This window comes from Roseomonas sp. BN140053 (genome assembly GCF_047690175.1).
In the GTDB taxonomy this organism is placed as follows: domain Bacteria; phylum Pseudomonadota; class Alphaproteobacteria; order Acetobacterales; family Acetobacteraceae; genus Roseomonas.
Genome location: NZ_JBLLEB010000006.1, coordinates 55,419 through 166,433 on the forward strand (window position 1 = coordinate 55,419; position 111,015 = coordinate 166,433).

At 72.6% G+C, this 111,015-nt stretch carries 103 protein-coding genes, 3 tRNA genes, 1 pseudogene and 2 riboswitches (1 of these 109 cut by a window edge); of the genes and pseudogenes, 56 read left to right on the forward strand and 51 right to left on the reverse strand.

What is annotated here, in order from left to right; translation table 11 throughout:
• From ACLIBK_RS08245 to ACLIBK_RS08260, 4 genes and pseudogenes are all read left to right on the forward strand, one after another.
• A pseudogene (locus ACLIBK_RS08245) lies at positions 1-360 on the forward strand (YcgN family cysteine cluster protein) (its annotated part extends 119 nt beyond the left edge of the window); the annotation flags it as partial.
• Positions 361-624: 264 nt separating this feature from the next.
• Positions 625-1,575, forward strand: a complete 951-nt coding sequence (locus ACLIBK_RS08250; RefSeq protein WP_415386765.1) for a dihydrodipicolinate synthase family protein — start codon at positions 625-627, stop codon at positions 1,573-1,575.
• A gap of 10 nt (positions 1,576-1,585) precedes the next feature.
• Complete coding sequence (locus ACLIBK_RS08255; RefSeq protein ID WP_415386766.1) at positions 1,586-1,900, forward strand: cupin domain-containing protein; 315 nt, start codon at positions 1,586-1,588, stop codon at positions 1,898-1,900.
• A gap of 337 nt (positions 1,901-2,237) precedes the next feature.
• Complete coding sequence (locus tag ACLIBK_RS08260; protein ID WP_415386767.1) at positions 2,238-2,945, forward strand: M48 family metallopeptidase; 708 nt, start codon at positions 2,238-2,240, stop codon at positions 2,943-2,945.
• A gap of 193 nt (positions 2,946-3,138) precedes the next feature.
• Here ACLIBK_RS08260 and ACLIBK_RS08265 read toward each other — a convergent pair whose 3' ends face one another.
• Positions 3,139-3,897, reverse strand: a complete 759-nt coding sequence (locus tag ACLIBK_RS08265) for an ion transporter (protein ID WP_415386768.1) — start codon at positions 3,895-3,897, stop codon at positions 3,139-3,141.
• A 322-nt stretch (positions 3,898-4,219) separates the two neighbouring features.
• Here ACLIBK_RS08265 and ACLIBK_RS08270 point away from each other — a divergent pair, with 322 nt between their 5' ends.
• Positions 4,220-5,230 (forward strand): zinc-binding alcohol dehydrogenase family protein, encoded by a 1,011-nt coding sequence (locus ACLIBK_RS08270; protein WP_415386769.1) that lies wholly within the window; start codon positions 4,220-4,222, stop codon positions 5,228-5,230.
• A 140-nt stretch (positions 5,231-5,370) separates the two neighbouring features.
• On the opposite strand, the gene ACLIBK_RS08275 is transcribed toward ACLIBK_RS08270, so the two are convergent.
• Positions 5,371-6,291 carry a lysophospholipid acyltransferase family protein gene (locus ACLIBK_RS08275; RefSeq protein ID WP_415386770.1) on the reverse strand — a complete coding sequence of 307 codons (921 nt, stop codon included), beginning with the start codon at positions 6,289-6,291 and terminating at the stop codon, positions 5,371-5,373.
• Positions 6,292-6,430: 139 nt separating this feature from the next.
• Positions 6,431-6,988, reverse strand: coding sequence for a histidine phosphatase family protein (locus ACLIBK_RS08280; protein ID WP_415386771.1), 558 nt, complete (start codon positions 6,986-6,988; stop codon positions 6,431-6,433).
• A 142-nt stretch (positions 6,989-7,130) separates the two neighbouring features.
• Between ACLIBK_RS08280 and ACLIBK_RS08285 the strand changes: the two genes are divergently transcribed.
• The 5 genes from ACLIBK_RS08285 (at position 7,131) to ACLIBK_RS08305 (ending at position 10,961) form a co-directional block, all read left to right on the forward strand.
• Positions 7,131-7,790, forward strand: coding sequence for a Tim44/TimA family putative adaptor protein (locus ACLIBK_RS08285; protein ID WP_415386772.1), 660 nt, complete (start codon positions 7,131-7,133; stop codon positions 7,788-7,790).
• A 34-nt stretch (positions 7,791-7,824) separates the two neighbouring features.
• Positions 7,825-9,261: a murein transglycosylase A gene (locus tag ACLIBK_RS08290; RefSeq protein ID WP_415386773.1), complete on the forward strand. Its 1,437-nt coding sequence runs from the start codon at positions 7,825-7,827 to the stop codon at positions 9,259-9,261.
• Positions 9,262-9,510: 249 nt separating this feature from the next.
• A complete protein-coding gene (locus ACLIBK_RS08295) occupies positions 9,511-10,083 on the forward strand; it encodes a Smr/MutS family protein (RefSeq protein WP_415386774.1) in 573 nt (190 codons plus the stop codon).
• A gap of 19 nt (positions 10,084-10,102) precedes the next feature.
• Positions 10,103-10,468: a helix-turn-helix domain-containing protein gene (locus ACLIBK_RS08300; protein ID WP_415386775.1), complete on the forward strand. Its 366-nt coding sequence runs from the start codon at positions 10,103-10,105 to the stop codon at positions 10,466-10,468.
• 115 nt (positions 10,469-10,583) lie between these two features.
• A complete protein-coding gene (locus ACLIBK_RS08305) occupies positions 10,584-10,961 on the forward strand; it encodes a hypothetical protein (RefSeq protein ID WP_415386776.1) in 378 nt (125 codons plus the stop codon).
• Between the two features lie 37 nt (positions 10,962-10,998).
• On the opposite strand, the gene ACLIBK_RS08310 is transcribed toward ACLIBK_RS08305, so the two are convergent.
• The 3 genes from ACLIBK_RS08310 to ACLIBK_RS08320 all read right to left on the reverse strand — a co-directional run bounded on the left by ACLIBK_RS08310 (position 10,999) and on the right by ACLIBK_RS08320 (position 15,452).
• Positions 10,999-12,264, reverse strand: coding sequence for an ABC transporter substrate-binding protein (locus tag ACLIBK_RS08310; protein WP_415386777.1), 1,266 nt, complete (start codon positions 12,262-12,264; stop codon positions 10,999-11,001).
• A gap of 159 nt (positions 12,265-12,423) precedes the next feature.
• Positions 12,424-14,097 carry a Na/Pi cotransporter family protein gene (locus tag ACLIBK_RS08315; protein ID WP_415386778.1) on the reverse strand — a complete coding sequence of 558 codons (1,674 nt, stop codon included), beginning with the start codon at positions 14,095-14,097 and terminating at the stop codon, positions 12,424-12,426.
• Between the two features lie 179 nt (positions 14,098-14,276).
• A complete protein-coding gene (locus ACLIBK_RS08320) occupies positions 14,277-15,452 on the reverse strand; it encodes an acetyl-CoA C-acetyltransferase (protein ID WP_415386779.1) in 1,176 nt (391 codons plus the stop codon).
• A gap of 426 nt (positions 15,453-15,878) precedes the next feature.
• Between ACLIBK_RS08320 and ACLIBK_RS08325 the strand changes: the two genes are divergently transcribed.
• A complete protein-coding gene (locus ACLIBK_RS08325; protein ID WP_415386780.1) occupies positions 15,879-16,784 on the forward strand; it encodes a DMT family transporter in 906 nt (301 codons plus the stop codon).
• Between the two features lie 247 nt (positions 16,785-17,031).
• On the forward strand, positions 17,032-17,811 hold the full coding sequence (locus ACLIBK_RS08330) for a TerC family protein (protein ID WP_415386781.1): 780 nt from the start codon (positions 17,032-17,034) through the stop codon (positions 17,809-17,811).
• Here the strand turns inward: ACLIBK_RS08330 and ACLIBK_RS08335 are convergent.
• Positions 17,753-18,550: an SDR family NAD(P)-dependent oxidoreductase gene (locus ACLIBK_RS08335; protein ID WP_415386782.1), complete on the reverse strand. Its 798-nt coding sequence runs from the start codon at positions 18,548-18,550 to the stop codon at positions 17,753-17,755. The genes ACLIBK_RS08330 and ACLIBK_RS08335 overlap by 59 nt on opposite strands.
• Before the next feature lie 16 nt (positions 18,551-18,566).
• Positions 18,567-19,262, reverse strand: a complete 696-nt coding sequence (locus tag ACLIBK_RS08340) for a YggS family pyridoxal phosphate-dependent enzyme (protein WP_415386783.1) — start codon at positions 19,260-19,262, stop codon at positions 18,567-18,569.
• Between the two features lie 87 nt (positions 19,263-19,349).
• On the opposite strand from ACLIBK_RS08340, the gene ACLIBK_RS08345 reads away from it, so the two are divergent.
• The 5 genes from ACLIBK_RS08345 to ACLIBK_RS08365 all read left to right on the forward strand — a co-directional run bounded on the left by ACLIBK_RS08345 (position 19,350) and on the right by ACLIBK_RS08365 (position 23,671).
• Positions 19,350-19,958, forward strand: coding sequence for a thiamine phosphate synthase (locus ACLIBK_RS08345; protein ID WP_415386784.1), 609 nt, complete (start codon positions 19,350-19,352; stop codon positions 19,956-19,958).
• A gap of 133 nt (positions 19,959-20,091) precedes the next feature.
• Positions 20,092-21,456, forward strand: coding sequence for a porin (locus ACLIBK_RS08350; protein ID WP_415386785.1), 1,365 nt, complete (start codon positions 20,092-20,094; stop codon positions 21,454-21,456).
• Between the two features lie 123 nt (positions 21,457-21,579).
• Positions 21,580-22,107 carry a DUF3576 domain-containing protein gene (locus ACLIBK_RS08355; RefSeq protein WP_415386786.1) on the forward strand — a complete coding sequence of 176 codons (528 nt, stop codon included), beginning with the start codon at positions 21,580-21,582 and terminating at the stop codon, positions 22,105-22,107.
• A 125-nt stretch (positions 22,108-22,232) separates the two neighbouring features.
• Positions 22,233-22,733, forward strand: coding sequence for a protein-export chaperone SecB (secB, locus tag ACLIBK_RS08360; RefSeq protein ID WP_415386787.1), 501 nt, complete (start codon positions 22,233-22,235; stop codon positions 22,731-22,733).
• Between the two features lie 527 nt (positions 22,734-23,260).
• Positions 23,261-23,671, forward strand: coding sequence for a MarR family winged helix-turn-helix transcriptional regulator (locus ACLIBK_RS08365; RefSeq protein ID WP_415386788.1), 411 nt, complete (start codon positions 23,261-23,263; stop codon positions 23,669-23,671).
• A 112-nt stretch (positions 23,672-23,783) separates the two neighbouring features.
• Here the strand turns inward: ACLIBK_RS08365 and ACLIBK_RS08370 are convergent, their stop codons facing one another.
• Genes ACLIBK_RS08370 through ACLIBK_RS08395 form a run of 6 tightly spaced genes read right to left on the reverse strand, consistent with a single transcriptional unit; the run spans position 23,784 to position 30,817 of the window.
• Entirely contained in the window at positions 23,784-25,454 is a 1,671-nt protein-coding gene (locus tag ACLIBK_RS08370; RefSeq protein WP_415386789.1) for an ABC transporter ATP-binding protein, read from the reverse strand.
• Entirely contained in the window at positions 25,454-26,491 is a 1,038-nt protein-coding gene (locus tag ACLIBK_RS08375; protein WP_415386790.1) for an ABC transporter permease, read from the reverse strand. The genes ACLIBK_RS08370 and ACLIBK_RS08375 overlap by 1 nt, the downstream gene beginning before the upstream one ends.
• Entirely contained in the window at positions 26,488-27,588 is a 1,101-nt protein-coding gene (locus ACLIBK_RS08380) for a microcin C ABC transporter permease YejB (protein ID WP_415386791.1), read from the reverse strand. The genes ACLIBK_RS08375 and ACLIBK_RS08380 overlap by 4 nt, the downstream gene beginning before the upstream one ends.
• Positions 27,589-27,592: 4 nt before the next feature.
• Positions 27,593-29,467, reverse strand: a complete 1,875-nt coding sequence (locus ACLIBK_RS08385; RefSeq protein WP_415386792.1) for an extracellular solute-binding protein — start codon at positions 29,465-29,467, stop codon at positions 27,593-27,595.
• Between the two features lie 31 nt (positions 29,468-29,498).
• A complete protein-coding gene (locus ACLIBK_RS08390; protein WP_415386793.1) occupies positions 29,499-30,281 on the reverse strand; it encodes an inositol monophosphatase family protein in 783 nt (260 codons plus the stop codon).
• Entirely contained in the window at positions 30,281-30,817 is a 537-nt protein-coding gene (locus tag ACLIBK_RS08395) for a c-type cytochrome (protein WP_415386794.1), read from the reverse strand. The genes ACLIBK_RS08390 and ACLIBK_RS08395 overlap by 1 nt, the downstream gene beginning before the upstream one ends.
• A 124-nt stretch (positions 30,818-30,941) precedes the next feature.
• Between ACLIBK_RS08395 and ACLIBK_RS08400 the strand changes: the two genes are divergently transcribed.
• The 5 genes from ACLIBK_RS08400 to ACLIBK_RS08420 all read left to right on the forward strand — a co-directional run bounded on the left by ACLIBK_RS08400 (position 30,942) and on the right by ACLIBK_RS08420 (position 35,471).
• Complete coding sequence (locus tag ACLIBK_RS08400) at positions 30,942-31,709, forward strand: 3-deoxy-manno-octulosonate cytidylyltransferase (protein WP_415386795.1); 768 nt, start codon at positions 30,942-30,944, stop codon at positions 31,707-31,709.
• The gene (locus tag ACLIBK_RS08405) at positions 31,706-32,566 is read left to right on the forward strand and encodes a prephenate dehydratase (RefSeq protein ID WP_415386796.1); all 861 of its coding nucleotides are present in this window, start codon (positions 31,706-31,708) and stop codon (positions 32,564-32,566) included. The genes ACLIBK_RS08400 and ACLIBK_RS08405 overlap by 4 nt, the downstream gene beginning before the upstream one ends.
• A gap of 150 nt (positions 32,567-32,716) precedes the next feature.
• The gene (locus tag ACLIBK_RS08410) at positions 32,717-33,814 is read left to right on the forward strand and encodes a TRAP transporter substrate-binding protein (protein WP_415386797.1); all 1,098 of its coding nucleotides are present in this window, start codon (positions 32,717-32,719) and stop codon (positions 33,812-33,814) included.
• 215 nt (positions 33,815-34,029) lie between these two features.
• Positions 34,030-34,839 (forward strand): undecaprenyl-diphosphate phosphatase, encoded by an 810-nt coding sequence (locus ACLIBK_RS08415; protein WP_415386798.1) that lies wholly within the window; start codon positions 34,030-34,032, stop codon positions 34,837-34,839.
• 62 nt (positions 34,840-34,901) lie between these two features.
• Complete coding sequence (locus ACLIBK_RS08420) at positions 34,902-35,471, forward strand: hypothetical protein (RefSeq protein ID WP_415386799.1); 570 nt, start codon at positions 34,902-34,904, stop codon at positions 35,469-35,471.
• 110 nt (positions 35,472-35,581) lie between these two features.
• Here ACLIBK_RS08420 and ACLIBK_RS08425 read toward each other — a convergent pair whose 3' ends face one another.
• Both ACLIBK_RS08425 and ACLIBK_RS08430 read right to left on the reverse strand, forming a co-directional pair.
• Complete coding sequence (locus ACLIBK_RS08425; protein ID WP_415386800.1) at positions 35,582-36,238, reverse strand: CoA transferase subunit B; 657 nt, start codon at positions 36,236-36,238, stop codon at positions 35,582-35,584.
• Positions 36,239-36,253: 15 nt separating this feature from the next.
• On the reverse strand, positions 36,254-37,009 hold the full coding sequence (locus ACLIBK_RS08430) for a CoA transferase subunit A (protein ID WP_415386801.1): 756 nt from the start codon (positions 37,007-37,009) through the stop codon (positions 36,254-36,256).
• A gap of 138 nt (positions 37,010-37,147) precedes the next feature.
• On the opposite strand from ACLIBK_RS08430, the gene ACLIBK_RS08435 reads away from it, so the two are divergent.
• Positions 37,148-37,223, forward strand: a tRNA-Ala gene (locus ACLIBK_RS08435).
• Between the two features lie 266 nt (positions 37,224-37,489).
• On the opposite strand, the gene ACLIBK_RS08440 is transcribed toward ACLIBK_RS08435, so the two are convergent.
• From ACLIBK_RS08440 to ACLIBK_RS08490, 11 genes are all read right to left on the reverse strand, one after another.
• The gene (locus ACLIBK_RS08440) at positions 37,490-37,855 is read right to left on the reverse strand and encodes a hypothetical protein (protein WP_415386802.1); all 366 of its coding nucleotides are present in this window, start codon (positions 37,853-37,855) and stop codon (positions 37,490-37,492) included.
• Positions 37,856-37,871: 16 nt separating this feature from the next.
• Positions 37,872-39,788, reverse strand: coding sequence for a potassium transporter Kup (locus ACLIBK_RS08445; protein WP_415386803.1), 1,917 nt, complete (start codon positions 39,786-39,788; stop codon positions 37,872-37,874).
• A 417-nt stretch (positions 39,789-40,205) separates the two neighbouring features.
• Positions 40,206-41,000 (reverse strand): amino acid ABC transporter ATP-binding protein, encoded by a 795-nt coding sequence (locus ACLIBK_RS08450; protein WP_415386804.1) that lies wholly within the window; start codon positions 40,998-41,000, stop codon positions 40,206-40,208.
• Between the two features lie 14 nt (positions 41,001-41,014).
• A complete protein-coding gene (locus tag ACLIBK_RS08455; protein WP_415386805.1) occupies positions 41,015-42,148 on the reverse strand; it encodes an amino acid ABC transporter permease in 1,134 nt (377 codons plus the stop codon).
• A gap of 11 nt (positions 42,149-42,159) precedes the next feature.
• Positions 42,160-43,362, reverse strand: coding sequence for an amino acid ABC transporter permease (locus ACLIBK_RS08460; RefSeq protein WP_415386806.1), 1,203 nt, complete (start codon positions 43,360-43,362; stop codon positions 42,160-42,162).
• Between the two features lie 123 nt (positions 43,363-43,485).
• Positions 43,486-44,535, reverse strand: a complete 1,050-nt coding sequence (locus ACLIBK_RS08465) for an amino acid ABC transporter substrate-binding protein (RefSeq protein ID WP_415386807.1) — start codon at positions 44,533-44,535, stop codon at positions 43,486-43,488.
• A 374-nt stretch (positions 44,536-44,909) separates the two neighbouring features.
• Positions 44,910-45,449: a hypothetical protein gene (locus tag ACLIBK_RS08470; protein ID WP_415386808.1), complete on the reverse strand. Its 540-nt coding sequence runs from the start codon at positions 45,447-45,449 to the stop codon at positions 44,910-44,912.
• Positions 45,446-47,260: a transglycosylase domain-containing protein gene (locus ACLIBK_RS08475; protein ID WP_415386809.1), complete on the reverse strand. Its 1,815-nt coding sequence runs from the start codon at positions 47,258-47,260 to the stop codon at positions 45,446-45,448. Before ACLIBK_RS08475 ends, ACLIBK_RS08470 begins: the two co-directional genes overlap by 4 nt.
• Before the next feature lie 136 nt (positions 47,261-47,396).
• Positions 47,397-48,932, reverse strand: a complete 1,536-nt coding sequence (locus ACLIBK_RS08480) for a hypothetical protein (RefSeq protein ID WP_415386810.1) — start codon at positions 48,930-48,932, stop codon at positions 47,397-47,399.
• Between the two features lie 10 nt (positions 48,933-48,942).
• Positions 48,943-49,401, reverse strand: a complete 459-nt coding sequence (locus ACLIBK_RS08485; RefSeq protein WP_415386811.1) for a trypco2 family protein — start codon at positions 49,399-49,401, stop codon at positions 48,943-48,945.
• 241 nt (positions 49,402-49,642) lie between these two features.
• Positions 49,643-50,887: a class I SAM-dependent methyltransferase gene (locus tag ACLIBK_RS08490; protein ID WP_415386812.1), complete on the reverse strand. Its 1,245-nt coding sequence runs from the start codon at positions 50,885-50,887 to the stop codon at positions 49,643-49,645.
• A 116-nt stretch (positions 50,888-51,003) separates the two neighbouring features.
• Here ACLIBK_RS08490 and ACLIBK_RS08495 point away from each other — a divergent pair, with 116 nt between their 5' ends.
• Positions 51,004-51,423 (forward strand): hypothetical protein, encoded by a 420-nt coding sequence (locus ACLIBK_RS08495; RefSeq protein WP_415386813.1) that lies wholly within the window; start codon positions 51,004-51,006, stop codon positions 51,421-51,423.
• An 18-nt stretch (positions 51,424-51,441) separates the two neighbouring features.
• Here the strand turns inward: ACLIBK_RS08495 and ACLIBK_RS08500 are convergent, their stop codons facing one another.
• Positions 51,442-52,446 carry a Bug family tripartite tricarboxylate transporter substrate binding protein gene (locus tag ACLIBK_RS08500; protein ID WP_415386814.1) on the reverse strand — a complete coding sequence of 335 codons (1,005 nt, stop codon included), beginning with the start codon at positions 52,444-52,446 and terminating at the stop codon, positions 51,442-51,444.
• Positions 52,447-52,633: 187 nt separating this feature from the next.
• Here ACLIBK_RS08500 and ACLIBK_RS08505 point away from each other — a divergent pair, with 187 nt between their 5' ends.
• Both ACLIBK_RS08505 and rlmN read left to right on the forward strand, forming a co-directional pair.
• Positions 52,634-53,164, forward strand: a complete 531-nt coding sequence (locus ACLIBK_RS08505) for an invasion associated locus B family protein (RefSeq protein WP_415386815.1) — start codon at positions 52,634-52,636, stop codon at positions 53,162-53,164.
• Between the two features lie 86 nt (positions 53,165-53,250).
• A complete protein-coding gene (gene rlmN / locus ACLIBK_RS08510) occupies positions 53,251-54,468 on the forward strand; it encodes a 23S rRNA (adenine(2503)-C(2))-methyltransferase RlmN (protein WP_415386898.1) in 1,218 nt (405 codons plus the stop codon).
• A gap of 141 nt (positions 54,469-54,609) precedes the next feature.
• On the opposite strand, the gene ACLIBK_RS08515 is transcribed toward rlmN, so the two are convergent.
• The 4 genes from ACLIBK_RS08515 to ACLIBK_RS08530 form a co-directional block, all read right to left on the reverse strand.
• The gene (locus tag ACLIBK_RS08515; protein ID WP_415386816.1) at positions 54,610-55,089 is read right to left on the reverse strand and encodes a glutathione peroxidase; all 480 of its coding nucleotides are present in this window, start codon (positions 55,087-55,089) and stop codon (positions 54,610-54,612) included.
• A 45-nt stretch (positions 55,090-55,134) separates the two neighbouring features.
• Complete coding sequence (locus ACLIBK_RS08520; protein ID WP_415386817.1) at positions 55,135-56,433, reverse strand: esterase-like activity of phytase family protein; 1,299 nt, start codon at positions 56,431-56,433, stop codon at positions 55,135-55,137.
• A gap of 1,025 nt (positions 56,434-57,458) precedes the next feature.
• Positions 57,459-58,322 (reverse strand): hypothetical protein, encoded by an 864-nt coding sequence (locus tag ACLIBK_RS08525; protein ID WP_415386818.1) that lies wholly within the window; start codon positions 58,320-58,322, stop codon positions 57,459-57,461.
• A 9-nt stretch (positions 58,323-58,331) separates the two neighbouring features.
• Positions 58,332-59,051 (reverse strand): class I SAM-dependent methyltransferase, encoded by a 720-nt coding sequence (locus tag ACLIBK_RS08530; RefSeq protein ID WP_415386819.1) that lies wholly within the window; start codon positions 59,049-59,051, stop codon positions 58,332-58,334.
• 576 nt (positions 59,052-59,627) lie between these two features.
• Here ACLIBK_RS08530 and ACLIBK_RS08535 point away from each other — a divergent pair.
• Positions 59,628-59,786, forward strand: a complete 159-nt coding sequence (locus ACLIBK_RS08535) for a hypothetical protein (protein ID WP_415386820.1) — start codon at positions 59,628-59,630, stop codon at positions 59,784-59,786.
• A gap of 93 nt (positions 59,787-59,879) precedes the next feature.
• Positions 59,880-61,115: an argininosuccinate synthase gene (locus ACLIBK_RS08540; protein WP_415386821.1), complete on the forward strand. Its 1,236-nt coding sequence runs from the start codon at positions 59,880-59,882 to the stop codon at positions 61,113-61,115.
• 206 nt (positions 61,116-61,321) lie between these two features.
• Here the strand turns inward: ACLIBK_RS08540 and ACLIBK_RS08545 are convergent, their stop codons facing one another.
• The 4 genes from ACLIBK_RS08545 to ACLIBK_RS08560 all read right to left on the reverse strand — a co-directional run bounded on the left by ACLIBK_RS08545 (position 61,322) and on the right by ACLIBK_RS08560 (position 63,788).
• On the reverse strand, positions 61,322-62,203 hold the full coding sequence (locus ACLIBK_RS08545) for a DMT family transporter (protein ID WP_415386822.1): 882 nt from the start codon (positions 62,201-62,203) through the stop codon (positions 61,322-61,324).
• A gap of 153 nt (positions 62,204-62,356) precedes the next feature.
• Positions 62,357-63,202: a bifunctional methylenetetrahydrofolate dehydrogenase/methenyltetrahydrofolate cyclohydrolase FolD gene (folD, locus tag ACLIBK_RS08550; RefSeq protein WP_415386823.1), complete on the reverse strand. Its 846-nt coding sequence runs from the start codon at positions 63,200-63,202 to the stop codon at positions 62,357-62,359.
• Positions 63,199-63,501 (reverse strand): DUF167 domain-containing protein, encoded by a 303-nt coding sequence (locus ACLIBK_RS08555; RefSeq protein ID WP_415386824.1) that lies wholly within the window; start codon positions 63,499-63,501, stop codon positions 63,199-63,201. The genes folD and ACLIBK_RS08555 overlap by 4 nt, the downstream gene beginning before the upstream one ends.
• Positions 63,498-63,788 (reverse strand): YggT family protein, encoded by a 291-nt coding sequence (locus ACLIBK_RS08560; RefSeq protein WP_415386825.1) that lies wholly within the window; start codon positions 63,786-63,788, stop codon positions 63,498-63,500. The genes ACLIBK_RS08555 and ACLIBK_RS08560 overlap by 4 nt, the downstream gene beginning before the upstream one ends.
• A gap of 137 nt (positions 63,789-63,925) precedes the next feature.
• On the opposite strand from ACLIBK_RS08560, the gene ACLIBK_RS08565 reads away from it, so the two are divergent.
• Positions 63,926-64,001, forward strand: a tRNA-Ala gene (locus ACLIBK_RS08565).
• A gap of 128 nt (positions 64,002-64,129) precedes the next feature.
• Here ACLIBK_RS08565 and ACLIBK_RS08570 read toward each other — a convergent pair.
• Both ACLIBK_RS08570 and ACLIBK_RS08575 read right to left on the reverse strand, forming a co-directional pair.
• On the reverse strand, positions 64,130-65,119 hold the full coding sequence (locus ACLIBK_RS08570) for a P1 family peptidase (RefSeq protein WP_415386826.1): 990 nt from the start codon (positions 65,117-65,119) through the stop codon (positions 64,130-64,132).
• Between the two features lie 3 nt (positions 65,120-65,122).
• Complete coding sequence (locus tag ACLIBK_RS08575) at positions 65,123-66,718, reverse strand: ABC transporter substrate-binding protein (RefSeq protein WP_415386827.1); 1,596 nt, start codon at positions 66,716-66,718, stop codon at positions 65,123-65,125.
• 256 nt (positions 66,719-66,974) lie between these two features.
• Between ACLIBK_RS08575 and ACLIBK_RS08580 the strand changes: the two genes are divergently transcribed.
• Positions 66,975-68,483 carry a CHAD domain-containing protein gene (locus ACLIBK_RS08580; protein ID WP_415386828.1) on the forward strand — a complete coding sequence of 503 codons (1,509 nt, stop codon included), beginning with the start codon at positions 66,975-66,977 and terminating at the stop codon, positions 68,481-68,483.
• A gap of 19 nt (positions 68,484-68,502) precedes the next feature.
• Here the strand turns inward: ACLIBK_RS08580 and ACLIBK_RS08585 are convergent, their stop codons facing one another.
• Positions 68,503-70,200, reverse strand: a complete 1,698-nt coding sequence (locus ACLIBK_RS08585) for a 4Fe-4S dicluster domain-containing protein (protein ID WP_415386899.1) — start codon at positions 70,198-70,200, stop codon at positions 68,503-68,505.
• 111 nt (positions 70,201-70,311) lie between these two features.
• Here ACLIBK_RS08585 and ACLIBK_RS08590 point away from each other — a divergent pair, with 111 nt between their 5' ends.
• From ACLIBK_RS08590 to ACLIBK_RS08610, 5 genes are all read left to right on the forward strand, one after another.
• Positions 70,312-71,154 (forward strand): uracil-DNA glycosylase, encoded by an 843-nt coding sequence (locus ACLIBK_RS08590; RefSeq protein ID WP_415386829.1) that lies wholly within the window; start codon positions 70,312-70,314, stop codon positions 71,152-71,154.
• A gap of 223 nt (positions 71,155-71,377) precedes the next feature.
• Positions 71,378-73,276 carry a transglycosylase SLT domain-containing protein gene (locus tag ACLIBK_RS08595; protein WP_415386830.1) on the forward strand — a complete coding sequence of 633 codons (1,899 nt, stop codon included), beginning with the start codon at positions 71,378-71,380 and terminating at the stop codon, positions 73,274-73,276.
• Between the two features lie 11 nt (positions 73,277-73,287).
• Positions 73,288-74,295: an asparaginase gene (locus ACLIBK_RS08600; RefSeq protein WP_415386831.1), complete on the forward strand. Its 1,008-nt coding sequence runs from the start codon at positions 73,288-73,290 to the stop codon at positions 74,293-74,295.
• A gap of 132 nt (positions 74,296-74,427) precedes the next feature.
• Entirely contained in the window at positions 74,428-74,967 is a 540-nt protein-coding gene (gene moaB, locus ACLIBK_RS08605) for a molybdenum cofactor biosynthesis protein B (protein WP_415386832.1), read from the forward strand.
• A 160-nt stretch (positions 74,968-75,127) separates the two neighbouring features.
• The gene (locus tag ACLIBK_RS08610) at positions 75,128-75,685 is read left to right on the forward strand and encodes a cupin domain-containing protein (RefSeq protein ID WP_415386833.1); all 558 of its coding nucleotides are present in this window, start codon (positions 75,128-75,130) and stop codon (positions 75,683-75,685) included.
• 74 nt (positions 75,686-75,759) lie between these two features.
• On the opposite strand, the gene rnhA is transcribed toward ACLIBK_RS08610, so the two are convergent.
• From rnhA to ispH, 3 genes are read right to left on the reverse strand one after another with little or no spacing between them, the layout of a single operon-like run.
• On the reverse strand, positions 75,760-76,233 hold the full coding sequence (rnhA, locus tag ACLIBK_RS08615) for a ribonuclease HI (protein WP_415386834.1): 474 nt from the start codon (positions 76,231-76,233) through the stop codon (positions 75,760-75,762).
• The gene (locus tag ACLIBK_RS08620) at positions 76,223-77,200 is read right to left on the reverse strand and encodes a homoserine kinase (protein WP_415386835.1); all 978 of its coding nucleotides are present in this window, start codon (positions 77,198-77,200) and stop codon (positions 76,223-76,225) included. Before ACLIBK_RS08620 ends, rnhA begins: the two co-directional genes overlap by 11 nt.
• The gene (gene ispH / locus ACLIBK_RS08625) at positions 77,200-78,204 is read right to left on the reverse strand and encodes a 4-hydroxy-3-methylbut-2-enyl diphosphate reductase (protein ID WP_415386836.1); all 1,005 of its coding nucleotides are present in this window, start codon (positions 78,202-78,204) and stop codon (positions 77,200-77,202) included. Before ispH ends, ACLIBK_RS08620 begins: the two co-directional genes overlap by 1 nt.
• A gap of 117 nt (positions 78,205-78,321) precedes the next feature.
• Here ispH and ACLIBK_RS08630 point away from each other — a divergent pair, with 117 nt between their 5' ends.
• The 11 genes from ACLIBK_RS08630 (at position 78,322) to ACLIBK_RS08680 (ending at position 90,643) form a co-directional block, all read left to right on the forward strand.
• Positions 78,322-78,888 carry a hypothetical protein gene (locus tag ACLIBK_RS08630; protein ID WP_415386837.1) on the forward strand — a complete coding sequence of 189 codons (567 nt, stop codon included), beginning with the start codon at positions 78,322-78,324 and terminating at the stop codon, positions 78,886-78,888.
• Positions 78,885-79,853: a retropepsin-like aspartic protease gene (locus ACLIBK_RS08635; protein ID WP_415386838.1), complete on the forward strand. Its 969-nt coding sequence runs from the start codon at positions 78,885-78,887 to the stop codon at positions 79,851-79,853. Before ACLIBK_RS08630 ends, ACLIBK_RS08635 begins: the two co-directional genes overlap by 4 nt.
• A 260-nt stretch (positions 79,854-80,113) precedes the next feature.
• Positions 80,114-81,169: a hypothetical protein gene (locus ACLIBK_RS08640; protein WP_415386839.1), complete on the forward strand. Its 1,056-nt coding sequence runs from the start codon at positions 80,114-80,116 to the stop codon at positions 81,167-81,169.
• Positions 81,166-82,206 (forward strand): UV DNA damage repair endonuclease UvsE, encoded by a 1,041-nt coding sequence (gene uvsE / locus ACLIBK_RS08645; RefSeq protein WP_415386840.1) that lies wholly within the window; start codon positions 81,166-81,168, stop codon positions 82,204-82,206. The genes ACLIBK_RS08640 and uvsE overlap by 4 nt, the downstream gene beginning before the upstream one ends.
• A 403-nt stretch (positions 82,207-82,609) precedes the next feature.
• Positions 82,610-82,702, forward strand: a riboswitch (glycine riboswitch).
• Positions 82,703-82,706: 4 nt separating this feature from the next.
• A riboswitch (glycine riboswitch) is annotated at positions 82,707-82,803 on the forward strand.
• 139 nt (positions 82,804-82,942) lie between these two features.
• Positions 82,943-84,013: a glycine cleavage system aminomethyltransferase GcvT gene (gcvT, locus tag ACLIBK_RS08650; RefSeq protein ID WP_415386900.1), complete on the forward strand. Its 1,071-nt coding sequence runs from the start codon at positions 82,943-82,945 to the stop codon at positions 84,011-84,013.
• Positions 84,010-84,384 carry a glycine cleavage system protein GcvH gene (gene gcvH, locus ACLIBK_RS08655; RefSeq protein ID WP_415386841.1) on the forward strand — a complete coding sequence of 125 codons (375 nt, stop codon included), beginning with the start codon at positions 84,010-84,012 and terminating at the stop codon, positions 84,382-84,384. The genes gcvT and gcvH overlap by 4 nt, the downstream gene beginning before the upstream one ends.
• Entirely contained in the window at positions 84,381-87,311 is a 2,931-nt protein-coding gene (gene gcvP / locus ACLIBK_RS08660) for an aminomethyl-transferring glycine dehydrogenase (RefSeq protein WP_415386842.1), read from the forward strand. The genes gcvH and gcvP overlap by 4 nt, the downstream gene beginning before the upstream one ends.
• A 69-nt stretch (positions 87,312-87,380) precedes the next feature.
• The gene (locus ACLIBK_RS08665; RefSeq protein WP_415386843.1) at positions 87,381-87,833 is read left to right on the forward strand and encodes a GNAT family N-acetyltransferase; all 453 of its coding nucleotides are present in this window, start codon (positions 87,381-87,383) and stop codon (positions 87,831-87,833) included.
• On the forward strand, positions 87,806-88,765 hold the full coding sequence (locus ACLIBK_RS08670; protein ID WP_415386844.1) for an alpha/beta hydrolase family protein: 960 nt from the start codon (positions 87,806-87,808) through the stop codon (positions 88,763-88,765). Before ACLIBK_RS08665 ends, ACLIBK_RS08670 begins: the two co-directional genes overlap by 28 nt.
• 5 nt (positions 88,766-88,770) lie before the next feature.
• Positions 88,771-89,475 carry a ribonuclease HII gene (locus ACLIBK_RS08675; RefSeq protein ID WP_415386845.1) on the forward strand — a complete coding sequence of 235 codons (705 nt, stop codon included), beginning with the start codon at positions 88,771-88,773 and terminating at the stop codon, positions 89,473-89,475.
• 82 nt (positions 89,476-89,557) lie between these two features.
• Entirely contained in the window at positions 89,558-90,643 is a 1,086-nt protein-coding gene (locus tag ACLIBK_RS08680; RefSeq protein ID WP_415386846.1) for a site-specific DNA-methyltransferase, read from the forward strand.
• A 147-nt stretch (positions 90,644-90,790) separates the two neighbouring features.
• On the opposite strand, the gene ACLIBK_RS08685 is transcribed toward ACLIBK_RS08680, so the two are convergent.
• Complete coding sequence (locus ACLIBK_RS08685; RefSeq protein ID WP_415386847.1) at positions 90,791-91,318, reverse strand: biotin transporter BioY; 528 nt, start codon at positions 91,316-91,318, stop codon at positions 90,791-90,793.
• A complete protein-coding gene (locus tag ACLIBK_RS08690) occupies positions 91,315-92,436 on the reverse strand; it encodes an A/G-specific adenine glycosylase (RefSeq protein ID WP_415386848.1) in 1,122 nt (373 codons plus the stop codon). The genes ACLIBK_RS08685 and ACLIBK_RS08690 overlap by 4 nt, the downstream gene beginning before the upstream one ends.
• Before the next feature lie 279 nt (positions 92,437-92,715).
• Here ACLIBK_RS08690 and ACLIBK_RS08695 point away from each other — a divergent pair, with 279 nt between their 5' ends.
• The 4 genes from ACLIBK_RS08695 to ACLIBK_RS08710 all read left to right on the forward strand — a co-directional run bounded on the left by ACLIBK_RS08695 (position 92,716) and on the right by ACLIBK_RS08710 (position 99,948).
• A complete protein-coding gene (locus ACLIBK_RS08695) occupies positions 92,716-93,132 on the forward strand; it encodes a DUF721 domain-containing protein (RefSeq protein WP_415386849.1) in 417 nt (138 codons plus the stop codon).
• Positions 93,133-93,174: 42 nt separating this feature from the next.
• Entirely contained in the window at positions 93,175-93,801 is a 627-nt protein-coding gene (locus ACLIBK_RS08700) for a thioredoxin domain-containing protein (protein ID WP_415386850.1), read from the forward strand.
• Positions 93,802-93,890: 89 nt separating this feature from the next.
• Positions 93,891-97,901: a chromosome segregation SMC family protein gene (locus tag ACLIBK_RS08705; RefSeq protein ID WP_415386901.1), complete on the forward strand. Its 4,011-nt coding sequence runs from the start codon at positions 93,891-93,893 to the stop codon at positions 97,899-97,901.
• 136 nt (positions 97,902-98,037) lie between these two features.
• Positions 98,038-99,948, forward strand: coding sequence for an ABC transporter ATP-binding protein (locus tag ACLIBK_RS08710; protein ID WP_415386851.1), 1,911 nt, complete (start codon positions 98,038-98,040; stop codon positions 99,946-99,948).
• Positions 99,949-100,001: 53 nt separating this feature from the next.
• On the opposite strand, the gene ACLIBK_RS08715 is transcribed toward ACLIBK_RS08710, so the two are convergent.
• Positions 100,002-101,477 carry a hypothetical protein gene (locus ACLIBK_RS08715; RefSeq protein WP_415386852.1) on the reverse strand — a complete coding sequence of 492 codons (1,476 nt, stop codon included), beginning with the start codon at positions 101,475-101,477 and terminating at the stop codon, positions 100,002-100,004.
• A gap of 348 nt (positions 101,478-101,825) precedes the next feature.
• Here ACLIBK_RS08715 and ACLIBK_RS08720 point away from each other — a divergent pair, with 348 nt between their 5' ends.
• The 5 genes from ACLIBK_RS08720 (at position 101,826) to ACLIBK_RS08740 (ending at position 104,423) form a co-directional block, all read left to right on the forward strand.
• A complete protein-coding gene (locus ACLIBK_RS08720) occupies positions 101,826-102,026 on the forward strand; it encodes an AtpZ/AtpI family protein (RefSeq protein ID WP_415386853.1) in 201 nt (66 codons plus the stop codon).
• Between the two features lie 22 nt (positions 102,027-102,048).
• Positions 102,049-102,804 carry a F0F1 ATP synthase subunit A gene (locus tag ACLIBK_RS08725; RefSeq protein ID WP_415386854.1) on the forward strand — a complete coding sequence of 252 codons (756 nt, stop codon included), beginning with the start codon at positions 102,049-102,051 and terminating at the stop codon, positions 102,802-102,804.
• A gap of 73 nt (positions 102,805-102,877) precedes the next feature.
• Positions 102,878-103,117, forward strand: coding sequence for an ATP synthase subunit C family protein (locus ACLIBK_RS08730; RefSeq protein ID WP_415386855.1), 240 nt, complete (start codon positions 102,878-102,880; stop codon positions 103,115-103,117).
• A gap of 53 nt (positions 103,118-103,170) precedes the next feature.
• A complete protein-coding gene (locus ACLIBK_RS08735) occupies positions 103,171-103,914 on the forward strand; it encodes a F0F1 ATP synthase subunit B' (RefSeq protein WP_415386856.1) in 744 nt (247 codons plus the stop codon).
• Positions 103,914-104,423, forward strand: a complete 510-nt coding sequence (locus ACLIBK_RS08740) for a F0F1 ATP synthase subunit B (RefSeq protein ID WP_415386857.1) — start codon at positions 103,914-103,916, stop codon at positions 104,421-104,423. Before ACLIBK_RS08735 ends, ACLIBK_RS08740 begins: the two co-directional genes overlap by 1 nt.
• 136 nt (positions 104,424-104,559) lie before the next feature.
• On the opposite strand, the gene ACLIBK_RS08745 is transcribed toward ACLIBK_RS08740, so the two are convergent.
• The 3 genes from ACLIBK_RS08745 to ACLIBK_RS08755 form a co-directional block, all read right to left on the reverse strand.
• Positions 104,560-104,634: transfer RNA gene (locus ACLIBK_RS08745), tRNA-Gln, on the reverse strand.
• A gap of 56 nt (positions 104,635-104,690) precedes the next feature.
• Positions 104,691-105,557 carry a 4-(cytidine 5'-diphospho)-2-C-methyl-D-erythritol kinase gene (locus tag ACLIBK_RS08750; RefSeq protein WP_415386902.1) on the reverse strand — a complete coding sequence of 289 codons (867 nt, stop codon included), beginning with the start codon at positions 105,555-105,557 and terminating at the stop codon, positions 104,691-104,693.
• Positions 105,554-107,257 (reverse strand): tetratricopeptide repeat protein, encoded by a 1,704-nt coding sequence (locus tag ACLIBK_RS08755; protein WP_415386858.1) that lies wholly within the window; start codon positions 107,255-107,257, stop codon positions 105,554-105,556. The genes ACLIBK_RS08750 and ACLIBK_RS08755 overlap by 4 nt, the downstream gene beginning before the upstream one ends.
• A gap of 262 nt (positions 107,258-107,519) precedes the next feature.
• Here ACLIBK_RS08755 and ACLIBK_RS08760 point away from each other — a divergent pair, with 262 nt between their 5' ends.
• On the forward strand, positions 107,520-108,146 hold the full coding sequence (locus ACLIBK_RS08760; RefSeq protein WP_415386859.1) for a Tat pathway signal protein: 627 nt from the start codon (positions 107,520-107,522) through the stop codon (positions 108,144-108,146).
• A gap of 110 nt (positions 108,147-108,256) precedes the next feature.
• Here the strand turns inward: ACLIBK_RS08760 and ACLIBK_RS08765 are convergent, their stop codons facing one another.
• Genes ACLIBK_RS08765 through ACLIBK_RS08775 form a run of 3 tightly spaced genes read right to left on the reverse strand, consistent with a single transcriptional unit; the run spans position 108,257 to position 110,960 of the window.
• A complete protein-coding gene (locus ACLIBK_RS08765; protein WP_415386860.1) occupies positions 108,257-109,000 on the reverse strand; it encodes a capsular biosynthesis protein in 744 nt (247 codons plus the stop codon).
• Complete coding sequence (locus ACLIBK_RS08770) at positions 108,997-110,580, reverse strand: capsular biosynthesis protein (protein ID WP_415386861.1); 1,584 nt, start codon at positions 110,578-110,580, stop codon at positions 108,997-108,999. The genes ACLIBK_RS08765 and ACLIBK_RS08770 overlap by 4 nt, the downstream gene beginning before the upstream one ends.
• Positions 110,577-110,960, reverse strand: coding sequence for an HAD hydrolase family protein (locus ACLIBK_RS08775; RefSeq protein WP_415386862.1), 384 nt, complete (start codon positions 110,958-110,960; stop codon positions 110,577-110,579). The genes ACLIBK_RS08770 and ACLIBK_RS08775 overlap by 4 nt, the downstream gene beginning before the upstream one ends.
• Between the last annotated feature and the right edge of the window lie 55 nt (positions 110,961-111,015).

Sequence of the window (111,015 nt, forward strand, 5' to 3'; positions counted from 1 at the left end):
CACCGGCCGCCTGCACTGGACCGAAGTGTCCTGCCGCCTGCTGGACGGCCAGTCCTGCCGCTGCAGCGACTACGAGAACCGCAAGGCGCGCGTGCCCGACTGTGTTAAGCTGACCCCGGCGCGGCTGGCCCGCATCGACTGGCTGCCGCCCACCTGCGGCTACCGGCTGGTGGCGGAAGGCCGCGACCTGCCCTCCTGGCACCCGCTGGTGTCCGGCGACCCCGAGAGCGTCCACGCCGCCGGGGTGTCCGTGCGCAACCGGGTGGTCAACGAACGCCAGGCTGGCGCCCTGGAGGACCACGTGAAGCGCTGGCCCGGCCGCTGGCCCGCCCGCGCCGCTCTGCCCGAGGAAGTCCTGCCTCTGGACGTGTTGCCCCAGGACGCGTTGCCCCAGGGCGCCCTGACCCCGGAGGCCCTGCCACAGGGACCTCAGCCCTTGGCGGCCGCGCCGCGGCAGGCCCCGGCCGGGCGCGCCCCGCGCCCCGCCAACCCGCCCGAAGCCGCCTCCGCCGCGGCCCGGCCACCGGAAGGCGCCCCGCCGCGGGCGGCCCGGCCGGATGCAACGTTGCCAGCACGCGGTCGGGATGCGAGACCGGCGGGCCAACGAAACGGTGAGGAGGCAGCATGACCCAGGCAACCCAGGGCGCCACCTATGGCGGCGTCAACGCCGCGGTGCTGACGGCGGTGGACGCGGACCTCGCGCCCGACCTCGAGCTCACCGCCGCCCATGCCAGCTGGCTGCTGAACAATGGCTGCAACGGCCTCGGCCTGCTCGGCACCACCGGCGAGGCGAACTCCTTCGGCGTCAGCGAGCGCAAGACCATCCTGGAAGGGCTGGTGTCGCGCGGTGTCCCCGCCGCCAAGCTGATGCCCGGCACCGGCACCACCAACATCGCCGATACGGTGGAGCTGACCCGCCACGCCGCTACCCAGGGCTGCCCGGGCGTGCTCGTGCTGCCGCCCTTCTACTACAAGAACCCGACCGAGGACGGGCTCTTCGCCTTCTTCTCCGAGGTGGTGAACCGCGTCGGCGGTGGGGTGAAGCTCTACCTCTACCACTTCCCGCAGCAATCGGCCGTGCCCTTCACCCTGAAGCTGATCGAGCGGCTGCTGAAGGCCTTCCCCGGCGTGATCGCCGGCGCCAAGGATTCCGGGGGTGACTACAGCAACATGAAGGCCATGGTGGACAACTTCGCCGCCGAGGGCTTCGAGGTGTATTCCGGCTCCGACGAGTTCCTGCAGCAGATCCTGCGCGACGGTGGTGCCGGCTGCATCACCGCCGCCTCCAACGGCAATGCCCGCTTCGGCGCCGCGGTCTATGCCCACCGCACCGGCCCCGAGGCCGACGCGGCGCAGGCCAAGCTGACCGCCACCCGCCGCGCCGCGACCTCCGTGCCGCTGATCCCCGGCCTGCACGAGATCATCGCCCGCGCCACCGGCCAGGAGGGCTGGCGCAACATCCGCCCGCCGCACACGCGCCTGAGCGCGGCCGAGGCGGAAGCCGCCTGGGCCGCCTGGGACGCCGCCGGCGCCCTGCCGCTGCCCGGGCTGGAGCTGCCCCGGGCCGCCGAATGAGGCCCAGGGCGTGAGCGAACCGCTCCGCTGCCGGATCCCGGCGGTGCCCACGCTGCAGGTGGACAATGACCGCCTGCGCGTGACCCGCTGGGATTTCGCGCCCGGGGCGGAAACCGGCTGGCACCGGCACGGCTGGGCCTATGCGGTGGTGCCGGTCACGGACGGCACGCTGCTGCTGGAGCTGCCCGGCGGCGGCACCGCCGCGGCGACCCTGACGGCCGGCGTGTCCTACGACCGGCTGGCCGGGGCGGAGCACAACGTGGTGAATGCCGGCACCGCCCCGCTCTCCTTCGTGGAGATCGAGATCAAGGGCCTGCCGGGCTGACCCGCCCGCGCCCGCGCGAACAGGGCGGGGCAGGGGCGCCCGTCCCGCGCCGCCCCACGACGCTGGCGGCAAAGCCGCCCCTGATGCTGCCGGCAAAGCCCTCCCCGTCGCTACCAGTAACGGCGCCCCTGATGCTGCTGGCAAAGGCTCTCCCGGCGTGACGGCGAAGCGCTTCCTCGCCCGGCTCCTCCGACGCTGGCCGGGCTGGCACCCGGAGAGGGGCAGTGGCGGCCGGGACACGGCGCCAACGCCGCCCCTCGCCACGGCCGGAACGATCCGTGTCAAGCCGTTGAACCGCACCCCGCCGGCGGGCCATCCTAGGCGCATGGAACAGAACGTGACCGAGAGCGTTCCGCTGCGGGCCAGCCCGGGGGCCGGGCCGGTGTCCTGCCAGGTGCGCTGGCAGCGTTCCACCCGCGCCCGCCGCGTGTCCCTGCGCATCGACCCCCGGGCGGGGGAGGTGGTGATCACCCTGCCGCCCCGGGCCGGCCGCAAGCAGGGCATGGCGCTGCTGACCACCCATGCCGCCTGGGTCACGGAACGCCTCGGCGCCCTGGCCCCGGCCGTGCCCTTCGTCGAGGGCTCCAGCGTGCCCCTGGGCGGCGTACCCCACCCGATCCGCCACGACCCCGCTGCCCGGGCCGGGGTGTTCCTACAGGACGGCCAGATCGTGGTGTCGGGGGAGGCCGCCTTCCTGCCGCGCCGCGTGGCCGACTTCCTGCGCGCCGAGGCCCGGCGCCGCATCGCCATCCTGGCCGCCCACCATGCCGCCGCGCTGGAAGTGAAGCCCGCGGCGATCCGCCTGAAAGACACCCGCTCGCGCTGGGGCTCCTGCGCCCCGGACGGCACGCTGGCCTTTTCCTGGCGGCTGGTGATGGCCCCCGACTGGGTGCTGGACTACGTAGTGGCGCACGAGGTCGCCCACCTGCGCGAACTCAACCATTCCGCCCGCTTCTGGGCCCATGTCACCGCCCGCACGCCGCACCGCCAGGCCGCGCAGGACTGGCTGCGTCGCTTCGGCCCGACCCTGCTGCGCGTCGGCTGAACCCGACCGCCGCAGGCTGAAGCCGGTCGCCACCGCGCGGGCTGAACCGGAACATCGCTGCGTGGGCTGAACCCGGGCGCCGGCGCGACGCTGCCGGCGGCGCGGGGGCGGAAACGCCGCCGCGGGCTGCGGCAGTGTCGCGCCGATCCGCAACGCCGCCCACGGCACGATGCCCCTGCCGCCCGACGCCCCTTCAGTTGCCCTCGTCCGGGATAGCCAGCACCTGGCCGCAAGCCTTGCAGTGCACGGCATCGGGCTCGTGTCGCTGCAACCCGCAGCGCGGGCAGGAGAAGCGCACCTTGTGCGGCCGGAACATCGCCTGCGCCAGGCGCAGAAACAGCGTCACCCCGCAAAACATGATGAACACGGTGGTCAACCGCCCCGGCGTCCCCGACAGGGTGATGTCGCCGAAGCCCGTGGTGGTCAGCGCGGTGACGGTGAAATACAGCGCGTCCGCGTAGTTGTTGATCTGCGCGTTGTTGCGGTGCTGCGTCTCGTAGACCAGCCCGGTCATGATGAAGATGAACACCACCAGGTCGGCGGTGGCGACGATGGGTTCCTCGTTGCGCCGGAAAAAGCGGAAATCCCGCCGCAGCCGTTCCAGCAGCCGGTAGGAGCGCAGCAGCCGCACCATCCGCAGCGCCCGCAGGAAGCCCGCCCCTTCGCCGATCAGCGGGATCAGGAAGCACAGCACCGCGATGCCGTCGGCGATCGTGGCGGGGTGCCGCAGTTCCCGCCAGGGCCGCGGCCCGGCCCGCAGGCGCGCCACGAACTCGGCCAGCAGCACCACGCCGAACAGCGTGTCCAGCACCTCCACCCAGGGGCCGCGCGTGGCAAAGGAGGTGGTCACCACGAAGACCAGCGTGGCGAGGTCCAGCACCAGCAGCCCGTAGCGGTAGCGATGGGCGCGGGCGGTGTCGCCCTCGTACAGCTCGCGCAGCAGCCCATCCATCCCGCGCCTCCTCCCGTCCGGGCCGGCTTCCGCGCCGGTTTTCCGGACACCGCGCCGGTTCCAGAGCCGCGCCATGCCCAGACACCGCGCCAGTCCCGGACACCGCGCCAGTCCCGGACACCGCGCCAGTCCCGGACACCGCCACGGCCGGCGAATCCGCGGTGGAACGGTTGCGGTCCATTCCGCCTATGCGAGGGCGGGAAGGCGGCGGCAAGGTGCCCCGCGCAGAACTGCCGTGCCGGAAATGCGGGGTTTTCCGCCCTTCCGGTCCGGCCGGCCATCCCATGTGCCATTCCGACCACGAAGCCGAGGAGCTTTCCCGATGAAGGCCGTCGCGTTCACCCACTGCCACCCCGTCGACCATCCCGACGCGCTGCTGGACTTGACCCTGCCGGACCCGCCCGCCCCGCGCGGCCACGACCTGCTGGTGGAAGTGCGCGCCGTGGCGGTGAACCCGGTGGACACCAAGGTCCGCCGCAACGCCGACCCGGCCGGCGAGCCGCGCATCCTCGGCTTCGACGCGGCCGGCGTGGTGCGCGCCGTGGGCCCCGACGTGACCCTGTTCCACAAGGGCCAGGAGGTCTTCTACGCCGGCGCCATCAACCGCCCCGGCTCCAACGCCGAGCTGCAACTCGTCGATGAGCGCATCGTCGGCCCCAAGCCGCAGAGCCTGAACTTCGCCGAGGCCGCGGCCCTGCCGCTGACCGCCATCACCGCCTGGGAAGCCCTGTTCGACCGCATGGGCGCGAAGCGCGGCGGCAAGCCCGACGGCTCCGCCCTGCTGATCACCGGCGGTGCCGGCGGCGTCGGCTCCATCGCGATCCAGCTCGCTCGTCAGCTCACCGGGCTGACGGTGGTGACCACCGCCTCCCGCCCCGAAAGCCGCGAATGGGCCGAGAAGCTCGGCGCCCACCACGTGCTGGACCATTCCCAGCCCCTTGCGCCGCAGGCCCGCGCCCTGGGGCTGCGCATCCCGCTGATCTTCTCGGTCACCGAAACGGCGCGGAACTGGGACGCGATCTGCGAGATCCTGGAGCCGCAGGGCACGGTGGGGGTGATCGACGACTTCCCGTCGCTCGACATTCTGAAGCTGAAGCCCAAGGCCGCCCGCCTGGCCTGGGAGTTCATGTTCGCCCGCCCCGTCCACAACACCCCCGACATGATCGAGCAGCACCGCCTGCTGACGGAAGTGTCGCGCATGGTGGATGCCGGCACGCTGCGCACCACCCTGGGTCAGCGCTTCGGCCGCATCGAGGCCAGCAACCTGCGCGAGGCCCATGCCGCGGTGGAAAGCGGCCGCATGCGTGGCAAGGCCGTGCTGGAAGGCTTCTGACCCGCCGCCCTGCGCGCCACGGCCCGGCGCGCGGCTCGCGGCGCGGGTTCGCCGCGTCAGCCCGGCAGCGCGGCGGGCACCGCGTCAGTCCGGCGGCGCAGGGTTCGTCGCGTCAGCCCCGCGGCGCGGGGCGTGCCGCCTCAACTCCGGGCGGGCCGGCGCGGCAGCGTCGCGGGCGCGTGCAGGGTCAGGGGCTGGGCGGGCCGGTTCTGTCGCAGGGTCGCGGCCCCTTCCGCCACGGCGGCCTCGGCCGCGGCGGTCAGCACCTTGCGGTTGGGAAAGTCGCCGGGCGCCACCGGCTCATGCAGCAGCACGGTCACCCGCGCCCCCGGCCGGCGTGCCAATCGCCAGGCATGGCGGCCCACATCCATGTCGCCGTACCAGGCGAAGACCGAGCGGTCCCGCCGCCCCGCCGGCAGGTTGCCCAGCCGGTCATAGCCGACGGACACGGGCTGGATGTGCTCCGCCGCTTCCGCCACCGCCAGGAAGGAGGAGCGGAAGGGCAGCACCCGCGTGCCGTCGCTGCTGGTGCCCTCGGGAAACAGGATCAGGCTGTCGCCGGCGGCCAAACGGTCGCTCATCTCGTGCGCCTCGGTGCCGGTGCGGCCGCGCGCGCGGCTGACGAACACCGTGCGGCCCAGCCGCGCCACCGTGCCCACCACCGGCCACTTCCCGACCTCCGCCTTGCTGACAAAGCAGGCTTCCAGCGTGCCGCCCAGCACCAGGATGTCCAGCCAGGAGGAATGGTTGCTCAGGAACAGCGTGCGCGGCCCGGCCGGCGCGGCGCCCGTCACTTCCACCCGCAGGCCGAACAGCCAGCGCACCCCGCGCCAGTAGAAGCGGGCGAAGCGCACCTTGCCGCGCCCGGGCAGCTGCACCAGCACCGCCTGGATCGGCAGCGCCACCAGCGTCCACAGCATCGCCGAGAGCAGCCGCCGCACCGCGCGGAAGCGCCCGCCCAGCGGCCGGTCGCCCATCACGTCGCCGAACAGCGCCACCGGCAGGGCGGCGCGGAAGCGCAGGGCACCGCTGCGGCCTTTCGGGCGCAGCGCTTCGGTCAAGGTGCGTTGGGCCGCCATCGCCGGTCGCGTAACACCGCGCGGCCCCAGGGGGCAATGCGTGGGGACGTTGCGCCGCCGCGGGCCTGCCGGGCAGCGGCCCCTGCGTCCCCGCCCGGCGGGGCTGCCCGGCGCCGCGGCCTCAGCCGTGGCGCCAGACCACCTTCGTCGGCTCCGGCCCGGCCGGGTCGCAGCGCAACCACTGGCCGTTCATCACGGATTGCCCGGTCATCGCCAGGATGAAGCCCCAGTGGCTGACCACCACCGTGTGCGCCCAGTCCTCGCGCAGCGCCATCTCGCCCCGGAAGGCGCGGGCGCGGGCGGCGACCTCCTCCACCGGCTCTTCCTCCTGCGGCCACCACACTTCCTCCACCGCGGTGAAGTCGTGGTGCGGCCAGTCCGTCGCCAGCCGGCTGATGGGGGAGCCGACGTCGCAGGACAGGGCGTAGCGTTCCCGCACCAGCGGCGTGATCAGCACCGGCAGCCCGCGCGCCTCTGCCAGGGGCGCCGCGGTTTGCAGCGCCCGCGTATACGGGCTGGCGAGGATGCGGCGGATATCCTCCCCCGCCAGGGCCTCGGCCGCCGCTCGCGCCTGTTCCTCGCCCAGCGGGGTCAGCTTCGGGTCGACGATGCCCGGGTCCACCTTGGTGGCGGAGAAGTGCAGGTTGAACTCGCTCTGGCCGTGTCGCAGCAGGATCATGCCCCCGAGGGTGGCGATGCCGGCCCAACACGGCAATGGGCGGCGATGCGCCCCGCCGGCCTTGGAACCGCCGGGCCGGTTGCGCCGTTGCCTTTCCAATCGGTAATGCCCATCTGGTCAGGTCGCGAGGAGAGTTTGAACTATGCAGGGTGGCTTCCCCATCGACCTGATCCTGTTCGCGATGGTCGCGGCCTTCCTGGTCCTGCGGCTACGCTCCGTGCTGGGCCGGCGCACCGGCTTCGAGCGCCCGACGGAAGGCCGCCCCGCCGCCGGCTACCCGCCGCGGGTGGTCGAGGGTGAGCCCGTGACCGCAGCCCCCGAGGCGCCCCGCTACGCGCTGCCCGACCCGCGCGGCCCGGTGGGGCAGGCGCTGGAGCGCCTGCGCGGCGTGGACCCGGGCTTCGACCCGCAGGCCTTCCTGGGCGGTGCCGAGGGCGCCTTCCGCATGATCGTGGAAGGCTTCGCCCGTGGCGACCGCACCGTGCTGCGCGACCTGCTGTCCGAGGAGACCTGGGCCGGGTTCGAGCAGGCGCTGAACGCCCGCGAAGCCGCCGGCCAGACCCAGCGCACGGAGATCCGTGCCATCTCCCAGGTGGCGATCGAATCGGCCGAGCTACGCGGCACGGTGGCCGACGTCACCGTCCGCTTCGTGTCCGACCAGGTGAACATGACGCTGAACGCCGACGGTTCGCCCGCTTCCGGCACCGACGCGGTGACCGAGCTGACGGATCTCTGGACCTTCCAGCGCGACCTCCGCAGCGGCGACCCGACCTGGAAGCTGGCCGGCACGCGGTCGGCCTGAAGGTCCATCGGGTAGCGCGCGGCGCGGCGCGAACATGGCACGCCCGGCGCGCGCTGCCTGTATCATGCTGCTGGTGGGGCTGGCGCTGCCGCCCCTGCTGCTGCCACCCGCCGCCCCTGCCGAGGCGCGGGAAGTCTCGGCCCGGCGTGCTTCCCCGCCACGCAACCAAGTCCAGCAGCGCCAGGCCGTGCAGCGGCGCCTGGCGCGCCAGGATGCCGCCCGCCGCGGCGTGGTGATCGGCGGCACCGCCGCAGCCGCCATGGCCGCCGCGGCACCGGCCGACCCCCCCGCGCCACTGCAACCCGCCGCCTGGGAAGACCTTCCGGGCTGGGCGGACGACTCCCCCATCGAGGCGCTGCCGCCCGTGCTGGCCTCCTGTCGCGCCTTCGCCGCTATGACGCCGGGCCGGGCGTTGGGCGGGGCCGGCGAGATCGCCGCCGCCGCCGGCACGCCGGAACTCTGGCGCCCCGCCTGCGCCGCCCTGATCCGCGCCTGGAACACCCTGCCGCCGCTGCCGCCCCCGAACCGCCGGCGCGGCCGGGCCGGGCAGGCGCGGTTGCGCGAAGCCCAGGTGGCGCGCAACGAGCACCTGCGCCGGGCCCTGGAAGAGAATTTCTCGCCCGCGCCCGTCGGTGAGGGGCTGCTCACCGCCTATTACGAGCCGGTGCTGCGGGGTTCCCTGGCCCCCGACGAGGCCTTCGCCACCCCGCTCTACAGCAAGCCGCCCGAGCACGTGGCGATCGACGTGCCCAACAGCCTGCGCCCCGCGCATGGCCGCCTGCAGGACGGCCGGCTGGAACCGCTGCCCGACCGTGCCGCCATCCAGAATGGCGCCCTGGCCGGGCGGGGCCTGGAACTGGCCTGGGTGACCGACCCGGCCGAGGCCTTCTTCCTGCACATCCAGGGTTCCGGCCGGGTGGTGCTGCCCAATGGCGCCGTGCTGCGCCTGGGCTATGCCGGGCAGAACGGTCAGCCCTACCGCGCCGTGGGCCGCTCGCTGATCGAGCGCGGCGAATTGATGCGCGATCGCATGTCGATGCGCGCCATCCGTGCCTGGATGGCCGCCGCCGGGCCGGAACGCGCCAACGCGCTGATGGCGGAAAACCCCTCCTACATCTTCTTTCAGCGCAACGAGGGGCTGCGCGACGACCAGGGCCCGCCCGGCGCCATGGGCATCCCGCTGACGCCCGAGCGCTCCGTGGCGGTGGACCCGGCGGTGGTGCCCCTGGGCGCCCCGGTCTTCGTGGCCGACGCCGACCCGCAGCCCGGCCGCCCCGCCGGGGAGCGCTTCCGCCGGCTGCTGGCGGCGCAGGACACCGGCGGCGCCATCCGCGGTCCAGGCCGCGGCGACCTGTTCCGCGGCTGGGGCCACGAGGCCGGCGAGCGGGCCGGCAACGTGCGCGAACCCGTGCGGATGTGGGTGCTGCTGCCGCGCAGCGCCGCCGCCATGCTGGCCGGGCGCGACCCTTAGCCCCGCCCGCGAACCCGGCGGGCCGCTGCGGCTGGCTCCGGCAATCTGAACCCGCCGGCAGGCGAACCGGCCCCGGCGGCCAGCACCGGGCAGGGCGGCGCTGCGCGCCCGGGCTGCACGGCTTCATCCCCCGCCCGGTCGCCCCTATCTAGGGCACATGGTCCTCCCGCCGCGCGCCGCCGCCGCCCGTTCGACGCTGCCCGCCGGCCGCCCCGGCGCCGCCGCGTGCTGCCCGGGCTGAGGCCGCGCATGCCCCGCCGTCCGCGCGTTCTCAGCGCCGGGGAACGTTCCCTGTGGCATACCTGGGCGCAGCGCGCCGGCGTCACGCCGCGCGCCGGCCAAGTCCTGCCGGACCCGCCACCGCCCCCGACCCCCACGCCGGTGCCGCCCGCTCCCCTGGCCGCCGCCCCGCCGCCGCGCCGGCCGGCGCAGCCCTTGCCCGCGCTGCTGGTGGGCGCGCCGCCGCCCGGCATGGATGCCCGCCGCTGGAAGGACCTGCGCCGCGGCACCACCCGGCCGGAACGCACGCTGGACCTCCACGGCCGCCGCGCCCAGGAAGCGCACGAGGCGGTGCTGGGCTTCCTGCGCGACGCACATGCCGACGGGGTGCGCTGCGTCGCCATCGTCACCGGCAAAGGCTCGCGCGAGGCGCAGGCCAACGGTGGGGAAGGGGGCGTCCTGCGGCGCGAGCTGCCGCACTGGCTCAACGGGCCCGCGCTGCGCTCCCTGGTGCTGGGCGCGGCGCACCCGCATGTGCGCAATTCCGGCGCGGTGCACCTGCTGCTCCGCCGTCGTGCCGCCGCGTTGCGACCGCGGGCGTGACCCCTTTCAGGGCAAGGCCGTGACGCCCTTCGGCGCGCGTTTGCGCGACCTGCGGGCGCGCCGCGGCGTGTCGCTGAAGGAGATGGCCGCCGCGCTGCAAGTCTCCGCCGCCTATCTGTCGGCGCTGGAGCATGGCCATCGCGGCGTGCCGACCGCGGGGCTGGTGCACCAAATCAACGAGTATTTCGGCCTGATCTGGGACGAGGGCGACGAGATGGTCCGCCTCGCCCGGCTGTCGCACCCGCGCGCGGTGCTGGACACCGCAGGTCTGGCACCGGAAGTCACCGCCCTGGCCAACCGCCTCGCCGCCACCCTGCCGCGCCTGCCGCCCGAGGCGGTGGCCGAACTGACCGCGGTGCTGGACCGCCATCTCCCGCCGGGCTGAGCGCCCCGGCGAACTTCCTCCCGGCCCCGACGTTCCCCGAGGGAGACGGCGGAACCGCGCCCGGCCCTCCGGCCGCGCCGTTCCGCGCCGCCCGAACCCTCGGTGGAGACCCGGCGTGAGCAGTTCCAACCCTTCCCGCCGGCGCGGCTCCCGCGTAGCCGTTCAACAGGCCGGGCCCGGCGCCGCGCTGCTGCCCTGGCTGACGGCCGCGCTGCTGCTGGGCGGCAGTCTGGCCAGCGGCGCCTTCGGCCAGACTGCCGCCCCGGCGCAGCCCTCGCCGCTGCCGCCCGCACCGCCCGAGCGCATCGCCCCTGCCACGCCCGACGCCGTCCCCGGCACCACCGGGACGGGCACGGTGCCCGGCGGGGTGCTGCGCCCGCCGGCCGCGGTGGACCCCGGCATCCACGCGCCCACCCCGGCGCAGCCCAGCACCACGCCGGTGATCCCGCCCCCCGGCACCCCCGGCGGCGACCCCGGCGTGCAGCCGCGCTGACCCACGGGGCGCCGCGCCAGGGCGGCGCCCCGGCCGGTCAGCCGTTGGCCACCAGCGGGCAGCCGCCCTCCGCCATCGGCCGGAAAGCCTTGTCGGCGGGAATCGTGTCGAGCCGCTTGTAGTAGTCGTAGGCGCCCTTGCTCTCCTCCGGCGTCTTGACCTGGAAGATGTGCATGCTGTGCACGGCGCGGCCGTCCTTGCGGATGGTGATCTCGCCGAACAGCGGGTCGTCGATCGGCTGCTCGCGCATCTTGTCCACGACCCGCTCGCCCTCGACCGTCCGCACCCCCGCCACGGCACGCAGGTAGGCCATGGTGGAGGAATACACTCCCGCATGGTTGGTGGTGGGCATGCGCCCGTTCATGCGGGCGCCGAAGCGGCGGCTCCAGGCGCGGGTCTTGTCGTCCAGGTCCCAGTAGAAGGCCTCGCACAGGGTGATGCCCTGCGCCGTGGGCAGGCCCAGCGCGTGGATGTCGCTCAGCAGGATCAGCAGCGCCGCCAGCTGCCGCCCGCGCCGCGTCACGCCGAATTCCGCCGCCTGCTTGATGGCGTTGATCACGTCCGCGCCGGTGTTGGCCAGGGCGATCACCTTGGCGCCCGAGGACTGCGCCTGCAGCAGGAAGGACGACATGTCCGCGGTGTTCAGCGGGTGCCGCACGCCGCCGGCCACGCGGCCGCCGCCGGCCTTCACCGCTTCCGTGGCGTCGCGCTCCAGCGTCTGCCCCAGCGCGTAGTCCACGGTGATGAAGAACCAGCTGTCGCCGCCGCGCGGCAGCAGCCCGTTCACGATGCCATGGGTCTGCGCCCAGGTGTCGTTGACCCACTGCACCGTGGTGGGCGCGCAGGCCCGCCCCGTCAGGTCCGAGGTCGCAGTGGCGGACGCCAGGGTGGTGCGGTGCTTCTCGCGCATCACCTCCGACACCGCGAGGCCGACGCCGGAATTGGGCAGGTCCACTACCGCCGCCACGCCCTCCTGGTCCACCCAGCGGCGGGCCAGGGAAGCCCCGATATCGGGCTTGTTCTGGTGGTCGCCGCCGATGATCTCCACGGTCAGCTCGTTGTTCTCGGCGCGGAAATCCTCCGCCGCCATCTGCGCCGCGACCACCGAGCCCGGCCCGGCCTGGTCGGCGAAGGGGCCGGACATGTCGCTCAGCACGCCGATCTTCACCCGCCGGTCGGGGATCTGGGCGCGCCCGATCGCCGGCATCGCCAACCCCGCCGTGCCGGCGGCCAGCAGCCCCAGCGCCGCGCGTCGGCCGGGCCGGAAGCCGGGCGGCAGGAGGAGGGAGGACTGGTTCGGCATGGCGTTTCCTTCCTGATGCGGCCGGCGGGCGGGCACGTCGCGACCCCGGCCGGGATTGCCGCGCAATGCTGGGAAGGCGAGGGGGCTCTGGCAAGCCTGCCGGCCCGGAAACCCCGGCCCGCCCCAGGCGGCCGGCCCGCCTCGGGCGGCCGGCCTGCCTCACGCGGCCGGCGCGTCTCGCGGCACGGCGCGCAGCCGGCTGGACCGCAGCTCGCCCTGCCGTTCCAGCAGCGGATAGGCCACGGCGGCGAGGTGGGCGGCGATGCGCTTCAGGTCGCGCGTCACGTCCAGCGCCAGGGCCGCCGCGGCAGAAGGCTCCGCGCCCGCTTCGGCCAGCCGGTCCGCGGCTTCGCGCTCCGCCGCGCGCCAGGCTTCCTTTTCGCGCACCAGGTGGCGGGCGGCCTCGCCGTCCTCCAGCATGAACACCGCCACCGCCAGCCGCAGCTGCGCTACCAGCCGCTCGTGCAGCGCCGCCAGCCGCGCGGCTTCCTCCGACGGCAGGGCGATGCCGCGCCGGGCGCGACGCAGGGCGTGGCGGATCAGCCCGCGATCCACCGCGTCGCCGGCATGTTCCAGGGCGATGGCGAAATGCCGGGTTTCCTGCAACCGGGTCGCCTCCGTCGCGGGCAGCCCCTCGCGCGGCAGCTGCGCGAGATAGGCGTGCACCGCGCCGTGCAGCCGGTCCACCGTGTCGTCCAGCTCCCCCACCGCCTTGGCCGCGTCGCGGTCGGCGCGGTCCAGTGCCGCCGCAGCGGCGCGCAGCATGGCCTCCACCGTATCGGCCAGCCGCAGCACCTCGCGCGCCGCATTGGCCAGGGCCACGGAGGGGGTGGCGAGCGCCGCGGCATCCAGGTAGCGCGGCGCGCCGGGATCGGCCTCGGGCGGCAGGCCGGGCAACAGGCGGCGCAGCAGCGCGGCCAGCGGGTCGAGCAGCGGCAGGAACAGCACCGCCAGCGCGAGGTTGAAGCCCAGATGCGCATGCGCCACCAGCCGCGCGGGCGCCGGGTCCAGCCCGTGCAGCCAGCCGCTCAGCGTCGGCAGCAGCGCCAGCACCAGCGCCACGCCCACCGCGCGGTTGAGCAGGTTGCCCACCGGCAGGCGCAGCCGTGCCGGGTCGGGCGGGCCGCGCCGGGCATGCCGGGCGGCCAGGAAGGGCGGCACCGCGCCGCCGAGATTCGCCCCCGCCACCGCCGCCAGCACGGAAGGCGGCGACAACAGCCCCGCCGTTCCCAGCGACCCCACCAGCAGCACCGCCGCCAGGGAGGAATGCGTGGCCCAGGCCAGAACCGCCGCCAGCAGCACCGCCAGGGGTGGCGCGCCGTCCAGCAGCGGCAGCAGCTCGCGCAGCGTGGGGGAATCCTCCACCGGCCCCACCGTGGCCAGCATCAGGTGCAGCGCCATCAGCATCAGCCCCAGCCCGACCCCGGCACGGCCGAGGTCGCGCGTGCGCGCCCGCTTGCCGCGCTTCATGGCGGTCCAGCCCAGCAGGATCAGCGCGGGAAACACGGTGCGCAGGTCGAAGCTCAGCGCCTGCACGATCAGCGCCGTGCCGACATTGGCCCCCAGCATCGCCGCCAGCGCCGCCACCAGCCCCAGCGCGCCGTTGCTGTGCAGCCCGGCCACCATCAGCCCCGTGGCGGTGGAGGATTGCAGCGCCGTGGTGGCCAGCAGCCCGGCGGCAAAGGCGCGCCAGCGGTCGCCCAGCGCCCGGCCCAGCCCCTGGCGCAGCGCGGCGCCATAGGCGCGGTTCACCCCGCGCTGCACCAGGCTGAGGCCGAAGAGCAGCAGCGCCGCCTCGCCGGCCAGCTCGATGATCAGGCGCAGCCCGGTCAAGCCCGCCGCACCCCTGGGCCGGCTCGGCCGAGCAACGGAACTGCCGCCTCAGCCTGAAGCGCGGCCGCCAGCCCCGGCCGGCGCCCCCGGGCAGCACCCGGGCCGGTCACCCGCGAACCGGCGCCCCGCGCGGGGACGCCGGCCGCTCGTCGTGGAAGCGTGGACGTTTCGGCCGCTTCTCAGGCCGCTTCCACGCACATCGCCACGCCCATGCCGCCGCCGATGCACAGCGTGGCCAGGCCCTTCCTGGCGCCGCGCCGCTTCATCTCGTGCAGCAGCGTGGTCAGCACCCGCGCGCCCGAGGCGCCGATCGGATGGCCCAGCGCGATGGCGCCGCCGTTGACGTTCACCTTGGCCGGGTCCCAGCCCATGTCCTTGTTCACCGCGCAGGCCTGCGCCGCGAAAGCCTCGTTGGCCTCGATCAGGTCGAGGTCGGCGATGGTCCAACCCGCCTTCTGCAGCGCCTTGCGGGAAGCCGGGATCGGCCCGGTGCCCATGATCGAGGGATCCACCCCCGCCGTGGCCCAGGACACGATCCGCGCCATCGGCGTCAGCCCGCGCCGCGACGCTTTCGCCCCGCGCATCACCACGATGGCCGCGGCGCCGTCGTTGATGCCCGACGCGTTGCCGGCGGTCACCGTGCCGTCCTTGGAAAAGGCCGGGCGGAGCTTGGCCAGGATCTCGCGGCTGGTCTCGGGCTTGGGGTACTCGTCCTGCGACACCACCGTGTCGCCCTTGCGGCCCTTGATGGTGACCGCCGCGATCTCGTCGGCGAAGCGGCCGGCCGCCATGGCCGCGCCCGCCTTGCCCTGCGAGTTGAAGGCGAACTCGTCCTGCTGGTCGCGGGTGATCTGGAACTTCTCCGCCACGTTCTCGGCGGTGTTGCCCATGTGGTAGCCGTTGAAGGCGTCCCACAGGCCGTCGCGGATCATGGTGTCCACAAAGGCGAGGTCGCCCATCTTCTGCCCGGCCCGCAGGTTGGCGCAGTGCGGTGCCTGGGTCATGGATTCCTGCCCGCCCGCCACCACGATGCTGGCATCGCCGGTCGCGATCTGCTGCGCCGCCAGCGCCACCGTGCGCAGGCCCGAGCCGCAGAGCTGGTTGATCCCGAAGGCGGTGCGCTCCACCGGGATGCCCGCCAGCACGCTGGCCTGCCGGGCCGGGTTCTGCCCGGCGCCGGCCGCCAGCACCTGGCCGAGGATCACCTCGTCCACCTCGTCCGGCTGCACGCCCGCCCGTTCCAGCGCCGCCTTGATCGCCACGGTGCCCAGCACATGCGCGGGGGTCGCGGCGAAGACGCCGTTGAAGGACCCGACCGGCGTGCGCGCGGCCGAGGCGATGACGATGTCGTCCATGGTTCCGGGTTCTCCCTAGCTCTTGGGGGAAAGATGGGGCGTGCCCCCTGCCCAGGGCAAGCGGCCTCTCCGCCCGCCACCGGGCCGCGCGAGCGGCAAGGCCCAGACCCGGACCACGGCGTCTCCACCCGCCACTTGGCCGCGCCCCCTGCGTCATCAGCCACGATCCACCGCCCCAGCCCGGCCCGCGCCGCCGTTTCGCGCCGCTGCCGGGCACGCGCCACCCGCCGGGTTGCCCCTGGTCGTGAAACCGGACACCAGGGCCGCGATGGAACCCCGCCCGCCACCACGCCCCGCCGTTTCGCACCTGCGCGGCCGGCCGGTTCCGCCCTTCCCACATCCGCACCGCCGGCCCGGCCCGCCGCGCCCCGCAGCCCCGCATCGGCAGAGCCCGCCCCGCGCCGCCCCACACCGGCACCGCCCGCCGTGCCGGCCGCCGACCCCTGGCGCCGCGCCGTGACGCTGTCGGGCTGGCCGCTGTGGTGGCGGCTGCTGCTGATCTCCGCCCTTTGGGGCGCGGGCTTTCCGCTGGTGCGGATTGCGGCCGCTGCCATGCCGCCCTTTGCCCTGGCCTTCGGCCGGGCGCTGCTGGCGGTGCTGGCGGTGCTGCTCTGGGCCTGGTTCGCCGGTGCCCTGCGCGGCGGCTATCCCCGCGCCATGCTGCGGCATGCGCTGGTGCTGGGCACCACCAATGGCTGGCTGCCCAACGTGCTGACGGCGATCGCGCTGGTTACCCTCGGCTCGGCGCAAGCGGCGCTGATCCAGTCGGCCTCGCCGCTGATGGTGGCCGCCGCCGCCGCAGTGCTGCTGCCGCACGAAAGGCTCGGCCCGGCCGGGCTGGCGGGGCTGCTGCTGGGGGTGGCGGGGCTGGCGATCATCCTGGGCCCGGCCAGCTTCGGTGCCGGGGCCGACCCGCTGGGCGGGTTGCTGATGCTGGCGGCCGCCGCCTCCTATGCCGCGGGCAACCTGTACACGCGGGTGGTGCTGCCGGGAAACGCGGCGCAGCTGGCGCTGGGCCAGCAGGCCGTGTCCGCCCTGGGCGCCGGCGCGCTGATGCTGGGGGTCGAGGGCACGGCCGGCCTGGAACAGCCCGCCTTCATCTGGGCCACCCTGGCAGCCCTGGCGGTGCTGGCCTCCGCCCTGCCGGTGACGCTGTTCGTGGCCCTGGCGCAGCGGGCGCGGGCCACGGATTCCGCCATGACCGGCTTCCTGCAGCCGGTCTTCGCCGCCGTGCTCGGGGCCGTGCTGCTGGCGGAATGGCCGCAGGCGCATGTGCTGGCCGGCGGCGCGGTGATCCTGGCCGGCGTTTGGCTCGCCACCCGCCGCCGGTGAACCGCCCCGCGCCGTTGCCGCTCCGCGCTGCCGCGCTGCCGTGACCCTCGCGGCCCGGTCACCTGCCCGCGCGTCAATGGCCCTCCTTCCGCGGCACAAGATGTTACGCGCGCGTCGCCACCGGCCGTCGCTCCGCCCCTACCTTCCTGGCTGCCCCGGCCCCATATCATGAACTTCATGTAATCTTCGGCATCCCTTCACCCGGCACGAACCCTGCCGGGCCGAACCCGCGAAAGGCCCACGCCGCATGGACACCGAGATCGTCATAGCCCTCCTCGCCCTGATCGGCATGGAGGTCGTGCTCGGCATCGACAACCTCGTGTTCATCGCGATCCTGACCAACCGGCTGCCACCGGAACGGCGGCGCTCGGCCCGGCTGATCGGGCTGGGGCTGGCGGTGGGGCTGCGCCTGGTGATGCTGGCGGGCGTGGGCTGGCTGATCACCCTGACGCAGCCGCTGTTCAACGTTCTCGGCCAGGACGTGTCGGGCAAGGACCTGATCCTGCTGGCCGGCGGCCTGTTCCTGATCGGCAAGGCGGTGATCGAGATCCATCACCGCGTCGACCCCAACGCCAAGGAGGAAACCAGCGCGGCCAACGCCGTCACCGCCGCCTTCGGCCCCACCGTGTTGCAGATCGTGCTGATCGACATGGTGTTCAGCGTGGACAGCATCCTGGCCGCGGTGGGCCTGACGGACGTGATCTGGGTGATCGTGGTGGCCATCCTGGTGTCGGTCACGGTGATGCTGCTGTCGATGGATGCCCTTTCCAACTTCATGGAAAAGAACCCGACCGTGGTGATGCTGGCCCTGGCCTTCCTGGTGATGATCGGGATGGTGCTGGTGGCCGAGGGCCTGCACGTCCACGTGCCCAAGGGCTTCATCTACGTCGCCATGGCCTTTGCCGCGGCGGTGGAAGGGCTCAACGTGGTGGCGCGCCGCTCGGGGGAGCGGCGCCGGGCGGCGGCGCCTACGCTTCCCGCCGCGGCCGCGGCCCCGAACCCTGGGCCTTCGACGGCAGCACGCTGAGCCAGCGCGGCGGCAGCGCCCCCGCGAGCCGCGCCGCGAGATAGAGCGGCAGCGGAAAGGCCACCCGGGGCTTGCCCCGGGCGAGCCCCGCCAGGGCGCGGCGCGCCGCGTCCTCCGGCGTCATCAGCCCCGGCATGGGGAAGTCGTTTCCCGCCGTCATCGGCGTGGAGATGTAGCCCGGGCACAGCGCGTGCAGCCGCACCCCGCCGCGCCGGGCCGTGGCGTCCGTGGCCTCGGCCCAGCGCTGCAGCGCCGCCTTGGAGGCGCAATAGGCCGGCGCCCCCGGCGCCGCCACGAAGGCGGCCACCGAGGCCACCACCGCGATCCGTCCGCGCACCCCGTCCGGCCCCGGCGGCTGGAGTCGCATGGCGGCCAGGGCGGGCAGGGCAGTGTTCAGCGCCCCGGTCAGGTTGACGGCGAAGATGTCGCGGGCCTGGTCCGCGGGCTCCACCGCGCCGCCCGAGCCGGCCGACACCCCGGCATTGGCGATCAGCAGCGCCAGCGGCCCGGCCGCTGCCACCCAGGCTTCGCAGGCCGCGGCGTCGCGCACGTCGAAGCAGGCTTCCCGCACCTCCGCGCCGGCCGCGCGGCAGGCTTCCGCCGCCCCCGCCAGCCGCGTGGCATCGCGCCCCGACAGGTGCAGCACCCGCCCGGGCGCGGCCAGTTCCCGCGCCAGCGCCGCCCCGAAGCCGGACGAGGCGCCGGTGATCGCCACGCTGCGCCAGGGGCCGGTTGCCACGGGATGCGCGCTCCGCTCAGGCCGGGGAAGGGCGGTGGCCGAAGATGGCGGTGCCGACGCGGACATGCGTGGCCCCCTGGGCGATGGCCGCCTCGAAATCGCCGCTCATGCCCATGGACAGGGTGGGCAGCCCGTGCCGTGCCGCCAGCTCCGCCAGAAAGGCGAAATGCGGCGTGGGGTCGGCCTCGGCGGGCGGGATGCACATCAGCCCCGACACCTGCAGGCCGTGCTCGTCGCGGCAGCGGCGCAGGAAGTCCTCCGCCTCCGCCCGCGCCACCCCGGCCTTCTGCGGCTCGTCGCCCGTGTTGACCTGCACCAGCAGCTCCGGCTGCCGGCCCTCGCGCGCCACCGCCGCGGCGATCGCCGCCGCCAGGCTGGGCCGGTCCAGGCTCTCAATCACGTCGAACAGCCGCACCGCGTCGCGCGCCTTGTTGCTCTGCAACGCCCCGATCAGGTGCAGCCGCAGCGCCGGATGGGCGGCGCGCAGCGCGGGGAACTTGTTCTGCGCTTCCTGCACGCGGTTCTCGCCGAAGCGCCATTGGCCGGCGGCGAGCGCTTCCGCCACACTCTCCGCGGGATGCGTCTTGCTCACCGCCACCAGCGCCACCGAATCGGCGGGGCGTCCGGCGCGGGCGCAGGCCGCGGCGACCCGGTCCAGCACGCGGGCGAGGGCGGAAGAAACGTTGGATTCGGCGGTGCTGGCGGTGTTCATGGGCGGCAGGGAGATAATGCGCTGCGTTCCCCGGCGATAGAAGCCGCCGCGAATCGCCTGCGCCCGCTGCCCCGCACGCGGCGCCCGGTGCCGCGCCTGTGGCTGCTGTCCGACCCGCATCGCCTGCCCGACCCGCGCGGCGCCGCCCGAACGCTGCCCCGCGGCAGCGCCGTGCTGGCGCGCGACGTGCCCCCCGCGGTGCTGCGCAGCCTCGCGCGGCTGTGCCGGCAGCGCGGGCTGCGGCTGCTGGTCAGCGGCGACGGCCGCGCGGCGCTGGCCGCCGGGGCGGGGCTGCACCTGCCCGACCGCCGCCGCACCGCCGGGCTGCTGCCCTTCCTGTTGCACCGCCGCCACGCCGGGGCCGCGCCCCCCCTGCTCAGCGTCGCGGCGCATGGCCGGGCCGGCCTGGCGCGGGCCCGCCGCCTCGGCGCCGATTCGGTGCTGCTGTCCCCGGCCTTTCCCACCGCCAGCCATCCCGGCGCGCCCGCGCTGGGGCCGCTGCGCTGGGCGGCGCTGGCGCGGCGCGCCGGCTGCCCCGCCGTCGCCCTGGGCGGCATCACCGGCCGCAGCGCCCGCCGCCTGCCGATCCGGGCCGCCGGGCTGGCCGCCATCACGGCCCTGTGTCGTGACCGCCACAGTGTCTCGCGGATGTCGCGTGTATCGGTCCGCAACCATTGCCCGTCGCGAACGGGCTGAACCATAGTCGCCTCGGGCCTGGACCGGGCGACTGCATCCCAGCGGTGCATTCTTCCTGGGTCCCCTGAGGAGGGGGCGGGTGGGCCAAGGGAAATGGCCGGGCGTTCCGCCCGGTGCGTAGGAGGAATTAGGGATGCGTAAGCTTCTACTGGGCACCACCGCCGTTGCGGCCTCGGCGCTCTTCGCGCCGCACGACGCCCTCGCGCAGGCGGCCGACCCGTTCCTGCCGGCGGGTCCGCCGATGATGTCGCAGCGCGCGCTGGAAGTTCGCGTCGGCGGCTACTTCCGCTTCAACTACTCCTTCACCGACCAGGACCGCGCCAACGCCAACGGCCGCCCCGGCCCGGTGGCCGCCGGCGCCCCGGCCGGCCCGCTGCAGACCGCCAACATCGGCAAGTCTGACTTCTCCTCCGACGCCGAGATCCACATCACCGCCAACGGCAAGGCCGCCAACGGCCTGCGTTACGGCGTGGCGATCGAGCTGCAGGTGGACATCAACGACGGCTCCTTCTCCCCCGTGCAGGGCAGCGGCCGCAACAGCTCCAACAAGACCAACATCAACACCGACGAGATGTGGATGTTCGTGGCCGGTGACTTCGGCCAGATCCGCTTCGGCGACAAGGACGGCATCCTCAACCTGATCCAGTCCGGTCACGTCGCGAACTTCGGCACCGGCGGCGCCGACGGCGACTACTACGACCAGCAGATCGGCTTCGGCCGCGTCGGCACCAGCTACACCGTGGACCTGGGTGACAGCACCAAGGTCACCTACCTGTCGCCGCAGTTCTTCGGCTTCGACTTCGGCGCCTCCTTCGCCTTCAACACGGGCGAGGGCGAGGACACCGGCTGTATCCTCGACTACGCGTCGGCCGCCTGCGACCGCGCCAACGGCTACAGCGGCGCGCCCCGTCGCCGCAACGAGACCCAGCTGGGCGTTCGCTGGCGCGGCTCCTTCGGCGGCGTCGGCCTGAGCGCCACCGGCGGCATCGTGCTGGCCGACCCGACCAAGGTCACCGCCGCCAGCTCGACCGGCGCCGTGACGGCCCAGTCCGCCATGCCGATCCGCACCGGCTATGCCGGCGTCTCGGCCACCGCCTTCGGCTTCCTGATCGGCGGCGAGTACTACTGGGGCCAGTCCAACACCACCTACACGCCCCTGCAGCGCGGCGGCCTGAACAACGGCACCGCGATCCCCGACACCCACCGCATGAGCCAGTTCTTCGCCGGCGTGTCCTACACGCTGGACGCGCTGACGGTGGGCGCCAACTGGTCCGACAGCACCACCGCCGGCGTGCAGACCATCAACGCCGCCCGGCACCAGTACGCCTGGTCCGTGGGCGCCACCTACCGTGTCGCCCCCGGCCTGGAGCTGGTGGCCGAGTACGTGAAGGCCGGCGTGCGCGAGCGCGGCTACGACCTGGTGAACGCCACCCGCGGTGGCGGCAACAACAGCATCACCACCGACCAGGTGCTGGTGGGCACGCGCATCGCCTTCTGATCGCGCGGCGCAGTCCGAAGGGAAGGGGCGGCGGGGCAACCTGCCGCCCCTTTTCGCATGGAAGGGGCGGCCGCATCCCCGCCCCCTTGCGCGACGGGCCGCCGCTTCTATGGTGCCGGCGCCATGCGACACATCCGCCTTGCCGTTCTGCTGCTTCCTCTCGCCATCGCCGCCTGCGGCCAGGGGCGCACGGTGGACAACAGCGAATACGGCGACAGCAGCCGCCGTTCCCGCGTCAGCGGCCGCCTGGGCGGCTCCGACGGCATCCTGCTGCTGGGCACCGACCGCTCCGGCCGCTCCGGCGACGGCAGCGAGGCCGGCGGCGCCGGGCTGGGCGTCAACGCCTACCTGTGGCGCGCCACGCTGGACACGCTCTCCTTCATGCCGCTCTCCTCGGCCGATCCCTTCGGCGGCGTGGTGATCACCGACTGGTATTCGCCCCCTGCCGCCCAGGGCGAGCGCTTCCGCGCCACCGCCTATATCCTGGGCCGCCAGCTCCGCTCCGACGGGGTGCGGGTGTCCGTGTTCCGCCAGGAACTGCGCAACGGCAGCTGGCAGGACGCCCCCGTGGCCGCTTCCACCAACACCGAGCTGGAAGACAAGGTGCTGTCCCGCGCCCGCGAGCTGCGGAGCCAGACCGCTTCCCGCTGAGCCGCGCCGGCGCGTCCGCCGGGCCGGCGCGTTTCGCCCATCGCGGTGCCGGCACGACCCTTCCGGACCCGCCGGCCGCCGTGCTACCGCCCCCGCCCCATCCCTGAACCGAACACAGGTCCCCCATGTCCGATCCGACCATGGCCGCCAACGGCAACGGCGCGGCGAATGCCGCTCCCCAGGGACCCCTGGTGGTCAACCTGCAATACGTGAAGGACCTGTCCTTCGAGGTCCCCGGCGCGCCGGACGTCTTCACCAGCCTGCGCGAACAGCCCCGCATCGACATCGCGCTCGACGTCCAGGCGCGGCCGCTGCAGGAAGGTGGCAACGTGTTCGAGGTGGCGCTGCAGATTCGCTGCGACGCCAAGGCCGGCGAAACCACCGCTTTTATCGCCGAGCTCGTGTATTGCGGCATCTTCACCGTGAACGTGCCGCCCGAGAGCCTGGAGCCGGTGCTGTTGGTGGAATGCCCGCGGCTGCTGTTTCCCTTCGCCCGCAACATCCTGGCCGATGCCACGCGCGAAGGCGGCTTCATGCCCGTGCTGCTGACGCCGATCGACTTCGTCGCCCTGTGGCAGTCCCGCCGCGGCAATGCCGGGCTGGACGCGCCGGTCGCCCAGGCCTGAGCCACCGGGCGCGGGCCGGCACACGGCCCGCGCCGGATGCGTCCCGCCCCGGACGCATCCCGTTGCAGACGCCCGCGGAGGGGGCGCATCCACCTCCGGCCGCACCGCAAGCCTGACCGGCGCAGCACGTGCCCTCCTCGCAGGCCACCCAGGCCCTTCGCAACCGCTGCGAGCGGCATCAAGGTCATCCCATTGCGGTGAAGTTACGGTTCGTCGTTGGACGCAGCGCATGCTTGCATGGGATAGAGACGCTTCCCCCGCATGCAGTCGATTCGGCCGCATCCGCGGTAATGCCCTGCAAGGGGCCAAATAATCCCGCGCGTCGATGCGCGTCCGGCATGGTTCCTGCTTCTGCAGGCCTGCCAGGCCGGGTCGACCTCCGGGCAGGGTAGAAACGAAACAGAAAGGTCGGTTGCGTCGTTGGGCTCGTGCGGCCGGATCAATGCCGGGCGGCACTGCCTGCGACGGGGAGCGATGCGCGACTCCCTCGGGGAGCGCCCGTGGCATGAACAAGGATTGTGAATGAGATGGCAGTGAAGATGAGTGCGGACGAACTGGTGGAAACGCTGCGGGACACGATCGTCGCGATGGTGCGGCGAGACGGCCCGGACCTTTCGGCCCGGCAACTCGGTGTCTTCCTGACCACCTACCTCGCCGAAGGCCCCCACACCGTGCGCGGCCTGGCGGCCGGGCTGAACGTGTCCAAGCCTGCCATCACCCGCGCTCTCGACCGCCTGGGCGAGCTCGACCTGACGCGCCGCAAGACCGACCCGCAGGACCGCCGCTCCGTGCTGGTGCAGCGCACGCCCAAGGGCAGCGCGCTGCTGCGCGAACTGTCCTCCATCATGGGCGAGGCGGCGCGCGACGCGCAGGGCCCTGTGGCCACCGGCGAGGTCGCCAACACCGATTCGCGCCCGCGCCAGGCCGTGGCGGGCTGATCGAGGCCGGCGCGGCCACGAGGGCCGCGCCCAGTCGTCCAGGACCGGTGCGGGGAACGGCTTCGCCGCCCCGCCCCGGACCGGGCGGTTTCCCGTCTTGCCCGCCCGCGCCTCAGGCCGGCGGCGGTGGGGCGTCCAGCGCAGCGGCCATCAGCAGCCGCGTGTAATCCTGCTGCGGCGCCGCCATCACCTCCGCGGTGTTGCCGGCCTCCACGATCTTGCCCTCCTTCATCACCACGATGCGATGCGCCAGGGCGCGCACGACGCGCAGGTCGTGGCTGATGAAAAGATAGGCCAGGCCGTGCCGCGCCTGCAGCGCGCGCAGCAGCTCCACGATCTGCGCCTGCACCGACACGTCCAGCGCCGAGGTCGGCTCGTCCAGCACCAGCAGCCGGGGATGCAGGATCAGCGCCCGCGAGATCGAGATGCGCTGCCGCTGCCCGCCGGAAAACTCGTGCGGGTAGCGTTCCCCCATCGAGGCATCCAGCCCGACCTCGGCCAACGTTGCAGCCACCCGTTCCCGCCGTTCCCGCGCCGAGAGCGACGGCTCATGCACCGTCAGCCCTTCGCCCACGATCTCCGCCACCGTCATGCGCGGCGACAGGCTGCCGAAAGGGTCCTGGAACACCACCTGCATGCTCCGCCGCAGCGGGCGCAGTTGCCGCCGCGACAGCCCGTCGATGCGCTGGCCCTCCAGCCGCACCTCGCCCCGGCCCTGTTCCAGCTGCAGCAGCGCGAGTCCCAAGGTGGTCTTGCCGCTGCCGCTCTCGCCCACCACGCCCAGGGTTTCGCCGCGCCGGACGTTCAGCGACACGCCGTCCACCGCCCGCACCTCCGACACCACCCGGCGCAGCACGCCGCGACGCACGGGAAAGGACACGCGCAGGTCGCGCACATCCAGCACGGTGTCGGCGGCCTCGGGCGGCGGCGGCGCGGTGCCGCGCGGCTGCGCGCCCAGCAGCATGCGCGTGTAGGGATGCGACGGGCGGCTCAGCACCTCCGCCACCGTGCCGCTCTCCACCGCCTCGCCGCCGCGCATCACCACCACGCGGTCGGCATGCTTGCGCACCACCGACAGGTCGTGGGTGATCAGCAGCATCGCCATGTTGCCGTCGCGCTTCAACCCGTCCAGCAGCTCCAGGATCTGCGCCTGGATGGTGACGTCCAGCGCGGTGGTGGGCTCGTCCGCGATCAGCAGCCGGGGGTCGTTGGCCAGGGCGATGGCGATCATCACCCGCTGCCGCTGCCCGCCCGAGAGCTGGTGCGGAAAGGCGTCCAGCCGGTCGCCCAGCACCGCCAGCCCGGCGCGCAGCAGCAGCCGCTTCACCTCCGCGCGCAGGGCGCCGCCGCGCAGCGGCCGGTGCAGGGTGATGGCCTCCGCCACCTGCCGCCCGATCGTGTGCAGCGGGTTCAGCGAGGTCATGGGTTCCTGGAACACCATCCCCGCCGCCCCGCCGCGCAACTGCCGCAGCGCCGCGTCGCCAGCCGCCAGTACGTCCACGCCACCCAGCCGGATTCGCCCGGTGGGATTGCTGCCGCCCACGGTCAGCAGCCGCAGGCAGGAGAGGGCGGTGACGCTCTTGCCGCTGCCGCTCTCGCCCACCAGCGCCAGGGTTTCGCCGGCGGCCACGGAGAAGGAGATGTTGCGCACGACCTCGCGGCCGCGAAAGGCGACGCTGAGGTCCTCGACCTCCAGCACCGGCACCGACGACGGGGCGGCGGGCGGCCCGGACGGCGTCGGGGGCGCCCCAGTGGTCGCCGGGAATGGCGGCACGGGCGGCATCAGCGGCCTCCTCCGGGAAGCTTGCGGGGATCGAAGGCGTCGCGCACGGCTTCGCCGATAAAGATCAGCAGGGTGAGCGTGCCGCCCAGCACCGCGAAGGCCGTGGCGGCCAGCCAGGGCGCCTGCAGGTTGTTCTTGCTCTGCGCCACCAGCTCCCCGAGGGAGGGCGAGCCGGGCGGCAATCCGAAGCCCAGGAAGTCCAGGCTGGCCAGCACGGTGACGCTGCCCGACAGGATAAAGGGCAGCAGCGTCAGCGTCGCCACCATGGCGTTGGGCAGGATATGGCGGACCATCAGCCCGAGGTCGGACACGCCCAGCGCCTTGGCGGCGCGCACGTAGTCCAGGTTGCGGCCGCGCAGGAACTCCGCCCGCACCACGCCGGTCAGGCTCATCCAGGAAAACAGCAGCAGGAAGATCAGCAGGGTGGAAAAGCCCGGCTCGATCACGCTGGCCAGGATGATCAGCAGGAAGAGCTGCGGCATGCCCGACCAGACCTCGATGAAGCGCTGCATCGAAAGGTCCACCCAGCCGCCGTAATAGCCCTGCACCGCCCCCGCCGCGATGCCGATGGCGGAGGAGAGCAGCGTCAGCACCAGCCCGAACAGCACGGAGATGCGAAAGCCGTAGATCACCCGCGCCAAAACGTCGCGCGCCTGGTCATCCGTGCCCAGCAGGTTGCGCGCGGAAGGCGGGGAAGGGGCGGGCGTGCCGAGGTCGCGCACCACCGTGTTGAAGGAATAGGGCACGGCCGGCCAGATCGCCCAGCCGCGCTCTTCCACCGCGCGCAGCAGCTCGGGGTCGCGCCAGTCCGCGGCGGTGGGGAAGCCGTCGGACAGGATGTCGCTCTCGGCATATTCGGTGATCACCGGGAAGAACCACTTGCCCTCGACCCGCGCCAGGATCGGCCGGTCATTGGCCAGCACCTCGGCGAAGAGCGTGACCGCGAACAGCGTCCCGAAGATCCACAGCGACCAATACCCACGCCGGTTGGCCCGGAAGTTCGCCAGCCGGCGGCGGTTGAGCGGGCTCAGCGTCAACGGCGGGACTCGAAGTCGATCCGCGGGTCCACCAGCGTGTAGGCGAAGTCGCCCACGATCTGCATCACCAGCCCCAGCAGCGTGAACATGTAGAGCGTGCCGAACATCACCGGGTAGTCGCGGCGGATCGCGCTGTCGAAGCCCAGCAGCCCCAGCCCGTCCAGCGAGAACACGATCTCCACCAGCAGCGCGCCGGTGAACAGGATGCCGATGAACGCGGCCGGAAAGCCCGCGATGATCAGCAGCATCGCGTTGCGCCAGACATGGCCGTAGAGCACGCGCCCCTCGCCGGCGCCCTTGGCTCGCGCGGTCAGCACGTACTGCTTGCCGATCTCCTCCAGAAAGGAGTTCTTGGTCAGCATCACCAACCCGGCGAAGCCGCCGATCACCAGCGCGATCGTCGGCAGCACCATGTGCCAGGCATAGTCCAGCGCGCGCTGCGGAAAGCTCCACAGCTCCGCCCCGGGGGAGAAGAGCCCGCGTGAGGGGAACCACTGCACGAAGGAGCCGCCGGCAAACAGCACCACCAGCAGGATGGCGAAGAGGAAGCCCGGCACGGCGTAGCCGATCAGCACGGCGCCGGAGGTCCAGGCATCGAAGGGCGTGCCGTCGCGCACCGCCTTGCGGATGCCTAGTGGTATCGAGACGAGATAGATGATCAGCGTGCTCCACAGCCCCAGGCTGATCGAGACCGGCAATCGCTCCAGGATCAGGTCCAGCACGGGGCGGCCGCGGAACAGGCTCTGCCCGAGGTCGAAGCGGAGATAGCCGCTCAGCATCTCGCCGAAGCGCTGATAGGCCGGCTTGTCGAAGCCGAAGCTGCGCTCGATGTCGCGCACCAGCGCCGGGTCCAGCCCGCGCGCGCCGCGGTAGGAGGAGGTGCCGGATTCACCGCGCGGCTGCGGCGCCCGGCTCTCGCCGCCGCCCTCGCCGGTGAGCCGTCCCAGGCTGCCCCCCGATCCGCCCGTGCGCAGCTCGGCCAGCAGCTGCTCCACCGGCCCGCCGGGGGCGAACTGGATCACCACGAAGTTGATCAGGATGATGCCGAACAGCGTCGGCACCACCAGCAGCAACCGGCGCAGGAGATAGGCGGCCACGCCGTCAGGCCGGCGAGCGCCGCGCCTCGGCCAGCGCGGCCTCGCGCGCCGGGTCGATCCACCAGGTCTCGAAGCCGATGTTGTAGCGCGGGTTGCGCTCGGGCCGGCCGAACTTGTCCCACCAGGCGATGCGGAAGGCCCGGGAATGCCAGTGCGGCACCACAAAGAAGCCCCAGCTCAGCACGCGGTCCAGCGCCCGGGTGCGTGCCGTCAGCTCCTCGCGGTTCGGCGCGGCCACCACCAGCTCCACGAGGGCGTCCACCACCGGGTCGGTGATGCCGATCGTGTTGCGGCTGCCGGGCTGCGCTGCCTTGGCGGAGGTCCAGAAGTCGCGCTGCTCGTTGCCGGGCGACAGGCTCTGGCCGAACAGCTCCACCGTCATATCGTAGTCGAAGTGGTCCATCCGCACCTGGTACTGCGCCAGATCCACCGTGCGGACGCGCGCCTCCACCCCCAGCCGCGCCAACGACTGCACGTAGGGCAGGGCGATGCGCTCGAAGGTCGCGTCGCTGAGCAGGATTTCGAAGCTCAGCGGCTGCCCCTGCGCGTTCACCAGCCGGCGGTCGCGCACCACCCAGCCCGCTTCGCGCAGCAGGTCCAGCGCGCGGCGCGTCTCGTTGCGGTTGTTGCCGGACCCGTCGGTGACCGGCAGGCGGAAGGGCTCGGTGAACAGCCGCGCCGGCAGCTTGTCGCGGAACCCTTCCAGGATCTCCTTCTCGCGCCCTTCCGGCAGGCCGGTGGCGGCGAAATCCGAGTTCGCGAAATAAGAGGTCGTGCGCGCATAGGAATCGAAGAACAGGTTGCGGTTCATCCACTCGAAGTCGAAGACCAGCCCCAGCGCTTCCCGGGTGCGCGCGTCGGCGAAAACCGGGCGGCGCAGGTTCATCGCGAAGCCCTGCATCCCCGCCGGCAACTCGTGCCGCAACTCGTCGCGCTTCACCCAGCCGCGGCGCACCGCGGGAAAGTCGTAGGCCGTGGCCCAGTTCCGCGCGACGTTCTCCTGGCGGAAGTCGGTCTGCCCAGCCTTGAAGGCCTCGAAGGCCACGGTGGCGTCGCGGAAATACTCGTAGCGGATCACGTCCACGTTGCGGGTGCCGCGCATGGTCGGCAGGTCGCGCGCCCAGTAATCCGGCACCCGGCGGAACACGGCGGAGCGCCCGGCCTCGAAGCGCTCCAGCCTGTAGGGACCGGAGCCCAGCGGCACTTCCAGGTTGGGCTGCGCGAAGTCGCGCCCTTCCCACCAGTGCTTCGGCAGCACCGGCAACTGCCCGAGGATCTGCGCCAGTTCCCGATTCTCGTCCGTGCGGAAGCGGAACACCACGCGGCGCGGCGTTTCCGCCACCGCCTCGGCCACGTCGCCGTAGTAGTTGCGGTAGCGCGGGTGCCCGTGTTCCAGCAGCGTCCGGAAGGTCCAGGCGACGTCTTCGGTGGTGATCGGCCGGCCATCGTGCCAGCGCACGCCCTCCCGCAGCTCGAAGGCGCACCAGCGGTTGTCGGCCGGCAGCTCGATCACCCCCGCCAAGTGGCCATAGGCCGCCGAAGCCTCGTCGGGGGAATCGCTCAGCAGCGTGTCGAACAGCAGCCCGATGCCCACCGCCGGCGTGCCGCGCAGGATAAAGGGGTTGAAGCTGTCAAAGGAACCCAGCGCGGTCTGCGCCACCTCGCCGCCCTTGGGCGCGTCCGGGTTCACCCAGGGATAGTGCGTGAAATCCGCCGGCAGGGCTGGTTCGCCCAGCAGCGACAGGGCGTGCACCCGCCGGGTGGCCGCTGCGGCGGCAGGGGTAGCTGCGGGCGCCGCCCCCTGGGCCAGCGCGGGCCGCGGCAGGGCGGGGATCGCCGCGGCGGCGAGGGAAGCGGTGAACAGGTCTCGGCGGAGCATGACCCCAGGATGGAGGTTGCGGCGCGAAGCCTCAACCACCTCGCAGCACGCGCCCGACCGGGGCCAGCAGCGCCGGGTCGCCCACGGCCAGCACGGTGCCGTCGCCGTCCAGCGCCAGGGGGGCGCCGTTCCAGTCCCGCACCGCGCCGCCGGCGCCTTCCACCACGGGAACCAGCGCCGCCCAGTCCCAGGGCTTCATGGTGCTGTCCACCACCACGTCCACCAGCCCCAGCGCCAACAGGCCGTAGCTGTAGCAGTCGCCGCCCCAGGTGGTGCGGCGCACGCCGGCCACCAGCGCGTCGCGCGCGGCGACTTCCTCGGCGCGGAAGATGGCGGGGCTGGTGCAGCTCAGCTCCGCCGCGTCCAGGGTGGGGCAGGGGCGGCAGCCGACCCGGCCGGGAAAGGGCCCGACGAAGCGCGTCGCCTCGCCCGACACGCCGATCCAGCGCTCCCCCGTGACGGGCTGGTCGATCACCCCCAGCACCGGGCGGCCGCGATGCAGCAGCCCGATCAGCGTCCCGAAGAGCGGCCGTCCCGTGACGAAGGCGCGCGTGCCGTCGATCGGGTCCAGCACCCAGACCCATTCGGCTTCGGGACGGACGGCGCCGTGCTCCTCGCCGATTACGCCGTGGTCAGGGAATTCTTCCAGCAGTGCATCGCGCAGCGCCAGCTCGGCGGCGCGGTCGGCCTCGGTGACGGGGCTCGAATCGCCCTTGGCCTCGACGAGGAGGGCGGAGCGGAACAGGGGGCGGATGATCGCCCCCGCGCGGTCCGCGGCAGCCTCGGCGGCCGCCACGAAACCGTCGGGCAGCATCAGGGCAGCGGCGCCGGGGTGGGCGCCAGCGTGCGCAGATAAGCGATCACGTCCGCCCGCTGCGCCGCGCTGCTCAGCCCGGCAAAGGCCATGCGCGTGCCCGGCATCGCCTTGGCGGGGGCGGTGATGAAGGTGTTGATCGCCTCGTAGTCCCAGGCGTGCTCGTGCCGCGCCTTGTTGGCGGCGGAATAGTTGAAGCCCTCGATGTTGGCGTGCAGGCGGTTGACGATCCCGTACAGGTTGGGTCCGACGCCGTTGCGGCCGTTGTTCTCGAAGACGTGGCAGGCGCCGCACTGGCGCTGCGCCAGGGTGCGGCCATTGTCGGCATTGGCCGCGGCCAGCAGCGGCGCGATCGGCTCCACCGTGAAGGGCGCCGCGGCGGCAGCCTCCGTCGGCGGCGGCGCGTCGCCCACCTGGATGGCGCTCTGTTCCAGCCGTTCCGGGCGCACCACCACGCTGCTGATGAAGCCCGATACCATGAACACGATCCCGGCCGTCAGTACGGCCGCGAATGCCTTGTTAGCCTCCAGGCTCATCGGCCCTGTTCCATCCTCGATCGACGTGACCTGGAAACGCACGCGGCAGCCGCGGTTTGCGCGCCTCCGCGGCCTCCACTAGAAGCGGCCGGACCATAGTCACACGACGGCGGTCCCACAACCCGTGCGCCCCCTGATCCTGATCCCCTGCCGGCTGGCCTCCACCCGGCTGCCGGGCAAGCCGCTCGCCCCCATTGCCGGGCGGCCGATGATCCTGCACGTGCTGGACCGCGCGCGGGAGGCCGCCATCGGTCCCGCCGCGGTGGCCAGTGGCGACGACGCCATCACGCAAGCCGTGCGCGCCGACGGCGGCACCGCGATCCCCGTGCCCGAGGACCTGCCCAGCGGCACCGACCGCATCCACCGCGCTCTGCTGGCGCTCGACCCGGGCGGCGAACACGACGTGATCGTGAACCTGCAGGGCGACCTGCCCACCATCCCGCCGGCCCTGTTGCGCGCCGTGCTGGCCCCCCTGGCCGACCCTTCGGTGGAGATCGCCACCCTGGTCGCCCCGATCACCTCCGCGGAGGAGGCCGCCGCGCCCAGCGTGGTGAAATGCGCCTGCGCCTTTCCCGAAGGCGTCGAGGTGGCGCCGGCCCTCTACTTCTCCCGCGCCGCCATCCCCTCGGGGGAAGGGCCGCTCTGGCACCACATCGGCGTCTACGCCTATCGCCGCGCCGCCCTGGAACGCTTCGTCGCCCTGCCAGCCAGCCCGCTGGAAGAGCGCGAGAAACTGGAACAACTGCGAGCCCTGGAGGCCGGAATGCGCATCGCCGTGGCACGGGTGGACCACGCCCCCTTCGGGGTGGACACCCCCGCCGACCTCGAACGCGCCCGCGCTGCCCTCGAAGGCGCCAGCGCCGCGATGGCGGGGCAGGGGACGGCGGCGTGAGCAACACCATCGCCTTCCAGGGCATGCCCGGCGCCTATTCTGACCTGGCCTGCCGCGCCGCCTATCCCGGCTGGACCACGCTGCCCTCGCCCTCCTTCGAGGCCGCCATCGTGGCGGTGCGCGAGGGCCGCGCCGACCTCGCCATGCTGCCCTGCGAGAACAGCCTCGCCGGCCGCGTCCCTGACATTCACCGCCTGCTGCCCGGTTCCGGCCTGCACGTCGTGGGCGAGCATTTCGAGCGGGTGGAGCACTGCCTGCTCGCGCCCCCGGGCGCCAGCATGCGGACGCTGCGGCGCCTGCACAGCCACCCCGTGGCGCTGGGCCAGGTGCTGAACCTGATCCGCGACACCGGCCTGACCCCGGTGATCGAGGCCGACACCGCCGGCTCCGCCGAACTCATCGCCGCCCGCGGCGGGGTGGAGGACGCCGCCGTGGCCTCCTCCCTCGCCGCCGAGATCTACGGGCTGGAAATCCTGCGCCGCAACGTCGAGGACGAGGCGCACAACACCACCCGCTTCTACGTCATGTCGCGCGAACCGGCCGACCCGCCGGCATCGGTGGCGGACTGCGTCACCACCTTCGTGTTCCGCACCCGCTCCGTGCCGGCAGCGCTGTACAAGGCGCTGGGCGGCTTCGCCACCAACGGCGTGAACATGACCAAGCTCGAATCCTACATGATGGACGGGCATTTCGAGGCCGTGCAGTTCCTCTGCGACGTGGACGGCCGCGCCAACAGCCCCGCCCTGGCCCGCGCCTTCGAGGAACTGCGCTTCTTCTCGCGCGAGATGCGCGTGCTCGGCACCTATCCCGCCCATGCCTACCGCCTGGAACAGGGCGGCACCGCCGGCACGGACTGACCTGGGCCCTATCCGGCGCCTCCTCCCGAGCCGCGTCGGGCAGCCCGTCCGGTGCCCGGCATCACGCCCCGGCCTGCACCCCGTCTTGCACCCCCGGGCGCATCGCGTACTGAATGCGCCCAACCGCACGTTCCTGAGAGGAAACCGCCCATGAACCGCCGCGCCATGCTCGGCGCCACGGCCGCCGCCGCGCCCGTCGCCCTCGCAAACCTGGCCACCCCCGCCATCGCCCAGACCAGCCCGGAAGTCCGCTGGCGGATGCCGTCCTCCTTCCCGAAGAACCTCGACATCCTCTACTCCACGCCCGAGCGCATCGCCGCCCGCGTGGCGCAGCTGACCGACAACCGCTTCCAGATCCGCGTCTTCGGCGCCGGCGAGATCGTCCCCGCCCTGCAGGTGCTGGACGCCGTGCAGGCGGGCACGGTGGAGGCCTGCCACACCGCCTCCTACTACTTCACCGGCAAGGACCCCTCCTTCGCCTTCTTCACCGCCTTTCCCTTCGGCCTGAACGCCCGGCAGATGAGCGCCTGGTTCCGCTACGGCGGTGGCAACGAGCTCGCGAACGAGCTGTTCGGCGACTACAACATCGTGGGCTTCACCGCCGGCGACACCGGCGCCCAGATGGGCGGCTGGTTCCGCAAGGAAATCCGCACGGTCGAGGAAGTGCGCGGCCTGAAGTTCCGCATCGCCGGCTTCGCGGGCGAGGTCTTCGCCAAGATGGGCGCCGTGCCGACGCAGGTCGCGGCCTCCGACATCTACCCCTCGCTGGAACGCGGCACGCTGGACGCGGTGGAGTTCGTCGGCCCCTACGACGACGAGAAGCTCGGCCTGTTCCGCGTCGCCCCCTACTACTACTTCCCCGGCTTCTGGGAGCCCGGCGCGCGGCTGCACGCCATGGTCAACACCCGCTCCTGGGCGGCGCTGCCCGACACCTACAAGCACGCCTTCCAGGTCGCCTGCGCCGAGGCCGACCAGGACATGACCGCGCGCTACGACCACAACAACCCGCAGGCGCTGCGCCGCCTGATCGCCGGCGGCGCGCAGCTGCGCCCCTGGTCGCGCCCGATCATGGAGGCCGCCTGGCGCGCGGCGGGCCAGGTGAACGAGGAAGCTGCGGCCAAGAACCCGCGCTTCAAGAAGATCCTGGAATCCTACATGAAGTACCGCGACGAGGAGTATCAGTGGTTCCGCGTCGCCGAGAACTCCTTCGACAACTTCGCCTTCACCGCGGGCCAGACCGTCCGCTGAACCGCCGCGCGCCCTGGGCTCTTCCCGGCCCGGGGCGCGTCGCCCGCCCGTCCGCGCCCGGACGTTGCGACCTCCTGACGCGCCGCAACCGCGCGGTTTCGCCACCCCGGCCCGGCTCGCCGCCGCGCCCATCCCGCCACCCGACCGCGGCCCTCGTCGCCCGTCGCGGCGCGTGATAGGGGCCGCCCCGCGCTCCGCAGGGAACACCGGACATCATGGACATTGCCGCCCTCCTCCCCGCCTTGCTGATGGGCATCCTGGAAGGGCTGACCGAGTTCCTGCCGGTTTCCTCCACCGGCCACCTGATCCTGCTGGGCGAGGCCATCGGCTTCCAGGGCCCGCCGGAAAAGACCTTCGAGATCGGCATCCAGCTCGGCGCCATCCTGGCCGTGACCTGGGCCTACCGGCACGACCTCGTGGCCATCCTCACCGGCATGTGGCGGCCCAACACCGTGGAGCGCTTCGTGGCGATGAACCTGCTGCTGGCCTTCCTGCCGGCGCTGGTGATCGGCGCCACGCTGCACAGCACCGTGACCCAGCTGCTGTTCAACCCCACCGTGGTCTGCTGGGCCCTGATCCTGGGCGGCATCGCCCTGATCCTGATCGAGCGCCTGCGCCCCACCCCCACCATCGGCTCCATCGCCGAGGTCGGCCCCCTGGCCGCCGTGCTGGTGGGCTTCGGCCAGGTGCTGGCCATGATCCCCGGCACCAGCCGCTCGGGGGCCACCATCATCGCCGCCCTGCTGCTGGGGGTGGAACGGCGCGCCGCCGCCGAGTTCTCCTTCCTGCTGGCCATCCCCACCATGGCCGCCGCCACCGCCTACAGCCTGTACAAGGCGCGCGACGCGCTGCACGTCGCCGATCTCGGCCAGATCGGGGTCGGCTTCGTCACGGCCTTCGTGGTGGCGCTGATCGTGGTGCGCACCATGCTGCGGGTGATCAACCGCATCGGCTTCGCACCCTTCGGCTGGTACCGGATCGTGGTCGGCGCCGGCATGCTGGTCTGGCTCTACACGCGGCAGTAGTGTTCCCTCCCGTAGGGAACAACGCGGCGCTGCACGCCGTCCCGCCGGAGAGGAAAACCACGATGCCCCGCATCCCCCTGCTCGGCGCCTGCGCCCTGCTCCTGCTCCCCGCCGCGGCGGGGGCGCAGTCCTGGCCCAATTCGGTGGGCATCCAGGGGGACGTGATCGCCGGCGCGGTGGCGCCCTTCGACCGCCTCTACGCCGCCCAGCCGCGTGAGGTCGCCGCCGCCCCGGGCCGCGCCGCCATCGGCCCTGGCCGTGCCCCCGTGCCGATCCTGGACTGGACGCCGCCACCGCCCGTGACCGCGGCCCCGATCCCCGCGCCGCGCCGCGCCCCCGCCCGCCGGGCGGTGCGCCGCGCCCCGGCCGCCACGCCCGTCGCGGCCCCCGCCGCCAACACGCAATGGCTGGAACGCCGGCTGGCCGACCGCGAACGGCAGCTGGAGCAGCTGCGGCAACAGGTGGAACAGGACCGGCAAACCCTGCGCGGCCAGAACACCGGCGCGACCGTCGCTCCGGCACCCGCTTCCCCGGCACCCGCCGCGGCCTTGCCGAGCCCGGCGGTGCCCGCCCCCGTGGCGCCGCGGGTCGCCCCGCCAACCGCCCCGTTCACGCCCATCCCGACGCGCTGACGGCCGGGCAGGGACCCCGCCCGCCGCCCAGGGAGCGCGGTGGGCCGCCCACCCCGGCACCCTCGCCCCGCCGCGCGGGAAACGCCTGCTGAGACGCTTCCCGGGGCCGTTCAGGCGGCCGCGAGTTCCGGCGACACCTCGTAATTCGCCTCGGTCTTGCGGCGCAGCTCCTCGGGCGTCACGCCCGGGGCCAGCTCCACCAGCGTCATGCGCCCGGCGGCCTTGTCGATGCTGAACACCGCCAGCTCCGTCACCACCATGTCCACCACCCCCGCGCCGGTCAGCGGCAGGTTGCAGCGGTGCAGCAGCTTCGGGGCGTCGCCCTTGGCCGTGTGCTCCATCAGCACCACCACGCGCTTCACGCCGGCCACCAGGTCCATCGCCCCGCCCATCCCCTTCACCATCTTGCCGGGGATCATCCAGTTCGCGAGGTCGCCATTCTCCGCCACCTGCAGCGCGCCCAGGATGGACAGGTCGATATGCCCGCCGCGGATCATCGCGAAGGAGGTCGCGCTGTCGAAGAAGGAGGTGGTCGGCAGCACCGACACGGTCTGCTTGCCGGCATTGATCAGGTCGGCATCCTCCTCGCCCTCGAAGGGGAAGGGACCGATGCCGAGCATGCCGTTTTCGCTCTGCAGCTGCACCTGCATCCCGGCGGGGACATGGTTGGCCACCAGCGTCGGGATGCCGATCCCGAGGTTGACGTAGAAGCCGTCCTGCAGTTCGCGCGCGGCGCGCGCGGCCATCTGGTCACGGGTCCAGGGCATGTTCTCGCTCCCCTCTCAGGCCACGGCCGGTTCGGAACCGCCGGCGGCACCCGCCGCGGCGGCGGGTTCGCGCTGGCGCAGCGTGCGCTGCTCGATTCGCTTCTCGAAGCCCACGGGCAGCTTCACCATGCGCTTCACGTAGATGCCGGGCGTGTGGATCTGGTCGGCGTCGATCTCGCCCGCCTCCACCAGCTCCTCCACCTGCACCACCGTCACCTTGGCCGCCGTGGCCATGATCGGGTTGAAGTTCCGCGCGGTCTTGCGGAACACCAGGTTCCCCTCCGTGTCGGCCTTCCAGGCATGCACGATGGCGAGGTCGGCGAAGATGCCGCGCTCCATCACGTAGGTGGCGCCGTCGAACTCGCGCGTCTCCTTGCCCTCGGCCACCGCGGTGCCGACGCCGGTGCGGGTGAAGAAGGCGGGGATGCCGGCGCCGCCGGCGCGGATGCGCTCGGCCAGCGTGCCCTGCGGATTGAACTCGATCTCCAGCTCGCCGGCCAGGTACTGCCGCGCAAAGGTCGCGTTCTCGCCGACATAGGAGGAGATCATCTTGCGGATCTGGCGGGTCTGCAGCAGCAGCCCCAGCCCGGCATCATCGATGCCCGCGTTGTTGGACACCACGGTGAGGTCCTTCACGCCGGAATCGCGGATCGCCTCGATCAGCGCGGTGGGAATGCCGCACAGGCCGAAGCCGCCGGAATGGATCAGCATCCCGTCGCGCAGCACCCCCGACAACGCCGCCGCGGCATCCGGATAAACCTTGCCCTTCATGAGACCATTTCCCGCCCAGCCTGAGGGCGCGAAAGCTAGTCGCGGCCAGCCCCGCACGGAAGAGGGGGGCGGGGTCTTGCGCCCCTCGGTGGGGGCGGTTATACGCCCGCCACGCCCGGTTCGCCGGTGCGTCTCTACGGGGCCATAGCTCAGTTGGGAGAGCGCCTGAATGGCATTCAGGAGGTCGTCGGTTCGATTCCGATTGGCTCCACCAGTTTCGCGGGGTGTCCGGTAACGGGCACCCCGCTTCCCGTTTCAGGGCCCCGTTCCACCTGACGCGCGCCCCGGCGGATCAGCCATCCCGCCGCAACCCAGTCCCGCCAACCGCCCTTCCTGGGCCGCACAGTCTCACCAACCGCTCTCTCCGGGCCGCGGGAATGCGCGGACGCGCCTCCGAGCCGCAGGGAGGGGGCGCATCCATCGTGGAAGCGGGCAGGGCAGGAAACGGGCGGCGCGCGGCCGCCCGCGGCAACGCAGCCCTCAGGCCACGTTCACCACGCGCCAGGCATTCTCCTGCCCGTCCGGCTCGGCGATGGTCACGTTCTCGCCCGGGCGCCAGCGCACGTTGCCGCGGATCATCGCGTGCAGCGGCGCGTCGATCGCCCGGTCCGGCCGCTGGAAGAAGCGCAGCGCCCAGCCGAGATCGGGGTCGTACTGCACGTCGCCCTCGATCAGCCCCTCGCCGGGCCAGTAGCGGCGCGCCGGCCAGGGCTCGCCATCCGCCAGCCACGCATCGGCCGAGGGTTGCCCGTGCGGGTCCAGCGTCAGGCAGATCTCGTAGCGGTGCTCAGGGCTGCCTTCCGGCAGGCCGGGCCCACCGCTCGGGGACAGGGTGACCCAGGCCAAGCGAAACCTCCCTCCGTCAGATTGCCACCCGAACGCCGAGTTCCACCACGCGGTCACTGGGAATGCGGAAGAACTCCGTAGCCGGAACGGAGTTGCGGCTCATCAGCCCGAAGACCCATTGCTGCCAGGTGAACATCTTGGGCACGGTGGCCGCCACCAGCGTTTCGCGCCCCAGGAAATAGGAGGCCTGCATCGGCTCGAACCCGATGCCCACATCCTGCATCGCTTGCAGGTCGCGCGGGATGTTGGGGCTTTCCTGGAAGCCGTAGCGCAGCACCACGCGGTAGATGCCGGGCGCCAGCACCTCCACCGTGCGGCGCTCGGTGGCCAGTGGCACGTCCTCGTTGATCACGGTGGCGAAGATGATGCGCTCGTGCAGCACCTTGTTGTGCTTCAGGTTGTGCAGCAGCGCATTCGGCACGTAGTCCGGCTGCCCCGTCATGAACACCGCGATCCCCGGCACCCGGATGGTGCGCGACTGCGGCAGCCGCGCCAGGAAGGAGGCCAGCGGCAGGCTGTCCTGGCGGAAGCGGCTGAACAGCAGCTCCCGTCCGCGCCGCCACGTCACCATCAGCGCGAACAGCCCGGCCCCCAGCACCAGCGGCACCCAGCCGCCTTCGGGGATCTTCAGCACGTTGGAGATGAAGAAGGCGAGGTCGAGCAGGAACAGCGGCACGAACACCAGCAGCACCAGCGGCAGCGACCAGTTGAAGCGCCGCATGAACACCAGCCCCGCCAGGCAGGAGGTCGCCAGAAAAGTCCCCGTCACCGCGATGCCGTAGGCGGCCGCAAGACTGTCCGAATTGCGGAAGGCCAGCACCAGGATCACCACCCCCACCAGCAGGGCGAGGTTCACCTGCGGCAGGAAGATCTGCCCCTCCTCCGTCTCGGAGGTGTGCCGCACCACCAGCCGCGGCAGCAGCCCCATCTGCACGCATTGCCGCGCGATGGAGAAGGCGCCGGACAGCATGGCCTGGCTGGCGATGATGGTGGCCAGCGTGGCCAGCACCACCAGCGGCAGCCGCATCCATTCCGGCGCCAGCAGGTAGAAGGGATTCTCCAGCGCCGCCGGGTCGTTCAGCATCAGCGCGCCCTGGCCGAGATAGTTCAGCAGCAGCGCCGGCAGCACGAAGAACAGCCAGGCCAGCCGGATCGGCCGCGCGCCGAAATGTCCCATATCGGCATACAGCGCCTCCGCCCCCGTGATCGCCAGCACCACCGAGCCCAGCGCCACGAAGGCCGCCAGCTTGTAGGTGATGCAGAAGCGCACGGCGTGGTGCGGCGACAGCGCTTCCAGCACCTCCGGCTCGCGCAGGATCTCCACCAGTCCGAGCCCGCCCAGCACCGCGAACCACACCACGGTAATCGGCCCGAACACCGCGCCCACCAGCTGCGTGCCGCGCGACTGCACCAGGAACAGACCCACCAGCACCGCCAGCGACAAGGGCACCACCAGCCCCTCGAAGGTGGGGGAGATCAGCTTCAGCCCTTCCACCGCCGAGAGCACGGAGATGGCGGGCGTGATGACGCCGTCGCCGAAGAACAGGCAGGCGCCGGCGATGCCGATCAGTGCCACGATGCCCCGCGCGCGCTCGGTGCGCACGGCACGCTGCGCCAGCGCCATCAGCGCCAGGATGCCGCCCTCGCCACGGTTGTCCGCCCGCAGCACGATCAGCACGTACTTCACCGTGACCACGATGATCAGCGACCACACGATCAGGCTGAGCACGCCCAGGATTTCCCAGCGCTCCAGCCCGTCAGCGGCAAAATGCAGCAGCGAGGCCCGCATGGCGTAGAGCGGGCTGGTGCCGATGTCGCCGTAGACGACACCGAGAACCCCGATCAGGAGAGCGAGGTTCAGGGGGCGCCCGGCATGGCCGGACGGGGCAGCAGTGGTCACAGTTCTCGGATCATCCGTTGCGCCGCGAGGCATAGGCCCGTCCCCCGCGACGGCGCAAGGCCCTCACCCCAGGGCCCGTTCGCCCCGGCCGAAGCGCCATGTCCGGGGTGTCGGGTGGATCGGCTGGTCCTGGGGTATTCTGGCCGTGGCCAAGGGGGCTCTGCCCCCTTGGAGCCCCCGCGAGGAGCTTAGGCTCCTCGACCTCATAAGTGCCTCCGGCGGGGGCGGGTTGGGCAACGCCGTCCATCCTGGCTGCCGTCGGCCATCCCGCCCCCGCCGGAGGCACGCAACGTGGGGTCCGGGGAGTTCGTAACTCCCCGGCTCGGGACAAAGGCTTCGCCTTTGCCCTGGGGTCCAGGGGCAGCGCCCCTGGCCAACGCCCGAATATCCGGGACCAACCGGCGCCACCCGAAACCCCCGGCACCGCACCCCTGCCGGGATGTGCGGCGGTCAGTGCCCTCGCAGGATCTGCGACAGGAAGGCGCGCAGGCGGTCGGTGCGGGGGTTGTCGAACATGGTGTCGGGCGTGCCGGACTCCACGATCTCGCCGCGGTCCATGAACACCACGCGGTCGGCGACCTGCCGGGCGAAGCCCATCTCGTGGGTGACGCAGATCATGGTCATGCCGCTCTCCGCCAGCCCCACCATGGTGTCCAGCACCTCCTTGATCATCTCGGGGTCGAGCGCCGAGGTCGGCTCGTCGAACAGCATGATCTTGGGCTTCATGCACAGCGCCCGGGCAATCGCCACGCGCTGCTGCTGCCCGCCCGACAGCTGGCCGGGGAACTTGTTGGCCTGTTCCGGGATCTTCACCCGGCGCAGGTAGTCCATGGCCAGCGCCTCGGCCTCCGCCTTGGGCATCTTGCGCACCCAGATCGGGGCCAGGGTGCAGTTCTGCAGGATGGTCAGGTGCGGGAACAGGTTGAAGCTCTGGAACACCATGCCGACCTCGCGGCGGATGGCGTCCAGGGCGCGGACATCGTCCGACAGCTCGATCCCGTCCACCAGGATGCGGCCCTGCTGGTGCTGCTCCAGCCGGTTGATGCAGCGGATCATGGTGGACTTGCCCGACCCCGAGGGGCCGCACACCACCACCCGCTCGCCATGCGCGACGGACAGGTTGACGTCGCGCAGCACGTGCATCGCGCCGTACCACTTGTTGACCTGGTCCAGCAGGATGGCGGGCTTGGCATCCGCTTGCACGGCGGAAGCGACGTGGGACGCGTCGGAAAGGACGGCGCTCATGGCGGAAACTCCGGTCAGCGGCGACGGTGGCGGTTGAGTTCGGCTTCGAGGTTCTGGCTGTACCTCGACATGGCGAAGCAGAAGCAGAAGTAGATCAGCGACAGGGTGACGTAGACCTCCACGCCGAAGCCCTGCCAGGCCTGTTCCACCACCGCCGTCTTGCCCGCCGTCAGCAGATCGAAGATGCCGATGATCAGCACCAGCGAGGTGTCCTTGAAGAAGCCGATAAAGGTGTTCACCAGCGGCGGGATCACCAGCCGCAGCGCCTGCGGCAGCACGATGAACCCGGTCTTCTGCCAGTACGAGAGACCCAGCGCGTCGGCCGCCTCGTACTGCCCCTTGCTCAGGGCCTGCAGGCCGCCGCGCACCACCTCGGCCAGGTAGGCGCCGGCGAACAGGATCACCGCCACCTGCGCCCGCAGCAGCTTGTCCACGTTCATCCCCTCGGGGAGGAACAGCGGAAACATCACCGAGGCCATGAACAGCAGCGAGATCAGCGGCACGCCGCGGATCAGCTCCACGTAGGCGACGCAGAGCAGCCGGATCGCGGGCATCGAGGACCGCCGCCCCAGCGCCACCAGGATCGCCAGCGGAAACGCGAAGGCGAGGCCGAAGGTGGAAAGGATCAGCGTGATCGGCAGCCCGCCCCAGCGCTCCTGCGGCACGTAGCTCAGCCCGAAGATGCCGCCCCACATCAGCACGCCGATGGCGGTCAGCGTCGCCACCCAGACCAGCGCCAGCTCCCAGCGCCAGAAGCGGCGCATCGCCGAGACGATGTAGAGCGCCACGAACAGCACGCAGACCAGCGCCGGGCGCCAGTGCTCGTCGAAGGGATAGGTGCCGAACAGGATGAAGCGGTGCTTCTCCGTGATCACCGCCCAGCAGGCGCCGACGCCGTGCGCGGCGCGGCAAGCCTGGGTCTGGCTGTTGGGCACCGACCAGATGGCGTTGACGAAGGCCCAGTCGATGAAGCCGATCGCCCAGCGCACCACGAGGTAGGCCAGCAGCAGCGTGACCGCCGTGCTCCACCAGGAGGAGAACAGGTTGGCCCGGAACCAGGCCACCGGCCCGACCACCGTGGCCGGCGGCGTGCGCGGCGCCGCCTCGGGCGAGGAGGCGACGGCGGTGTTGAGGGTGATGTCGCTCATGGCTGCTCCCCTCAGCGCTCAACCAGCGCGATGCGCGTGTTGTACCAGTTCATGAACAGGCTGATGCTCAGGCTGATGGTCAGGTAGACCAGCATGATGATGGCGATGCCCTCGATCGCCTGGCCGGTCTGGTTCAGCGTCGTGTTGGCGATCGAGACGATGTCCTGGTAGCCGATGGCCACCGCCAGGGACGAGTTCTTGGTCAGGTTCAGGTACTGCGAGGTCATCGGCGGAATGATCACCCGCAGCGCCTGCGGCAGGATGATCCGGCGCAGCACCAGCCCGGGCCGCAGCCCCAGCGCCTGCGCCGCTTCCCACTGCCCCTGCGACACGGACTGAATGCCGGCGCGCACGATCTCGGCGATAAAGGCGGCGGTGTAGGTCACCAGCCCGACCAGCAGCGCGAAGTATTCCGGGCTGATGGTGGTGCCGCCCACGAAGTTGAAGCCGCGCAGCGCCGGCGCGTCCACCGTCCAGGGCGCGCCCAGCGCCGCCCAGACCGCCACGGGAAACAGCACCAGCAGCCCCAGCGCCGCCGGCCAGACCCGGCGTGGCTGCCCGTCCGCCATCTGCGCCCGGCGCGCCCGGCGCGCGAGGTACCAGGTGCCGATGCCGCCCAGCAGGAAAGCCAGCACCGCCCAGGTATGCGCATCCTGCCACTGCACCCAGGGCAGCTTCAGGCCGCGGTTGCTGAGAAACACGCTGCCGACGGGGTTCAGCGCCTGCCGCGGCCCGGGCAGGCCCTGCAGGATGGTGTACCAGAACAGCAGCTGCAGCAGCAGCGGCACGTCGCGGATCACCTCGACGTAGACGGCCGCGACCTTGCTCAGCAGCCAGTTCTTGCTCAGCCGCGCCACGCCGATCAGCGTGCCCAGGATCGTGGCCAGCAGCACGCCCACCACGGCGATCTTGAGGGTGTTCAGCACGCCCACGATCAGCGCCCGCAGGTAGGTGCTGGTGGGGCTGTAGTCGATCAGGTGCTCGCCGATCGGCAGCCCGGCCTCGCGCTGCAGGAAGCTGAAGCCCGTGGCGATACGCCGCACCGCCAGGTTATGGGCGGTGTTGCGGGCCAGCCACCAGATCAGCGCCACCACGGCGCCGACGATCAGCACCTGCCACACGATGGCGCGGATGCGCTCGTCGGCCCAGCTCAGCCGCAGGGGCCGCCTGGGCGGGGCGCGCAGGCTGCGCGGATCGACCGTGGTTTGCGACATCGTTGGGGGGCCCTCGTTCCGTCCGCGGCCGTTGTTCTGGAACCCGCCGGGCCTGCGCCCGGCCGGGGTCGGGAAAAGCTGCCGCGGGGCAGGGCGCATGCGCCCCGTCCCGCGGCCGTCAGGTCAGCGCATCGGCGGGGCGTATTGCAGCCCGCCCTTGTTCCACAGGGCATTCGGGCCGCGCTGGATGCCGATCGGCGTCAGGTTGCGGTCGAACACCTCGCCGTAGTTGCCGACCCGCTTGATGACGTTCACCGCCCAGTTCGCGGGCAGCCCCACCATCTGGCCGAGGTCGCCGGTCTTGCCCACCAGGCGCTGCACGTCGGGGCGCGGGTCGTTGGCCATGCTGTCCACGTTGGCGCTGGTGACGCCCAGCTCCTCGGCGGTGATCATGGCGAAGTGCACCCAGCGCACGATGTCGCCGAATCGCTGGTCGCCGTGGCGGATCGACGGGCCCAGCGGCTCCTTGGAGATCACGTCGGGCAGGATGGTGTGATCGGCCGGGTTGGACTGGGCCGAGCGCGTGCCGGCCAGGCCGGACACGTCGGTGGTGAAGGCGTCGCAGCGGCCGGCGACATAGGCGGCCACCAGCTCCTCCAGCCGCTCGATCACCACGGGGGTGAAGCGGATGTTGTTGGAGCGCGCCCAGTCCGTCAGGTTCTGCTCGGTGGTGGTGCCGGGCTGCACGCAGATGGTGGCGCCGTCCAGCTCCTTGGCGGTCTTCACCCCCGTGGAGGTTTTCACCATGAAGCCCTGGCCGTCGTAGAAGGTGATGCCCTCGAAATCCAGGCCCAGGCTGGTGTCGCGCGACATGCTCCAGGTCGTGTTGCGCGACAGGATGTCGACCTCACCCGACTGCAGCGCGGTGAAGCGGCTCTGCGTCGTGGTGGGGACGTAGCGCACCTTGCTGGGGTCGCCGAAGATCGCGGCCGACACGGCACGGCAGAAATCCACGTCGAAGCCCCGCCAGTTGCCCTGGCTGTCCGGCTGCGAGAATCCCGCGAGGCCGGCATTGACGCCGCAGATCAGCGTGCCGCGGGCGCGGATGGCGTCCAGCGTGGCGGTCGGGCCGCTGGGGGCGGCCGGCTGCTGCGCCGCGGCGGTGTGGCTGAAGCAGGTGCCCAGGGCGAGGGCGCCGAGTGCGCCGAGGGTGGCAAGCCGGATTGGCCGCATGCACGAGATCTCCCAACAACATTCCAGGAACCCCGACCAGGCCGATGGGCCGGGCGGGGGGAAGCCAGCCGGTTCGGCGCGCGAAACCAGTCCGGCGCCTTCCGCAACGCTGCCATTCTTTCACGGCAGATGAATCAAGGCGAGGGTAGCCGTCCGGGCCCTGCGCGCGAGCCGGGGCGGCGGGCCGCCCGGATGCGATGGATGGGTACTCGCAAGCTGCGTGCCACGGCATGACGGCGTCGCGAAGCCGGCGCCCAGGGCGTCGCGCAACCCGAAGCCGCAGGCGCCACAAACGCCGGTACTCCCGAGTCCAGCGCAGCCCGGGGTGCACGGCCCCGGCGCAACGGCGCCGCGGTGACTCGGCGCCGGGCGGTTCAGCCCGCCCGCGGCAGGTGCAGCAGCAGCCCGCCCGAATCCTGCTCCGCCCGGATGCCCGCCGCCGCCAGCAGGTCGCGCGTTCCCGGCTCCAGCGGCCAGTCCAGCCGCAGCGCCGCCCCGCGCAGGTGCAGCGCCAGCCCCTGGCCCATCGGCAGGGCCGCGGCATCCATGGCCAGCCGCAGCAGCGCCGCGTCGAAACGGGGCCGCGTCACCTCCAGGATGGCGTTTTCCGCCACGTCCAGCACCAGCTTGCGGTTGGCGGCCAGGGCCAGCAGCGGCAGCAGGTCCGCCACCAGCGTCCCGGACTTGACCTGCGCCGGCGCCTCCGCCCGCAGTAGTCCCAGCAGCCCGCGCACCATGGTGTCATAGGCGCGCGCGGCCTGCAGCGCCCGCCCGACCTGCCGGCCTTCCCGCCCTTCCGCCGGCAGGGAGGAGGCGGTGGCTTCCAGGTTCATCAGCAGCACCATCGCCATGTTGTTGGCGGCGTGGCGAGCCGGGCCGATCAGGGGCCAGACGATCTCGGTATCCGGGGTCATCGCGGCAGGGCTTCCAGGACCTCGTGAAACAGGCGGGCGGGCAGGGACCCGCCGCTCACCTCCTCCATCGGGGAAGCGTCGTCATTGCCCAGCCACACCCCGATAACGCTGCGTCCGGAGAATCCGATGAACCACGCGTCGCGAAAATCCTGCGTCGTGCCGGTCTTGCCCGCCACCGCGCGCCCCGCCACCGCCGCCGCCCGCCCCGTGCCGCGCGTCACCACCGCGGTCAGGGCGCGCCGGATCGCCGCGGCGTGGTCGGGGTCCAGCACCCGCGCCGGCGTCGGCTGCGGCAGCACCCGCGTCGCCGTGCCCACCCGCGTGGCCAGCAGCCCGAAGGGTTCCACCCGCAGCCCGCCATTGCTGAAGCTGGCATAGGCTGCCGCCAGCTGCAGCAGCGTCGCCTGCCCGGTGCCCAGCGCCAGCGTCGCGTCATTGGGAAAGGGCCCGGTCAGCCCCAGCCGCTGCGCCACCGCCGTGGCCGGGCCGGGACCGCCGGCGCGCAGCAGCGTGCGCACGGCGGCGGTGTTGACGCTGCCCGCCAGCATCTCCTCGATCGACACCGCGCCGCGCGTCCGCCAGGTGCCGTTGCCCGGCGACCAGCTGCCCAGGCTCAGCGGCGCGTCCGACACGGTGTCGGAAAGGTCCATCCCCGCTTCCAGCGCCGCCAGCGCCACGAAGGGCTTGAAGGCGGAACCGGGCTGCCGGCGCGCATCCACCGCGCGGTTGAACTGGCTGGTGCGGTAGTCGCCGCCGCCCACCATCGCCCGCACCGCGCCCGAGGTCGCGTCCAGCACCACCACCGCGCCCTCGCCGACATTGGCCCGCGCCCCCTGGTTCTCCAGCAGCGCGCGCAGCTTGGCTTCCGCCACCTGCTGCGTGCGCAGGTCCAGCGTGGTGCGCAGCACGAGGTCGCCGGCATCGGGGAAGCGCTCCGCCACCTCGTCCTGCACCCAGTCGGCGAACCAGCCGGCATTGCGCGACGGCCGCGGCGGCAGCGCGATGCGCTCGCCCTCCGCCTGCGCCTGTTCTTCCGTCAGCGCGCCCGTCTCGGCCATGGCGCGCAGCACCTCGCGCGCCCGGTTCGCCGCCCCTTCGGGGTTGGCGCGCGGGTTCAGCCGCGACGGCGCCTTGGGCAGTCCCGCCAGCATCGCCGCCTGCCACGGCGTCACCCGCCGGGCGGAAACGCCGAAATACAGCCGCGCCGCCGCATCCACCCCGTAGGCGCCGGAGCCGAGGTAGACGCGGTTCAGGTAGATCTCCAGCAGCTCCGCCTTGGAAAAGCGGTGCTCCAGCCATAGCGCCATCACCACCTCCTGCGCCTTGCGCCGGAAGGAGCGGTCGGGGCTGAGGAACAGGTTCTTGGCCAGCTGCTGCGTCAGCGTCGAGCCGCCCTGCACCACCCGCCCGGCGGAGATGTTGGCCCAGGCCGCGCGCAGCAGCCCGATCGGGTCCAGCCCGGGATGGCTCATGAAGCGCCGGTCCTCGATGGCCAGCAGCGCCGCCGGCACGGTGCGCGGCAGGTCGCGCAGGTGCAGCGAATCCCCGTACAGGTCGCCCGAGGTGGTCAGCAGCTGCCCGCCCGAGGCTTCCAGCGTCAGCGCCGGGCGCCGCGTGGTGGCCAGGGCGCGCTCGGGCTGCGGCAGGTCCCAGACCAGGGCCAGGAAGCCCAGCGCCGCCGCGATGGAGCCCCAGACCGCCACCAGCAGGAACCAGCGCAGCACCCGCCCCATACGGCGCGGCGCCGTGCGGGCCGGCGCGGCGGCGGAGGGCGGCGGCGGCGAGGGAGAGGTCGCGGGAGCGCGGAACATGCTGTTCGACCGATAATGGGCCCGCCCGGCCCCCACTGCCAGGAGTGGCCTCCGCCGGGGCGCCCCCCCCGTGCTTCCCGGACGCCCCTGCCGCATCCGCTGGCACGACCCGGGCCGCCGGCCCGGGTCGCGGCGCTCACTCGAAGCGCAGCTCCGGGAAATCGCCGCCGAAGAGCTGCGTGAAGCGCCCGCGCAGCCATTCCGTCATCCAGTTCTTCTCGTCCCCGTCGTGGCTGGCATAGGGCGCGGCCAGGACCAAGCTGTCGGCCAGCATGATCGCCTGCATCCCCAGCATGTTCAGCGACCGCGTGGTCATGCTGCGCAGGAAGTCCTTGTTGCGGTGAAAGGTGGTGCGGTCGCTGAAATCGTTGATCACGAAGTCGAAGCTGTCGCGCCACGCATCGCCCAGCGGCGAAGCGTCCGACAGAAAATGGTCCACGCCGAGGAAGCAGGTGGAATCCACCTGCGCCCGCCAGCGCTGCGCCGTCCAGTAGATATGGCAGAGCGGGTCGGTCGCCAGCTCCGCCCCCTGCAGGTCGTGCCGCACCAGCTCGGAAGGCGGCACCCAGCCCAGCGCGCCGCACAGTTCCCCCAGGTAGCGCAGGTGGTCGGCCCGACCCCGCATCGGCCGCACCCGCCCCGCCACGGACAGGATATCGGCGAAGCGCACCGCCGGCAGCAGCTGCCGGAACCCCGGCGAGAGCAGCCGCAGCGGCGCGTGCTGCGGCAGCAGCGGCGCGAAGAGCGCCAGCTCGCAGATCGCCCCGAAGCTGAGCAGGAACTCCTCCAGATCCCGCGTGCGAACCGAATCCAGGGCGCGCAACAGCGGGGCATGGTACAGCTGCAGCGCGGCATCGCCCGCCGTCACCCGGGCCACGAACTCCTCGAAGGGCAAGCCGGTATCCCAGTATTCCGCCGCCGTGGCGGCGCCTTCGATGATGCTGGCGACACCGAAGGGGTTGCCGTTGCCGCCCAGCACGTCCAGCAGGTCGGTCGTCCCCAGGATGCTGCGGTCCTCCTGCGTCAGCTCGGTGGCCGCTTCCCGCGCCAGCGCCGCGCGGTCGATGCCATCGGGATAGATCGGGTAGGGGTTGCCCGCCTGGTGCGCCGTGCCGTTGGTGTGCGCGATGAAGGCGGCCAGCAGCTCCTGCACGCCCAGAAAGGCGGGGTGCAGCCCTTGCAGCGGCGGCCGCAGCGGAAAGAGACCCTGATCCATCCGCGCCATGTCGTCGCAGAAATGCGCGATCAGGTCGCTGCGCCGCTCGGAGTCCCCGTTCAGGCTGTTCACCATGGTCTCGGTGTTGAGCCAGGTGCCCAGGTAGATCTCGACCTGCTCCGCCACCTCCGGCGGCATAGGGGGCAGGTTCCGGAGCAGCGGCGGCGCCACCGCGCAGCCGCCCTCCACCAGGGCCTGCACCATGTTGATGGTCGCGCGATTCTGCAGCACCCGGCACCATTGCAGGAACAGGCCGTAGGGTGTGGTGGTGTATTGCAGGTAGTGGGTCAGCTCGTGCGTATAGGTCGCCACCTCGCGCGGCTTGGCGGCCGGCCCCTGCTGCCGCGCCAGGCGCCAGTGCCGATGCGCCTCGAACAGCGCGGCGCGGGGAAAGTCGAAGCGGGCGAAGAGGCTGGCCGGCTCCAGCCGACCGGCCTCGACGATGCGGCCCACCACGGCACCCGCCTCAGCCGGTGCCGCCCGCCGTTCCGGCCGGGGTCCCGGCCGCCTGCTCCGTCCCGCCGTCCCCGCTGCCCGACGAGCCCCCCAGCGTGCCGGCCGGGGAACCACCCGGCGGGCCGCCGGCGCCGATCCGCTCGGCCGGCGCCACCTCGGCGCGCGGCCGCACCGGCCCGAAACCCTCGAACCGCCCCTGCGACTTGGCCGCGGCCAGTTTCAGGCTGACCTTCTGCACGGTTTCCTTGTCGAACTTCATGCTGCCATCGGCCTTGATCACCGACAGGGTGAAGCCGCCGCCCGCCTGTTTGGAGCTGCGCACCACGAAGCTGACCTCCAGGGTCATCTCGCTGACCTCGAACACCGCCGGCTTGCCGGAGGCCTCGCGCGCCGCCTGGGAGCGCAGCAGCTGGTCGGACACTGCCCGCACCAGGGTCTCGATCGACAGGTCCTCGGCCAGATCGTCCATGCTGTCCCTCCGCGCGTCCCGCGGCCGCACGATGCGGTGCAGCGCGCGGTGGATGCAAGGCCGGATCGTTCCGGCTCTGCCCGCCCTCGCGCAGCGCCTGCCACTCCACCCCGTGCAGGGCGATCAGCACCGAATGGTCGAAGAAACCGTGGCGGCAACGCGCGTCCGGCAGCGACGGCCCGGCATCCTCCGGCAGGAACCCGCGCGCTGCGGCTCGTGTCCAGGACCACCACCCGGCGCCTCAGCCCGGCGCGGCCAGCAGCAGCCGGTTCATCGGCTCCATGGCATCGCGCAGCGCCAGCATGTCGCGCCCGACCTGCTCGCGCGCGGCGCCGTTGCGCACCAGCGCCTCGGCGATCTCGCCCAGGCTGCGGCGGCCATCCACCTGCGCCAGGATGGCCGCGGCGAGGCGGGGCAGGGGCAGCTGCACCCGCAACCCGTCGAAGGTCGCGGTCAGCGTGCCCTCCCCCGGCAGCCCCCTGGCCAGGGCCGGCCCGTCCAGCTCGCGCAGCACCGGCACGGCAGCAGGGTCGTTCCAGTCGGGCAGGGCGGGCGCGTCCTCCGCCCGGACGCAATAGGCGATGTGGACGCCCATGTTGCCGCACAGCGCCTCGGCCAGGGCGGCGCGGCCCACCGGGTCCAGCCGCGCCGTGCGCTCGCGCAGGCGGGGATCGGGCAGGTAGCGGTCGGGGTCGTAGCGCACCGGCTCCACCAGGCAGCGCAGTTGCAGCCCGGCCGCCGCGATCAGCTGCGCCAGCTGCGGCACGGTGAAGGCCACGTCGCGCGGGTTCAGCAGGAGGTCGTAGAGACCGGCATCGCCGCCCTCGGTGTGGTCGGTGATCCAGGGATTGCGGCGCAGCCAAGCCGTTTCCGGCAGGTGGCGCAGCGCGCGCCTGGCCACCTCCACCCGGGCGGCGGGCGCCTCCTCCGGAGGCGCGAGCAGCCGCAGCGCGTCCTGCAGCATATAGACGCCGGTGCGCCCGTGCGGCGCATAAACCATCAGCCCGATGCCGCCGCCCGGCGCCAGGCTGCCGGCCAGGCCGCGCAAACCGGCCAGCGGGTCGGGCAGGTGGTGCAGCACGCCGCAGCAGTCGATGTAGTCGAAGCGCCCCAGCGCCGGGTCCGGCAGGTCCAGGATGGAGCCTTCCTGGAAGCGGATGTTGCCCAGCCCGCGCTTCGCCGCCCGCGCTTCCGCCACCTGCCGCGCCGCGGCGGAACGGTCCAGCCACACCACCTCGCCCGGGCGGCCCGCGGTCGCCATCTGCTGTGCCAGCATGATCGCGCCGTCGCCGCTGCCGCCCCCCGCGATCAGCGCCCGCAGCGGCCGCGAGGCCGGGCGGCGCGCCCCGAAGATCCAATGGTCGACCTCCCGCAGGTGCGACGGGCTGCCCACGATCAGCCGCTTCGCCTCCTCCGCCGGGTCGCGGGCGGGGTAGGGGTAGCGGTCGTACTGCGCGGCGAGCTGCCGGTCCCGGGTGTCCGTCATGGCGCTTCCCTTAGCCCCGCGCCGCGCCGGCTGGGAACAGTCCCCCCGCCGCGGCGCCCGCCTCGACAGGCCGAGACGCGCCTCGCATGATCCGTACCGGGAACTACCGAGGAAGAATGATGGCCGAAACGGCGGTTCAGGCACCGATGCGGTGGCGGATCGGCCCGCGCGGCGCGCTCTTCGCTGTTTTCCTGGCCATTTCCCTGGGCGCCGGCCTCGTGGACGGCGCGACGGGCGGCCGGGACACGGGCACGGGCCTCGACCTCGCCACCCGCCTCGTCGGCATGGCGCTCTTCGTCCTCACCATCGCCTTGTGGTGCGAGGCGGATGCGCGGCAGGCCGGGCGTCCGTCCCCGGGCAAGTGGACCCGCTTCCTCGTCGTGGTGGCGCTGCCGTTCGGCCTGGCCCTGTACCTGCTCCGCAGCCGTCCGCTCGGGTGGGCGGTAGGCTGGTTCCTGCTGTTCGTCGCCGGCAGCCTCGTCGCCGAGGCATTCGGCATGGCGCTGGGCGTGACCCTGCTCGTACCCCGCACCTGAGGCCGGCCCGGCCGGGCTTCACCCCAGGCTGAGCCCCGCCTCGCGGATCAACTCCTGCACCAGCCGCCGCTCGTTCTCCACCCGCTCGGCCAGCCGCGCCGGCTCGGCGGCGGTGGCGGTGGCGCCAATCTCGGCGAAGCGGGCGCGCAGTTCCGGGTCGGCGGTGGCGTGGTCCACCGCCGCCGTCAGCCGCGCCCGCACCGCGTCGGGCGTGCCACTGCGACAGAACAGCGCGTTCCAGCTGGTCAGGTCGATCTCCGGCCCGCCGCCGGCCGCGAAGCCGGGCACGCCGGGGATGGCATTGGGCCGCGCGCTGGTCACCGCGATGGCCCGCGCCCGCCCGCCGTCCAGCACCGGGTTCAGCGAATTGGCCGACAGGAAGCCGCTTTCCAGCGTCCCGGCCGCCAGGTCGCGCGCCACCTCCGCCCCGCCGCGATACGGCACGTGTTCCAGCCGCACCCCCGTGCGCTGCGCCAGCAGCGCCCCCGCCAGGTGCCCGGTGTTGCCCACCCCCGGCGAGCCGTAGCTCAGGCCCCCCGGCGCCGTGCGCGCCGCCTCCAGGAAGCCGCGGAGGTCGCGGATTCCCGTGCGCTCGGTGACCGCCAGGATATAGGGCACCTCCGCCACCAGCCCGACGGGCGCGAAGTCGCGCTCGTAGCTGAAGGGCAGGCTGCGGTTGATGAACTGCGCCACCACGAAGGAGGCCGCGTCGAACAGCAGCGTGTGCCCGTCCGCCGGGGCCGAGGCGACCTGCCCCGCCGCCAGCGCCCCGCCGGCGCCCGCGCGGTTGTCGATCACCACGTTCTGCCCCAGCACCGCCGCCATGCGCGGCGCGATCAGCCGCGCCAGCGTGTCCGAATTGCCGCCGGCGGCAAAGGCCAGCACCAGCCGCACGGGCCGGCTGGGAAAGCCCTCGGCGCGCTCCTGCGCCCGCAGCCCCGGCAAGGGCAGCGCCGCCCCCGCCAGGGCCAGCGCCGCGCGCCGCCCGAGGATGGAACCCGAACCGCGGCCTGGGTCGCGCATCGCCCTGCTTCCTTTTTCCTCGCGCCGTGGCGGCGCGGCGCCCGCCGCGGCCCCGCAACGGCGTGCCCGCCGCATGCTCGCGCGTCCGGCCGGCGACGGAAAGGCCGCCCAGGTGCCCGGCGCCCCGCCCCATTTCTGCCATACGGGCGGTTGAACCGGGACACCCCGGGGGCTTATCTCCCGCCCCATGAAGCGCCTGCTCCCGGTTCTCGCCGCCCTGGTTCCCTTCGCCGCCCTCGCCCAGCCCGCCCGCAATGCCGCCGCGCCCCAGCGCCTCGGCAGTTTCGGCAACTGGACGGCCGCGACCCATCAGGAAGGCGGTGGCAAGGTCTGCTACGCCTTCACCCGCGCCACCAAATCCGAGGGCGGCGGCACCCGTCAGGGCGTGATGCTCACCGTGACCCACCGCCCGCAGGGGCGCGACCAGGTGGCGGCCGCCCTCGGCTACACCTTGCGCCGCGAGAACGACCGCGCCGACACCCAGGTCGAGGGCGAAATTGGCACCAACGAGATCCGCTTCTACGGCGCCCAGACCAACGCCTTCGCCCAGAACGGTGCCCAAGCCGTCGGCTTCTTTCGCAACGGGCGCGAGCTGGTGGTGAAGGGCCCCGGCCCGCAGGGCGGCGGCGCCCGCGGCGCCACCACCGACACCTTCTCCCTGAGCGGCTTCACCGCCGCCTACGAGGCCATCTCCCGCGAATGCCCGGCCCGACGATGAGCGCCCCCGACACGACCCTGGCGCCCGCAAGCCGCGCCGCCGCACCCGAACCGGCCCACGGCCCGCGCACCCCCCTGGTGCCCGAGGTGACCGTCGCCCCCGCCCTCGCGGCCGTGGCAGCCCCGCGCGCGCCCGCGGCCCCCACCGACGTCACGCCCGACGAAGCCGCGCGCATCCTGATGAAGTCCGCCCTCTTCGCCCCGCCCCCGGCCACCCTGCCGGACGGCCGCCGCGACCTGGTCGGCCTGTCCCGCGCCGAGCTGGAAGCCGAGATGCTGGCGATGGGCGAGAAGCCCTTCCGCGCCCGCCAGCTCTGGCACTGGATCTACCACCAGGGCGAACGCGACTTCGCGAAGATGCCCACCATCGCGCGCCCCCTGCAGCAGCGCCTGGCCGAGCGCTTCGCCATCGGCCGCCCGGAAACCTCCACCGAGCAGCTGAGCAAGGACGGCACCCGCAAGTGGCTGTTCCGCTTCCGCGACGCGCAGCAGGTGGAAACCGTTTACATCCCCGACCGGGAAGAAGACCGCGGCGCCGTCTGCATCTCCACCCAGGTCGGCTGCACGCTGAGCTGCCGCTTCTGCCACACCGGCACCCAGAAGCTGGTGCGCAACCTCGGCGCCGCCGAGATCGTCGGCCAGTTCATGGCCGCCCGCGACACCTACAGCGAATGGCCATCCCCCAAGGACGGCACCCCGCGCCACCTGTCCAACATCGTCGTCATGGGCATGGGCGAGCCGCTCTACAATTACGAGAACGTCGCCAAGGCCCTAACCATCGTCATGGACAACGAGGGCATCGGCCTGTCCCGCCGCCGCATCACCCTCTCCACCTCCGGTGTCGTGCCGATGATGGACCGCTGCGGCGCGGAGCTGAACGTCGGCCTTGCCGTCAGCCTGCACGCCGTCACCGACGAGCTGCGCGACGTCATCGTGCCGCTGAACCGCAAGTACCCCATCGCGGACCTCATGGCCGCCTGCCGCCGCTACCCCAACGCCTCCAACGCCCGCCGTATCACCTTCGAGTACATCATGCTCGACGGCGTCAACGACAGTGAGGCTGAGGCGCGCGAACTCGTCCGCCTGCTCAAGGGCCTGCCCGCCAAGGTCAACCTGATCCCGTTCAACCCCTGGCCCGGCAGCGAGTACCGAACCTCCAAGCCCGAAGCCATCCGCCGCTTCGCCGAGATCCTCTCCGCCGCCGGCTACGCCAGCCCGATCCGCCGCCCCCGCGGCCGCGACATCCTGGCCGCCTGCGGGCAGCTCAAGACGGAATCCGAACGGGTCCGGCGGCCGGCGGCGTAGGAGCGAAGGTCGGGGGAGTGAACTCCCCCGAGCCCCCTCCTTCTTTCGTGAGTCAAAGAGGGCTGCCGGTATCCGGCAGCCCTCTTTGACTCACGAAAATAGATGGGGGTCCGGGGGAATACCTTCCCCCGGCTTCCTTCCCTACAGCAGCGCCGCGACCTTCCCCTCCAGGTCCGCCGGCTTGGCCGTCGGCGCGAAGCGCTCCACCACCTCGCCCTGCCGGTTCACCAGGAACTTGGTGAAGTTCCACTTGATCCCCTCGGTCCCCAGCACCCCCGGCCGCTCCCCCTTCAGCCACCGCCACAGCGGGTGCGCCCCGGCGCCGTTCACCTCCACCTTGGAGAACATCGGGAAGCTGACGTCGTACTTCGTGGAACAGAACGCCCCGATCGCCGCCTCGTCCCCCGGCTCCTGCCCGCCGAACTGGTTGCACGGGAAGCCCAGCACCGCGAAGCCCCGCGGCGCCAGCTTGCGGTGCAGCGCCTCCAGCCCTTCGTACTGCGGGGTGAAGCCGCACTTGCTGGCGGTGTTCACCACCAGCAGCACCTTCCCCGCAAAATCGGCCAGCGGCACCTCGCGCCCGTCCAGCCCCTTAGCGGAGAAATCCCCGATCCCAGCCATGCCGGCCCCCTCGCTCTGGAAGCCGGACACATGGCGCCCCCCGCGCTACTCCGCCAGCCCGAGCCCGCGCACCAGCACGATCCGCGTCCGCTCGCCGCCGATGCCGAAATCGTCGTCGTTCACCAGCAGCAGCGTCCCGTCCGGCAGGATCGCGATCCCCTCCAGCTTCACCGGCAGCTCCGGATGATCGGCCGTGTCCAGCACCAGCCGCTTCGTCAGCGCCGTGATCCCCGTGCCCGACAGATCGTTGCTCTGCTCCAGCGTCGGGCGCGTGTCCGGGTCGTCCCAGCGGCTGCCGGCGATGTCCGTGGCGCCGGCGTTCAGCCGCACCTCGAACAGCTTGGTGGTGCCGTCCGTGCGCTCCAGCACCAGCAGCCGGTCCGGGCCGAGCCAGGCCATCTCGCTGATCCGCGGCGCCGACTGGTTGTTCGACGGGTCCAGCCGGAAGGAGCGCGGGTCGTCCAGCGGGTACACCCATTCCCCCGTCACCCGCTCCCCCGCCGGGTCGAAGCGCAGCAGCCGGGTGTTGCGCGCCTGGCGATAGGCGGCGGCGTCCGGGTTGGCCAGCGGGTTCTGCACCATCGCGTAGAGCACGCTGCCATCCGGCGCGCCCGTCAGGCTCTCGATCCCGCGGTTGGACATGCGCCGCGCCAGGATGGCCGGCAGCGCCTCCCGCACCTCGTAGCGCGCGCCCGACAACTCCCCCGCCGTGCCGCCGGCGGGAACGTAGCGGCGCAGGATGCGGCCGTCCGCGCCGACATGCACCAGGGAGGGCGCGTTCTCCTCCCCGATCCAGAAGGAACCGTCGGGCGCGCGGAACAGCCCCTCGGCGTCGATCGCGCCGGGGTCGTAGTCCAGCCGGCGCCCCTGCGCGTCGATCGGGGTTTCCGTGCGGCCGGGCAGGGGGTTGGTCAGCCCCGTCACCGGGCGGCCGTCGCGGTCCTTGATCGCGATCGCCTCGAACACGTGGAAGGCACGGTTCGCCGGGTCCAGCCGTACGCCGTACAGCGTCGGCGCGTAGTCCGGCACGGGATACACCCGCCCGTTCGGGTCCACGGTGCAGAGCCGGTCGCGCGGCAGGCCGGTGATCCGCACCCCTTCCTCACAGGTGAAGTTCGGGCCGCGGTCGGACAGCGTGTAGACGATCTCCGCCGGGTCGCCGGGCCGGTGATGCGCCGCGCTGCCGATGCCCACCGTCAGCGGCAGCGTCCGGCCGCCGGGAAAGCTCACCTCGCCGAGGCGGAGGGCGGCATCCGCGCTGTCAAGGATGGTGATGGCGGGCTGCGCGGCGGCGGGCAGGGCGGCGAGGCTGAGCAGCAGGGCGGAGTTGGCGAGGCGGCGCATGGGCGAATCCGGGAAGGGGAGGGGCGCCAGGCTGGTAACAGGAGGTACAACGGGCGAGGGTGACGGTCGCGTGACAAGCTATCCTCTACCACTGCAGGCCAGAACTAGTTTGAGCGCCAAAGGAGAAGATTAGAGGGGAAGCGTCCAACAAGTAACCTGCCGCAAAAGTGACCTCTCGCGGGGCTTGGTGTTTGAAGAGGTTGGCGGTGCTACATTGCGGTTCTAGAAATCTGCTTCTGCCATGGCCGCCCTCCAGAGCTCGTCACTAGCACTAAATGTCAAGTGCGGCTGCCTACAATGTAGACAGAGCTTGTGTTTGGCTTTCGAAAACATATTTTGGCTGAAATGCCACTGCCGGCTGATGAGAAAACCGAAACTGTTGAAGCACGTTACAACCTTGGACGGCTCCAGCGCTTTCGCCATGATGGTTGTATTGTACGCTCAGAACTTGACCTTAAGCTATGACGGGATAGCACTCAAAAATGTTAGTCCGTCGCTCTTCATCGTCAATCACATTAAGCTCAACTTGAACTTGCTGTAGCTTAACTTTCCTGGTATTCAATATATATTTTTTCAAACGGCTCTGGATATATTTCCCAATCTCTCGGGCACTTTTTTATTTTCTTACTTACAACTAAAAGTTTGAACTTAATGGCGCATCAGGGCAGATCGTCCCAAGACTCCGAGTACTTGTTCAGCACACAACTGGATACTCTCTCATCAGCAATATCACATGATTATTAAAGGTGTTGCATCAACAAGCGCCGCCAGCCGCATGGATCAGGCTTGGGCAAGCGCCACTGGTCAGCGGAACGCAGCAATGCCTGGAGGCTGGAAAACAAGTGCCTCGCTCTGTGCTACGATCACCTCTGCTTCATCGTTCGGGCCCTGCTTCAGACCGTTTGCATGCTCCTGGTTGCAGGCAAGCTCATTCGTAATTTGTGTAAATTACTTTTTGTGAGTCCCAGAAGTGCATCCTCTGGTGCAGCAGGTTGTGTCATTGATCCGGTTTGTTCCCGCGTTAACTACGGTGCTCCAGCATACCTGACTTCAAACCGGTCGAACGTTACGGAGCCTTGTCCTTGCCTTGGCTCGACGCCAACGGCAAGCCCGTTAAAGAATTCACCTCCGGTGAGAATGCCTTTCTGCATAAGATATCTAAAAATTCCAACCCACATAACCTCACCGACAACATCCGCCCGGTCAGTGGGACGAAGCATAATAAACGGAACCTGAAGCGTATAGTCGACCGCGATCGTCCATTCTCTGATACCATCATGATAGGTTCCCACTTGAGTGGAACGATTCATATAAGCGACGGTCGTTCTCGCGGTGCGAAGGAAGCAGCCCAGTTCGAACTTGGCATATTCGTCGACGCTCTGGCCGTTGCCGCGTGCCTCACTCGTCAACCACATTTCGTGTAGAATTCCAGCTTCGTCATGACGATTATACTGACCACTGTAGGTAAAAGCGGTTTGCGTCGTCAGATCTGTAATCCCCGTCAGCGGGCGAGGTGTAATAGCGCTTTGGACAGAGCTCTGCTGGTAGTTGCCATAGTGAAGCAGCAGATATCCATAAACACCCGCTTTGGTAGGCGGCCTATTGGGAACGCGCCATCGTACCGTCGTGTTGTTCGGGAAGCTGCTAGGGTAAACCACCAAGTTGCTGGTGTAATCGACATCCTCAATTGCGTTGCGGCCTAGTCCCAGAGTCGGATCAAGATTAAGATACCAAATGCCGGCATAACCGCCATAGCTGCCAGTCGTGAAACTCTGGAAGTTGGTCCTGAGCAGGGCTCCATCCGCACCTGCAGCCGCGCTTACCAAGATTGATGCTATCATAACTATCCAGCTTCCTAGCATCGTCTTTCGCTGCCGCGCGTGCTTCATGTATAGTCCTCAGACAGCTGGTTTGCTAATCAGTAAGAGAAAATCTGTTTCCCGGCTGCCGTATCGACCCCGTGTAAAAAGCCTGAGTGCTGCCCCTAGTGCTGAGTACGCCAAAAAAGCAATTGGTACCTTACTCTGCAATGTTTGGACTTGATCTGATACATATACATTGAATGCAAGGATCTTAAAACCCATCCTCGCCGTGAGATCTTTAAGCTCATCCCCGTCAGCCCCTTTGGAGTGTTCCGTTCTAAAAGGGGCGTGTCCGGGTTTGCCGGCCATATTACTTCCCAGGACGTAGCGATAGTATAGAACGTGAAACCACCATGGAGTGAGACTAGTCATTAGGCTTTTAGTTGAGCGAAGAAGAGGGCCTTTGATAACAATGATGCCGCCAAGGTCTAAAGCTGACATCGCTCTTCGCACAGCAGCTATCGGCTCTGCGACATGCTCCAAGACGTCCCAGAAAATTATAAGGTCAAAACGGCGATCCCCGTAGTCGAATATTTGAATGTCTCCAAGCAGTTTGACGTCGGCGTAGCTGTTCTGAGTAAGTTGTTCAGGAGAAATATCGACAACTGTATAAATGGCATCCGGAAGCTCCACGAACCGGTCAGCGCCACCGCCAGCCTCCAAAACACGGATAGTGCCCCGCTTCGAGACCGTCGGCTTTATAAGACTAACAGCGTCAGCATACCAAGGCGCCACCTTGAGCTGATTTATTCCCATAAGGTTAATTCTCCTCGTTTTTATGATTTAACAACGCGAGCTTGTGGGAAGTCAAGTTGTTGTCCTGAACTGAGTCGCGCTGTCCAAGGCGCTGTAGGACTAGACCGGTACGGTGGTGGCGTCGTAGCGGGACAGGCAGTTATAGCGTTCGCGCAGCCGCTCCCCCACCATTCGCAGTCCACATAGGCCCGAGCAACCGCGGAGCTGGCACGCTTAGGGTTGTGGAATCGCCGGGCAAGGTGATTCGGAGTCCAGGCACAAGCCCGTGCCAGCGTTGCGACCGTGCATTTCTCGATGACCTCGCCGCCTTAATTCATTAAAGGCAGCTTTAAGTATTACTTCTGGTTGTGCTGACAGTGCCGTTAGATCGACGATCCCGACCTATTTGCACCAGTCTCCTGACGCAAATTACGCTGGTCTGCATGCTACGTGGCCACCCCGATCTGATCCTGGACAACTGCTCCGTGCACGCTACCCGCTGCGCGCCTCGGCGGCCCGGCCCTGCTGACACTGATCCGCCGCCTCGGCCTGCGTTCCGCCCTCAACGGCCCGCCCTGGCTGCTGCCCGACCCCGATTTGTCCGAAACCCTCCGCCGCGTACCGCTGCCCCGGGCCAGCCTGGACAAGGCGGGGCTGCTGGCGCTGCGCGACCACCTCCGCACCCTGGCCGCCCTGGGCCGCGCCGCCCTCGGCCGCGCCCGCATCCCCCGCACCGTCCGCCTCGCCTGGGCATGACCGCCGCCGCCACGGCCGGCGCGCCGCCGCCTTGCCCGCACCGCCGCACTGCGGCAAATCCGGTGGCTCGTTTCCCCGGAAGGTGCCCCTGAGATGGCTGTGAAGGACGTGAAGAAGGTGGTGCTGGCCTATTCCGGCGGGCTGGACACTTCCGTGATCCTGAAGTGGCTGCAAACCACCTACCGGTGTGAGGTCGTGACCTTCACCGCCGACCTCGGCCAGGGTGAGGAACTGGGCCCCGCCCGCGACAAGGCGCTGCTGCTGGGCATCAAGCCCGAGAACGTCTTCATGGACGACCTGCGGGAAGAATTCACCCGCGATTACATCTTCCCGATGTTCCGCATGAACGCCCTGTACGAGGGCATGTACCTCCTGGGCACCTCCATCGCCCGCCCCCTGATCGCCCAGCGCCAGATCGCCATCGCCGAGCAGGTCGGCGCCGACGCCGTGGCCCACGGTGCCACCGGCAAGGGCAACGACCAGGTGCGGTTCGAGATCGCCTACTACGCCCTCAAGCCGGACGTGAAGGTGATCGCCCCCTGGCGGGAATGGGACCTCACCAGCCGCACCAAGCTCCTGGAATTCGCCGAAGCCCACCAGATCCCCATCGCCAAGGACAAGCGCGGCGAAGCCCCCTTCAGCGTGGACGCTAACCTCCTGCACAGCAGCAGCGAGGGCAAGGTCCTGGAGGACCCCTGGGACGAGCCGGAGGAGATCGTCTGGCAGCGCACCATCCGCCCCGAGGATGCACCCGACCGCGCCACCGAGATCACGGTCCAGTTCGAGCGCGGCGACGCCGTCGGCCTCAACGGCGAAGCCCTCTCCCCCGCCACGCTGCTGACTCGCCTCAACGCCCTGGGCAAGGAGAACGGCATCGGCCGCCTCGACCTGGTGGAGAACCGCTTTGTCGGCATGAAGTCCCGCGGCGCCTACGAGACGCCCGGCGGCACCATCCTCTACGTCGCCCACCGCGCGATGGAGAGCATCACGCTGGACCGCGAGGCCGCCCACCTCAAGGACAGCCTGATGCCCCGCTACGCCGAGCTGGTGTACAACGGCTTCTGGTTCTCCCCCGAGCGCCGCATGCTCCAGGCCCTGGCCGACGCCAGCCAGAACAGCGTCTCCGGCGAGGTCCGCCTCAAGCTCTACAAGGGAAACACCATCGTCACCGGCCGCCAGTCGCCCAACAGCCTGTACTCGATGAAGCACGTGACCTTCGAGGAAGACCAAGGCGCCTACGACCAGTTCGATGCCCAGGGCTTCATCAAGCTCAACGCCCTGCGCCTGCGCCTCGGCGCCATGGCCGGCCGCAAGGGCGGCGCCCTGTGACGGCCCGGGGCGGCAGCGCTTCCCGCGCCGCCGCCCCGCCCGCGCAACCCCGCGCGAAACCCGCCTCAGCCGGACCGAACCGCAGGACCGGGCAGGGCAGGGGGCCGGCACCAACCCCCGGCAGCCTTTCCCGGCCGAATCCCTGCGTCCACCCCGGCGGATCAAACCACCCCGGTGCCTCCGGTCGCCGCAGCAGCCACCCCGCCTCAGCCCGGGACGCGCGCCCTAGCCTGGAACAGCAGGCACAACCCCAACAGCGTGATCGCCCCGCCGATCAGGTCGGCCCAGCCCAGGCTTTCCCGCAGGAAGGCCCAGCCCAGCAGCGCCGCCACCGGCGGGGCCAGCAGTTGCAGCGCCGCCGCGGTGGAGGGCGGGAAGCGCCGCAGGATCACGAACAGCAGCGCGTAGCCGCCGATCCCCACCACGAAGATGGTGTAGAGCAGCGCCAGCAGGGTCGGCGTCCCCAGCGACACCGGCGGTGCCCCTTCGATCAGCACCGCGATCGGCAGCAGCATCGCCGCACTCACCAGGCTCTGCCCGAAGGAGGCAGCCCAGAGCTGCACCCGCCCGCGCGCCGGCGCGAAGCACAGCAGCCCCGCCGCCTGCGAGGCCGCGCCCAGCAGCGCGAACAGGAAGCCGATCGCCTCGCCCTCGTGCAGCCCGCCCAGCGCGCGCGACCCGCCCAGCAGCGCCACCCCCACCCAGCCCAGCAGCAGCCCTACCCAGGCCAGCGCCGGGAAGCGCCGCCGGAACAGCGTCGCCTCACCCAGCGCCACGAACAGCGGCGCCGCGGCCGAGATGATCGCCACCAGCCCCGAGCCGATATGCGCCATCGCCACCCAGGAAAAGGTGAGGTAGCCGCCGGTTCCCAGCAGCCCCATCAGCCCCACGCGCCCGAGATCCGCCCCGCGCGGCAGCCGCTGCCGCATGGCCAGCATGATCGCCAGCAGCAGCGGCGCCGTCAGCGCGAAGCGGATGGCCAGCGCCCAGAGCGGCGACCATTCCGTCACCACCACCTTGGCCGTGTTGAAGGCCGAGCCCCAGATCAGCACGAAGGCCACCACGAGCCCGAGATCGGCCGCCTTCATCGCGTCCCTCTCACCCCGGCCATCGCGCCGGGATGGCGCGCTTCCGCCCTGGCCTGCACGAAAATCCACCCGGCCCGCGGTGCCCTGTCCGAGGCACCGCCATCCGGGCCTGCGGGCCCAGCTTCCCCCGCCGGGCGTGCTGCCCCGGCCGGTTCACCCCGCGCGCCGCGCCAGGGCGGCCTGCACCGTGTTCTCCAGCAGGCAGGCGATAGTCATGGGACCCACGCCGCCCGGCACCGGGGTAATGGCGCCGGCATGGGCCGAGGCTTCGGCAAAGGCCACGTCGCCCACCAGTCGGCCATCCGCCCCGCGGTTGATGCCGACATCGATCACGATGGCGCCCGGCGCGACCCAGTCACCGCGCACCAGCTCGGCCCGGCCCACGGCGCAGACCAGGATCTCGGCCCGCCGGCATTCCGCCGCGAGGTCGCGGGTGCGGGAATGCGCGGTGGTCACGGTGGCGTCGGCGTTGAGCAGCAGCAGCGACATCGGCCGGCCGACGATGGTGGAGCGGCCCAGCACCACCGCTCGGGCACCCCGCGGCGACACCCCGGCCTCCTCCAGCAGCAGCATCACGCCCCTGGGCGTGCAGGGCACCAGCCCCGGGCGCCCGGCCAGCAGGGCGCCGCCGTTGACGGGGTGGAAGCCGTCCACGTCCTTGGCCGGATCCACCGCATCCAGCACCGCGTCCTGTCGGATCTGCGGAGGCAGCGGCAGCTGCACCAGGATGCCGTCCACCGCCGGGTCCTCGTTCAGGCGGTGCACCACGGCCAGCAGCTCGGCCTCCGTGGTGGCTTCGGGCAGGTGGATCGTTTCGCTGTCCAGCCCGGCCTCGCGCGCCGCGCGGTCCTTGTTGCGGACGTAAACGCCGCTCGCGGGGTCGTCGCCCACCCGCACCACGCGCAGCCCGGGGCGGAAGGGCAGGGCGGCCACCTGCTGCGCCAGCGCAGTCCGGCGTCGCGCCGCGAGCGCCTTGCCGTCGAGGATGCGCGCGGTCACGCCACGCGCTCCAGCGCCGCGACCAGGGTGGCCGACTCGCCGCGCACGCGGAACAGCTTCTCGCGCGACGTGCTGCCGGCGAGCAGCGTCACGGCGGAGGGTGGCACGCCCAGCGCCTCGGCCAGGGTGCCGGCCACGGCACGGTTGGCGGCGCCGTCCTCGGGCGCCGCGGTCACGGCGACGCGCAGGCGTGGGCCGTTCACCCCCGGCGCGAGGCCGGACAGGCCGGGGCGGCGGGCCCGGGGCTGGGCCCGCACGCGCAGCTCCAGCCCATCGGGCACGGCACGCCAGGCGGTCACAGGAACATCGGCGCCAGGCTGCGCCCGATGAAGATCTGCAGCGCCTTGAGCAGCAGGATCAGGATCACCGGCGAGATATCGATGCCGCCGAGGTCGGGCAGGAAGCGCCGGATCGGCCGCAGCGCGGGTTCGGTGATGCGGTACAGGAAATCGCCCACCGTCCAGACCAGCCGGTTGCGGGTGTCCAGCACGCCAAAGGAGGTCAGGAGGCTGAACACGGCCGACAGGATCAGGGCCCAGACGTAGAGATCGATCAACTGCAGGACCAGCCAGAACAGAGCCTCCATCGCCGCGCCTCGAACCCCCTGAATTGCTTCGGCGGGTGTATGGGGCGGCGGTGGCTTGGGCAAGCGCCGGCGGCGCGGATGGTGGTGCTTGACGCCGCCCGGCCCCTGGGAGATAAGCCGCCCGCCTTAGCGGGCATGGGGCTGTAGCTCAGATGGGAGAGCGCCTCGTTCGCAATGAGGAGGTCAGGGGTTCGATTCCCCTCAGCTCCACCACTTGCCCGCGACGGATAACCCTTTCAGTCGTGATGCCGACCTGACGCCGCGAGGCTGCGTCGCTGAGTGCCGTCCGCTCGGCGGGCCGGGACTGCGGCCCCGCCCCTAGACGCCCTGGCCCGCAGCCGTCACAGGCTCCCGAACTTGTCCCGCCACGCGGCCTGCCCGCCTGGCAGGGCCGTCGCGTGGAACACGCCGCGCGCAATGGCCCGGGCCATCACCAGCGTGGCGGCGAAGCCGATCTCGGTCAGGTCGCGCACCGGATCGCGCAGCGGCACCGCCCCGGTGGCCGCGGCGAAGATCGTGTCGCCGTCAGTGGGCGCATGGGCCGGCAGCACGGCGCGGGCCAGGCCGTCATCCGCCATGGTCGCCAGCCGGCTCGCCTGCGGCTTGCTCAGCGCGGCGTCGGTGACCACCAAGCCGATCGTGGTGGCCGTGCCCGCGCCGCCCTTCAGCCGCGGCGCCCAGTGCTCGGGGCGAAAAGTCGGCGGCAGGCCGAGGCCGCCGAACTCGGCCTCGCGCTCGAAAGGCGCGGCCCAGAACCAGGGACCCTCCCCCACCAGGGGCGAGCCCACCGCGTTCACCGCGGCAATCGCCGCCACCCGGAAGCCGCCGGCAGTGACCGCACTGGCCGAGCCCAGCCCGCCCTTGGCCGTGGCCGTGGTCGCGCCGGTGCCCGCACCGACCGAACCGAGGGCAAAGGGGCCGGGCGCTGCCGCACGAGCGGCGGCGTAGCCGAGGTCCCGGTAGGGCGGGAAGCGGCCCCAGTCCTTGTTGCCACCGCTCAGCAGGTCGAACAGGATCGCCTGCGGGGCGAGCGGGATGGGCATGCCGCCGAACAGGGTCCCGCGCCCGGTTTCGCGCAGCGCCGCCTGCACCCCGCCCGCGGCGTCCAGCCCGAAGGTGGAGCCGCCCGACAGCACGATGGCGTCCACCCGCTCCACCGTGGCCTCGGGGCGCAGCAGGTCGGTGTCGCGCGTGCCGGGCGCACCGCCGCGGAGGCTGACCGCCGCCACGGCCGGCGCATCGAACACCACCGCCGTCACGCCCGATCCCAGGAGGAGGTCGGTGGCGTGCCCGACGCCGAGGCCGGGGATATCGGTGAGCAGGTTCAGCACGGTTCACACCCGGCGCGCGTTCCAGAACAGCACGAAGCCCTTCAGCACGCCCTCGATGTCGCGCCGGTGCACGGTGGAGGCCAGCATCTGCCCCACGGGGATATAGGGCACGTCCTGGAAGGCCTGCTGCTGGATCTGCGCGGCGATCGCCTTCTGCTCCGCGATGTCGGGCGCCGCGAGCCACTGGTCGCGCAACTCCTCCAGCCTCTCGCTGGTGGGCCAGCCATTGGCCGAAGCAGTGCCGCGGCCACGCAGGTAGCTGTGCACGGCGGGATTGATCTGGTCGATGCCGGACCAGAAGGTGTGGAATAGGCTCCAGCCGCCCGCCTCCACCGGGTCGCGCTTGGGCAGGCGCTGCACCACCGAGCCCCAGTCCATCGCCTGCTCGTCCAGGTTCAGCCCGACCTCCCGCAGCATCGCAGCCCCCACATCGGCCATCGCCTTCAGCGTCGGGAAGTCGGAGGGCGAGAGCAGCACCACCGTCTCGCCGCGATAGCCGGAGGCAGCCACGGCGCGCCTCACCGCTTCCAGGTCGCGCGGCGCGGTCAGGGCCTGCATTCCCGCGGCGCTAGCCATGGACGTGTCCGGGGGGAAGAAGCCGATCTTGTCGTTCCAGTTCGCCGGGTCCGTGCCCGCCACGGCCATCATGTAGTCGTCCTGCCGCACCGCTCCCAGCAGGGCGCGGCGCAGCGCGGGGTTGTTGAAGGGCGGCTGCAGGTGGTTGAAGCGCAGGCAGCCGATATAGCCGGCGCTGTCCTGCACGGTGACGGTGAGGTTGCTGTCGCGCTTCAGCAGCGGCAACAGGTCGGCGGCGGGGTTCTCCCACCAGTCCATCTCGCCCGTCCGCATCGCGTTGGCGGCGGTGGCGGCGTCGGGCAGCACGTTCCACTCGACGCGGTCGAAGAAGGCCCGCTTGGGGCCGGCAGTGAACTCTGCCTGGCCGTCCGGGCGCGGGACGTAGTCGCCGAAGCGTTCGTAGACCACGCGCGATCCGGCCACGCGCTCAGCCGGCAGAAAGCGGAAGGGGCCGCTGCCCACCATCTCCGTGACGGGGGTGAAAGGGTCGGTGTTCGCCAGCCGCTCCGGCATCATGGCGCAGATGGCGGAGCCGGCCTTGCCCAGCGCGTCCGGCAAGAGCGGGAAGGGGGCTTTCAGTCGGAAGCGGATGACCGTGTCGCTTTCCGCCGAGAGTTCCTCCGTGGCGGCGAGCAGGGTTTGCCCGAAGCCGTCGCGGGCCGCCCAGCGCCGGATGGAGGCCACGCAGTCCCGCGCCAGCACCGGCTCGCCGTCGTGCCAGCGCAGGCCGTCGCGCAGGGTCAGCCGCCACAGCTTGCCGTTCTCGCCCGTCTCGTGGCCCGCCAGCATCTGCGGCTGCGGCCGGTACTGGTTGTCCAGCCCGTAGAGCGTATCGAACACCAGCATGGCGTGGTTGCGGGTGACGTAGGCGGTGCTCCAGATCGGGTCGAGCACGGCGAGGTCGGATTGCGGCACGAAGCGCAGCAGGTTGGCCCGCCCCGGACCGCCCTGGGCCGACACCACGGAAGGCATTGCCAGCGTCGCGGCCGCTGCCTGGAGGAAAGATCGTCGTTGCGTTGCCATGGCCTATTCCCTCGATGCAAGAGCCCGAGGGCCCGTCCCGTGCTGCAGGACGGTTGCAACGCGCACCGGGCCTGACAAGCTTCCCTTGACTGGCCATCCCGGGGTGGACCGATTCGGGAGCCAGTTTCCGGCCCGCATCGTGCAGCCGCTTCCGAGGATGCCGGCACGGGCCGCCCACGCTGCTGCGCGGCGGGGATGTGTGACAGTTTTAAGTCAGTTGCCTCTGCTGCCCGTGGTGGCACGTTGGCCAGCAACCATGACCGATCCTGAACAACAGCCCCCCCGCGAGCTGGAGATCAAGCTCGTGCTGCCGGAGGCCGTGACCATCGACCTCGGGGCATTGCCCTGGCTGAACGGCATGGAAACCGGTGCTCCGGATGCCGGGCGGCAAGTGTCCATCTACTTCGATACCCCCGGCCGCGACCTGCTGCGCAACGGCCTCGCGCTGCGGATCCGGCGCAGCGGCGAAAAGCGGGTGCAAACATTGAAGTCTCGTAGCGACGGCACCGCTTTTGGCCGTGGGGAATGGGAAAGCCCGATCAACCGCGACGCGCCGGAGCTGAAGCGCCTCGCCGGTACGCCGGCCGAGCCGGTGCTGGGTCTGGCCGCGGCTCTGGAGCCGATGTTCGAGTCGGATGTCCGGCGGACACGCCGACACCTTCGCCTGGTGGACGGGTCCGAGGTGGAGCTGGCGCTGGACGAGGGGGTGCTGCGGGCCGCGGAGAGCAGCGAGCCGATCCGCGAGGTCGAGCTGGAGCTGAAGCGAGGGGCGCCCGCGGCGCTGTACCGGCTGGCCGCGGATCTCGCCGCCGCGCTGCCCGGCGCCATGCTGAGCACCGACAGTAAGTCCGAGCGCGGCTGGCGACTGCTCGACCGCGCGCCGCCTGCCCCGCGGAAGGCGGAGCACCTGCAACTGCCCGAGGATATCGGCACCGCCGAGGGGATACGCCGCATCCTCGGCACCGCGCTGCGTCACCTCCTCGCCAACCTGCCGGCCGCGCGGGCCGGGCAGATGGGGGGCGTGCACCAGGCGCGCGTCGCCGTTCGCCGTCTCCGCGCCGCGCTGAACCTTTTCGAGCCGAAGCTGGGAAAGGAGAACACCGCGCGGCTGGAAGCGGAGTTGCAGCGCCTCGGCCAAGCCCTGGGCGCTGCGCGGGACTGGGACGTGTTCTGCGAGGAAACGCTGCGCGACGCGGCGGAGGATGCGGCCGCCGCGCCCTGGCTGCCGCAGCTGCGCGAACTCGCCGAGGCGGAGCGCGTCGCCGCGCATCGCGAGCTGGAAGCAGATCTTGCGCAGCCGGCGCTCACGCGGCTGATTCTGGACCTCGCCGCCTGGATCGAGGAACCGGCCGGGCTGGAAGACGGATCGGCGCCGCTGGCCGATTTCGCCCGGCCCTTGCTGAAGCGGCTGGAGCGCAAGGTCCACCGGCGCGGCAAGGGCCTGCGGCACCGGCCCGTGGAGGAACTGCACGCGTTGCGCAAGTCCCTGAAGAAGCTGCGCTACGGGCTGGAGTTCCTGGGCGGGCTGTTTCCGTCCCGCAAGGTGCACAGGTACTTGCGGGGCTGCACGGCATTGCAGGAGCGTTTAGGCACCATCAACGATGCCGCCACCGCCAAAGCCATGGTCGCCCGGCTGGCGGGCGCCGGAGACCTGGCCGCGGCTGCGGCCGCGATGGCGCACTGGGCCGACCTGCGGGAAGAAGCCGCGCTGCGGCAGCTCGGCGATGCCTGGGCCGACTACAAGGACCACGCCCTGCCGCGCTGAGCGCGGCAGGGCGGCCGCCTCACATGCCGCCGATGTAGTTGGGGCCCCCGCCGCCTTCGGGGGTGGTCCAGACGATGTTCTGGGTGGGATCCTTGATGTCGCAGGTTTTGCAGTGGACGCAGTTCTGCGCGTTGATCACCAGCCGCGCCCCGGTGTCGCCCGCTTCGGCCGGCGCGCTCTCGCCGCCCGGCGCTTCCAGCGCCTGCGGATCGGGTTCGCCCTTCAGCTCCCGCTCGGCCTCCGGCCCCACCGCCTCGTAGACGGCGGCCGGGCAGTAGCGGCTTTCCGGCGAGCGGAAGCGGTCCCAGTTCACCGTCTTCCAGACTGCGGGGTCCTTGAGCTTGAGGTGGGCCGGCTGGTCCTCCTCGTGGTTGGTGTTGCTCAGGAACACGCTGCTCAGCCGGTCGAAGCTCAGCACCCCGTCCGGCTTGGGATACCGGATGCGCGGGGACTTGGCGGCGTCGCGGAGCATCTCGTGGTCGGCATGGTGCTTCATGGTCCAGGGCGCCTTGCCCCGCAGCACGTAGGTGTCCAGCGCCGCATTGGCCATGCCGCCCCAGAAGCCCAGCTTGGCGAAGCCGGGGCGGATGTTGCGCACGCCCTTCAACTCGGCGGCCACCCAGGAATCGTTGATGGCGCGCGGATAGGCGTCCAGCACCGCGCGCTTGTCGCCGGCCAGGGCTTCGGCGGCGGCCTCGGCGGCCAGCATGCCGGACTTCATGGCCAGGTGGGTGCCCTTGATCTTGGGCACGTTCAGGAAGCCCGCGCCGTCGCCGATCAGCACGCCGCCGGGGAAGGCCAGGCGCGGCACGGCCTGCCAGCCGCCCTCGTTCAGCGCGCGGGCGCCGTAGGCGATGCGCTTGCCGCCCTGGAGGAACTTGCGCACGGCTGGGTGCGTCTTGAAGCGCTGGAACTCCTCGAAGGGCGCCAGCCAGGGGTTGGGATAGTCCAGCCCCACCACGAAGCCGATGGAAACCAGGTTCTCGCCCAGCATGTAGAGCCAGGAACCGCCATAGGTGTCGGAGGGCAGGGGCCAGCCAGTGGAATGCCACACCAGGCCAGGGGTGTGCTGCTCCTTGGGGATTTCCCAGAGCTCCTTGATGCCCAGCGCGTAGGTCTGAGGAAGAGCGTCCTGGCGCAGGCTGTACTCGACTTCCAGCGTCTGGGTCAGGGAGCCGCGGCAGCCTTCGCCGAACAGGGTGTAGGTGGCGCGCAGTTCCATGCCGGGCTGGAAGTTGGGGCCTTCCTCGCCTTCGCGGGTGATGCCCATCACCCCCGCCACCACGCCGCGGACCTGGCGGCCGTCCGGCCCGTCCTCGATGATGGTCTCGGAAGCGGCGAAGCCCGGGTAGATCTCCACCCCGAGCGCCTCGGCCTTGGCGCCCAGCCAGCGGCACACGTTGCCCAGCGACACCACGTAGTTGCCGGCATTGTGCATCTGCGGCGGCGTGGGCAGCCGGAAGGCGCGCTTTTCCGTCAGCAGCACGAAGCTGTCGGCGGTGGCTGGGGTGGCCAGCGCTGGCGGGTCGTCGCGCCAGTCCGGCAGCAGCTCGTCCAGGGCGCGCGGCTCCATCACCGCGCCCGACAGGATATGCGCTCCGACCTCGGAGCCCTTCTCCACCACGCAGACCGAGGCGTCGGGCGCGACCTGCTTCAGCCGGATGGCCGCGGCCAGCCCGGCCGGGCCGGCGCCGACGATCAGCACGTCGAATTCCATGCTTTCGCGCTCGGTCAAGGCCGGGTGCCCTCCATCTCAACTGTTGCGGATTCCAGCATGTAAGGCCGGGGCCGGTTGTGCGGAACCCTGGGGAGGGCCGATATCACCGCCATGGAGAACGCAGAGGCCGCTTCGCTGCGGGCCGCGCTGGCGCTGCAGCTGCACTGGGGCGCGGACGAGGCGCTGGAGGACCTGCCGCTCGACCGCACGGCCGCGCGTCCCGCCGAGCTGCGGGCCATGGCGCCGCCGCGGTCGGTCGCGGCTGCGCCGGCCCAGGGAGCCCTGCTGGCGCCGGCGGCAGTGCCCGCCGCACCGCGTCGCGCCGTGGCGGCGGCCGTGCCTTCGGCCCTGACCCCGGCGGCGCTGCGGGCGGCGGAGCTGGCCGCCGGGGCCGATAGCCTGGACGCGCTCAAGGCGGCGATGCAGGCCTACGAGGCCTCGCTGCGCGACACCGCTACCAACATCGTCTTCTCCGACGGTGTGGCGGAAAGCGGGCTGATGATGATCGGCGAAGCGCCGGGCGCGGACGAGGACCGGCTGGGCAAGCCCTTCGTCGGCGTGTCCGGCCGGTTGCTGGACCGCATGGTGAACAGCATCGGCCTGCACCGCGAGCGCGACTTCTACCTGACCAACATCCTGTGCTGGCGTCCGCCGGGCAACCGCACCCCCACGGATGCCGAAGTGTCGCTGTTCCTGCCCTTTGCCCGCCGCCACATTGCCCTGGCCCGGCCGCGTCACCTCGTGCTGCTGGGAGGCACGGCGGCCAAGGCGCTGCTGGGTGCCAAGGAGGGGATCACCCGGCTGCGCGGCCGCTGGATGCGCTTGGAGGTGGAGGGGCAGAGCATCCCGACGCTGGCCACCCTGCATCCCGCCTACCTGCTGCGGCAGCCCGCAGCCAAGCGGGATGCATGGCAGGACCTGCTGCTGCTGCGGCAAACGCTGGACGCCGGCTGACGCATTCGTGAAGCCGCACGCACGCCGAAGTGGCAGTTTGCCGCCGGCATTGTCTCAAAATATGGGAATAATCTCAGCCAAGGGGGTTGCGCCCAGGGGTAACCCGCCGCTAACCCCTCGGGTCATGGGAGCCGTTCGCGACCTTCTGCCCCTTCGCAGGGCCCATCAGCGCCGGCCCAAGGCCCGCAGCGGGAGGTTCCGCCGAGCGGGGCGGGTCGGGCTCGTGCTCCTCGCCTCCGTGCTGTGCGGCTGGTCGCCCCGGGTCGCGATGGCCACGGAAGCGGCCTCCGCCCGCAGCCGCCGCGACGTGCCCGTGCGCAGCGCGGCCACCCGGCCAGCGCCCAGCCGCGCCGTGGCGACGCTGCGCCCGGCCACCGCCCGCCTGCCCGGGGCCTCCGAGATGGCGCTGGCCCCGGCGGTGCGGTCGCGCGGCAATGCGGGCGGCCTGCCGCAGCCGCTGGCGCCCTCGGACGCTGCACGCCTGCGCCACATCTTCGAAGCCCAGGCCCGCGGCGACGTGCCGGCCGCGGCTTTGGAGATGGAGCGGCTGGACGACCGGCGGCTGGTGGGCCACGTCCTGGCCGATCGGTGGTTGCGCCCCGGCGCGCCGGAGCCGGCCACGGCGGAGCTCTACGCCTGGCTGGCGGAAAACGCGGACCATCCGGACGCCCCCCGCATCTACGCGCTGCTGTCCAGCCGTACCCCGCGCGGCGTCAGCCTGCCGCCCGCCCCGCCGGATGCCGCCCTGTCCGCCAGCGCGCCCGACACGCCGCCGGAAGAACAGGTGCCGCCCGCCCGCGCCGTGGTGCGCAACCCGGCCCTGGACCGTTCCGTGCGCGAGCGCGCCCAGGCGGGGGAGTCGGAGGCCGCGCTGCGGCTGATCAGCAACACCCGCGGCATGACGCCAGCCTATGCCTCCCTGTTGCAGGCGGAACTGGCGCAGACCCTGTTCCAGCAGGGCAAGGACGACGACGCCTTCCGCATCGCCGCCGCGGCCACCCGCGCCAGCCCCAACCAGTCCTTGGCACCCTTCGTGGCCGGGCTGGCCGCCTGGGGCCGCGGCTTCTTCGACATCGCCCTCCCGTATTTCGAGGCCGCGGCGCGGGCCGATGACGGCCCCGCGGTGCTGCGCTCGGCGGCGGCGCTGTGGACGGCGCGGGCCGCGGTACGGGCACGCAAGCCGCAGCTCTATGTGCCCTGGATGCTGCAGGCGGCGCAGGAGCCGCGCACCTTCTACGGCCTCGTAGCCCGCCGCGCCCTGGGCCTGCCGCCCGGCTTCGCCTGGGAACGCGACCTGGCGGGGGAGGCGGAATCCGCCGCCCTGGCCGAAACCGCCGGCGGCTGGCGCGCCCTGGCGCTGTTGCAGATCGGGCAGAACGCCCGGGCCGAGGCCGAGCTGCGCCGCCTGTGGCCGGCGGTGCAGAACAACCCGGTGCTGAGCCGCGCCAGCCTGGCGGTGGCGACGCAATCGGGCATGACCGAGTTCGCCGCGCAGATCGCCGGCCTGGCGCAGACCGTCGATGGGCGGCCGCGCGACTTCGCCCGCTTCCCCGTGCCGCGGCTGGACCCGGCCGGCGGCTTCCGCGTCGATCCGGCGCTGCTCTACGCGCTGGTGCGGCAGGAATCCAACTTCGACGCCGGCGCCGTGTCCCCGGCCGGCGCGCGCGGGCTGATGCAGCTGATGCCCGCCACGGCCTCCTTCATGGCGGGCGATCCTTCCCTGGCGACGGCGGCGGGGATGCAGCGGCTGCACGACCCGTCCTTCAGCCTGGATATCGGGCAGCGCTACCTGCACCACCTGGCGCGGCTGGACAGCACGGATGGCAACCTGATCCGCATGCTGGCCTCCTACAACGCGGGTCCCGGCGCGGTGCAGCGCTGGCAGCCCAGCAACGGCCACCGCGACGACCCCTTCCTGTTCATCGAATCCATCCCGCTGGACGAGACCCGCACCTTCGTGCAGCGCGTGCTGGCCTATTCCTGGATCTACGCGAGCCGCCTGGGCCTGCCCTCGGCCAGCCTGGACGCCATGGCGGCCGGCGCTTTTCCGCGCTTCACCACGCCGGGCGAGCTGGAGCGCATGGTGTCGCGCGACGGCGTGCGCACCGTGTCCACGCGCTGAGGAGCCCGGCCTTGCCCGATCCCGAACTCGTCGAGGTGTTCCGCGGTCCCCGCGTGGAGTCGCGCCATGCCGGCGCCCTGGCCGTGGCCGACGCGGATGGCGGGCTGGTGCTGGCGCTGGGCGACGTGGAACGGCCGGTGTTTCCGCGCTCGGCGGTCAAGGTAATCCAGGCCCTGCCGCTGATCGAGAGCGGCGCGGCCGACCGCTACGGCCTGACGGAGGCCGAGCTGGCCCTGGCCTGCGCTTCCCATTCCGGGGAGCCCGCGCATGCCGAGGCCGCGGCCAGCATGCTGCGCAAGGCCGGGCTGGACCGCGACGCGCTGGAATGCGGCGTGCACTGGCCCTCCAACGCCGAAGCGTCCCGCGCCCTGGCCCGCAGCGGCGCGGAGGCCACCGCGCTGCACAACAACTGTTCTGGCAAGCATTCCGGCTTCCTGTGCTCGGCCTGCGCGCGGGGCGAGGCGGTGGCGGGCTACGTCCTTCCCGAACACCCCGTGCAGCGCGCGGTGAAGGCCGCCATGGACGAGGTCACCGGCTTCACGGCGCGGGAGGAGGACCGCGGCACGGACGGTTGCTCCATCCCCACCTACGCGGTGCCGCTGCGCGCCCTGGCGCTGGGCTTCGCTCGGGTCGGCACCGGGCGGGGGCAGGGGCCGGTGCGGGCAGCGGCCTTTCAGCGGCTGCGGGCGGCGGTGGCGGCCAATCCCTTCATGGTGGCGGGCACCGGGCGCAGCGACACGGTGCTGATGACGGCCTTGGGCCCGCGAGCCTTCACCAAGGTGGGGGCCGAGGGCGTGTTCTGCGCCAGCCTGCCCGAGCTGGGCCTGGGCATCGCGATCAAGTGCGACGACGGCGCCGGCCGCGCGGCGGAGGTGGTGATGGCCTCCCTGCTGCTGCGGCTGCTGCCGCTCTCGGACGCCGAGCGCGCCGCGGTGGAGCCGCTCGCCCGGCCGGTGCTGCGGAACTGGCGCGGCATCGAGGTGGGCGGGCTGCGGCCGACCGAGGCGCTGCGGCACTGAGTTCCGCGCCGGGCGCCCTCGTCCCGGCACCCCGGCCCGCCTATCTGCTGGGCGTCCTGTCCCGCAGCGCGCGTGGCGCGGCCGTGTTTCGCGGTGGCTGTCCCGCGCCCAGTTCTTCCGGAGCGTCGTGCCATGCCGATCGACGAGAGCCTGCCCTTCCTGCCCGTGAACATCGCCGTGCTGACGGTCAGCGACACGCGCGACCTGGCCAGCGACCGTTCCGGCCAGACCCTGGCGGAGCGGATCGAGGCGTCAGGCCACCGCCTCGCGGCGCGGGAGATCGTGCGCGACGAGCCGGACGCCATCGAGGCCGTGCTGCGCCGCTGGATCGCCGACCCGCAGATCGATGTCGGCATCACCACGGGTGGCACCGGCATCACCGGCCGCGACGTGACGCCGGAAGCCTTTGGGCGGGTGCTGGAAAAGGAGATCACCGGCTTCGGCGAACTGTTCCGGATGCTGAGCTACGCCAAGATCGGTACCTCCACGATCCAGTCGCGGGCGATCGGCGGCGTGGCGGGCGGGACCTATCTTTTCGCCCTGCCGGGCAGCACGGGCGCGGTGAAGGATGGCTGGGACGACATCCTGCGCTTCCAGCTCGACAGCCGGCACAAGCCCTGCAACCTCGTGGAACTGATGCCGCGGCTATTGGAACACCTGCGGGCCGCCTGAAGCGGGCGGGGGCGATCCGGCGGTAGCCCGGTCGCCCCGTTTGTCAGCTGCCGGGGCTGGCGTGGCGAAGGCCGGCGCACTCGCGTCCATGTGACAGGCCAACCGGCGGTTGGTCACGAAATGACGGCGTTGTGCCCACAACCCGCCGGAGGACCGCCTGATGGACGCAGAGAAGCTGAAACTCGCCGCCGAGAGCATCGAGGCCACGCCCTTCGACATCCCCGGAGCCGAAGGGCAGTTCCGAATCCAGATCCTCAACGAGGGCCAGAACAGGGGCGTGGTGACCACGATCGTGCACCTGCCGGCCGGCGGAAAGATCCCGGCCCATTTCCACAAGGCCGGCGCCGAGATGCACTACGTCCTGGAGGGTGACCTGATCGAGGCCGGCGAAACGCTCGGGGCGGGTGCCTTTCTCACCCACGCGGCCGGGGTGGTGCATGGGCCGCATGAGAGCCGCGGCGGCGCCAAGGTGCTGACCGTGCAGCAGTGGCAAAGCCAGAACGGCGCCTTCGACTTCAACCTGGCCGAAAGCCAGGCCGGGACGGCGGCTTCCGGGGACGGTGACCCGCAGGAGGGCGGCGGGCCTTCCGCTGGTGCCCAGGCCGGCACCGCGCAACCCGGTGCTGCGCAGTCCGGTGATGCGCCGCCGACCACCTCCGGCGTGGCGGATGACAGCGACGTGGCGCGCGAGCGCGAGAACGCCAAGGGCTACACCTGAGGCAGCGCATCGCCCCGTCCGCCGTGGCGGGGCGCATGGCGATCGCCCGTCAGGATCACCCGTCAGGGCCGAAGTCAGGTGCTTCCCGGCAAGCGCGTCTTGGCAGCAGCGTCCCGCGCGGCGGTGGCGAGTTGGTCGGCCCGCTCGTTCATGGGATTACCGGCATGGCCGCGCACCCAGCGCCATTCCACCGCGTGCGGCTTGGCCGCGGCCAGCAGGCGCTGCCACAGCTCGTAATTCGCCACCGGCTCCTTGGCCGCGGTTTTCCAGCCGTTGCGCACCCAGCCGTTCACCCAGCGCGAGATGCCGTTGCGGACGTATTCGCTGTCCGTGTGCAGCACCACCTGGCAGGGGCGCTTCAGGGCTTCCAGCGCCGCGGCGGCCGCCGTCAGTTCCATGCGGTTGTTGGTGGTGGCCGCGTCGCCGCCGGTCAATTCCCGCTCATGGCCGTTGAAGCGCAGGATGGCGGCCCAGCCGCCGGGGCCGGGGTTGGGCTTGCACCCTCCGTCGGTCCAGATCTCCACGGCGGTGGCGGCTTCATCCGACATGGGCGGCGATCTCCTCGCTCTGGGCGAAGTGGCGCAGCCGCGCCAGGAATTGCAGCGGGTCCTTGGGGGTGACCAGCGCGCCCGGCGGCCGGTGCGTCCAGTCATACAAGCGCGTCAGCAGGAAGCGCAGCGCCGCCCCGGCACAGAGCACCGGCAGCGCGTCGCGTTCCGCGGCGGTCAACGGCCGCTGCGCGTCGTAGGCGTCCAGCATGGCCCGGGCACGGGCGGGGTCGAAGCGCAGCGCCTGGTCGAAGCACCAGCTGTTGAGCGAGACGGCGAGGTCGTAGGCCAGCATGTCCGTGCAGGCGAAGTAGAAGTCGATGATCCCCGTCAGTCTCTCGCCCTGGAAGAAGGCGTTGTCGGGGAACAGGTCGGCGTGGATGTGGCCGCGCGGCAGCGATCCCGGGGTGGGCCAGCGTCGCAGAACATTCGACAGCTGCGCGTCCAGCTCCGCGCAAAGGCCGGGCAGCACGGTGTCGCCGGCGCCGCGGCAGCGGTGCAGCAGCGGCTCCCAGCTCCCCGGCCCCATGGAGTTCAGCCGTTCCGCCGCGAAGCCGCGCCCGGCCGCGTGCAGCCCGGCCATGGCGTGGCCGAGCTCGGCGCATTGCGCCACGGTGGGGTCGCGCAGGCCGCTGCCCTGCAGGAAGGTGCAGATCGCGGCCGGGCGCCCGGCCAGCTGGCGCAGTGCCTCACCGTCGCGGGCCGCCACGGGCTGCGGGCAGTCCACTCCCCCCGCGGCAAGGTGCCGCATCAGGCCGATGAACCAGGGCAGCTCCGCCGGGTCCACGCGCTTCTCGTAGAGCGTCAGCACGAAGGTGTCGCCCAGCGCGCCGCCCGTGGTGCGGAGCAGGAAGTTGCTGTTCTCCACGCCCTCCGCGATGCCGTGCAGCGCCAGCGGCGCGCCCAGGGCGTAGTCCTCCAGGAAGGCGGCCAGCGCCTCCGGCGAAACCTCCGTGTAGACCGCCATTACGCTTGCAGGGCGGCGGGCAGCTTGAAGGTGATCCCCTCCCGCGCCACCACGACTTCCTCGATCCGCACGTCGAAGCGGGTGCGCAGGCGGGCCAGCACTTCCTCCACCAGCACTTCCGGGGCGCTGGCGCCGGCGGTGATGCCCACCGTGCCCAGCCCGTCCGCCAGGGCGGGGTCCAGGTCGCGGCCGCGCTGCACCAGGATGGCGCGCGGGCAGCCGGCGCGCTCCGCCACCTCGCGCAGGCGGACGGAGTTGGAGGAGTTGGGGGCACCGACCACCACCATCAGCTCCGACCGGTCGGCGATTGCCTTGACGGCGGCCTGCCGGTTGGTGGTGGCGTAGCAGATGTCTTCCTTGGTCGGGCCGGTCAGGCTCGGGAAGCGCTCCTTGAGCACCGCCACGATCTCGGCCGTGTCGTCCACCGACAGGGTGGTCTGCGTGGTGAAGGCGAGGGGGCCGGGGGGCGGCACCACCGTGCGAGCCTGGTCGGCATCCTCCACCAGCGTCACGGCACCCTCGGGCAGCTGGCCCATGGTGCCGATCACCTCGGGGTGGCCGGCATGGCCGATCAGCAGGATGTGGTGGCCGGTGGCGAAGTGCCGCTCGCTTTCCCGGTGGACCTTGCTGACCAGCGGGCAGGTGGCGTCCAGGAAGAACATGTTGCGCGAGCGGGCGTCCGCGGGGACCGATTTCGGCACGCCGTGGGCGGAAAACACCACGGGCTGCCCGTCATCGGGGATCTCGCTCAGCTCCTCGACGAACACGGCGCCCAGCTCCTCCAGCCGTTCCACCACGAAGCGGTTGTGGACGATCTCGTGGCGCACGTAGACCGGGGAGCCGTGGCGGTGCAGCGCCTCCTCCACGATCTTGATGGCGCGGTCCACGCCGGCGCAGAAGCCGCGCGGCCCGGCCAGCAGCACGTTCAGCCGGGGCTTGGGGGCCGGGGCCTCGGGCGCCGGCGGCAGGGTCGGGGCGTCGGTCAGGTTGGCGTCGGGGGTCATCTCGTGCCAGTTCTCGGGCCGTGTTCGGGGCAGCAGGCACCGGGAGATGGTCACCCGGCCGGGTGCACCGCAACCTAGCCGCCCCAGGGATTCGGCGACAGGGGGAGTGTTTTTCGCATGGCCATTCGGGGACGCATCGCGGGCGGGCTGTTTCTCGGGCTCGCCGCGACCGGGCTGGCCGGCTGCGGCGGCGGGTCCACGGGCGCGCCCAACCTGCTGGCCAACGCCACCGCGCCCTGTCCGCGCGTTGCCCTGCTGGGGGAGGCCGCCGACCTGACGCGCTTCCGCGCCGGCGGTCCGCGCGACCTGTCCAACATGGAGCTGGACGCCCGGCTGGTGGGGTTCCAGGCCAAGTGCGACTACGCCCCCCGGCGCGACGGGCTGGACGTCACCCTGACGCTGAGCCTGTCGGCCGAGCGCGGCCCCGGCGCCACCGGCCGCACCGCCTCGCTGCCTTACCTCGTGGCGGTGGTGTCGGGCGACGAGCGGCAGGTGCTGGCACGGGAGGCCTATGCCGCCGAGGTCAGCTTCCCCGCCAACGTGAACCGGGTGCAGACGCGGGGCGAGGAGCTGTCCATCCGCATTCCCGGCAGCCCGCAGGAAGCGGCCGGGCGCACCGTGCTGCTGGGCTTCGTGCTGACGCCGGAGGAACTGGCGCTGAATCGGCAGCGCGGCACCCGGTGAGTTCCGCGGCTCGGGCCGCGCGACGCCCCGCCGCCGCGGCCCGCGAGGCCCGGCGCGCGGTGCTGGCGGTGCTGCTGCTGGCCCCGGCCGCCTGCGCGGCCGGCCCGGGCTGCGTGGCCGGGCGCGAGGACCGGGTGCCGCTGACGCTGGCCGCCGGGTTGCCCCTGGTGCCGGCGCGGATCAACGGGCGGCCGGTGCAGCTGGTGCTGGATACCGGCGCCTCCGGCCTGGCGCTGACCCCGACCGGCGCGGCCCGGCTGCGGCTGCCCGTGCGGCCGGACGGCTTCCAGGTGGCGCCGGGCGCCGGCGGCGCGGGCGTGGTGCCCGGCGTGTCCGTGGCGCTGCTGGAATTCGGCGGCTTGCGGCTGGACAACCTGTCGGCCCCGGTGGTGCCCAGCCCGGTGCTGGACGGGTTGGACGGCGGCGGTGCCTCGGGCGTGCTGGGCGGCGACGCGCTGGCCGGCGCCGAGATCGAGCTGGACCTGCCGGCACGGCGCGCGACCACCTTCCGGGGCGAAGCCTGCCGCGCGGCCGCCCCGGCCTGGGACGGCGCCTCCGAGGGCCTGCCGACCTGGCGGGCGGCGGACCAGCGCCTGGGGGTCAGGCTGCGGGTGAACGGGGTGGAACTGCCGGCGATCCTGGACACCGGGGCCAGCCGCAGCCTGATTTCCGGCCGCGCCGCGTCCCGCCTGGGGCCCGAGGCCGCGGCCCTGCCCGGCGCCACCAGCGAGGTCCGCGGCTTCGGCCCGCAGGTCCGGCGCGCCGAGCTGCGGCGCTTCCGCGAGGTGCAGCTGGGGCGGGAAGTCCTCCGCGACGTGCCGCTCCTCGTGCTGGACGACCTGCCGGAAGAAGCGGAGCTGGTGCTGGGGGCGGATCTGCTCGCCACCCGCCGCCTGTGGGTGTCCTACGCCACCGGCCGCGTCTTCGTGCAGCCCGCCGCGGCGCCGCTGCCCGGAAGCGGCTGAGCGTCCCGGCCCCCTGGTTCCCGGTGCCCGCCGGGACTCCCTGCGGCGAGGCGGGGCCGTCCCGCTGAACCGATCCGGCGGAACCCCGGGGCGCCGTCCCCGCAACCGCGCGTGATGGCCCCGGCCGGGCGCAACCCGGCCGCGCGCCGCCCGCTTTGTCCGACGGCGGCGCTCGGGATCGGACCCCCTTCGCCGGCGCAACGGGAAAGGGTGGCCGGTTTGCCGAGAATGCCGGGCGACGACGCGATGCGGGGCTGCCCGTGATCCCGGAACACTGGGTGGCGGAGCGGCAGGGCGCGTTCCGGCAGGCGTTCGGCGGCTTCGGCCCCGACCCCCTCCGGGTGCTGGGCCACCACGACGCGGACGGGCTCTCGGCCACCGCGCTGTTCGTGCGGGCGCTCGGGCGCGCCGGGCGGCCGGCGCAGCCGCGCATCCTCGGCCGGGGCGAGAACCCCTGGTCGGCCGAGATGGCGGCGGAACTGCGCGGCCAGCCGACGGGCGGGCTGGTCGTGGCCGATCTCGGAATCCGGGCCGGCGCGGTGCGGCCGGACACGCCGACGGTGCTGGTGGACCACCACGTTCCCGCGGGCGTGCCGGAGGCGGCCACGGTGATCTCCGGCCACGGGCTGGATCCGACGCCGACCTCCAGCCTGCTGGCCTACTGGTGCGCCGGGGCGGTGGCGCCGGCCGACGACCTGCTGTGGCTCGCCGCCCTCGGCATCATCGGCGACCTAGAGGAGAAGTCGGGCTTCGCCGAGATGGCGGAAGCCCGTTCCCGCTACGGCGTGACGGTGCTGCGCGACGCGGTGTCGCTGCTCAACGCGCCGCGGCGCGCGGCTTCCGGCGATGCCACCCCGGCGCTGGCGCTGCTGCTCAAGGCGGAGGGGCCGCGCGAGATCCTGTCCGGGGAACATCCGGAAACCGCCCTGCTGCTCGCCGCCAAGGAGGAGGTGAAGCAGGCGATGGAGGAAGCCCGCCGCCTGCCGCCGCGCATCGCCGGGGAAGTGGCGATCATCCGCATACACTCGCCCTGCCAGATACACCCCTTGATCGCCCAGGCCTGGAAGGGCCGGCTGAAGGACAAGATCGTGATCGCCGCCAACACCGGCTACCGCCCGGGCTGGGTGCATTTCGCCGCGCGCTCCGGCACGGGCGTGGACCTGATCGAGTTCCTGCGCGAGCGCGCGCCCGCGGGCGCCGACGAGAACTACGGCAACGGCCACGCCCAGGCCACCGGCGGCGCCCTGCGCGCGGAGGGCTGGAACAGCTTCGTGTCCGGGCTGGGCTACGGCGCCGAGATGCAGGTGGCGGCATGACCCCGCTGCGCCTGGGCGTGCCAGTGAAGCTGATGGGCGCGCCGGACATCAAGAGCAACGACACCCGACGCTGGCAGGCCAACCCGCACCTCAAGGTGTCGCTGGAATACGTCGACCAGGCGCTGGACTACCTCGATCGCCACGACATCCGCATGTACCGCATGTCCTCCGACCTCGCGCCCTACGCGACGCATCCGGACATGCCGCAGTTCCACGGCATGGTGGCCGAGAGCGACGCGGAGTTGCGCGCGATCGGCGACAAGGCGAAGCGGCTGGGCATCCGGCTCAGCTTCCATCCCTCGCAGTTCGTGGTGCTGAACAGCCCCGACCCGGAGCTGGTGCGCAAGAGCATCTGGGACCTGTCCTCGCAGGCCGAGATGCTGGACCGCATGGGGCTGGGGCCGGAAGCGGTGCTGGTGATCCACGTCGGCGGCACCTACGGCGACCGACCCAGCAGCAACGCCCGCTGGGTGGAAACCTGGAACAACCTGCTGCCCGAGCACGTGAAGCGCCGCCTCGTGCTGGAACACGATGACCTGCGCTTCTCCGTGTCCGACATCCTGTGGATCCACGAACGCACCGGCGTGCGGCTGATCTTCGACCACCAGCATTTCTGGTGCCTGAACCCGGAGAAGCTGGGGCTGCGCGACGCGCTGGAGCGCGTGCTGCGCAGCTGGCCCGAGGGGGTGCGGCCCAAGGTGCATTTCTCCTCACCGCGCACGGAAATGCGCGAGGTGAAGCGCAAGGACCGGGCGACGGGCAAGACCAAGCTGGTGCCGGTGGCGCCGGTCTGGACCGGCCACGCGGATTTCTGCCAGCCCTTCGAGTTCATCACCTTCATGCGCCTCGCCGAAGGGCTGGAATTCGACGTAATGCTGGAAAGCAAGGTGAAGGACCTCGCGCTGATCCGGCTGCGGCCGGACCTGCTGCGCTACGCCCCCGACGTCGCGCTACGCTTCGGGCTCGAGCCCTCGGAGCAGCCGGCCCTGGAAGCGGAGGAGGATGCGGTGCTGGAGGAGGAAGAGGTGGCCGCCTGAGTGGCCCCGGCGGAGGGCGATCCGGCTGCCCTTCGCCTTACCTCCTTACCATCTTACTTCCTTACCGGACGCTGTTCCGGGGAACTGCCGTCGCGGGAATAATCGTACAACATCAACACGTTGATGGTCAAGCCTGACGGCTCGCGTGGCAGGAATCGCGTCTTCTGACAGATCCCGCACGTCATGCCGGATCCGCCCCATCGTGCCATGGCCGGCCCCGCCCTCGGCCCGCGTCGGCGGGGAGGACCGGGCGCGCGCGGCAGCCGGTTCCGCGGCGGTGGCGCCGGCGGGCGGCCCGGGCACCCCGCCGGCGCGCTGCCCGCGCGCCGCCCTGGGGCGGCCTGCCCGGTTCAGGCCCGTTGCGCGGCGGGGAAGCCCGGTGCCATAACTGCCGCACCCCGTACGCTTCCGCGCGGGAGAGCGGGGCCCACCAGCCCCCGCCGAAGGCGCAACCGGCCCCCGGAAACGCTCAGGCACCCAGGACCGCGCGGAGAAGGGGGCTCTGGAAAGCCCGGCACGTCCCAACGGGGCGCGTCGGCACCGACGGAGAAAGGCTGCCCGACCGGGTGGCCGAATCTCTCAGGTCCATGGACAGAGGGGGGCCACGTTCCGGTCGCCGCGATTCCCGCGGTGCGAAGGAGGATGCGTGGCCGAACCGACCGCCCCCGGGACAACCGCCGCCGGACCCCTGCCGGAAACCCCGCTCGGCCCCTGGCACCGTGCCCAGGACGCCCGCATGGTGCCCTTCGCCGGCTACTCCATGCCCGTGCAGTACCCGTCCGGCATCCTGGCGGAACACACCGCCTGCCGCGCCGCGGCGGCGATCTTCGACGTGTCGCATATGGGCCAGGCCGAGCTGCGCGGCGCGGACGCGGCGCGTGCCCTGGAACAGCTGACCCCTGCCGACGTGCAGGGGCTTAAGCCCGGGCGGCAGCGTTACGGGCTGCTGCTGACAGAATCCGGCGGCATCCTGGACGACTTCATGGTGGCCAATCTCGGCGACCGGCTGCTGCTGGTGTTCAACGCCTCGCGCAAGGCGGTGGACGAGGCCGCGGTCGGCGCGGTGCTGCCGCCCTCCGTCCGGCTGGACCCGCTGCGCGACCGCGCCCTGCTGGCGGTGCAGGGGCCGGGGGCCGAGGCCGCCCTGGCGCCGCTGTTGCCCGCCCTGGCCGCGCTGCCCTTCATGGGCGTGCTGGAAGGCGAACTGGTCGGCTTCCCGGCGGTGATCAGCCGCTCCGGCTACACCGGCGAGGACGGGTTCGAGATCAGCCTGCCCGCCGAAGGGGCGGAGCGCCTGGCGCGCGCCCTGGTGGACGGCGCCGGCGTGACCCCCGCCGGGCTGGGCGCGCGCGACAGCCTGCGGCTGGAAGCCGGGCTCTGCCTCTACGGCCAGGACCTGGACGAGACCACCAGCCCGGTGGAAGCGGCGCTGAACTGGACGCTGGGCAAGCGCCGCCGGATGGCCTGGGATTTCCGCGGCGCCGATCGCGTGCGCGCGGAGCTGGACAACGGCCCGTCGCGCCTGCGCGTGGGCTTCGCGGTGGAAGGGCGGCAGCCCGTGCGCGCCGGGGCGCCGGTGGCGCTGGGCGCGCATACAGTGGGGGCGGTGACCTCCGGCGGTTACGCTCCGTCGCTGGGCGCGCCGGTGGCCATGGGCTACGTGTCCCGCCCGCAGGCCGCCGACGGCACCGCACTGGACCTGCTGCTGCGCGGCCGCGCCGTTCCCGCGCGGGTCGCCCCGACCCCCTTCGTGCCGCACCGCTACAAGCGCGCCGCCGCCAACCCTGCCGCAGGAGTTTCCGCATGACCGAGACCCGCTTCGCCCCCAGCCACGAATGGGTCCGCCTGGAGGGCGACGTCGCCGTGGTGGGCATCAGCGACCATGCGCAGACCGCCCTGGGCGACGTGGTGTTCGTGGAACTGCCCGAGGCCGGGCGCGAGGTCGCGGCGGGCGAGGCCGTGGCGGTGGTGGAGAGCGTCAAGGCCGCGTCCGACATCTACGCCCCGATCGCCGGCCGCATCGTGGAAAGCAACGCCGCGCTGGTCGACGACCCCAGCCTGGTGAACTCGGCGCCGATGGCGGAGGGCTGGTTCTTCCGCATCGCCCCCAGCGACCCGGCCGCGATCGACGCGCTGCTGGACGAGGCCGCCTACGAGGCCAAGGTCGCGGCGGAATGACCGTGCTGGGCATCCTCGCCGAGTTGGAAGACGCCGGCAGCTTCAGCCGCCGCCATATCGGCCCCTCCGAGGCGGAGGTCGCCACCATGCTGCGGGCGATCGGCGCCGACAGCCTGGACGCCATGGCCGCCCGCACCGTGCCCGCCGCCATCAGCACCGCCGCGGGGGGCACCGACACGCTGGCCGCCCTGCCGCCGCCGGTGGACGAGGCCACGGCGATGGCGGAGCTGGCCGGGCTGGCGGCGCGCAACGCCGCGGTGAAGTCGCTGATCGGCATGGGCTACCACGGCACCCACGTGCCGCCCGTCATCCTGCGCAACGTGCTGGAGAACCCGGGCTGGTACACGGCCTACACGCCCTATCAGGCGGAGATCGCCCAGGGGCGGCTGGAAGCGCTGCTGAACTTCCAGACGGTGGTGTGCGACCTGACCGGGCTGCCGGTCGCCAACGCGTCCCTGCTCGATGAGGGCACGGCGGCGGCGGAAGCCGTGGCGCTGGCGCATGCCGCCACCAAGGGGCGCAGCCGCGTGGTGGTGGCCGCGGCCGACCTGCATCCGCAGACCCTGGCCGTGCTGCGCACCCGCGCCGAGCCGCTGGGCTGGGAAATCCACGCCGTCGCGCCGAACGACCTGGCCGAGGCGGTGGCGGAGCGGTCGCCTTTCGCGGTGGTGCTGTCCTATCCCGGCAGCACCGGCGAGGTGCGCGGCACGCTGCGCGAGGACATCCTGGCCGCGCAGGCGGTGGGCGCGCTGTCGATCGTGGCGGCCGACCCGCTGGCGCTGGTGCTGCTGACGCCGCCGGGCGAGATGGGCGCCGACATCGTGGTGGGCTCGACGCAGCGCTTCGGCGTGCCGATGGGCTGGGGCGGGCCGCACGCCGCGTTCATCGCCGTGCGCGACGCGCACAAGCGGCTGATCCCCGGCCGCCTCGTGGGCGTGTCGGTGGACGCCGCCGGGCGGCCGGCGATGCGGCTGGCGCTGCAAACCCGCGAGCAGCACATCCGCCGCGAGAAGGCGACCTCCAACATCTGCACCGCGCAGGTGCTGCTGGCGGTGATGGCCGGCATGTACGCGGTGTGGCACGGCGCCGAAGGGTTGCAGCGCATCGCGCAGCGCGTGCACCTGCAGGCGCGGCTGCTGGCCGACTGCGCGCGGCAGGCGGGCTTCCGGCTGCGCTTCTCCTGCTACTTCGACACGCTGGCGATCGAGGCGGGGCCCGCGGCGGACAAGCTGATGGCCGCCGCCCTGTCGCGCGGCTTCAACCTGCGCCGCGTGGATGCGGGCTGCGTCGGCATCGCGCTGGACGAGACGGTGACGCGGCAGGACCTGGTGGCGCTGAGCGCCGCGCTGTGCGAGGCCGCCGGCACGCAGCCGGTGGGGCTGGGGCTGCTGGAGGACCCGCGGCCGCTGGTGGCGCCGATGCAGCGGGGCAGCGCCATCCTGGGGGCGGCGGTGTTCAACAGCCATCGCTCCGAGCACGCGATGCTGCGCTACCTCAAGTCGCTGGAAGACCGCGACGTGGCGCTGAACCGCAGCATGATCCCGCTGGGGTCCTGCACTATGAAGCTGAACGCCACCGCCGAGATGGCGGCGGTGACGCTGCCGGGGTTCAGCAACGCGCACCCCTTCGCGCCGATCGACCAGGTGCCCGGTTACCTCGCGCTGGTGCGGCGGCTGGAAAGCTGGCTCTGCGCGGTGACGGGCTTCGCGGCGGTGTCGCTGCAGCCCAATGCGGGCAGCCAGGGCGAGTATGCCGGGCTGCTGGCGATCCGCGCCTATCACCGGGCGCGCGGCGAGGCGGGGCGCGACGTTTGCCTGATCCCGTCCTCGGCGCACGGCACCAACCCGGCTTCCGCCGTGATGGCGGGGATGCGCGTGGTGGTGGTGCGCTGCGACGCCGACGGCAACGTCGACCTCGACGACCTGCGCGCCAAGGCGGAAGCGCACGCGGCGTCGCTGGCGGCGCTGATGGTGACCTATCCCTCGACGCACGGCGTGTTCGAGGAAGGCATCCGCGAGATCTGCGACACCGTCCATCGGCACGGCGGGCAGGTCTACATGGACGGCGCCAACATGAACGCGCAGGTCGGGCTGACCAGCCCGGCCAGCATCGGCGCCGACGTGTGCCACCTGAACCTGCACAAGACCTTCTGCATCCCGCATGGCGGCGGCGGCCCCGGCGTGGGGCCGATCGGCGTGGCCGCGCACCTGGCGCCGCACCTGCCCAACCACCCGCTGCTGGCCGAGGCCGGGCCGGACACGGGCTTCGGCCCGGTGTCGGCGGCGCCCTTCGGCTCGGCCTCCATCCTGCCGATCCCCTACGCCTATATCCGGATGATGGGTCCGGCCGGGTTGCGGCGCGCCACGCAGGTGGCGGTGCTGGCGGCGAACTACGTGGCCCGCCGGCTGGAAGGGCACTACCCCGTGCTGTACCGCGGCCGGCAGGGCATGGTGGCGCACGAGTGCATCCTGGACTGCCGCGGCTTCCAGGCTTCCGCCGGGATCGCGGTGGAGGACATCGCCAAGCGGCTGCAGGATTACGGCTTCCACGCGCCCACCATGTCCTGGCCGGTGGCGGGGACGCTGATGGTGGAGCCCACCGAGAGCGAGCCGCTGCCCGAGCTGGACCGCTTCGTGGAGGCGATGATCGCCATCCGCGAGGAGATCCGCGCGGTGGAGGACGGCCGCGCCGACCGCGCCGACAACCCGCTGAAGCACGCGCCGCACACGGCGGAGGAAGTCACCGGCGACGAATGGGCGCACGCCTATTCCCGCCGGCAGGCGGCTTTTCCGCTGCCCTGGGTCGCGGCGAACAAGTACTGGCCGCCGGTGAAGCGGGTGGACAACGTGTACGGCGACCGCAACCTGGCCTGCACCTGCGCGCCGCTGGAAGACTACGCGCGCGAAACGCGGATGGCGGCGGAGTAGAACGGTTCGCGTCGCCCAGCCCCGGCCGGGCGGCGCCCGATTCCCAACCGTGGCGAGGAGCAGCCTGCCATGTCCGATGCCCTGCGTGTCGTCCCGCTCGCGCCGCGGCATCGCGCCGACTGGGAGGAACTCTACGCCGGCTACGCCGCCTTCTACCGCGTGGCGCAGACGCCGGAGATGCGCGAGCGCGTCTGGAACTGGATCCACGACCCCGCGCACGAGGTGGAGGCGCTGGTGGCCGAGGACGCGGCGGGCCGCGCCGTGGGGCTGGCGCATTTCCGGCCCTATGCCCGGCCGCTCTCGGCCAGCACGGGCGGCTTCCTGGACGACCTGTTCGTGGCCCCCCATATGCGTGGCGGACGGCTCGCCGACGCCCTGATCGCGGCGGTGGCCGACGAGGGCCGCCGACGCGGCTGGACCGTTCTCCGTTGGATCACGGCGGACAACAATTACAGGGGCCGCGCGGTGTACGACCGCGTGGCGACGCTCACGCCATGGCGGACCTACGACATTCCCCTCTGACCACGCCGGCAGCCTCCGGCACGATCACGCGCCGCGCCGCGCTGGCGGCACCGGTCGCCCTGGTCGCCACGGCCGCCGCCGCCGCGCCGGGGCCCGAGCAGCGGGTGGTGTGGCGCGACGCCGCCCGCAACCGCGACATCCCCGTGCTGATCCGCGAACCGGCCGGGAGCGAACCCGCGCCGGCGGTGCTGATCAGCCACGGGCTCGGCGGCTCGCGCGACGGGCTCGGCTATCTCGGCCGCGCGCTGGCGGAGGCGGGCTTCCTGGCCATCCACCTGCAGCACGTGGGCAGCGACGACAGCCTGTGGCGCGGCGGCGGCGACCGCCTGGCCCTGGCAGCGGCGGCGCTGGACGTGCAGGGGGCGGTGAACCGGCTGGGCGACGTGCTCTTCGCGCTGGACCACCTGCCGGAGCGCGCCGACCCGCGCAGCCTCGCCATCGCCGGCCATTCCTACGGCGCCTGGGTGGTGCAGGCGATGCTGGGCGAGCGGCTGCCCGGCGGCGGCCGTGGGCTGCGCCTGCCCGATCCGCGCCTCAAGGCCGGCGTGGCGCTCTCGCCAATCCCGGCGCAGGGGCTGCCGCCGCGGCTGGCCTATGCCGGCTTCGTGGCGCCGATGCTGTTTGTCACCGGCACGGCCGACGACGGCTTTATCGAGGGCGTGCGCGCCGTGCAGCGGCGCGAGCCCTTCGAGGGTGGGCAGAACCCGGCCGCGCTGGCGGTGCTGGCCGGCGCCGTCCACGCCTCCTTCGCCGACGAGCAGGGGGCCGGCGCCCGCTGGGCCGACCCGACCTTTCACGCCCGCACCGCCGGCCTCGCCGTGGCTTTCCTGCGCGGCGTGCTGAACGGCGACGTGGAGGGCACGCGCTTCCTGCGCGACGGCGCCCCGGGGCTGCTGGCCCCGGCCGACGAACTCCGCACCCGCAGCCTTTAGCCCCGGTGCCCGATTTCGCGCTGGAAGCCGCGGCCGGCGGCCGGGTGGCGGGGGTGGACGAGGCCGGGCGCGGGCCGCTCGCCGGGCCGGTGCTGGCCGGGGCGGTGGTGTTCGCCGGCCCGCCCGAACCGGCCCTGGCCGCGCTGCTGGACGACAGCAAGCGGCTGAAGCCGGCGCAGCGCGAGGCCGCCTTCGCCGCCCTGCGGGCCGCGGCGCGAAGCGGCACGGCACGGGTCGGCTGGGGCGCCGCCACGGCGGCCGAGATCGGTGCGCTGAACATCCTGCGCGCCACCCACCTCGCCATGCTGCGGGCGGTGCGCCGGCTGGGGGTGCCGCCCGACCTCGCCCTGGTGGACGGCAACCAGCAGCCCCGGGCGCCGCACGCGCTGCCCTGCGCCGTGCGCTGCGTGGTGGGCGGCGACAGGGTGTCGCTGTCGATCGCCGCCGCGTCGATCGTGGCCAAGGTGCTGCGCGACCGGGCGATGGTGCGCTGGGACGCGCGCTTCCCAGGCTACGGCTTCGCCATGCATGCCGGTTATCCCACCCCTGCGCACCGGGAAGCCCTGGGCCGCCTCGGCCCGACGCCGCAGCACCGGCGCGGCTTCGCCCCGGTGGAGCAGGCGGTCCTGCGGGCGCAGCAGGGCAGCCGGGCCGCGCCGCCGGGGAACCCGCCGGCCGCGCCCGGGCCTGCCCGCGATGGTAGTGCCTGACCGGGCCGGGGAACCTTCCTTGACGCGGCGACTCGCCCCCAGCACTTTGCCGACTCGGGGGCTGGGTGAGGGGTTTCGCGGCGTGGGGACGGGGCTGGATCTGCCGCTCGACCAGGTGATGGTCGGCGACTGCCTGGAAATGCTGCGCCGGCTGCCGCCGGCCTCGGTGCACGCGATCTTCGCCGATCCGCCCTACAACCTGCAGCTCAAGGGCGAGCTGCGGCGGCCCAACGACAGCGTGGTGGACGGGGTGGACGATGCCTGGGACCGCTTCGACGGTTTCCCTGCCTACGACGCCTTCACCCGTGCCTGGCTGACCGAGTGCCGCCGCGTGCTGCGCAAGGACGGCACGATCTGGGTGATGGGCGCCTACCACAACGTGTTCCGGCTCGGCACGGCGTTGCAGGACCTGGGCTACTGGATCCTGAACGACGTGGTGTGGCGCAAGTCCAACCCGATGCCGAACTTCCGCGGCCGCCGCTTCACCAACGCGCACGAGACGCTGATCTGGGCCTCGCGCGGGCCGGAAAGCCGCTACCGCTTCAACTATGCCGCCATGAAGGCGCTGAACGACGACCTGCAGATGCGCTCGGACTGGCTGATCCCGCTCTGCACCGGCGGCGAGCGGCTGCGCGACGAGGCCGGCAAGAAGCTGCACCCGACGCAGAAGCCCGAGGCGCTGCTGCACCGGGTGATCCTGGCCTGCACCGCGCCGGGCGAGGTGGTGCTCGACCCCTTCCTGGGCTCCGGCACCACCGCCGCCGTGGCCAAGCGCCTGGGCCGCCGCTTCCTGGGCATCGAGCGCGACGAGACCTATGCCGCCGCCGCCCTGGCGCGGCTGGAGGGCATCGAGCCGCTGCCCGAGAGCGCGGCGCTGAGCCTGCCGGCCAAGCGCGACCAGCCGCGGATCGCCTTCGGCACGCTGGTGGAGCGCGGGATCGTGCCCGCCGGCTCCCGCCTGACGGACCGCCACCGCCGCTGGAAGGCGGAGGTCGGGGCGGACGGCACGCTGCGCTGCGGCCGCGCCACCGGCTCCATCCACAAGGTCGGGTCGGAGGTGCAGGAAGCGCCGTCCTGCAACGGCTGGCTGTTCTGGCACGTGGAGCGGCGCGACGGCTCGCTGCGCCTGCTGGACGAGTACCGCGCCGAGATCGCGGCGAAGGGTTGAAGTGAAGCCGGGGGGAAGTATCCCCCCGGACCCCCTTCTATTTTCGGGAGTCTAGGGGTGCCCTGAGAGGCACCCGCAAACTCCCGAAAGAAGGAGGGGGATCGGGGGAGTTCACTCCCCCGACCTTTCCCCGCGAACGAGCTCTGTTCAGCGCCGCCGCAGGCTGACCGCCGCCAGGGCCAGGCCCGTCTTCACCGCGGTGCCCGGCAGGAACACCAGGAAGCCGGCCACAAGCGCCTTTTCCGCACCCACGAAGCCGGACAGCCACAGCACGCCCGGCACGAACAGCGCTAGGTGCGCGGCCAGCAGGATGCCGCCGTCGCGCAGCCAGCCGCCGCGCCCGGCCTGGCCGGCGATCAGGGCGGCGGGCAGGAAGCCCAGCAGGAAGCCCGCGGTGGGGCCGGCAAAGGCGGTCAGCCCGGTGGCGCCACCCGCGAAGACCGGCAGGCCCAGCGCGCCCTCGGCGAGGTAGAGGACCACGCTGGCCAGCCCCAGCCGGGTGCCGCCGAGTGCGGCCAGCAGCAGCACGGCCAGGGATTGCAGCGTGGCCGGCACCGGCCAGAGCGGCAGGGCGATGCGCGCCGAGGCCGCCAGCACGGCCGAACCCAGCAGGGCGAGGAACAGGAAGCGCGCCGCCTCGCGGAGGCGGCCCTGGCGAAGGGTGAGAGCGGTCATCGGGATCTCCGGGTGGAACGGGCCGGAGGTGACACGCCCCCGGCGGTCGCGTCCAGATCGAGCAGCCGGCGCATCAGCGTGGGCAGGGCGGCGCGGGCCTCGGCTTCCGGCATCCAGAAGTAACCTTCGGGCGCCGGACCGTCGCCGCGTGCGGCCAGCAGCTGCATTTCCAGCTCCATGTGGGTGAAGCCGTGCCGCGCCGTGCCGGGCCGAGGGGTCCAGCTCGCCGGTACCGGCGCGTGTTGCAGCGCCTCCGCCTCCGTCCAGGGCTCGCCCTCGCGCCAGGGGGTGCCGGGGATCTCCGCCATGCCGCCCAGCAGCCCCGTGGGCGGGCGGTGCCGCAGCAGCAGCCGGCCCTCGCCGTCCCGCAGCAGGAAATGCGTGCCGTGCCGCAGCCCCCGCGCCGGCTTGGGCGACTTGGCCGGTAGGCTGTCCTGCAAGCTGGCGGCGCGGGCGGCGCAGGGTTCGCGCCAAGGGCACAGCGCGCAGGCCGGGCGGCGCGGCGTGCAGAGCGTGGCGCCGAGGTCGAACAGCGCCTGGGCGAAGTCGCTGGGCCGTTCCCGCATTGCCGGCTGCGCCGTGAAGCCGCGCGCCAGCGCCGCGAGTCGCGGCCGGGCGCCGGGCAGGGGATCGCGCACCGCGAAGACCCGCGCCGTGACCCGCTCCACATTGCCATCCACCGGCACGGTGGGCCGGTTGAAGGCGATGGCGGCGACCGCGGCGGCGGTGTAGGCGCCGATGCCCGGCAGGGCGCGCAGCCCATCCTCGGTGTCGGGAAAGCCGCCGCGTTCGGCCACGGCGCGGGCGGCGGCGTGCAGGTTGCGGGCGCGCGCGTAGTAGCCCAGCCCGGCCCATTCCGCCGCCACATCCTCCCAGGGGGCGGCCGCCAGCGCCGCCACGGTGGGAAAGCGCCCGAGGAAGCGGTGGTAGCGCGGCCCCACCGCGGCCACGGTGGTCTGCTGCAGCATCACCTCCGACAGCCAGATGCGGTATGGATCGGGGGCGGCGCCGGCATCGGCGGGCAGGCGCCAGGGCAGCACCCGGCGATGCCGGTCGTACCAGGCGAGCAGGTCGGCGGCCGGGGGATGGCTGGCCGGGAAAGGATCGGGGGACGGCATATGGCGGCAAAGGACGGCGCGGCGCGCCCGCGATCAAGCCCGCGCGCAACTGCCGGCGGCGCGTCGGCCGGTGGAGGAACACCCGGCGGCCCGGCCTTTCGCGCCGGGGGAGGGCCAAAGGCCGCGGCGGAACCCGGTGCGGGGGCCAAGCGCGATCCCGCCACGACCCCGGCCCGAACCACGCCACCCGGGGCAGCGGCCCGGCCCCCGGCGGCGTCGGCCAGCCCCGCGCTGCGCCTGCCCGACGGGCCGCGGCGGCCGGAGCTCGGCCTCCGTCCGGTGGGCAGCCTGGTGCCGCGGCTGACCCGCCCCGCCTTTCGCCGCCGCAGCCCGGCGGGCGCCATGCTGATGTCGGACTGGCCCTCGCTGGTCGGTCCGGCCCTGGCCGCGGTGACCTCGCCCTTGCGGCTGACCCGGGGCACGTTGACCATCGCCTGTTCCGGCCCGATGGCGATGGAATTGCAGCATCTCGGCCCGCAGCTGATGCAGCGCATCAACGCCGCCCTGGGCGCGGTGGCCGTGGAATCGCTGCGCTTCGTGCAGCAGGCCACGTCCCGACCCGTCGCCAACCCCGCCGCCACCCGGCCCGCGCCGCCCCTGCCGGAGCCGCTGCGCGAGCGGCTGGCGGGGGTGGCGGACCCCGATCTGCGCGGGGCGCTGGAAAGGCTGGCCCGGGGCGTTTATCGGAAGCGGTGAATGGGCCGCTTCCGCGCCGCATCCTCCTGGGGAGAGTTCCCGATGTTCACCACCGACCGACGCGGCTTCCTGCTGGCCTCCGCCCTGGCCGCGCCCGCGCTGGGCCTGTCCGGCGCCCGCGCCCAGGCTCCGGCGACCGATCCTCGCCTGGGCGAGCGCAGCGCCGGCAAGGCCGACGCCCCGGCCACGGCGATCGAGTACTTCTCGCTTACCTGCTCCCACTGCGCCGCCTTTCACCGCGAAACCTGGCCGCAGGTGAAGCGGGAGCTGGTGGAGACCGGCAAGCTCCGCATGGTGTGGCGCGAGTTCCCGCTGGACCAGCTGGCCCTGTCGGCTTCCGTGGCCGCCCGCGCCCTGCCGCCGGAGCGCTACGAGGGCTTCATCTCCGCGCTGCTGGGCAGCCAGGACCGCTGGGCCTTTGCCCGCGGCGTGGACAGTCTGGGCGAGATCGCCAAGATCGCCGCCCTGGCCGGCATGTCGCGTGCCGATTTCGACCGTGCTCAGGCCGATGACGGGCTGAAGCGCGGCATCCTGCAGATGCGCCTGCAGGCCGAGCGCGAGCACCAGGTGAACAGCACCCCCACCTTCGTGTTCGGCTCCCGCGTGGTGCCCGGCGAGATTCCCTTCGAGCGCTTCGCCGAGAACGTCCGGCAGAACAGCCGCTCCTGATGGACAGCCTGTCGCATCCCGGCCTGCCGGACGGCGAGGACCCCGCGGCCGCCTCGGGGGACCTCCCCGAGGCGCCGCAGGACCGCCCGATGGCGACCCGGGCGGCGACGCTGACGCGGTTGCGGATCGCCGGCTTCAAGTCCTTCGCCGAGCCGCAAACGGTGGAAGTGCTGCCGGGGCTGACGGGCATCGTCGGCCCCAACGGCTGCGGCAAGTCCAACGTGGTGGAAGCGCTGCGCTGGGCAATGGGCGAGAGCAACGCCCGCGCCATGCGCGGCGACGGCATGGACGACGTGGTGTTCGCCGGCACCTCCACCCGCCCGGCGCGCAACCATGCCGAGGTGTCGCTGAGCCTGGAGGACGCCGCCGGCCTCGCCCCGCCGCCCAATGCCGAGGTGGCGGAGCTGGAGATCATCCGCCGCATCGCGCGCGGCGAGGGCACGGGCTACCGCATCAACGGGCGCGAAGCCCGCGGGCGCGACGTGTCCACCCTGTTCGCCGATATCGGCTCGGGCTCGCGCTCCTCCGGCATGGTCAGCCAGGGCAAGGTGGCGGCGCTGATCGGCGCCAAGCCCGAGGAACGCCGCCAGGTGCTGGAGGAAGCGGCCGGCATCGCCGGTTTGCGCGCCCGCCGGCACGAGGCCGAGCTGAAGCTGCGGCAGGCCGAGGGCAACCTGACCCGGGCCGAGGACCTGCGCGCCCAGCTGGAGCGGCAGCGCGACGGCCTGCGCAAGCAGGCGCGCCAGGCCGCCCGCTACCGCAACCTGTCCGGCCTGACCCGGGCGGCGGAAGGCGAGTGGCTGGCCATCCTGGCCGCCCGCGCCGAGGCGGCGCTGATCGCGGCGCGCGAGGAGCAGGCGCAGGCGCAGCGCGCGCTGGGCGAGGCGGAGGCGGCGGCCGAGCGGGCGGCCATCGCGGCGCATGTCGCCGCCCAGGCCCTGGCCGCTCCCCGCGCGGCGGAGGGCGAGGCCCGCACCCTGCTGGAGCGCCGCCGGGTGGAAGCGGAAGGCGTGTCCGCCGCCGAGGCGCGCGCCCGCGCCGCGCTGGACGCCGCGGAAGCCCGGCTGCAGCAGGCCGGCCGCGACCTGGACCACGCCCGCGCCCAGGCGCGGGACGCCGCCGCCCACGCGGCCGCGCTGGCCGCCGAGGACGCCGTGCTCGCGGGCGAGAGCGAGACGCTGCCGGCCCGGCTGCGCGACGCGGCGGAAGCGCTGACCGTCGCGCGGGACGCGGTGGCGGCCGCCGAGCGCGCCGCCGATGCCGCGGCCGAGCACGCCGCCGCCGTGTCGGCCGAGGCCGCGCATCGCCGCGCCGGGCGCGACGCGGCCGAGGCACGGGCCGGGCGCGCCGGCACCGCCCTGGCCCGGCTGGTGGCCGAGCGGGCCGAGGCCGAGGCGGCCATCCCCGATCCCGCCGCCCTGCCGGCGGCCGAGGCGGAACTGGCCGCGGCGGAGGCCGCGCGGCGGGCCGCCGAGGCGGCGCTGGACACCGCCGAGGCCGCCCGGGTCGAGGCGCAGCAGCGCCATGCCGCCGCCCGCCTGCGCGCCGAGGCGGCCGCCGCGGCCACCGCGCGCGCCACGGCCGATCGCCAGGCCGCCGCGTCGCGTGCCGAGCGGGCGGAGCGCGAAGCGGCGCAACTGGCGGCGGAGCACGCCAAGGCGCTGGCCGCCCGCCCGCCCGCCGGCGCCCCCGAGGCCGCCCGCAACGAGGTGGCGGAGGCGGAAGCGGCCCTGGCCGCGGCGGTGACCGCCGGTCGCGAGGCGGAGGCCGCGCGCGACGCCGCCCGCGCCGCCCTGGGCCGGGCACGCACCGCGGCATCGGAAGCGGAAGCGGAGATCGCCAGGCTGAACGGCGAGGCGCAGGGCCTGGACGCCATGCTGCGCGCCGCCGGCCCGGCCGCCGCCGCGCCGCTGGTGGACGCGGTGGCGGTGCCGCCCGGCTTGGAAACCGCGCTGGGCGCCGCGCTGGGCGAGGCGCTGGACGCCCCGGCGGACGAGGCCGCGCCGCGCCACTGGCGCAGCCTGCCGCCCTTCGACCCCGTGCCGCCCCTGCCGGACGGCGCCCGCGGCTTCGACACCTTGATCCCCGACGCGCCCGCCGCCCTGGCGCGCGCCCTGTCGCAGGTCGGGCTGCTGCCGGCGGGGGCGGACGGCGCCGCGCTGCAGCCGGCGCTGCAACCGGGCCAGGTGCTGGTGGCCGAGAGCGGCGCGTCCTGGCGCTGGGACGGGCAGACCTCCCGCGCCGGCGTTCCCAGCCCCGGGGCGGTGCGGCTGCAGCGGCGCAATCGCCTGCGGGCGCTGCGGACCGCCCTGGGTGAGGCGCAGGAGCGCGTGGCCGCCGCCCGCGCCGCCCGCACGGAGGCGGAGAGCGGCGAGCGTGCCGCCCTGGCCGCCGAGGAACGGGCGCGCGATGCCCGGCGCGGGGCGGAGGCGCGCCTGTCCCGGGCGCGCGCGGAAGCGTCGCGGCTCAATGCCGAAGCCGCCGCGGCGGCGGGGCGGGAAGCGGCCCTGGCGCCGCGGCTGGAACAGGTCGCCGCGGCGCGCGAGGACGCGGTTCGGGCCCTGCGGCTGGCGCAGGAAGCCCTGGCCGCCCTGGCCGACCCGGCAACGGAAGCCGCGGCCCGCGACGCGGCGCGCGCCGCCGAAGCCGCGGCGCAGGCGGCCGAGGCCGCGGCGCGCGAGGAACGCCGGCGTGCCGCGGCGCGGGGCGACGCCGCCCGGGGCGCGCGCGACCGAGTGGCGGCGGAAGCGTCGCGGGCGGAAAGCCGGCTGGCCGTGCTGCTGCCGGAGATCGCGCGCCTGGAGGCCGAGCGCGCCGAGGCGCAGGCCGCCCTGCACAGCGCCGGGGACGGGGAAGCGCCCGACCCCGAGGCCGCGCGGCTGGCGCTGGACGGCGCCCGCGCCGCCCTGACCGCGGCCCGCGCCGCCGAAGCCGGCGCCCGCGGCACGCATGACGGCTTGGCCGCCGAGCTGGCGCGGGTGCAGTCCCGCCGCGCCGCCGTGGCCCAGGAGCGCCCGGGCTGGGCCGCGCGCGCCGCCGATGCCGGGGCACGGCTGGCGGAGCTGGAACACCGCGCCGAGGCCGCCCGGCTGGCGCGCGACGAGGCCCGCGAAGCCCCGGAGGACGCCTCCGCCCGGCAGCACGGCGCCGCCCGCATCCTGGCCAAGGCGGAGGCCGCGCATGCCGCCGCGGCCCAGGCCCTGCTGGCGGCGGAGGAGGCCGCCCGCGACACGGCCGAGGCACGCCGCGACGCCGATGCCGCCCATGCCGCGGCGCGCGAGAACCGGGTCGCGGCCGGCGCCGGGGCGGGGCGGGCGGAGGACGCCGCCCGCGCCCTGGTGGCCCGCATCGCCGAGCGCCTGGGCCCGGAGCCGGAACTGCCCGAAGCGCCCGAGGACCTGTCCGACGCCGCCGAGGAGCGCGCCCGCCGCAAGGCGGAGCGCCTGGCCCGGGAGCGCGAGGAGATGGGCCCGGTCAACCTGCGCGCCGAGAGCGAGCTGGCCGAGATCGAGGAGCGCCTGGCCGGCCTGGATGCCGAGCGCGACAGCATCGCCCAGGCGATCGCCAAGCTGCGCGGTTCCGTCGGCCACCTGAACCGGGAAGCGCGGGAACGGCTGCGCGCGGTGTTCGACCGGGTGGATGCGGAGTTCCGCGCGCTGTTCTCGCGGCTGTTCGGCGGCGGGCGGGCGCACCTGGCGCTGGTGGGGTCGGACGACCCGCTGGAAGCCGGGCTGGAGCTGTTCGCCGAGCCGCCGGGCAAGAAGCTGTCCTCGCTCAGCCTGCTGTCGGGCGGCGAGCAGGCGCTGACCGCGCTGTCCCTGGTGTTCGCGGTGTTCCGCTGCCACCCCGCCCCGGTCTGCGTGCTGGACGAGGTGGACGCGCCGCTGGACGACGCCAACGTGGAGCGGCTGTGCGGCCTGCTGCAGGCCATGGCGGAGGGCGGCACCCGCTTCCTGGTGGTGACCCACCACCCGCTGACCATGGCGCGCATGGACCGCCTCTACGGCGTCACCATGCAGGAACGCGGGGTGTCGCGGCTGCTCAGCGTCGATCTCGGCCGGGCGGTGGAGATGGTGGGGCAGGACGCGGTGCCGGGCTGAGCCGGGCGGCGGCGCCGAGCAGCGCCGGTCCTGCCGCGCGGCCGGCAGCGGCGCCCAGTGCAGGGCTGCCCTGCCGCCCGTCGCGGCCGGGTGCCGCTCACACTCCCGCGCGCGGCGCGGCCGGATGCCGCGGGGAGTGCCGTCCGGCGTTGACCTCCCGCCGGGCCGGGCGTTGATGGCGGTGATGTTCCGCTTCTTCGAGAGTCTGGTGAACCCGGCCGCCGCGCCCGGGGAAAAGGCGTCGCGCTTCCTGGGCGTCCCCGTGCCGGACTCGCCGCCGCCGCGCAGCCTCTGGGGCTTCTACTGGCACTATGCTCGGCAGGCGAAGCTGGTCTTCGCCCTGCTGTTCGTGACCGGCATCGCCGTGGCGCTGCTGGACGCCACCATCCCGATCTTCATCGGCCAGGTGGTGAGCCTGCTGGGCCAGCACCCGCCGGAACGGCTGCTGGTGGACGCCTGGCCGGCCCTGCTGGGCATGGCCGCCACGGTGCTGATCCTGCGCCCGCTGGGGATCCTGGTGCAGAACCTGATCGTGCAGCAGGCCATCGTGCCCAACGTCACCGGCATGATCCGCTGGCAGGCGCACTGGCACGTCATCCGCCAGGGCTGGGCCTTCTTCCAGGAGGACTTCTCCGGCCGCGTCGCCACGCGGGTGATGCAGGCGGGGCCGGCGCTGCGCGAGAGCATCGTGTCCGGCGTCAACGCCGTCTGGTACATCCTGGTCTACGCCACCGGGGCGGTGCTGTGGCTGGCGCATGCCGATCCCTGGCTGGCGCTGCCGGTGCTGCTGTGGTTCGCGCTCTACGGCACGCTGCTGCGGGTGCTGGTGCCGCGGCTGCGCGACCGGGCGCGCAAGGCGTCCGAGGCGCGCTCGCTGCTCACCGGCCGGGTGGTGGACAGCTACACCAACATCCTGACGGTGAAGCTGTTCGCCCGCGCGGCGGAGGAGGACGAGTTCGTCCGCGAAGGGCTGGACCAGCTGACGCACCGCTTCCAGCGGCAGACGCGGCTGGTGACGCTGAACAGCGTGCTGCTGGCGGCGCTGAACGCCACGCTGATCGTGGCGGTCAGCGCCCTGTCGATCTGGCTCTGGACGCAGGGGCGGGTCGAGCTGGGCGTGGTGGCCACCGCCCTGCCGATGGCCTGGCAGATCGTGAACATCTCCGGCTGGGTCGCCTTCAACGTGTCCTCGATCTTCGAGAACATCGGCGTGGTGCAGGAGTCGATGAATTCCATCGCTGTGCCGCCCACCGCCCCCGACGCGCCCGGCGCCGCGCCGCTGCGGGTGACGCGCGGCGAGGTCCGCTTCGAGCAGGTGCGCTTCGCCTACGGCACGGGGACGCCGGTGCTGGACGGGCTGGACCTGCGCATCGCCGCCGGCGAACGCGTCGGGCTGGTGGGGCAGTCCGGGGCGGGCAAGACCACCGCGGCCAACCTGCTGCTGCGCTTCTTCCAGCCGCAGAGCGGCCGCATCCTGGTGGACGGGCAGGACATCGCCGGCGTCACCGCCGAATCGCTGCGCGCCGCGGTGGGGGTGGTGACGCAGGACACGGCGCTGCTGCACCGCTCGATCCGCGACAACATCCGCTACGGCCGGCCCGAAGCGGGCGAGGCGGCGGTGGTGGAAGCGGCCCGGCGCGCCCAGGCCGACGGCTTTATCCGCGCCCTGCACGACTGGCGGGGGCGCGAAGGCTACGACGCCCATGTCGGCGAGCGCGGCGTGAAGCTGTCCGGCGGCCAGCGCCAGCGAATCGCCATTGCCCGGGTGCTGCTGAAGGATGCCCCGATCCTGGTGCTGGACGAGGCGACCTCCGCCCTGGATTCGGAGGTGGAGGCGGCGATCCAGGAACAGCTGGAAGGGCTGATGGCCGGCAAAACGGTGATCGCCATCGCCCATCGCCTGTCCACCATCGCGCGCATGGACCGGCTGATCGTGTTGGAAGCCGGCTGCATCGCCGAGATGGGCACCCACGCGCAGCTGCTGGCGCACGGCGGTGCCTATGCCCGGCTGTGGGAGCGGCAGTCCGGCGGCTTCGTGTCGGCCTGAGGCGGGGACGTCCGGCGCCTGGCCGGGCGCAGCGGTTCCGGAACTAGCGGTTGTCAGGAAGCGCGGGCGGCTTCCGCGTGGGACCGCAGCAGGGCGGCCCAGTCCTGCAGCCCCGCATCGTCGGGCTGCGACGCGGCGGCGCGGGCGGCGATCCGGGCGGCGGGCTCCGGGCAGCCCCGCAGGAAGATCTGGTGCGACAGGTAGTGCTGCAGGGACATGTTGGTGATGCCGCCGTCCAGCAGGGCGCGCGTGGCCTCCGCGAGTTCCGCGCCGTGCCGCCCGGCCAGCTCGGCCAGGGGGGCGGCGGCCTCGCCCTCGGCGCGGGCGGCGGCGGTCACCGACGCCACGATTCGCGCGGGTGGCCAGTCGGGTTCGGCGAAGGGCGCCAGGTTCTCGATCAGCAGGTTCATCTCTTCCGAGGACAGGCCGACCGCCCGCCAAACGCGGCTGTCCGGTGGCATCCCCGCCACGGCCAGCATGCCGCAGAGACAGGCGGAGGCGCGCCGCCCCGCACCTTCCAGGGCCCGGCCGAGCACCACCGTCGCCCCCACCGCCTCGCCCAGTGGCGCCCGCAGCACCACCGGCAGGCAGCGCTCGACGGCGCCCGCGAGGTCGCCGGCCAGCCGCCGGCCTTCCGCCCCCAGCGCCAGGGCGGTTCCGGCCGCCAGCGGGTCGCCCTCCGCCGCGGCCAGGGCGGCGGTGAGCTCCTCCAGCGTCAGCAGCTTGTCCGGCTCGATCAGGCGCTGTTGCGGCAGGTGGTCCAGCAGCAGCCCGCCGGACACCAGCCATTCGCGCAGGTGCCCGTGCAGGCCGCGCCACTGGCCCGCATCCGCCGCGCGGCAGGCCTCGTGGAAGAAGGCGGCATAGTGGTCCAGCGCGCGGCTCGACCCCACCGCGATCTGGTCGCCGGCATGGTTCGGCGCCACGGAGTCGAGCAGCAGCGTGCCGGCCGGCCGGGCCAGGAAGCCCGCCGCGTCGAAGGAGGCCAGTCCCTTGTCGGGACGGATATGCACCACGACGTCGAAGGGGGCGCCGCGCTCATCCTCCAGGTTGCGCTTCAGCAGGTTGGCTTCGAACACCTTGTGGAAGTAGCGCAGCGTGAACGGTTCCGGCCCGCCCGGGGAACCGTCGGTGTTGCGGGTGCGGTGCTCGAACCAGGCGAAGGGGAGGGGGTTTTCCAGGCGGATCACCGCGGGGCCCAGCACCGCGCGGATCTCGTCGGCGGTGACGCGCTGTTCCCCCGCCCGCCGTTCCAGGATCCGGCGCAGTTCGGGGAAGCGTTCAAAGAAGACCTGCGACTGCCAGGCGGGCGGCAGGGCGCGCGCCGCTTCGGGCGGCAGCACGCCGCGCAGGCGGCCGGGGGTCATGGGGCCGGTGAACTTGGCGCCGCGCCGGTTCGTGGTGGCCACCACGACGGACACCTCGGCCGTGGCACGCAACGCCTCGATCCAGCCGTGGCACTCGGTGAAGTTGCGCATCTCCCCGGCCAGGCAAATGCAAACCGCGGGACGCGACGGCGGCGCGCTCATCGGTTCGTCCTGCTGCCGGGAAGCTCATGCATCGGGCCAGGGTAAAACCAGTCCGCGGCCAGCGCACGCCCCGCCGCTGCGGCATCAGCGCGCTGTTTCTTTTCGGGCACTGCCACGAGGGGAATGCAGGGCGCGCGCCGATGCATGCATCCGCGGCGGCCCGGACGGGCGCCGTTGCTTGACAGCCCGGGGGCTGCACCGTAGGAGCCCCCTGCCTTCCGTAGGGAATGCCTTCGGGGAGCAAGGGTGGAACAGCGAGACGGCTTCGACGAGCGTCTGCGGAGTGCGAGGACCCGGCAGGGTCTCGACCCCGTTCCCGACCCCGCCAAGGGGCCCGGGGGCGGGAGCTTGTCGCAGAGCCCGTGGGGCTTCGGGCTGCGCGCCGGCGTCGAGATCGTCTCGGCACTGATCGCGGGCGCGGGGCTGGGCTGGCTGCTGGACCGATGGCTCGGAACCTCGCCCTGGCTCCTGCTGGTGTTCTTCGTGGTGGGCGGCGCCGCCGGGGTGCTGAATCTGTATCGATTGGTGTCCCCGAGCGCCCGACGCTGACTGCTGGATTGGGGATAGGGCCTTGGCCACCGAAGGCAAGACGATCGACGCGCTGAGCCAGTTCGAGCTGGTGCCCGTGCTGGGTTCCGTCGGCCGCTCCGTCGGCTTCACCCAGTCCAACGCCCATATGCTGCTGGCCATCGGGCTGGTGACCGCGCTGTTCCTGGTGGGCATGCGCCACCGCGCCGTGGTGCCCGGCCGGCTGCAGGCAGCGGCCGAGATGCTCTACGAGTTCGTCGAAGGGCTGGTGGTCGGGCAGGTCGGCCACGAGGGCCGCCGCTACTTCCCCTTCGTGTTCGCGCTGTTCATGTTCGTGCTGTTCGGCAACATGCTCGGCCTGCTGCCCTACGCCTTCACCTATACCTCGCACATCGCGGTCACGCTGGGCCTCGCGGTGCTGGTGTTCCTGGTGACCACGGTGGTGGCGCTGGCGATCCACGGGCGGAAGTTCTTCGGCTACTTCTTCCCCGAGGGCGCGCCCCTCTGGCTCGCCCCCATCATCATCCCGGTCGAGATCGTGTCCTACCTGTCGCGGCCGATCAGCCTGTCCATCCGTCTGTTCGCGAACATGGTCGCCGGCCACGTCATGCTGAAGGTCTTCGCGACCTTCGTGGTGCTGATCGGCGGCTTCGGCGCGGTGGGCTTCATCGGCGCGGCGCTGCCGCTGGCGGTGAACGTCGCGCTGGTCGGCTTCGAGGTGCTGGTCGCCTTCCTGCAGGCCTACGTCTTCGCGATCCTGACCTGCATCTACCTGCACGACGCGGTGCACCTGCACTGATCCCCGGGCTCCTCCGCGTGCTCCGGCCGTCGGCTGACACCTTCCACTTCCCAGCAAGGAAAGAGACTTTCCGATGAACGATCCTGCCGCCTACCTCGGTGCCTACAAGGCCCTCGGCGCCGGCCTCGCGGTTATCGCGCTGTTCGGCGTGGGCCTCGGCATCGGCAACATCTTCTCGTCGCTGATCAGCAGCGTGGCCCGCAACCCCGGCGCCCGCGACGCGGTGTTCCCCATCGGCATCCTGGGCTTTGCCCTGACGGAAGCGGTGGCGCTCTTCGCCCTGCTGATCGCCTTCCTCATCCTCTTCGCTTGATGCACGCGGCGGCCGGTGGCATTCGCGCCGGCCGCACGCGGATTGGAGACGCGATGATCCGCCGCACCCTTCGCGCGACGGCCTTTGCCATCGCGCTCCTTCCCGGGCTCGCCGTCGCGCCCGGGCTCGTTTTCGCGCCCGGCACCGCCGCCGCGCAGTCCATCACCGTGCCCGGCCAGGGTCCGGCCCTGCCGGATTCCGACCGCGCGGCCGCCATCCGCGCGCAGGAACGCTCGGTGGCCGACCACCGCGAAGCCGCGGCCGAGGCGGCCGATGCCGGCGGCATGCCGCAGTTGGACTTCAACAACCCGCTGACCATCAGCCAGGTCGTGTGGCTGTTCGTGCTGTTCGGCGCCTTCGTGTTCATCGCCGCGCAGTACCTGCTGCCGCCGGTGGCCGGTGTGCTGGGCGAGCGCCGCGGCCGCATCGAGGGCGACCTCGACGCCGCGCGGTCCGCCAAGGCCGAGGCCGATGCCGCGGTGGCCGCCAACCGCGAGGGCACCAGCCGTGCCCGCGCCCAGGCACAGGCCGCCATCGCCGACGCCACGCAATCCGCCAACGCCGAGGCCGCCCGCCGTGCCGAGGTGCTGAACGCCCGCCTCAACGAGCAGGTGGCCGCGGCCGAAACCCGCATCCGCGGCGCGCGCGACGCCGCCATGGGCGCGCTGCGCGAGGTCGCGACCGACGCTACCGAAGCGCTGGTGCAGCGCCTGACGGGGCTGGAGGACCGGGCTGCCATTGCCGCCGCCGTGGGGCGTCAGCTCGACGCGCGCAGCCTTCCGGGGGGACAGGCCTGATGCATCACCATTACGAGTACTTCTACCTCGACCCGAAGTTCTGGGTCGCCGTTTCCTTCGTGCTGTTCGTGCTGCTGGCGGGCCGCAAGCTCTGGGCCGCGCTGTCGGGCATGCTGGACAAGCGGGCCGACGCCGTTCGCGCCGAGCTGAACGAGGCCCGGCGCCTGCGCGAGGAAGCCGAGGTGATGCACCGCGAGGCGGAAGCCGAGCGTGCCGCCGCGGCGGGCGAGGCGGAGGCGCTGATCACCCGCGCCAAGGCCGAGGCCGAGCGCGTCGCCGCCGCCACGGCGGAGGAAGCGGAGAACGCGGCCAAGCGCCGCGAGCGCATGGCGATGGACCGCATCGCCGCCGCCGAGGCCAGCGCCGTGGCGGAGGTCCGTCAGGCCGCCGCCGAGATCGCGTCCGCCGCGGCGCGCGACGTGATCGCGCAGAAGCTGGATGCCGCCACGGACGCCGCCATGGTGGACCGTGCGGTGGCCGACCTGCCGCGGGCGCTGCGCGCGGCGTGACCGAGGCGCCGGCGGGGGCTGCCCGCCAGCCGGACAAGTGCCCGAGCGGGGCGAGCGGTTAGCGCCGCTTGCCCCGTTTTCGCGTGCGGCGCCCGGTGCGAGCCTGAAACCGCGGGACGATGATCCTGGGATGGGTTGGTTGGGGCGCCAGGATTCGAACCTGGGAATGGCGGTACCAAAAACCGCTGCCTTACCGCTTGGCGACGCCCCAGCGCCGAGGCGGAGATAGTCGGACCCGCCCATCCCCGTAAACCCCCTCGGGGCAAATCAGCCGCCCGCGAAGAGCCCGCCTCCCCATCGCCACCAGCCGGGCGGCAGGCGCGCGGCCGCGCGTTCCGCGGCGGCCGGGGTGGCGAACAGGGCGAAGCAGGTGGCGCCCGAGCCGCTCATGCGGGCCAGCAGGCAGCCCGGCAGCGCCGTCAGCGCCGCCAGCACCGCCAACACCGGCGGGCAGAGTGCGATCGCCGCGGCTTCCAGGTCGTTGCCGGTGCGCCGCAGCGTCGCCGCCATCGCGGCGGCATCGGCCCAGGAAGCCGGCAGTTCCGCGGGGGCGGAGAAGCCGCCCGTGCGCGCCCGGAACACCGCCGGCGTCGCCAGCGGCAGGCGCGGGTTGGCCAGCACCAGCCCGCATTCCGGCAGGGCAGGGGCCGGCAGCAGCGCCTCGCCCACGCCGCCCATGCGGGCCGCCCGGGACCACACGCAGACCGGCACGTCCGCCCCCAGCGACGCGGCGAGATCCGGCGCGGGCGCCGGCAGGCCCCACAGTCGCGCCAGCAGCCGCAGGGTGGCCGCGGCATCCGCCGAGCCGCCACCGATCCCCGAGGCCACCGGCAGCCGCTTTTCCAGCCGCAGGGCGGCGCGCGGCGGCACGCCGGCCTCGGTGGCCAGCAGCCGCGCCGCCCGCAGCACCAGGTTGTCCGTCTCGCGTCCCAGCTCGCCGCTCTCGGGGCCGGAAACGCGCAGGGACAGGTCGGCGGCCGGCTCCGCCGAGACCGTGTCGCCGACCGCGGCGAAAACCGCCAGGCTGTCGAGCAGGTGGAAGCCGTCCGGCCGCCGTCCCGTGACGTGCAGGAACAGGTTGACCTTGGCCGGCGCCGCTTCCGTCATGGCCTCCGTTTCGGGAGGCACGGTCAGCGCGCCGCCGTGGAGGCGGACAGGCCGTCGCGCAGCTTGGTCAGCAGCCGCTCCGCCTCGGCGGGTTCCGGGCCGAGATCCAGGGCCCGGCTCCACTGGAACCGCGCCTCCGGCAGGCGCCCGACGGCCCAGTAGGCGTCGCCGAGATGGTCGTTGATGGTGGCGTTGCGGCTTTCCAGTTCGGTTGCCCGTTCCAGCGCTTCCACCGCGCCGCGCAGGTCGCCCTGGCGAAACATCACCCAGCCCAGGCTGTCGGCGATGGAGCCGTCCTGCGGGCGCAGCTCGGCGGCGCGTTCCAGCATCCGCCGCGCTTCGGGCAGGCGCAGTCCGCGATCCGCCCAGCTGTAGGCGAGGTAGTTCAGCACCGCCGGTTGGTCGGGGGCCAGGCTCAGGGCGCGCCCGAACTCCGCCTCCGCTTCCTCCCAGCGCCCCGCCCGTTCCAGCGCGATGCCGAGCGCGTAGTGCAGCGGCCAGTTCGCCGTGCCCGGTGCCAAGCGGGACAGCGCCTCCGTGTAGGCCGCCACGGCCTCGGGGAAGCGGCCGCGGCCGCGCAGCACGTCGCCCAGCCGCGCCGGCGGCTGCGCGGCGGCCGGCTGGGCGGCCGCGAGCTGGCGCAGGGTGGTCAGGGCTTCTTCCGTGCGATCGGCGCCGTCCAGCAGCATCGCCCGTCGCAGCGTCACCAGCGGTGCCAGCTCGTCATCGGGATGGGCGGCCGACAGCACAGCGAGCGCGCTGCCGGGGTGGTTGCCGTCGGCCAGGGCTTCCGCCGCCAGCAGCAGCGCGGGCGCGAAGCCGGGCCGCAGCCGCAGCGCCAGCCGCGCCAGCACCACCGCCAGGTCCGGCGTGCCCTGGCTGCGCAGCGCCGACCCCAGGGCGAGCTGCGCTTCCGCCATGCCCTCCACGGCGCTGGCCACGGGGCGGCCGCCCAGGGCGGCGCGGCGCAGCGCCGGGGAAGCCGCCAGGGCCACGTCGTCCGTGCCCCGTGCCAAGCCGTCGAACAGGCGCGCGCCGTCGGCGGCATGGCCGGCGCGGGCCAGGATGCCGGCGGCCACCTGCACCATCCGCAGGCTGGGCTCGGGCATGGCGGCCAGGGCGGTGCGCAGCAGGCGCTCGGCGTCGCGCGGCCGGTCGGCGAGGTCGGCGATCATGGCGGCGTGCAGCGACACCAGCCCGCGCATCGGCCCGCTCTCGGCAAAGGGCCGGAGGGTGGCGAGGGCCGTGTCGGTGGCGCCGCGTCCGGCCTGGGCCCAGGCGATCAGCAGGGGCTGCAGGATCTGCACCGAACCCTGGCGGGGCAGGCCCCGCAGCCGCTGCTCCGCCCGGTCCCAGCGGCCGGCCTGCGCATCGGCGCCCGCCAGCAGCAGCGCGGCGAGCTGGTTGTTGTTCTGCTGCCGGGCCAGCCGCGTGGCATCCGCCTGGCCATCCATCACGGCGGCCAGGAAGGCGGCATCCAGCACGAGGATCTGGTCGGGGTCGCGGCGCGACGCGTCGAGCAGCCAGAAGGCTGCGGCGGCGGTGTCGGCGGCACTGGCGGCGAAGCGACCCGCCAGATAGGGGCCGAATGCACCGTGCGGCGCCGTATCGGCCACGGCATTGCCGGGCGGGGTTTGCGCGGGAGCCGCAATGGCCGGGCAGCTGATCAGCAGCGCCGCGGCGAGCAGCGCGATGTGCGACCCCGGCCAGCATGGAACAGGCATCATGCGGTGCAGCGTAGGCGTGCCCTCGGCCCTGCGCCAGGGCGTGCGAGGTGTCCCCGCGGCTCCTTCGGGACATGACGGCCTTGCCCGCCGCCCATCACACTTGCCGGTGCAGAGGTAGGGGGAAAGGCATGTTCAGCGGGGCCCAACCTGCCCGGCGAGTAACCCGGGGGAAACGTCTCGGTCCCGATATTACGGCCTGTTCAGGGCGACCCGGACTGCTATCGTGACGAACCGTATCCGAATCCGTTGGAGGAACATCCGCATGCGTGCCGTCCTGGCCGCTCTCGCCCTGCTGGTCGCCATCGTCGTGGCGGCGCCGGCGCAGGCCCAGAACCGGTTCTGGCTGCAGAACAGCACCGGCAACACCATCCAGGAGGCTTACGTCTCCCCCTCGCGCCTGTCGAACTGGGGGCCGGACATCCTCGGCCAGGGCGTGCTGCCGCCCGGGCAGCAGGTCTGGGTGACGCCGAACTTCGGCGACTGCATCCTGGACGTGCGGGTGAAGTATTCCGACGGCCGGGAAGAAACGCGGATGGGGCTGAACGCCTGCAACATTTCGCGCATCCCCTTCACCAGCGGGGCCGGTGCCGCGATCTCGGGCGGCAAGAACGCGGCGGTGAGCGCGCCGATGGGCGGCAACCCGTCCTTCTCCTTCGTCAACCGCTCGGGCCAGACGATCCGCGAGCTCTACGTTTCGCTGTCCAGCCAGTCGAACTGGGGACCGGACCGGCTCGGCAGCAACGTCATGGGGCCTGGGCAGTCGCTCTGGGTGGACCTGCCGCAGGGCGGCGTCTGCACGGTGGACGTGCGGGTGGTGTACAACTCCGGCGCGGCCAGCGAGCGCCGGGCGCTGGAAACCTGCAGCGCTTCCAGCCTGACCTGGCGCTGAGCCGCGTCGCGGGTGCCTCCGGGCACCCCGGGTGCTTCTGGGCACCCCGGGTGCCTCTCGGCACCCTTCCGGACGGCCGGGGATGAACCCCGGCGGCCCGGGACCGGCGGCTATTCCCCGAAGGCGGCGCGCAGCGTGGCGGTGTCGCGCAGCGCCGCTTCGTACTCGGCGGGGGTGCCGCTGAAGATCACCTCCTCCGGGGGCACCACGCCGTAGCGCACGTCGCTCCCATCCGCGAGGAGATGCTGGTACAGCGGCGCGACGTAGAGTTCCGCCGCACCCGGCGCGGCCTCTTCCCGCACCAGCGCGTCGCGGAACAGCCCGACCGAGCCGAAGTAGTACAGGCCCGTGCAGCACAGGGAGGACACCCGGACCTTTTCCGTGACCTGCGCCGCGCGCTGTCCCGGTCCCTCGGCCGGCCGCACGAAGCTCCAGTGGTCGCCCTCGCCCTCGAAGCATTCCAGCCAGCCGTCGCATTCCGCCAGGATCGCGGGCGGGGCGTAGTTCGGCCGGATGGTGTCGATGTTGAAGATGGTCAGCGGCTCCGCCTCGTCCGGCCGCGCCGCGTCCAGTCCCAGCACCACGGTTTCCGCCTGGCCGCGGGTCGGCTTGGCCAAGGGCACCAGCTCCGCCCGGCGGATGCCCAGTGCCGCCACGCGGTCGCGGACGAACTCGGCGACGCCCGGCGCGTCCAGGTGCACGATCAGGAAGGGCTCGCGCTCGAACAGCGCCCGGAAGCCCAGCAGCGACCAGTCCAGCAGCGGGCGGCCCGCCAGGTCGAGCATCCATTTCGGCCGGTCGTAGCCGGCGCGGGTGAAGCGGCTGCTCAGCCCGGCCATGGGGAAAACGATCATGCCGCATCCTCCAGCGCGGCATAGAGCCGCAGCGCATTGGCCAGGAAAGCCTGCTGCCGGTCCGGCCGGTCCGCGTGCAGCGGCAGCATGGACAGGAACAGGTGCACGGTCAGCGCGGCGATGCCGGGGTCGCTGACCCGCTGCCCTTCCAGCGCGAACTCGGCGGCGATGGCCGGCAGGAAGGCGCCGGCCCCTTCGCGTGACAGGGTCAGCGTCAGGTCCCGCGTGCCCGCGCCTTCCAGGGCGTAGCGCCCGGTCAGGATGAGGTCATAGCCTTCGACGGAGTGGTTCAGCTTGGCGAGGTCGTAGCGCAGGTCGCCGAACACGGTGTGCTCGCCGTCGCGCACGCTGCCGCGGGGGTCGATCACCTTCACCAGCCGCTGGCGGAAGTCGAAAAAGGCGTTGGGGAAGCACAGGTCGCCGTGCATCACGCCGGGGATCGGGGCTGTTGCGGCTGCCATGCGCGCCGCCTCCGCAGCGATCCGCCGCAGCGAGGGCAGGCGCCGCCCGGCATGGCTCCATTCCTCGTCCAGCCCGACGCCGGCGGCGGCGGCCCAGCTTTCCAGCCGGTGACCGGTCTTGTTCAGCGCCAGGTCGTTCAGCGCATCGGGAACCACCGCGGCCCCTTCCGTCGCACCCAGGGCATGGCAGGCGCCGAGGAAGTCGAAGCAGCCTTCCAGGATCTGTCTCCAGGCCGCCGGCTCCAGCGCCCCGAACACGAAGAGTTCGTGCAGCGTCGGGCTGAACTCGTACCCGATGCGGTAGCCGCCGCCCTCCCGCCCCAGGAAAGCGGGGGTGTGCAACCGCAACGGTGCCGGCACGCCCTCGAACCAGTCCGCTTCCGCGCCCAGCTTGTCCGGCTTCTCGCCGGTCTTGAGCACGGAGCGGTTGGACACGGTGATGGCGTTGAAGGAGCGCGCGGTGCTGGCCCGTGCCCGGGCGCGGTGAAAGGTCTGCAGGTGGCCGAAGTCCAGCCAGCCACCGATCTCGCGGTACAGCAGGGTGTGCTCGGCCCCGTAGATGTCCAGCGCGCCGAGGAAGTCGTCGTCCGACAGTGTCAGCGCGCGCAGAAAGGCCGGCGCCGAGGAAAAGGAGAACCACCCCGTCAGCACGTTGTCGCCGCGGGCGTCGCGGGTAGGGCGGCGATTGACGAAATGCCCCGCCGCATCCACCGCGCCCCAGGCATAGGCATCCTGGGTGGTGGCGACGCCCACCGCATCGGGCTGGTCGGGCAGCGGGTCGAGAAACAGCGTGTCGCCGTGCAGGATGCGCAGCGGGCCGCGCGCGTCCAGCAGGCTCAGGGCGTAGCGGACGCTCTCGCCCAGGTTCAGCCCGTCCGGCACGAAAAGCACCTCGGCACCGCTCTCGCGCAGGCGATTGAGATCCCAGGGGCCAGGGGTGAAGCTGCGGGGAAGGGTGACCACCATCCGATCCCCGGCCCGCGCCAGGCTGGCGGCCTGCGGCACGAAGAGGCGGTGGTGGCCGAAGGGCAGGAAGCAGGGCGGCAACTGGCCGAACTCGGCCGCCAGCTCGGCATTGATAAAGGCGGCCGAGGTGATCAGCGACAGGCCACCGGTCATACCGCGTTCCTCCCGAGGTTCAGCAGCTCCGAGATTTCGGCATAGGACATCCGCACGAACTCATCCGGCCGCAGCGACTTGTCGTCCACGTGGAAGCCCTCGTGACCGCACCAGGGCTTGCCGACATGGACCTCGTCAAAGGGAACGTCGTGCTTCTTCAGCCAGTCCAGGATGATCGGCAGGGTCTGCGCGTTGATCAGCCCGACATTGCCGGCGTGGGTGCGCATGTTGCGGGCCGTGGCGATCACGACCGTGAAGCCCTGCCGCTTGTATTCCCGCAGCGTTTCGATCACCGGGAGGTTGGGCGCCTTGTCGGGATAGCCGACGGACGGATCGTCCAGGGTCAGCGTCCCGTCCAGGTCCATCACCAAACGCTTCATGCCGTCGAGAACCCCCGGCGTCCGGAGCTGCCGGCCCCTGCGGAACCGCACCCGG

What these genes read in the sequence shown, in the direction of transcription:
- moaB (WP_415386832.1), top strand. Translation starts at nt 74,428, where the DNA reads ATGCCGATCGACGAGAGCCTGCCCTTCCTGCCCGTGAACATCGCCGTG.
- ACLIBK_RS08670 (WP_415386844.1), top strand. Translation starts at nt 87,806, where the DNA reads ATGGCGGACCTACGACATTCCCCTCTGACCACGCCGGCAGCCTCCGGC.
- ACLIBK_RS08735 (WP_415386856.1), top strand. Translation starts at nt 103,171, where the DNA reads ATGATCCGCCGCACCCTTCGCGCGACGGCCTTTGCCATCGCGCTCCTT.
- ACLIBK_RS08385 (WP_415386792.1), bottom strand. Translation starts at nt 29,467, where the DNA reads ATGCTCCGCCGAGACCTGTTCACCGCTTCCCTCGCCGCCGCGGCGATC.
- ACLIBK_RS08770 (WP_415386861.1), bottom strand. Translation starts at nt 110,580, where the DNA reads ATGACCGGTGGCCTGTCGCTGATCACCTCGGCCGCCTTTATCAATGCC.
- ACLIBK_RS08500 (WP_415386814.1), bottom strand. Translation starts at nt 52,446, where the DNA reads ATGCGCGACCCAGGCCGCGGTTCGGGTTCCATCCTCGGGCGGCGCGCG.
- ACLIBK_RS08470 (WP_415386808.1), bottom strand. Translation starts at nt 45,449, where the DNA reads ATGACCCCGGATACCGAGATCGTCTGGCCCCTGATCGGCCCGGCTCGC.
- ACLIBK_RS08530 (WP_415386819.1), bottom strand. Translation starts at nt 59,051, where the DNA reads ATGGGAATAAATCAGCTCAAGGTGGCGCCTTGGTATGCTGACGCTGTT.
- ACLIBK_RS08630 (WP_415386837.1), top strand. Translation starts at nt 78,322, where the DNA reads ATGGCCATTCGGGGACGCATCGCGGGCGGGCTGTTTCTCGGGCTCGCC.
- ACLIBK_RS08265 (WP_415386768.1), bottom strand. Translation starts at nt 3,897, where the DNA reads ATGGATGGGCTGCTGCGCGAGCTGTACGAGGGCGACACCGCCCGCGCC.
- ACLIBK_RS08430 (WP_415386801.1), bottom strand. Translation starts at nt 37,009, where the DNA reads ATGAAGGGCAAGGTTTATCCGGATGCCGCGGCGGCGTTGTCGGGGGTG.
- ACLIBK_RS08465 (WP_415386807.1), bottom strand. Translation starts at nt 44,535, where the DNA reads ATGCGGCCAATCCGGCTTGCCACCCTCGGCGCACTCGGCGCCCTCGCC.
- ACLIBK_RS08475 (WP_415386809.1), bottom strand. Translation starts at nt 47,260, where the DNA reads ATGTTCCGCGCTCCCGCGACCTCTCCCTCGCCGCCGCCGCCCTCCGCC.
- ACLIBK_RS08490 (WP_415386812.1), bottom strand. Translation starts at nt 50,887, where the DNA reads ATGACGGACACCCGGGACCGGCAGCTCGCCGCGCAGTACGACCGCTAC.
- ACLIBK_RS08295 (WP_415386774.1), top strand. Translation starts at nt 9,511, where the DNA reads ATGCCCCGCCGTCCGCGCGTTCTCAGCGCCGGGGAACGTTCCCTGTGG.
- ACLIBK_RS08590 (WP_415386829.1), top strand. Translation starts at nt 70,312, where the DNA reads ATGGAGAACGCAGAGGCCGCTTCGCTGCGGGCCGCGCTGGCGCTGCAG.
- ACLIBK_RS08310 (WP_415386777.1), bottom strand. Translation starts at nt 12,264, where the DNA reads ATGCCGAACCAGTCCTCCCTCCTCCTGCCGCCCGGCTTCCGGCCCGGC.
- ACLIBK_RS08760 (WP_415386859.1), top strand. Translation starts at nt 107,520, where the DNA reads ATGCGTGCCGTCCTGGCCGCTCTCGCCCTGCTGGTCGCCATCGTCGTG.
- ACLIBK_RS08365 (WP_415386788.1), top strand. Translation starts at nt 23,261, where the DNA reads ATGGCAGTGAAGATGAGTGCGGACGAACTGGTGGAAACGCTGCGGGAC.
- ACLIBK_RS08665 (WP_415386843.1), top strand. Translation starts at nt 87,381, where the DNA reads ATGTCCGATGCCCTGCGTGTCGTCCCGCTCGCGCCGCGGCATCGCGCC.
- ACLIBK_RS08290 (WP_415386773.1), top strand. Translation starts at nt 7,825, where the DNA reads ATGGCACGCCCGGCGCGCGCTGCCTGTATCATGCTGCTGGTGGGGCTG.
- ACLIBK_RS08445 (WP_415386803.1), bottom strand. Translation starts at nt 39,788, where the DNA reads ATGCCTCGCGGCGCAACGGATGATCCGAGAACTGTGACCACTGCTGCC.
- ACLIBK_RS08575 (WP_415386827.1), bottom strand. Translation starts at nt 66,718, where the DNA reads ATGGCAACGCAACGACGATCTTTCCTCCAGGCAGCGGCCGCGACGCTG.
- ACLIBK_RS08715 (WP_415386852.1), bottom strand. Translation starts at nt 101,477, where the DNA reads ATGAGCGCGCCGCCGTCGCGTCCCGCGGTTTGCATTTGCCTGGCCGGG.
- ispH (WP_415386836.1), bottom strand. Translation starts at nt 78,204, where the DNA reads ATGACCCCCGACGCCAACCTGACCGACGCCCCGACCCTGCCGCCGGCG.
- ACLIBK_RS08415 (WP_415386798.1), top strand. Translation starts at nt 34,030, where the DNA reads ATGGACATTGCCGCCCTCCTCCCCGCCTTGCTGATGGGCATCCTGGAA.
- ACLIBK_RS08250 (WP_415386765.1), top strand. Translation starts at nt 625, where the DNA reads ATGACCCAGGCAACCCAGGGCGCCACCTATGGCGGCGTCAACGCCGCG.
- ACLIBK_RS08285 (WP_415386772.1), top strand. Translation starts at nt 7,131, where the DNA reads ATGCAGGGTGGCTTCCCCATCGACCTGATCCTGTTCGCGATGGTCGCG.
- ACLIBK_RS08580 (WP_415386828.1), top strand. Translation starts at nt 66,975, where the DNA reads ATGACCGATCCTGAACAACAGCCCCCCCGCGAGCTGGAGATCAAGCTC.
- ACLIBK_RS08685 (WP_415386847.1), bottom strand. Translation starts at nt 91,318, where the DNA reads ATGACCGCTCTCACCCTTCGCCAGGGCCGCCTCCGCGAGGCGGCGCGC.
- ACLIBK_RS08355 (WP_415386786.1), top strand. Translation starts at nt 21,580, where the DNA reads ATGCGACACATCCGCCTTGCCGTTCTGCTGCTTCCTCTCGCCATCGCC.
- secB (WP_415386787.1), top strand. Translation starts at nt 22,233, where the DNA reads ATGTCCGATCCGACCATGGCCGCCAACGGCAACGGCGCGGCGAATGCC.
- ACLIBK_RS08585 (WP_415386899.1), bottom strand. Translation starts at nt 70,200, where the DNA reads ATGGAATTCGACGTGCTGATCGTCGGCGCCGGCCCGGCCGGGCTGGCC.
- ACLIBK_RS08545 (WP_415386822.1), bottom strand. Translation starts at nt 62,203, where the DNA reads ATGAAGGCGGCCGATCTCGGGCTCGTGGTGGCCTTCGTGCTGATCTGG.
- uvsE (WP_415386840.1), top strand. Translation starts at nt 81,166, where the DNA reads ATGACCCCGCTGCGCCTGGGCGTGCCAGTGAAGCTGATGGGCGCGCCG.
- ACLIBK_RS08340 (WP_415386783.1), bottom strand. Translation starts at nt 19,262, where the DNA reads ATGAACACCGCCAGCACCGCCGAATCCAACGTTTCTTCCGCCCTCGCC.
- ACLIBK_RS08395 (WP_415386794.1), bottom strand. Translation starts at nt 30,817, where the DNA reads ATGAGCCTGGAGGCTAACAAGGCATTCGCGGCCGTACTGACGGCCGGG.
- ACLIBK_RS08700 (WP_415386850.1), top strand. Translation starts at nt 93,175, where the DNA reads ATGTTCACCACCGACCGACGCGGCTTCCTGCTGGCCTCCGCCCTGGCC.
- ACLIBK_RS08560 (WP_415386825.1), bottom strand. Translation starts at nt 63,788, where the DNA reads ATGGAGGCTCTGTTCTGGCTGGTCCTGCAGTTGATCGATCTCTACGTC.
- gcvH (WP_415386841.1), top strand. Translation starts at nt 84,010, where the DNA reads ATGACCGAGACCCGCTTCGCCCCCAGCCACGAATGGGTCCGCCTGGAG.
- ACLIBK_RS08450 (WP_415386804.1), bottom strand. Translation starts at nt 41,000, where the DNA reads ATGAGCGCCGTCCTTTCCGACGCGTCCCACGTCGCTTCCGCCGTGCAA.
- gcvP (WP_415386842.1), top strand. Translation starts at nt 84,381, where the DNA reads ATGACCGTGCTGGGCATCCTCGCCGAGTTGGAAGACGCCGGCAGCTTC.
- ACLIBK_RS08390 (WP_415386793.1), bottom strand. Translation starts at nt 30,281, where the DNA reads ATGCTGCCCGACGGTTTCGTGGCGGCCGCCGAGGCTGCCGCGGACCGC.
- ACLIBK_RS08350 (WP_415386785.1), top strand. Translation starts at nt 20,092, where the DNA reads ATGCGTAAGCTTCTACTGGGCACCACCGCCGTTGCGGCCTCGGCGCTC.
- ACLIBK_RS08515 (WP_415386816.1), bottom strand. Translation starts at nt 55,089, where the DNA reads ATGGCTGGGATCGGGGATTTCTCCGCTAAGGGGCTGGACGGGCGCGAG.
- ACLIBK_RS08620 (WP_415386835.1), bottom strand. Translation starts at nt 77,200, where the DNA reads ATGGCGGTCTACACGGAGGTTTCGCCGGAGGCGCTGGCCGCCTTCCTG.
- ACLIBK_RS08330 (WP_415386781.1), top strand. Translation starts at nt 17,032, where the DNA reads ATGGACACCGAGATCGTCATAGCCCTCCTCGCCCTGATCGGCATGGAG.
- ACLIBK_RS08775 (WP_415386862.1), bottom strand. Translation starts at nt 110,960, where the DNA reads ATGAAGCGTTTGGTGATGGACCTGGACGGGACGCTGACCCTGGACGAT.
- gcvT (WP_415386900.1), top strand. Translation starts at nt 82,943, where the DNA reads ATGGTGCCCTTCGCCGGCTACTCCATGCCCGTGCAGTACCCGTCCGGC.
- ACLIBK_RS08525 (WP_415386818.1), bottom strand. Translation starts at nt 58,322, where the DNA reads ATGAAGCACGCGCGGCAGCGAAAGACGATGCTAGGAAGCTGGATAGTT.
- ACLIBK_RS08280 (WP_415386771.1), bottom strand. Translation starts at nt 6,988, where the DNA reads ATGATCCTGCTGCGACACGGCCAGAGCGAGTTCAACCTGCACTTCTCC.
- ACLIBK_RS08540 (WP_415386821.1), top strand. Translation starts at nt 59,880, where the DNA reads ATGGCTGTGAAGGACGTGAAGAAGGTGGTGCTGGCCTATTCCGGCGGG.
- ACLIBK_RS08420 (WP_415386799.1), top strand. Translation starts at nt 34,902, where the DNA reads ATGCCCCGCATCCCCCTGCTCGGCGCCTGCGCCCTGCTCCTGCTCCCC.
- ACLIBK_RS08320 (WP_415386779.1), bottom strand. Translation starts at nt 15,452, where the DNA reads ATGGACGACATCGTCATCGCCTCGGCCGCGCGCACGCCGGTCGGGTCC.
- ACLIBK_RS08425 (WP_415386800.1), bottom strand. Translation starts at nt 36,238, where the DNA reads ATGCCCTGGACCCGTGACCAGATGGCCGCGCGCGCCGCGCGCGAACTG.
- ACLIBK_RS08495 (WP_415386813.1), top strand. Translation starts at nt 51,004, where the DNA reads ATGATGGCCGAAACGGCGGTTCAGGCACCGATGCGGTGGCGGATCGGC.
- ACLIBK_RS08410 (WP_415386797.1), top strand. Translation starts at nt 32,717, where the DNA reads ATGAACCGCCGCGCCATGCTCGGCGCCACGGCCGCCGCCGCGCCCGTC.
- ACLIBK_RS08460 (WP_415386806.1), bottom strand. Translation starts at nt 43,362, where the DNA reads ATGTCGCAAACCACGGTCGATCCGCGCAGCCTGCGCGCCCCGCCCAGG.
- ACLIBK_RS08505 (WP_415386815.1), top strand. Translation starts at nt 52,634, where the DNA reads ATGAAGCGCCTGCTCCCGGTTCTCGCCGCCCTGGTTCCCTTCGCCGCC.
- ACLIBK_RS08270 (WP_415386769.1), top strand. Translation starts at nt 4,220, where the DNA reads ATGAAGGCCGTCGCGTTCACCCACTGCCACCCCGTCGACCATCCCGAC.
- ACLIBK_RS08690 (WP_415386848.1), bottom strand. Translation starts at nt 92,436, where the DNA reads ATGCCGTCCCCCGATCCTTTCCCGGCCAGCCATCCCCCGGCCGCCGAC.
- ACLIBK_RS08765 (WP_415386860.1), bottom strand. Translation starts at nt 109,000, where the DNA reads ATGATCGTTTTCCCCATGGCCGGGCTGAGCAGCCGCTTCACCCGCGCC.
- ACLIBK_RS08455 (WP_415386805.1), bottom strand. Translation starts at nt 42,148, where the DNA reads ATGAGCGACATCACCCTCAACACCGCCGTCGCCTCCTCGCCCGAGGCG.
- ACLIBK_RS08705 (WP_415386901.1), top strand. Translation starts at nt 93,891, where the DNA reads ATGGCGACCCGGGCGGCGACGCTGACGCGGTTGCGGATCGCCGGCTTC.
- ACLIBK_RS08755 (WP_415386858.1), bottom strand. Translation starts at nt 107,257, where the DNA reads ATGATGCCTGTTCCATGCTGGCCGGGGTCGCACATCGCGCTGCTCGCC.
- ACLIBK_RS08730 (WP_415386855.1), top strand. Translation starts at nt 102,878, where the DNA reads ATGAACGATCCTGCCGCCTACCTCGGTGCCTACAAGGCCCTCGGCGCC.
- ACLIBK_RS08485 (WP_415386811.1), bottom strand. Translation starts at nt 49,401, where the DNA reads ATGGACGATCTGGCCGAGGACCTGTCGATCGAGACCCTGGTGCGGGCA.
- rnhA (WP_415386834.1), bottom strand. Translation starts at nt 76,233, where the DNA reads ATGTCGGATGAAGCCGCCACCGCCGTGGAGATCTGGACCGACGGAGGG.
- ACLIBK_RS08520 (WP_415386817.1), bottom strand. Translation starts at nt 56,433, where the DNA reads ATGCGCCGCCTCGCCAACTCCGCCCTGCTGCTCAGCCTCGCCGCCCTG.
- ACLIBK_RS08740 (WP_415386857.1), top strand. Translation starts at nt 103,914, where the DNA reads ATGCATCACCATTACGAGTACTTCTACCTCGACCCGAAGTTCTGGGTC.
- ACLIBK_RS08610 (WP_415386833.1), top strand. Translation starts at nt 75,128, where the DNA reads ATGGACGCAGAGAAGCTGAAACTCGCCGCCGAGAGCATCGAGGCCACG.
- ACLIBK_RS08370 (WP_415386789.1), bottom strand. Translation starts at nt 25,454, where the DNA reads ATGCCGCCCGTGCCGCCATTCCCGGCGACCACTGGGGCGCCCCCGACG.